The organism is Chryseobacterium tagetis, assembly GCF_016735585.2.
In the GTDB taxonomy this organism is placed as follows: domain Bacteria; phylum Bacteroidota; class Bacteroidia; order Flavobacteriales; family Weeksellaceae; genus Chryseobacterium; species Chryseobacterium tagetis.
Map to the genome: position 1 here is coordinate 1 of NZ_JAERSE020000004.1, position 115,343 is coordinate 115,343.

The window sequence follows — 115,343 nt, forward strand, 5'->3', positions numbered from 1 at the left end:
ATTTGCGAGTGCAAAAGTAAAAATTTATTTCTTACCGACCAAATGTTTTTGAAGAAAATTTTAAAGTTTTTTGATGACCTTAATCCCTTATATCAAACATTCAATCTCACTCCTGCGCTTCCCGTTTTACCGGACTGCAAAGATACAAAACTTTTTAACTCCCGCAACTTTTATTTTTAAAAAGTTTTGTTTGTTTTATTCGTATCCCTAAAGTAGTTTTATTAATCTTTATGCCCACCTAAAGGCTCTTCTGCGCTTACTGATTTTCTCTCGTTTTCAGTGGGGCAAAGATAGATCCTTTACACAATACAAAACAAACTTTGTTAACATAAAATTTAAACGGAATCCTAATTGTGGGAAACTTTTATATGTAAAAAACTGGTTTAATTATACTTAAATAGTTATTGATACTTATCCACAATGGCAAAATTATTTATTGTTCATTCCTGAAATGCTTCTTGAACCGATTTTGGTAAGGGACAATTGAAAACATTCTATTATATATATGTAACAAATATCTGCATTTGAAAATTATTTTATACCTTCGCAGTATGATTTCTAACAACAGAACATATTATTATAGAATTTTTAACTCAATAATGGGATAAGGAATTCTTATATATATAATTCAAACCTCGTCCTAAGACGGGGTTTTTTGATTTTTAAAATTAGAGAAAAATGAAAATAGGTATTATTGGTGTAGGGTTAATAGGCGGCTCAATAGCTTTAAAATTAAAACAGAAAGGCCTTGCAACTTATATTTATGGGATTGACAACAATGAACAGCACCTTAATGAAGGTATAGATCTTCACATTATCAACGAGAAAGCAAATCTAGAAGATGGGATCAAAAATTCTGACCTCATCATTATTGCAGTTCCTGTAGATGCAACAAGAGCACTTCTACCAAAGGTTCTGGACTTGATTTCAGATAATCAAACGGTAATGGACTGTGGTTCTACCAAATCAGGAATCGTGGAAATGGTTAAAAATCATCCTAAAAGATCGAGATATGTTGCTTTTCACCCGATGTGGGGAACGGAAAACAATGGTCCAAAGTCTGCGATAGCGGAAAGTTTTTCAGGAAAAGCCGGAGTTATTTGCAATAAAGAGGATTCTGCAGAAGACGCATTTGCTCTAGCTGAAAAGATTGTGTATGCTCTTGACATGCATCCTATATATATGAATGCTAAAGATCACGATATTCACACCGCGTATATTTCCCACATCTCTCATATCACTTCTTACGCCTTAGCTAATACAGTTTTGGAAAAAGAACGTGAGGAGGAAACGATTTTCCAACTGGCCAGCTCCGGGTTTTCAAGTACTGTACGTTTGGCAAAGTCGCATCCGGAAATGTGGGTTCCCATCTTCAAACAGAATAAGGAAAATGTTCTTGATGTTCTGAATGAGCATATCTCTCAATTAAGAAAATTCAAAGCTGCTTTAGAAAAAGAAAACTATGAATATTTGGGAGAATTGATCTCAAATGCTAATAAAATAAGAGAAATACTTGATAAGTAAGTACTTACATTATTCCAGTCATATAAAACTTCCTTAACCGGAAGTTTTTTTATTCTATATATTCAATCTAAATTTTAACTTTATTAAAATATTTTTTAATTTTATTAAAATTAATATTACATTTGTAAAAACATTTTAAATGAAACTACCTATTATTTGTCCCAGTTGTGACCATACTTTAAATGTGAGTCAGATGAAATGCCCCAACTGTACTACTGAAGTAAATGGAGATTACGAACTTCCTGTTATTCTAAAACTCAATCGTGATGAGCAGGAATTTATTCTCAATTTTTTCTTATCCAGCGGAAGCATTAAGGAAATGGCAAAGCAGGCAGATCTCTCCTATCCTACCATGAGAAATAAAATGGATGATCTTATTCAAAAAATCAATGTATTAAAAAACTAAATCAAAAAACTCATCAACATGAATTGGAAAACAATTTTCAACCCTTTTTCAAAATATAACGAGAATCAACTTCTTATTGCAGGAATAGTATCATTAGGAATTACATTACTCTTATGCAATTTATTCGGTTTACAGGTAGACAGCATTTTTCACTACAGATATACCGATGAAAAAAGTTCATTAATTGAAAGTATTGGTTATAGTTTACTGAGCTATCTTATTGCAGTCATTATTTTTTTCATCCTCGGAAAAATATATAATAAAAGAACGAGATTGATTGATATTGTTAATACCATTTTAATTTCCCAGATCCCCGGAATTTTTATTATTCTGATCAGCGAACTTCCTATTATTAAGAACAGTTTGGAATCTATAAGCGCAATGGCAGAAAAAAATCCGGCAACTATTTCTCCTGTAGATCTTATTGTTGTCTGTATTTTCAGTTTTTCGGCTCTTTTATTAATTGCTTACGGAATGACTCTTATTTATAATGGCTTCAAAACAGCAACCAATAGTAAGGACTGGAAACAGATTGTCATTTTTGCATTCTTAATTATTGTTACCACCATCACTTGTCAATTTATATTTTAAAAAACTATGAAAACCAAAACTTTATTCATTCTCTTTTTATTAAGTATTCAACAATTTTTCGCACAGCAAATAGTCGGTTCATGGAAGGGAGAATTAGATATTGAAGGAGATAAGTTTCCTATTATTATTCATATAGATAAGGAAAACAGTTCTTATAAGGCTTTACTTGATAGCCCCGCACAAGGAGTTGAAGGTATTCCTGCAGAAAAAACCTCCTTCATCAACAACGAATTATCTTTAGAAATAACAAGCGCAAATGCTTCTTATAAAGGAAAACTTGAAAACAATATTATTTCAGGTAATTTTATTCAGAATGGAAATACTTCTCCTTTAGTTTTAAAACCTTATGATAAAAAGGATAATAAAGACTACGAAAAACTTAAAGTTCTACAATTATCAGATAATCTTCCGCAAAGTTTAAGTAAAATTGATGATTTCATTTCTTATTTAGAGAAAAATAATGCTGAAGCGGGTGAGATATCAATTTTTAAAGGAGGAAAAGAGGTTTACAAAAGAAATTTTGGTGAAGCCGGCCTATCTCAAAAAGACAAAGTAACTTTTCAGATCGGTTCTATCACAAAATCGATGACCGCCATGATGCTATTTAAGCTTATTGAAAACAAGCAATTGAGCCTTAATGACAAACTTTCAAAGTTTTATCCTAAAATCCCGAACGCTGAAAAAATAACGATTTCACAATTGCTACATCATTCTTCTGGTCTTGGAGATTATGTTGTCGGAAAAAATACAATGAAATGGCTTACAGAAAAGGCTTCTGAAGAGCAGATCATGAATCACATCATAGAGCAAGGGTCTTTATTTGAACCGGGAACAAAGGTTCAGTATTCAAATTCGGGATATTATTTACTGACAAAGATTTTAGAAAAAATCAGTAAAAAGTCTTACGCAGATAATTTAAAGGAGACATTTGTACAGCCTTTACAATTGAAAAACTTTTATACCGCCAGTCAGAAACCTACTAATGTTTTCAGTCCTTATAGCTATGCCAATGCATGGGAACCTGTGAAAGATTTTGATTTCAACAATGTAATCGGTGTAGGTGATATCGCTACCACTCCGACTACTCTAAATATTATTCTGAATGCTCTTTTTGCAGGAAAAATAGTTTCGAAAGAAAGTCTTTCTTCTATGATGCCTAAAGAGGATCGATTTGGAATGGGGCTCGCTTTAGTTCCATTTTATTCAAAAACATTTGTAGGACACAGCGGCGGAACTTACGGAACCAATTCATTGATGATTTATAATGGTGAAGATGATATTTCAATTTCTTATTCTTTAAACGCCGACCGAATAGGAGCGAATAATTTTATCATTGATATTTTCAGCATACTATATAGTAAAGAATTTAGCTTGCCAACATTTTCAACTACAAAAATCACTGAAACTGAATTGAAACAATATATTGGAGATTACTCATCCAAAGAGATTCCTTTAGGAATTAAAGTTTTCATTAAAAACGGAGGATTATTCGGTCAAGGAACTGGACAACCTGAGTTCCCACTAGAACATGTAGAAAAAAATGAGTTTAAATTTGACAATGCGGGTCTAAAGATGACTTTCTTTCCTGAAAAAGAAGAAATGCAGCTGGAACAAGGCGGCGGAAAGTTTTTATTCAACAAGAAAAAATAAATGAAAAACCTCAGACATAAAATCTGAGGTTTTTTCTATTTAAATTAAAAGTCTTCTTAACATTCCGGAACATTCACCGCAATTGCCAATCCTCCTTCTGAAGTTTCTTTAAAACGGTCGCTCATAGCCAAAGCGGTTTCCCACATGGTCTGAATCACCTCATCTAAAGTTACTTTTGCTTTTGCAGGATCACTTTCTAATGCAATATTCGCTGCCGTGATTGCTTTTATCGCTCCCATCGTATTTCTTTCAATACATGGAATCTGAACCAATCCTTTGATCGGATCACATGTAAGTCCTAAATGATGTTCCATTGCAATTTCCGCCGCCATTAAAACCTGACCAACACTTCCCCCTAAAATTTCCGTCAAACCTGCTGCTGCCATTGCCGATGAAACCCCGATTTCCGCCTGGCAACCTCCCATTGCTGCAGAGATCGTCGCATTTTTCTTGAACAAAGTTCCTATTTCACCTGCTACCAATAAGAATCTTACAATATCTTCTTCGCTTATTGATTCTGTAAACGCCTGAGAATACATCAAAACTGCCGGAATCACTCCACTTGCTCCGTTTGTAGGTGCCGTGATAATTCTTCCGAAGCTTGCGTTTTCTTCATTGACAGCTAAAGCAAAGCACGCAATCCATTTATTGATATTGGTAAAATTCTCTTCAGCATCGACTACCTGCTGAAACCATTCGTCTTTATTTTTATAGATTTTATCGCCTAATAATTTTCTGTTCATTCCGGCTGCTCTCCTTGTAACATTCAAACCGCCCGGAAGAATTCCTTCTTTATTTACGCCTTTATAGATACATTCTTTAATCTGCTGCCAGATATAAAGCGCTTCTTCTCTTGTCTCCTCCTGAGTTCTCCAGCTTTCTTCATTCATCAGAATTAAATCTGAAATTTTACTCAGTCCCAGTTTATCGCAATATTTTACAATATCTGAAGATTTATGACAAGGATATAAGGTACGGATACATTGCTTTTCAATAGATTTTTTTTCCTGACTCATAATAAATCCTCCCCCTACAGAATAAAAATCCTGAACAAGCTCAGTTCCGTCTTCGAAAATTGCCTTAAAGATCATTCCGTTCGGATGATAATCTAAAGACTTTTGCATATTTAAAATCAAATGATGGCCGTAAATAAAAGGAATTTCTTTTTCACCACCCAGATTAAGAATCTGCGTTGTTTTTATTGTCTCAATTTTTTCATCAATTTTTGTAGTATCAATAGTTTTAAAGTCTTCCCCAGCTAAACCAAGCATTCCGGCAATATCTGTTCCGTGCCCGATCCCCGTTTTTGCCAGTGAACCGAAAAACTCAACAAATACTTCCTTCACTTCATCTATTGCTCTCTCTCTTTTTATAATTCTAATAAATGCAGACGCTGCATTCCAAGGTCCCATAGTATGCGAACTAGACGGGCCTATCCCTACTTTAATAATCTCAAAAACCGATATTGATTCCATATAGAAAATTCACCATTTTATCCTAAACGCAAAGATACACGATAAATTGAAAAGCAAAAGCCGAAGATGAAATTTCACCTCCGGCTTTCAAAATTAAAACTATATGAACTTAAAATATTATTGATGTGAATTGTCAATAGTGAATTTTGCTTCACAAATGAATTGGCAATTTACAATTGATTTTTAACACATACTTTCTTCATGTTGAGACATATCCAGTCCCATCTCTTCCGATTCTTCGGAAACTCGTAAAGTAATTATACTATCTGTAATCTTATATAAAAGTAATGATCCAAAAAATGCAAATAACGAGACTAAAGCCAACGCAATCATGTGATGAGCAAATACTTCAATTCCGCCATGAAGAAGACTTGCATTTTCACCATGAGCAAAAATTGCCGTTAAGATCATTCCCATAATCCCTCCCACTCCATGACAGGCAAATACATCTAATGTATCGTCTATTTTCTTTAAGGTTTTCCAGTTCACCATCAGATTAGAAACAATCGCCGAAATGAAACCAATGAAAAGACTTTCTGAAACAGAAACAAAACCACATGCCGGAGTAATGGCAACCAAACCTACAACCGCGCCAATACATGCTCCCAAAGCTGAAACTTTTCGTTTATTGATCCTGTCAAAAAATATCCAAGTCATCATTGCTGAAGCCGAAGCAATTGTTGTTGTTCCGAAAGCAGTTGCTGCCGTTGCATTGGCACTTAAAGCAGAACCCGCATTGAAACCAAACCATCCGAACCACAGCATTCCTGTTCCTAACATAACGTATGAGATATTGGAAGGTTCATGATGCGGATTTTTTCTATTCCCCACAACAAGTGCTCCTGCCAACGCTGCAAAGCCTGCACTCATGTGAACGACTGTTCCTCCCGCAAAATCCTTTACTCCAAAATATTTATTTAAAAGTCCATCCGGATGCCAAACCATATGACATAAAGGGGTATAAATAAACAGGCTAAACAAAACCATAAACAATAAATAAGAAATAAATCTTACTCTTTCCGCAAATGATCCTGTAATTAAAGCGGGGGTAATCACCGCAAATTTCATCTGAAATAAGGCAAAAAGGATAAATGGAATAGTAGAAGCCATCGCTTTATGAGGCAACACTCCTACTCTACTGAAAAAAGGATAGCTTAAAGGATTTCCAATGATTCCGTAATGTTCCCCATCAATCGTAAATCCAATAGAATCTCCAAAAGAAAGAGAAAAACCAATGACAACCCATAAAATGGAAATCACACCCAAAGCAATAAAACTCTGCAGCATGGTAGAAATCACATTTTTCTTTCCGACCATTCCGCCATAGAAAAATGATAATCCGGGAGTCATTAGCAAAACCAAACCTGCAGCCGCCAAAATCCAGGCAACATCTGCTCCAACGATATGGCTTTCATCAAGAAATTCCCCGGTGTTCGGAAAATCAACAATGGGACTCCAAAACAGTCCCCCAACTGCGACCAGAGAAATGATAGCAAAAGACACTACCCATTTAAGCCCTACTTTCATAAAATTTTTAATTACCCTATCAAAAGTAGTAATAAATTTTCAAAAACAAATAAAAAAATAAAAATACCCTATAAAAAATAGGGTTAATTTTAAATAAAATGCATTTTAAATGAATTCCTCCTGCAAAATACGGGATACTTCTTTAAATTTTGTCGCAGGAAAAAGATGAGTCCCTCCTTTGATAACATAATCGGGTTTTGAGTTTTTAATAGGAAAGACAATATCTCTGTCTCCCAATATCTGTACAACTTTTGATGTTTCTTCAAATTTCCATTCAGAGATCTTTTCCACCGACCATTTTAAATAATATGGATCTTTGACTCTAAAATATTGAAAAACCTTAGGATTTTTAGGATCAAAAAATTTTCGAAGTACAGAATAAGCCCTTGTTGTTTTTTCATTGAATAAACTTTCCGGCAAAATTTTAGGAATTCTAGTAATTTCTCCGGCTCTTATTAATCTTGATTTTTCTTTATCTGATCTTATGCTTCCCAAGATCACCACTTTTTCTGCAGGTTTCAATTTATTGATCTCCTGCACCATGATCCCTCCAAAGGAATAGCCTAAGAGATAGAACGGCTGTGAATCATCAACCTTTTCAGCCATTCTGTTTATATAGGCCGTAAAGCTTTCATTTTTCTCAGGAATAAGCCAATCTATAAAAATAATTTCATGTTGTTTAGGAAACTCAAGCTTTTCCAACACTTTAAAATCGGCTCCCAAACCGCTTATTATATAAATTTTCATCCTACTAAAATAAAAAATATGGGCAACTTCTGAAAGCTGCCCATATTTAAATATTGTTAAAAAAAATTATTTCTTTTTTACCGGAACTCTGTTTTCGTTATCCAGTTTCTCTGTAGAAATCTTGAACTGGATATCCATTTCATTTTTAATGAAGTAATCTTTCAATGAAGACTGGTAGAATACTTTGAAATCTCTTCTGTTCAATGAGAACTTAGCAGATTCAATAATAACAGTAAACTGAGTGATATAGACGTTCGCAGGGAAAGAAATTGTCTTTCTAACTCCTTTTAGTGTAAAATCACCATATACTGTTGAATTGTATGTTCCGTTTGCTAATGGTAAAATTTTAGTTAAATGAAACGTTGCCGTTGGAAATTTTTTAACCTCGAAGAAATTGGTGCTTTTCAAATCGTTTGTAAGCTTTATCTGGTCTTCTTCAGAAACATCTCCCGCCATTAAGCTTCTCATATCAATAACGAACTCACCATCAATCAAAACGGTTTTATCGAAATTGAATTTTCCGCTTTTCAGCTTTACAGTTCCTGAGTGAGACGTTTCCTGAGTTTTTACAACTTTATAACCCCACCATCTGATTTCTGATGAAGTCACCTTTATCACTTTATCTCCTTTCTTTTGAGCAAAAACAAATGACATGCAAACACACATCATAGCCAACAATAGTAATCTTTTCATTCTTTTTTATTTACAATTCAACAAAAATAAAAAAAAGTGTAGAACTTCTACACTTTTAACAATCTTTTTTTGTTTAAATTATTTAGCAGTCACTTTTACGGTCATGTCGATATCATCTTTCACAAAAACATCTTGCATCGTAGACTTGTAAGCAACATCAAATTTTTGTCTGTCAAAAGAGAACTTATTAGACTCAATTGTTACTGCTCCGTTAGCAATTGCAATCTTAGCAGGGAAAGAAACCGCATTTGTTTTACCTTTTACAGTAAGATTTCCTGTTACCAAGCTATTGTAAGTCTTGTCGTTGTTTTTCTTTACAGAAGTGATTACAAAAGTTCCTGTAGGGTATTTTTCTACTTCAAAGAAATCTCCGTTCTTCAAATGCCCGTTAAGTTTTTGCTGATATTCTCCAGAAAGGTCTGTTGAGCTAATAGAAGTCATATCCAGAACGAAAGTTCCTCCTACAACCTGATTTCCTTTCAACACTACATTACCAGATTTTACTTTGATCGTTCCGTCGTGAGAACTAGCTTCAGATTTTGCAATTTTGTATCCCCACCAGTGTACATCAGATGCTACTACTTTTTTTGTTTGTCCGAATGCCAATCCACCAGCTAAAACTGCTAATAAAAATATTTTTTTCATTGAATTAAGTTATTACTTGTTTGTTTTACTGATGCAAAAATAACCAACTTCTCTGATAGATTTCATTGATGTACATCAATAAAATCAACTATTTTTATGAATCATATCATCAAAAAAAATCTCCGAATTTCTTCGGAGATATTGTTTATTCTTGATAATAAGCTGTATAGAGTGCTGCTCCGTGTAATGCTGTATTATTATTCTTAATCAGATAGATTGGAATGCTCTTCAGCATTTCTTCCATCTTATCGCTGATTTTGTATTTCTCGTAGAAATTTTCTTTGTTGATATATTCTCTTATCGACTGAGGAATATCTCCTGAGATCAACAGTCCTCCTGTCGCTTTCAGTTTAAGCGCAAGATTGTTTGCTTCTCTGGCCAAAAATTCAAGGAATGTATCTAAAGCTATTTTACAGATAAGAACATCTTCTTCCATTGCAGCTTTGAATAACTCCTTAACAAAATCCCCTTTTGTAAGCTTTTCGCCCAACCATTCAGGTTCAGGATGTCTTTTTACATCTCTCAAAAATCTGTAGATATTAAACAGTCCTGTTTTTGAAAGTACATTTTCCCAGCTTACAATACCATAAATGTTATTTAAGAACTGATAAAATTCTACCTCTACGTTAGTACGTGGAGAGAATTCGGAATGTCCTCCTTCTGAAGCAAAAGGTCTTAAATATTTCCCATCAAAGAAATACCCTGCTTCACCTAGCCCGTTTCCAGGTGCGATGATCGCTACGTTTCCTTTTTCAAGATGACCGCCTGTATAAACAGGATCCAGATCATCATCTTCTAAAAGTGCCATTCCGTAAGCAGAAGCTTCAAGGTCATTCAGCATATCGGCTCTTTCAAAACCAAACTTGGTGATAAATTCTTCCTGATCAAAACTCCAGCCTAATCGTATTGGATGGCTTTTCCCATTCATTACAGGCCCCGGAATTGCAATTCCCAATCGTTTTACATTTTCAAGCTGATTATCCTGAATAAATTTTTCTAAAATCTCAGAAAAAGAAGAAAACGATTTCGTAGGATAATTAGTCTGAATTTTTATCTGTAGCCCTTCATTACCGGAAACAAAATAACCTAATGTCGTCACATCTTCACTAAGGCTTGCTCCAATAATCGAAACATTGTCATTATTACCATTCTTTACTCCTGGTAGATAAAGCGGAAATTTTGGATTTAAGTTCATAATCTCAAATTTTATCAAATATAATAATACTTTTCGTAAATTCTATAGGGAAATAAAAAACCTTCTCACAAAACTGAAAAGGTTTGGTTAATAATTGTTTATAATGAAATATTACTACTTTCCTAAAGGAATATTATAAGAGAATCCAACTCCAATGTTCCCCACATTATAGTCCTGTCCGGCTAAATCTCCTTTACTTCCTACAAATACTTTCTGATATTGTACAAAGAAATTCCAGCTTTGGTTGTGGTATCCGATTTCCGGTTTTATGTAAAAACCACCATCAGGTCTGTCCACTGTAGAATTAGAAGCTACTTTATCGTCCCCAACCAAGAATCCGTATCCTAAGTCGGTTCCGAAGTAAAATCCGGTTTGTTTCGGATAAATTCTGATCAATGCTCCTACAGGAATTACCCCTACATCATTATTGTTATATCCGTTGTTATTTTTTCCAAAATAATGTGTATATCCTGTTGCAATACCCAAACCAAATCCAGGTGTAATCAGATTTTGATAAGAAACATCCACACCTGCAGACGCAGAAACATTATCAGAAGGAACTGCCAAACCAGCATTTGCTCCTACTTTAATCATATTATTCATTTTTGAGTCCTGCGCACTTAATACCCCAGCTGTTAAAATTCCAGCAAATAAAATTGCTTGTTTAAACATTTTCATAACTCTTGATTTTTTAAATTTTACTAACCAGAAAGATGTAAAAATCGTGCCAAGCAAGGAAAAACCGATTCCTTTAACATTAATTAAAATCACAAAATAATGATTTTCAAATAATTATATTTTACTAAATTTAAATGATCGTTTAATCCGTTTTTCGCAGTAAGCAATATTAAGGATTATTAACCCGTTATTATTTTAACCTTTTTTCACCAAATCTATCCAAAAATAAAATATCAGTATGACTCTCCCATCACTCACCAATAACAAACATCTTCTCTGGCGCGCAGGTTTCGGCGCAGGAATCAACCAGTTTGAAGATCTTCATAAAAAAGATATTAAAGGCTTAATTAATGATCTCTTTAAAGAAGAAACCTTTCTTTTCATTAATTATGACACGCCTGATATTGCAGAAAATGTCGATTACATGAATGACAAAGCGCCTGCTGAAAAGAAAAAGGAAATGCAGAGGATCAACCGCGAACAAAACGAGGAACTGAATCTGAATTTTCTTGATAAAATGGTGAACAGCAAAGAGCAGATGAGAGAAAAGATGGCATTTTTCTGGCACGGCCATTTTGCTTCGAGAGTGGTAAATCCCAAATTCAACAGACAAATATTAAATGTCATCCGAAAAAATGCGCTGGGAAACTTCAAAGATCTTTTGTTTGAAGTAAGTCAGGCTCCGGCTATGCTGAATTTCTTAAATAATCAGCAAAATAAAAAAGATCATCCTAATGAAAATTTTGCCCGTGAAGTGATGGAACTTTTCACGATGGGACGGGGAAATTATACGGAAAAAGATATTCGTGAAGGCGCAAGAGCTTTTACAGGATGGGGATTTGATAAGGAAGGGAATTTTGTAGAGAGAAAGAAACAACATGATGAAGGAACAAAAACATTTTTGGGCAAAACCGGAAATTTTACGGGAACAGACGCTTTAAATATCATCCTTGAACAGAAAGCAACTTCAAAATTTATTACGACTAAGATTTACAAATTTTTTGTGAATGAGAATGTGGATGAAACTATCGTCAATAAGCTAAGTGAAAGTTTTTACCAGTCCGATTATGATATTAAAAAACTGATGAAGGATATCTTCTCCAGTTCATGGTTTTATGATCAAAAAAATATCGGTAACCGAATAAAATCTCCGATTGAACTGATGGCCGGAATGATGCGAACACTTCCGATGAATATTCAAAATCCGGAAAATCTCATTGTGTATCAGAAATTGCTGGGACAAATGTTGCTGTATCCGCCTAATGTTGCGGGTTGGCCTAACGGAAAATCCTGGATTGACAGTTCTACTTTGATGTTGAGGCTGCAAGTTCCTCAGATCTGGTCAGGTTTACGTCCGCTTGATTATCGTCCCAAAGAAGATGATGATCTGGATATGGGATTAAAAAACAATACGAATACTTTGGCAAAAAGTTTTAAAAATCCGAATATCACGATCGACTGGGCTCGTGTGGAAAAGATTTTCAACGGAAAAAATGTTGAGGATTATTTAATTCAAAACAGTAAATCACTGGACATGAGTTCTGTGAAAAGCTTCTCGGACAATAGTGTGAAAATGAATGTTATTAATCTAATGTCAACACCAGAATATCAGTTAATGTAGTTTTTAGGTCGCAGGTCACAGATTTTAGCTTAGCTAAAGTCGACTGAATCCCCTGCAACCTATCATCTTTAACCTAAAACCTAATTTTTATGTTAATCAAAAGAAGAGAATTCCTAAAAATAAGTTCATTGGCTACCGCATCTTTACTGATGCCGAATTTCCTGAAAGCAATGACATTCGATGACGCTTTGGAACCGAACGACAAGATACTGATCGTGCTTCAGTTCACAGGTGGAAACGACGGTTTAAATACAATCATTCCTACCCGAAACGATATTTATTTTAAAGAAAGAAATAAGATTGCCATTCAAGATTCTTTATCATTAACCGATGAAGCGGGAATTAATCCTGCACTCTCCTATTTTAAAGAGTTATATGATAGTGGCGAACTTTCTGTAATGAACAATGTAGGTTATCCCAATCCCGACAAATCCCATTTCCGAAGTATGGATATTTGGCATTCCGCAAGCAGAAGCGATCAATATCTTGAAACCGGCTGGCTGGGAAGATTTATGGATGAAGAATGTTATAATTGTGATCATCCGACTCAGGCACTGGAAGTTGATGATATGTTGAGTCTGGCTTTAAAGGGTGAACACAACAAGGCTTTTGCTTTTAAAGATCCGAAAAGACTGTACCAAACCAGCCAGGAGAAATATTTTAAATCATTGTATGATCATCATCACGAGGACGAAACGGTTTCTTATTTATATCAGACTTTAGGTTCAACCATCAACAATGCCGATTATATTTTTGAAAAGAGTAAGGCTAAAAAAACGGAACAAACGTACCCAAATTCTCAGCTGGGAAAGGACTTTAAAACCGTTTCTTCACTGATAAAGTCCGATATCAATACCAGAGTTTATTATTTATCAATCGGAAGTTTTGATACGCATGTGAATCAGAATGAAAGACAGCAAAAATTGTTCTCAGACATTAATGAAGCTGTAAAATCTTTCGTTGCTGATATGAAAAGCAACGGACTTTTTGACAATATTCTATTGATGACGTTCTCAGAATTCGGTCGTCGTGTTGCTCAAAATGCAAGCAATGGAACGGATCACGGAACGGCCAACCAGATGTTTTTCATTAGTGGAGGATTGAAGAAGAAAGGACTTTTGAATACGCTTCCTGATTTAACTCATTTGAATGAGGGAGATTTAATTTATTCTGAAGATTTCAGAAAAGTGTATGCTACGGTTCTTAAAAACTGGCTGAAAGCGGATTCTTCTAAAGTGTTGGGCTGGAAGAATGGGGTTTATGATTTTGTTTAGTTTTTTGAATTTTTTAAACGCAAAGGTTTCGACTTCGTCGCTGATGAAGTTGGATGTATAAGATCCTGAATTTTTTTGAGATTCTTCCTTCGTCAGAATGACAGTACGTTCATATAAAAGCAAAAAGAGACTGTTACAACATCAACAGTCTCTTTTCTATAATATTAAATCTAACTACTTCTAATTTTAGGCAGGAAGTTTCTTAGGCTCTGCTTCCTGTGGTTTTTTATCCAGTTTTTCGGAAATTTTCTTTACTATAAATTCAATTACCAAAGGTGCTACAACCGCGAGAACAGCTTTAAATATTCTTGATTTCATACTATTTATTTTTATGTTTTTTATGAGATACAATTTTTGAGCCATAAATTTAAAAATTCTCAATCTTCATCATCTACAACAAAATTTTCATAGTTTTTATGGGCCGCCAAGAATTTCTCCTGCAAACGAATTCTTAGTTTTCTCGGTTTATGAACCACCAAAGATTCTCCGAATCCTAATAAAAGTCTTTCCAATTCATAATTTAACTGAACGCAGATTTTAAAAATCGTTCCTTCATGAGTTTCGTTCAGAATCTGCTGGCTTGCATGAAAGGGTTTTGTTTTAACATAAGGTGCATTGGCAGCATCTACAAAAAACACAACATTTCTCGGAACCATTGTAGGAGAAACGGTTACGCCGACAATATCTTTAAAATACTCATCTCCATCCAGGTGCTTATCGATATATTCAATTTTTTCTTCAATCTGGATATTTTCCATTCTGTCTAAAGCCAGATTATAGGCATAGTCTTTATTAAAACAAATAAGAAACCAACGGTTATTAAACTCCTTCAGCAATTGCGGATGTACAATATAAGAATCGGATTCTCTGGCTTTAAAGCTTTTATAAGTAATATTTAAAACTCGTTTATTTAAAATCGCGTCATATAAAACATCAATATGCTCCAATCCTTTCAGCTGTTCATTTTTATCTAAATGGATAATAGATTTCTGGGTGGTAGAATGAATAGAATCTTCCAGTTTCTGAATCACCCCATTCATTTCCTTGAACATCGAAAAATCTTTGAACTGTTTCAGGATCTGAACCGCATTGTTCATTGCTTTCAGGTCACTTTCATTCACTGAAATATTATGAATACTGTATTCAGGATCGCTGTAACGGTAATATTTTCTTTCATACACTTCAATCGGCGCTTCATACCCGAACTTTTCACTTCGCATATTCTGCAAATCCAGCTGCACTGTACGTTTGCTTACGAAAGATTCTTTTCCTTCAAACTCAAATAATGCTTCAGAACATTCGTCGATCAAATCTTCAAGCGTATATTTTTTATACTTGTTTTTTAAGCATTTATCTAAAGTTTTATATCGTATTAATGCGTTTTTATTGGATGACATTTTGCTGAATTTTAAATTAACGGACAGTTAAAAAATAGGTAAGATGAAGTTTTTCTGATAACATTTACTCCAAATCTTCTCCTGTAATGGTTTTATGAAAATGATCTGTTGAATACATGCTGCCTTCATATATAAATCTTTTAGAAAATGGATGTACTTCTACCCTATAATATTGTGAGCCATCAGGATAAATTCTAAACTTTATTTTCAAAACTTCTTCATCTACTTCCTCAATGTGATCGAGATTGAAATATGAAATTAAGGGAATAATTTCTTCACCCGTTATTGCATTTTCTAACCCAAAACCGTTAATCCATAATGACATTCTGAATTCATTCTGCTCTGTAATAAGTTTGAAGTTTCCTTTACAAAATATTTTTTCCTGTCTGTATTGCATTGTATCAATTGAAGTTTCCTCTAAAAGAGTTTTATAAAATTTCTATTTCTTTTGCAAAGCTTCTCCTTCAAAAGCAATTCCGTCCCAGCCAAACTCCATAAAGTTTCTGATGTTCTGATGATCTGTTCCTTCAGGATTTTTCAACACATCTTCTCTGTAAAATTCTCCAAAAAGATTCAAAGTATCTTCTTTAGACAAATTATTCAGTTTTGCATAGCTGAACACTTTACATGAACCATTGTTTTGGTTTTCTTCATTCACGGTATTTCCATTCGTAAATCTAGTGGGTGTAAAATCGTAATGGTCATCAATATGAGCGATTACTTCTTTAAACTGAATGGTTTCAGGCGCATTTTTCAATTGTTCTGTCATGATATTTTTCTATGTATTTTTTGTATTTCGGCATCCAGGTTTTGCCAACAGTTCTGGCTCCATATTCTTACGTATTCAGAACCTGTATTTTTTACGATCTTTTCTTTATGTACATCTTCCAGATAGCCAAGATTTCCAGAATATTTTTCTTTACTCATTGTTTCGACTATAATAGATTTTCCGTCTTCTTTTTCAATGAGAATGTCAAATTCATAGCCACCGAAATGATGATTTTTCAACAGTTTAAAATGAGGAAAATCGTTCTGTAATCGATTATAAATTACGTCTATAAAAGCACTGGAGCTATTATTTTTTTCAGAATGACTACTATGTCCAAACTGATCCAGTATATTCAGAATTTCAATCCTTTGATTTTCATTTTTATCGCTCACTGCTTTACAATACGCCAGATACGCATACAAAACAGCTTTTCTGTTATTTGAACCTTCCTGTTCCAAAGCACTTTTATAATTTGAGAAAATTTCTTCAGGAATCGAGTTACAAACGTAAATCTTTTCTTTCGCTCTTGTGACAATTACGTTCAGCAATTTATATCCTTTTGTATGGTTGATCGGACCAAAACTTTGGATAAACTTTCCACCCGCTTTTCTTCCATAGGTTGTCGACAGTATAATAATATCTCGTTCATCTCCCTGAATGTTTTCAAGGTTTTTAATAAATAATCCGGCTGCTTCCAGTCCATGTATTTTTTCTTTAAACATTTCATTTCCGGGAAGACTGGTTTCCTGAACGATTTTTCTTTTAATATAATTTCGCTGCGAAATATTGAAAGTAGCAATCCCCACCGACGGATAATTCCCATCTTTCAGAGGCTGAATAGTCTGTAAGATTTCCAGTACTTTATCTGCTTCTTGTTTGTTTGTATGATCATCAAAAACTCCATCCACCTGAAAGAACTCGATGGGTAGATTTTCAGATTTTGTAGGAAGCGGTTTCAAACGCGAGTTGTAGAACGCGTGATTGGAAAAGTCGATCAAATAAGGATGTTTTGAACGGTAATGGAAATCCAGATGATTTTTTTCAAACTGACTTTCTGTGGCATAATCCAATAAAGACTCAATATTCAACAATGAATTTTTATAGGTGATCACCTCGTTTTCAGATTCAATATCGTCTTCATCTTCTATCGTTCCCTCAAAAACTTTGCTGAAATAATTTGAAGGCGGCATCTGATGTTCATCACCTGCAATAATGATATTTTTCCCTTTCAGCATTGCCGGAAGATTATCTTCCAGTTTCAGCTGACTGGCTTCATCAAAAACTACATGATCAAAATAAAAGTTCTTCCCCTGAAAAAGATTGCTGCAAGCATCCGGAGTTGTAAGAATAATTGGGAAAAAGCTGGTGAAAAGATCGATATCTTTCTGAACAATCTGCCTCAATGTTAATCTTTTATGATTTACACTGCTTCGTTTATTATAAAGATTGGCAACCGTAATATCTTTATTGGTTTGTTCAAAATTCTTTACCGCATTCTGTTGAGAATCATTCCAGAAATACTGAATAAAATTCTGCTGCGAAGATCTGTACTGGGTAATGCCTTTCGTAATTTCTTCGTAATTCTTTTCGTTAAAATTAAGCTTTGAATCAGAATATTTATGTAACAGCAACGGAAAATAAGCAGCATAGAAAGAAGCCTTCCAATTACTAACTGAATGAAGCTTTTCCAATATTTTTTTCTGAAAAATACTTAAAGGCTGGTAAAAATAAAACCAGTTAAATTCTGCCAGTAAAGGATTCTCAGGATCATTTCGGTATGTTCTGTACTGATCTAAAATAGAAATCAGATACTGATCGAAGTTTTGATAGGTATTTCCAAAGTTTACATCTTTCACCCACTGATCATTAGAAATATTTTTCTTCAATTGCTGAATTCGCTGGGCAATGATCTCTGTTTCTTTTCCTGAAATTACAGGATCAAAAATATTCAGAAAATCAATGCTATTAAACTGCTGTTCCAGCTTGGAAGAAAATCCGGACTGAAGATCCTGTATTTTCTGACGGTAATTGAGAATTTCGTTTCTATTGTTCCATAGGTGATCTGAGAGATCGATCAAAGGGAAAAACTCGTTCAGACTGATCTGTTTAATCGAGGAACTTATTTCCAGCAATCTTTTTTGATGGGTGATCTTCTTTTTCTTTGCGGAAGAAAATAAGGCCATGAACTTATAGAAAAATCCGTTTGTAATTTCCGGGTGAAATTCTTCAGAGTTCTGATTCAGGACAGAAGTGATCACTTCCGTTTCATTGATTAAAGAAGATAATTTTTGAAAGTTCTGGCTAAAGTCCTGCTTTTTCTTCTCTTCATATACAGGTTTAAAATCAATAATCAGTGACTGAATTTCGTCCCACATCTTTTCGTAGTTCTGAAAAGAGCCATCCAAATTCTGCAGACTGTTATGAAAATTCTCACGGATCAGCTTTTCAGGATTAATAAATGAAGATTTTTCAAAAGGCTGATATTCCTGATAGACTTCTTTTCCCTTTTCCAGCATATATTCAATCTCTTTCCCCTCCTCTTCTGTAAAAGAAAACTGAATATCCTGAACATTTATAGCTTCTTTGGTATCCTGAAATGTTAAAAGATCACCTACAATTTCCGTCCAGTTTTTACCTGAAATCAAATCTGAATTCAGAAGTTCATGAACGGTGTTAATGGTGGTTTTATGCTGTGAAATTTCCGTCAGCTGATCAGTCAGCGACTGAACAGAATAAGGCTGTCCCGTTTTTTTGAAATCGGCGGGATCAATTGTATTACGGACTGCATCTACCACAAACTTCCGGTCTGAAACACTGTCTTTGATCATAATACAGTACCGATCCAGCCCAAGTTTATGAAGCGCATTATATAAAACTTCAAGTGCAGTCTGTTTTTCGCAAACAACAATTGTTTTTTGTTTATTTTCCAACGCATTGACCAAAACGGCGGTCAACGTCTGGCTTTTCCCTGTTCCCGGAGGACCCTGAATAAGAATTTTCGTCTGTGATTTTAGTGATTCTAAAATTCCCTGCTGAGACGGATCGGTCTCGATGGAGGTAATGGATTGAAAATCCTGCTGTACTGCGTTTTCAAGAGGTTTAAATTCTCTTTTCAACACTTCATAATCATTAATGATATTCTGTTTCTGAACTTCAAAAATAGAAAAAACACCGGATTTAATAATAAGAGCATCTCCATTGTTCTGAAGCTGCTCTTCATAAAAAGCTTTTGGTTTGATTAATGGAATTTCCTCGTAATTATTAAGGATAAAATCGAGATTCTGAGTAATTTTAAGCTGATCCAACAGGGTTTGGCAAATCTGTAACAGTTCAGGTTTATCTATTTTTCCGTCAGCAAGCATTTCCTCAGAAATCTGCTCCAATACAATTCCTGAATCATTTTGCAGGTGATTGATCAAAACTTCATTCACATAGATAGGGTCATCTTCGGTTCTGCTGATTTCCCAGGTATTCAGCTCATTGACAGGTTTTATATTGACAGACCAAATCAGAATGGGAGAAGCAGAAATCTGACCGTCCATATCTTTTCTGATCAGAATCGGAAAACCGAACCCTAGAGAATTGATTCCCTTTTCAGATTGTATGACCTCATTTTGAAAAATCAGGTTTTCCAGCCCTGCTGAAAGTTTTTCTAATATCGTTGTCCGTGTTTTATCTTTAGCTACAGAAGTTTCTGTTGCCGTTTTTTCAGTTTCCTCATCATCAAACAGATAAATACTTTCTTTTTCTTGAGCTTTAGCAACCTCATCAGAAATTTTATCGTGAATAGAGAGTTTAAAATTAACGTTCTTTTGGGTTAAAAGATCAATGATAAAATGCTCCGGAAGGCTTTTATGAATTTCAGAAAGCTGGGCAAGATCAAATTTATATCTTGAATTTCCGGGAATTGCATTTAAATGAACACCTCTTCTATTGCCTGTTTTCAATTTGTTTTGAAATGCCTGAAATATTTCCGGAGTTAAGTTTTCCATCTTGCGTAAAATAATTTTGAATAAAAATATAAAATTTTTCTAATACGCAAAAACATTGCACACTTTAGTTTTTACTTTGCATCAACAAAATGAGAGAACACATGGAATTTAATGGAAATCACTTAATCGAATTAGGATATAAATCTGCAAAATGGTTCAAAGAAGCGATTGCGTATATTAACGAAAATAATCTGGATGAAAATCAAATTAAGGAATATTTAGAGCAATTTAAACAGCCTGAACTGATTCCTCTTCATGAAACCGCAAAAGATTTTGTGATCAACATCAGAGCGGAACATGAAAGTGAAAACGATAATGTGGAAAAAGTAATCAATACAATGAACGTCCTGATGAAAACCCCGACTTTAGTTTCTGGTGCCATCATGCCGGATGCGTGTCCGACAGGTCCGGTTGGTCAGATTCCTGTAGGTGGAGTTGTTGTGGCGAAAAATGCGATTCATCCGGGATTCCATAGTGCAGATATCTGCTGTTCGGTAATGTTGACGGATTTTGGAAAAGCGGATCCAAAAGAAGTATTGGATGCTGCTCATTCTATCACACATTTCGGATACGGAGGAAGACCAAGAGGGGAACAAATGCCGATGTCTCAGGAATTGATGGATGCTTTCAGAGCAAATAACTTCCTGAATGATGAGAAACTGATAAGCATTGCGCGTTCTCATATGGGAACTCAAGGTGACGGAAACCATTTCTTATTTGTCGGAATTTCAAAGAATACCGGAAATACGATGTTGGTGACTCACCACGTTTCAAGAGCTCCGGGAGCTGCTCTATACGATAAAGGAATGAAGGTCGCGAATAAATTCAGAATGGAAAATTCTCCTGAAACACTAAGAGAAAATGCCTGGATTCCGTATGATTCTCAAGAAGGAAAATCGTATTGGGATGCGCTTCAACTGATCAGAACATGGACGAAGGAAAACCATATTTCTATTCATGATGCAACTTTAAGTAAACTGGGAATCGAGAAAGAAGACCGATATTGGAATGAGCATAATTTCGTTTTCAAAGATGGAGATTTGTTTTATCACGCAAAAGGAGCCACTCCATTAGATGATAAATTTATGCCGGATATTACGGGACCAAGATTGATTCCGTTAAATATGTCAGAACCTGTTCTAATTGTTCAGGGAAAAACCAATGAAAGAAATCTCGGTTTTGCGCCCCACGGAGCGGGAAGAAATTTCAGCAGAAGCCAACATAAAAAATCTTTGGCTCATAAAACGACTGAAGAGATTTTTGCAAAGGAAACAAAAGGACTGGATATCCGTTTTTATTCAAACGAGATTGATATTTCCGAACTTCCGACGGCCTATAAAAGTGCCAAAAACGTAAGAGCACAGATTGAAGAATTTGGACTTTGTGAAGTTCTGGATGAAGTGATGCCTTACGGATGTATCATGGCGGGTGACGTTCAAAAGAATGCACCCTGGAAGAAAAAGAAGAAGTTTAGAAAAGCTTAATTTCTTTTGATTCAAGTCAAAAGAAACAAAAATTCAAGACTTGGAAACTTCTGCTAAAAATTAAAAACTAATAACCAATCTTTCATAATAAGGTAAGAGCAGTAGCTCAGATGGTAGAGCAACAGATTACTTTTCGCCATTGGCAAAAAAGGTTCCTGTAAAACATCAAAGTTGTGGGTCGCAGGTTCGAGTCCTGCCTGCTCTTCAGAATAAACATTAAGGCAAAGAAAGTTCCTATATTTCCCTATTTACTTTCCGCCTTTTTTACAAAATTTTAAGGCAAAGGGAGTTCCTATATTATTTGGAAAACTACTCCCCGCCTTTTATAAAACTATAGGTAAAAGGAGTTCCTATACATTTCATTAAAAGAACTACTCCTCACTTATTTTTTTAAAATTAAAACAATGAAAACATTACAACTATTCAATGCAGTATTAGCAAGAAAATCTGATGAAAAACCATTCATCTCAGACAACGGATTTATGATTGAGTCTGATGCTGTTTGGGCAAAAAAAGAAATTATTTCCTATTATGCCAAAGAAAAACTGAATGGAAATGATCTTAACAAAACCTTCCACAAATCGTGGCAGAAGATAAAAGAAAGCTCAAGAGCAGAATTGTTATTTGAACAGATCAGCCATTATATTTCTACGTATGGAAGTAATTTTCAAAACGAAATTTATATTCCGAATGAAGTATTGAATATTCCGGATCTAAAGCTGAATTTTAAAGTCATCAAAGCCTATACAGAAGAAGAAATGCGGGAAAAATGTCTTTCTATTCTGAGATCGGGTATAGCCTTAAAAGAAGAAACGATCGATGATTTACTGAATATTTTACATAATGATCTGAAATACGATTTTACCGGAAAAGAAAATATCAGAAACAAGGAAGCCGTGATTAAAATAGCCGACCGATATGATATTTATCCAGAAAATCCCGTTGAATTTTTCCGTTATGTCATTTATAAAACAACAAAAGAGACACTTTTAATTAAAAATAATGAACTGATCAATCTCATTAAGGAAAGTTCATTCAATCCTACTTATTTATTTGAAAACTTCGGATTGGAAAAACTGGCAGAAATTTTCAACCGTTTTAAGCCTTTATTTTTGGCGTATAAAAAGAGAGCACCGAAAACAATCAATAAAATTTCGAAGCTTTCCAAAACTTATCATCAGCCATTAATTACAAACCCTTTGAATGATGCTACCAATACATTATTAGAAGTCGGAGATTTTCATTGGCTGGAAAACGCCACTCCGTTTGCTTTGTTTAAAGCGTTATCGGCTTGTCATTCCAGAATGTATGGTCAGGATACTTTTGTATACAGAATCCGAAACGGAAAATCTTGGGTGAAAAGAGGTCAGGACACGTATGTTAATAAATTAAACTACGAATTCATTTTAGATTATTTAAAGCTGAAATATGATCTTTCAGGAAAAAAAATCTATTTCCCTGAAAGTGTAGAATTTGCCTTACCCACCTCAGAAAAAATGTTTGTAGGAAATATTCCTACGGGAACAAGATTTTATGGTGAACAACTGGCGGTCGGAATTTATTGGGAAGATGCGTGGGGAGGTTTTGACCTTGATCTTTCAGGATTGAACGTTGCCGGAAAGATCGGCTGGAATTCATCTTACAACCAAGACAACGGCCAATTGATGTATTCCGGAGATATGACTTCTGCTCCAAAAGGTGCTGTAGAATATTTATATGCTGACAAAGGTTTGATAACGCCAACTCTAGTAATGAATAACGTGTACTACGGTGATGCCAATTGCGGTTATAAAATTGTAATTGGAACAGGAGATCAGATTTCCCGTGATTATATGATGGATCCTAATAAAGTTTTTGCGGAAGCTAAATGTAGTTCGGTTCAGAAACAGACGGTCTTGGGAATGCTATTGCCAAAAGACGGAAAACAATGTTTCGTCCTGTTAAACTTCGGAGCAGGTCAATCCCATGTTTCCGGAAATAGTGAAGTTTCTGTCATGGCAACCCGAGCGTTGTATCAGCAATGGAATGAAGCATTTTCTTTCAATCATCTGGTTGAAGAACTGGGTGCGACAATCACTTCTCATAAAGATGAAGCAGACTTCGATTTTTCTTTGGAAAGCTTGGAAAAAGACAGCTTCATCAAAATTTTCAAATAACTTTTTACTGTCATTTTAAGTGAATTCTTGAAATGGCCGTTTTTGTTTAAAATCGTTATTTTTCTTTTGTCTTGAAACAAAAGAAACAAAAATTCAAGACTTGGAAACTTCCGCTAAAAATTAAAATTTAATCCTAAAATTTCCAAAACTTGCGTGAATTCCAAATGAGCTCTTCGGTTCAAAATTTCGGTCACGCTTCAAACAGTGGAAATTTTTTAACGGATGAAGTTTTAATTTTTTTAACGCTCCATTTTCCCAGGTCAAATAATAGGTTAAGAATTCACGATTCCCCTTTACAAAATCTGCTCAATTAGGTAAATCAGCGAGACAATTAAATATTTATATTTTTAATAGAAACCAATCCGTTTTTCACATCAATTACAACTCTTTTCCCATAATCAATCTGAATATTGAACATATTTTCCAGAGGAAGCTGAAGAATAGCCTGAATAATCAACCTCATAACTCCGGCGTGAGCGATAATTAAAATTGTATTGGTATTTTCTTTTGAAATCAACTCATTCCAAAATTCAGAAACACGGTGCTGCATTTCTAATAAATTCTCTCCGTTTTTGGCTTTTATAGTAATGAAATCTTCATACCACGGATTAATTTCCTCTTCCGGAATTTCCGCCCATTTTTTCAGTTCCCAATCCCCAAAATTCATTTCACGGATTCTTTCATCCGTTTCATAGTTCAGCTGAAAATATTTTGCCAATAACTGACAACGCAGAGACGGGCTTGAAATAATCAGATCAAAATCTCTATCAATTTGAATGGACCTTAAATCTTCTTCAAAGTCTTTTCTTAAAGGCATTTCGGCAAATCCGTAACACAAATGATCCGGATTTTCTACGGCAGTATGACGAATTAAATGAATTTCCATACGATAATGGTTCCCAGATACAATAACACTTCACAAACCTGCTGTACGGTTCCCAAGCAATCACCGGTATACCCTCCGATATGTTTTTTAAAATACCAACCCAGGTAGACTTTTCCAATATAAGCCAATATAAAAGCCGGAAGTAATCGCCAATCCGGAAGCAATGAAAAGGCAATAAGAACTGCTAAAAAACTTATAAATAAAGACTTTCCATCCAATGCTGTATTCGCCAACGGTTTTGATTTGCTCACGTCAATATCCGTAACGTATTGATGCGTATAAATCATTGTTCCCGAAATAAACCGGCTTGAAGTATGCGCAAAAATAATAACGGCTAAAGTTTTCATTATATCCAGACTTCCTAATTTCTGAATGCTGAAAAATTTTAACGCAAATAATAAAATGATTCCGATAGCTCCGTACGCTCCTACACGGCTGTCTTTCATAATGGTCATGATTTTCTCTTTTCCATAACCGCCTCCAAAACTGTCACAGACATCGGTAAAACCATCTTCATGAAAAGCTCCGGTCAGCAAAACACTTGAAATCATCATTAAAACAATCGCTATTTCAAGATTAAAAAGCTTAAATGAAAGATAGAAAATAGCCGCATTGATTAATCCAACCAATAACCCAACCCAAGAAAAATATTTCTGGGATCTGTTCATAATCTCGCTTGAATACGGAACTTTGAACGGAACAGGAATCCGGGTGAAAAACATCAGCGCCGTCGCGAAGTAAATCAGTTCATTCTTTACCGCTTTCATTTAGTCTTTATTTGAAACATTAGCATCTTCAAAACTCGACATTTCATTCAAGAAATTAACCGCACTTTGAATCAGTGGATAAGCCAATGCGCAACCGGTTCCCTCTCCTACTCTCAGATTAAGATTCAGCAAAGCTTTTTGGCCTAATAATTCTAACAATTTGATGTGTGCATATTCATCACTTACATGACAGAAAATACAGTTCTTTACTATTTCAGGATTTTTTTTAAATAAGGCAGAAATGGCAACCGTTGCGATAAATCCGTCAATCAGGATCAGCATATTCTTTCGGTATGCTTCTTCCATTGCACCTATCATCTGAACAATTTCCAATCCTCCGAAAGTTCGGGCAACTTCATCCACAGTTTCAAGATTTGAATACTTTTCTATAGATTTTGAAAGAAGATCAATTTTATTCTGCAACTGCACATCATTTAAACCCGTTCCTCTTCCCACACAATCCGCGATCGGAATATTAAATAATTGGCTCATCATTAATGAAGAAGCCGAAGTATTACCGATTCCCATTTCCCCAAAACCAATGATATTACAGCCTGTTTGAGCAATTTCTTCAACAACAGACTTCCCGTTTTCTAATGCTAACTGATATTCTTCAGCAGTCATTGCGGGCTCTTCCAAAATATTTCTACTGGATTTTCGGACTTTTTTATCGATCAAATCCAAGCCTTCCGGAAAATCAAAATTAACACCTGCATCCACAATTTTTATGTCAATCCCATTCTGTCTGCAGAAAACATTGATCGCCGCTCCTCCACCTAAAAAATTCATCACCATCTGATAAGTAACTTCCTGTGGATAAGCACTCACTCCGGCTGTTGCAATTCCGTGATCGGCTGCAAAAACAACCATGTGCGGTTTGATTAATTGGGGAGAAGTTGTCTGCTGAACCATTCCGATTTTATGAGCCAATTGTTCTAAAAATCCTAATGCACCTAAAGGTTTTGTCTTGAAATTGATTTTGTGTTGTAATTCGTCTGCTAACATTGATGTAATGTAGGTTTTTGTCTTTTTATTAGAGTAAATGATGGAATGCAAATTACTAAATTCTGGGTATTAAACAGGTATTTAATTTTTTAATCCGTTTTCTTTTGTCATAACATAAAAAGGCAAAGGCAAATAAAATTTGCTTCGCGAAGCTTGAAAATACACCTTAATCAAATCAACTCGGTTGATTCTTCTTTGCTCACTCAATAAAATCATCCTGCAAAATAAAAACTTTGCGTTAAAAAAGAGTAAAACCTTCCATACAAGAACTCTCAAACACAAAAAAACAACGTAAAAACATTGCGCACATCACCCATTACTTTGCATTATAAATTAAAAACAATGACACCAAAAATAATAGAAAAATTAAAAGAAGTCGAGAAAAACCGCGGTATAGAGATACTTCTTGCCGTGGAATCCGGAAGCCGGGCGTGGGGTTTTGCTTCACCGGACAGCGATTATGACATCCGCTTTATCTACCGACACGAAAAAGACTGGTATCTTTCGCCTTGGGATAAGGATGAAACAGTAGAATTCATGACCGAAGATGATCTGGATGGTTCCGGATGGGATTTGAGAAAGACTTTTCATTTGCTCTTGAAATCGAATGCGGCTTTATTAAGTTGGTTTTACTCTCCTATCGTGTATGTGAAAAATGAAAATTTTTACAATTTATTCAAACCTTTGGCAGATGAATGCTTTTCTCCAATAGCGGTTTCTTACCATTATCTGAGTATGAGTAAAAAATATCTGGAAGCCTGCAGAACCGATGAAGTAAAACTAAAATCTTATTTCTATTGTCTTCGAACTGCATTGACCGGAAAATGGATCTTAGAAAAAGGAACCGTTCCACCAGTTTTATTCAGCGAATTACTAGTTTTGGTAGATGATTTTAAGAGAACTAAAATAGAAAACTTGATCGCTTTAAAAGCCACAAAAGGAGAATCTTATTACCATCCGAATGACTGGGAATTGTTTGGATTTTTAGAGAAAATGGTTTTGAATAATGAGGAAAGAGCGAAAAGTCTGAGAGGTGGAAATGGAGATAAAGGTGAGATGGAGAGGGTTTTCAGAGAAATACTAGAACTTTAAAAAATACATAATGAAAATATTCAATTTTTTAAAAAAGAAAAAAACGATTCAAAATAATGAGATAGATATTTTGAAAAATGACTTCCAAGAAGAAAACAAAATAGAAATAATAGAAAAAGAGCCGACTGTTCATCCTTTTACTGAAAGATGTGAGTTTCTGAAAAAAGAGTATGGATTGATCGTTCCTGAAGTTTATCAAAAACTGTTCACCTATTTTAATGTTGAAAAAAATAATAGTTTATATCATCCATTTTGGATAGAAGGGGAGCCTTATGTTGAAATTTTCTATACAGAAAAATTCGTCCTATATATGATTGAAAGGTATTTGGAACTATATAATAAAGATTTTGACCAAGAAAAATTTCAGGAAATTATTGAATATGGTAAGTTTGAATTTATTCTTAAAGAAAATAGATTTGAAGCTCAGCATATGGACATTGCATTTGTAGATCAATGCTACGAAGAATTGGGAAGAAATCAGGATTATCTAATCATTGGACTAAACATCTATGCTACTTGTGGAGGAGCAGAATTTCTAATTTTATCAAGTGATAAAAAAGGATATTATGCAGGATGTTATCATGGAATGGAAAAAGAAATTGAACATCAAGGAATTAAAATAAACTACGACATACTAGATCATTACAGGTCAGTAAGCGAAGAAATCGGTAGTATTTTTAAATAAAATTAAAAAATCATGAAAAATATAATCGCCCTGTCTCCCATGTACACGGAAGATAGCAACAATCTGAAAAAAGCATCGCTCAATTCACCTTATCAATTGAGCCGTTTCAATGCAAAATGGAATGTTCCCGAAGAATTTCGAGCGGATGTAATTGCAGTATATGGCGAAGATATTTACGCAGAGATTGTTGCCGAACAATGTAATTTAACCTTAACAAAACCTGATGACAACTGGCTTTCGAAGATTTCAGAAGAATTTACAAAACGGAAAATTTCTTACGGACAATTGAAAGATTTTGTACATGAAGAAAATATTTTCATTAAATGTTCTGATTTCAAAAGTTTTAAAGCCGGAGTTTTCGATAAAGTTACCAATATCAAAGGTTTTGATACGGTGGATTTAGAAAGTCCTGTTTTCACTTCGGAAGTTGTGGAATGGGAACTTGAAGTACGATGTTTTGTTTTAAATAATGAAATAAAAACCTATTCTTCATATTGGCGAAACAATGTTTTCGACACCAATCCGCTTTCTGAAACAGAGCAAAAAGATCTGTTTGAGTTTTTTAACAATTTCATGAAACAATATTTTCAAACTCTTCCAAAAGCAATTGTTTTGGATTTTGGAATTATTAAAGGAAAAGGTTGGGCTCTGATTGAAGCAAATCCTGCTTGGTGCTCTGGTTTATATGCTTGTGATGCGGAGAAGGTTTTGGAGATGATTGTGGAGAGTTGTGTCAAAAATTAAAAAAGTTCCTTTTAAACAAGGGACTTTTTCACTATTATTACCAAAAATAAAACACAAACCATGGAAAAAGAAAATATCATCACCATCAACCAAACTCATGAAGAAACCGAATTTAATTGGATCATAAAACGATATCTCCCGAATTTTAAAGATGGTAAATCTACAATCATTGGAGTACAATTTCCTTGGAAACGAATTTTTGATAGTGATAAAAATTTAGAAGAAACATTACAAACTATAGCAAATTTATTTAATGATTTTGCCAAAGGTGATTTCTTTAAAAGCATTAATTATACGCCGCAATACAGAGATATTTTTCTTTTAAATGCTAGTTTATTTTCTTCATATTATTGGATAGAATTTATTTTTACAAAAGATAAATGGAACCTGAAAACAAAAAGATATTCTTGGGAAAAAGAATCATTTATTTTCTCTTTGGGAAATAATCGAAATCATGATTTTATTGTTTCAAAGATTGATTATAAAGTTTCATCTGAGTCTTATGATATGGAAAAATGGTTAGAGAATTTTAATAATACAAAATTTAAACTTCCAATTTACTTAAACGAAGAAAGTTTTGAAAAAAGCAACTATATTTTTCATTATGGAACATCAGAGGGCTTCAGAGCAGATTTCAGACATAGAAGTGTAGACTTATTAATCGATGAGGATTTTGATTATTTTCTTCGAATTAATTACAACGAATATCCTGAAACTTTAAGAAAAGAAATGCATTATATTCAACAAGGGCAAACACCTCAAAAAATTGCTTTTCAGCTTTTAAAGGTTATTTCTGAAAACAATGAATACCAAGCTTATGGAAGATCACTACGCGGTATTTCTGTGAAAAATTTCATGTTTAAAATTAATAATAAAGCTCATCTTTCTAGAATATTTGTTGTTATGGAGGATAAAAATTCAGATCAAAAAAGATTAGAAAAGCTTAAAGACATTATTGAAAATTGGATCGACAAAATCGTCGAATTTCAGAAACAAAATTAAAAACAAATGAAAATAATTAGACCTAAAATACTGGGAACATTACAGATAAAGATAGCAATAGCAGGAAATTATCTTATAGAAAATGGAATTAATAAACCTCCAAATAAAATCCGAATTCCATGTAATACTTATGAAGATGCACTTGAAATCTTAGAACAATTGAAAAATGCCAAAGTTGGCGATATAATTTATGTTTAGTTATGACTATACAAACCCTAAAAAATAAAAACCTCATCCTCTTCGAAGCCATCTCCGGAAGCCGCTCATTTGGACTTGCAACAGAAAACTCAGACACCGATATCCGCGGAGTCTATTACCTATCAAAAGAAGATTTTTTTGGTTTAAATTATATTCCACAGATTTCCAATGAAACGAATGATATTACCTATTATGAAATCGGAAGGCTGGTTGAGTTACTACAGAAAAACAATCCGAATATTTTAGAAATTCTGGCAAGTCCGGAAGATTGTATTCAACATAAAAATCCGTTGATGGATTTATTGAAACCGGAAGATTTCCTTTCCAAGCTTTGTAAAGATACCTTTGCGGGTTATGCGATTTCACAGATAAAAAAAGCAAAAGGACTCAACAAAAAGATTCTGAATCCGATTGCTCAAGAAAGAAAATCTATTCTTGATTTTTGTTATATTTTGCAGAATCAAGGTTCGGTTCCGTTGAAAAAATGGCTGCGAGAATTCCCCTCCTTTGGAGGGGTGTCTGAAGGACGGGGTGGTCTTTTACAGGAAAAATGCGGCTTAGTAAGCATTGACAATACCAAAGGAATATTCGCTCTTTTCTATAACGAATCGGGAGATTTGAATTATAAAGGAATCATCCAGAATGAAGAAGCCAATCAGGTTTCAGTTTCCTCTGTTCCTAACGATGAAAAACCGATTGCTTATCTATTCTGTAATCTTGATGCCTATTCTACCTACTGCAAAGATTACCGCGAATATTGGAAATGGGTTTCGGAGAGAAATGAAGACCGTTACAATGTCAATCAGCATCATGGGCAGAATTATGACAGCAAAAATATGATGCACACCATCCGACTTTTACAGTCTTGTGAACAGATTTTTAAAACCAATTCTTTAAATATTCGAGTGGATAATCGTGATGAGTTATTAGACATTAAAGCAGGAAACTGGTCGTATGAAAATGTCATGAAAAAGGCGGAAGATCTTATCCGTTCGATTGAGCATTATCATTCCGTTTCTACTCTTCCGGATTACCCGGATTTGGATAAAACAACAAAAATTCTAATTGAAATAAGAGAGTATTTATATCAATAAACCCACCGATTTTGGTGGGTTTTCTCTTACTTATTTTTCTTTAAGATATAATAAATTGCTTTATCCTTATCATCATTCATCGTATAGGCAAACTGGAAGGAATATCCGTTGGCAGACATGAAGATTAAGCGCATCCATCATCGAATTGAATTTCATATTCCTTCCTCTTTCATCTTTAATATTAGTCCCGTTTTTAAAGGAAATCGATTTGGTTTCCTGTCCGAAATCTATTTCAACATTCACTTTTGTACTTAATGATCTTCCTGTACCAATAATTTGTACGTAATCCACATCAATATCTCGGATTGGAACATCATTTACGGTTTGGGCAAAAGAAAAAATGGTAAAACCAATCAAGGAAAGAATAAATAGTTTTTTCATAAGTTTTTGTTTAAAGATAAATAAAATTTGCAGATTTAATTAAACGCCTTTACAAACGAAAAAATAAAAAGATATTAATATGGCGACTGTATAAAATTTTACACCTTTGTCATTCTGACGAAGGAAGAATCTTACTATAGGATAGATTCTTCATTTCACTGCGTTACATTCAGAATGACAGACTGATAATAATTAAGATAGCAGGATAAGCTAAAATTGTATATAATTACCATTAATATAAAATTACGAACATAGCGTTAAAAATACGGTTCATGTCTATTTATAGGATATAACAAACAAAATCCCTCAAAAAATGAGGGATTCTATTATATCTGAAAATTAATCTAATGTTCGATTAATTATTTTACCAATCTAATTTCAGCTGCAGAAAATCCTTTTGGAGATTTTTCTTTTTCGAAAGATACTTTATTTCCTTTCTTAATCTGATCGATGCAGTTATTATTGTGGAAGAAGATATTTTCTTTTGTTTTATCTTCCGTGATGAATCCGTATCCTTTTTCGCTTAAAAAAGTTACAATTCCTGTTTTTACAGTTTCTTCAGCTTCAATTGGAGCTGCACCTAATTGTATATTATCAAGAGAGATTTCTGCTCTTTCATCGTTATCAGGTGGTGTAGACGTAAGCTGTCCGTTCGCATCTACATACATGAACATTTCGTCAAGGCTTTTGCCTTTGTCATTGTTTTCTTTACGCTCTTCACGACGTAAAGCTTTTTCTTTTAGCTTTTGCTGTTTTTTCTTGAAATTTTCTTTTTTAGAGAAAGAATCCGCCATATATTTTTTAAAATTTAATTGTTACTGAGTACTATTTCAAGCTTAAATAAAGGATGATATTCAAACTTTGTAATGTTATTAATACATCTTTTCCAAAAGAGATGTAATATGTTTTCCGGTTGTCTTTTTATTTGAATGATTGTTCTGAGAACAATTGAAAAAGATGAAAAATAATAAAGAAATGATATTTCAAATAATTACAACACTGCGAAAAGCAGAGAACCTGTCTTTAAGATAGTGTACAAATATACGAAAAATAAAGACACAAAGCAACTTGATGCTGATTTAAATAATTGAAACTCAATTGCCTTTACTGTAGCTCTTTCACGCTTTAAAATGTAACACAATCTAAAAATAAAAAACCACCGAAAAATCGATGGTTTTTATTATTTATTAAGCCTGATCAGCTGGTTTATCACCTTCTGGTTTAGCTTGATTTTGCTCTTCAGGTCTGTTTGGTCTTTCAGGTCTTCCCTGCCCTTCCGGTCTTGGACCTCTTTGTTCACCTTCTTTCTTCTCTGGTCTTGGAGGTCTTGGTAAAAGAACTTTTCTTGAAAGTTTCATTTTCTTACGGTCGTCGTACCCCATGAACTTCACTTCCACTTCATCACCTTCTGCATAAGGAACTTTGTCTAAACGAGCCCATTCGATCTCAGAAATATGAAGAAGGCCTTCAGTACCTTTAGCAATTGCTACAAAAGCACCGAAATCCATTACTTTTACTACTTTACCATTGTACACTTCACCTATCACCGGTACAAAAGTAATTTCGTTGATCTTAGCAACAGCTGCATTAATTTTCTCTCTGTCTGTTCCTGCAATCTCGATACGTCCGATTTCACCAATTTCTTCAATGGCGATAACCGTTCCCGTATCTTTCTGCATCTGCTGAATGATTTTTCCACCAGGTCCGATTACTGCCCCAATAAAGTCTTTCGGAATTTCCATTACTACCATTTTCGGAGCGTGAGGTTTCACGTCTTCTCTTGGTGTAGCAATTGTTTCAGTGATTTTATTAAGGATATGTAATCTTCCGTCTCTTGCCTGCATCAAAGCTTTTTCCATGATGTCCATAGAAAGCCCCTGGATTTTAATATCCATCTGACAAGCAGTGATACCGTCCGCAGTACCTGTTACTTTAAAGTCCATATCTCCAAGGTGATCTTCATCTCCTAAGATATCAGAAAGTACTGTGAATTTACCTGATTTTGTATCAGTGATCAATCCCATTGCAATTCCGGAAACAGGTTTTGTAATCTGTACCCCTGCATCCATTAATGCCAATGTTCCTGCACAAACTGTTGCCATTGAAGACGACCCGTTTGATTCAAGGATATCAGAAACGATTCTGATTGTGTATGGGTTTTCTTCAGGAATTACTGCCTGCAAAGCTCTTTGAGCCAAGTTTCCGTGTCCTACTTCTCTTCTGGAGGTTCCTCTTAAAGGTCTTGCTTCACCAGTTGAGAACGGAGGGAAATTGTAATGTAAAAAGAATTTCTCATCATGTTGTGTAATTACACTGTCCACCATGTTTGCATCTTTCACAGAACCTAACGTTACAGCTGTTAAAGACTGAGTTTCTCCTCTTGTAAAGATCGCAGAACCGTGAGCTCCCGGAAGGTAATCAATTTCTGACCAGATCGGACGGATCGTTTGAGGATCACGACCATCCAGACGGATATTGTCTTCAAGGATCATCTGACGCATTGCTTCTTTCTCTACATCATGATAATATACTTTTACGAAAGGCGTTACTCTTTCTAATTCTTCTGCATTATCTACATATTGAGCAAGGAATTCTTCACGCACCGCTTTGAATTTCTCTCCTCTTTCTTCTTTGCTAGAAGGAGTTCTTGCTACTTCATATACTTTATCATACGTTTCTTTCCAAACTTTTTCACGGATTTCTTCATCGTGAGTCTCGTGAGAATATTCTCTCTTAGGGAAAGCTTTTCCTACTTTTTCTGCCAGTCTTTCCTGAGCTTCGATTTGCTTTTTAATTTCAACATGAGCAAAATTAATAGCTTCCAACATTTCCTGCTCAGAAATTTCCTTCATCTCTCCTTCTACCATTACGATTGAATCTTTAGTAGCTCCAACCATAATATCCAACTCAGCATCTTTTAATGATTCATAGCTTGGATTAATCGCCAATTCTCCGTTGAATCTTACGACTCTTACTTCAGACATCGGTCCGTCGAAAGGAATATCTGTAATTGCAATCGCAGCAGAAGCCGCTAAACCAGCCAAATCATCAGGAATTGTTTGCCCATCGTAAGAAATCAAAGAAATCATTACCTGAACTTCCGCGTGGAAATCTTCAGGGAAAAGCGGACGTAGAACTCTGTCTACCAAACGCATTGTTAAAATCTCCTGATCTGAAGGTCTTGCTTCTCTACGGAAAAAGTTTCCGGGAATTCTACCACCTGCATAGAATTTTTCTCTGTAATCTACCGTTAATGGTAAAAAATCTACACCAGGATTGGCTTCTTTATTGGCTACAACAGTTGCTAAAAGCATTGTTCCGCCTAATTTTACTACCACAGATCCATCAGCTTGCTTCGCCAACTTCCCTGTTTCTAAAGTGATTTCTCTTCCGTCTGCAAGAGTAATCGTTTCTGTAAACGCTTGAGGTATACTCATAAATTTTCGTCTCTTGTACTCCGTATTGAGTACGATTATTATTTAAACTCTTTAAATTTTCGTTTGCAAATTTAATGTATTATTTGGATAAAACCCGTTTTTAAATGAAATTGCTTTCTCTTGAAACTATTTAAATCACTTAAAAAAGCCATTATTACTCCTCATTTCATACACTGAAAATCTACTTCCGGATTTTTTTTGAAAAAGTATATCCTAATTTCCATTCAAGATAATTGGCAACGTGGAAATCATAAGCATTGATCCCGAATGACGCAAATAAACGGTCTGTGATCTGATATTGTAAACTTATCCTTTGAAAAAATCCTGTATTGTCATACTTTCTTGTCTTTTTGAACAGGTAATATCCTGCCCCCACATTCACATACAATTTCCCCATTATTAAACGATAACTGGGAATAACACTGGCTAAAACCTGATTTTTGGAGAATCTTTTTTTATCATAAACAAAACCGTTCTCTAAGTACATAGTATGGTTATATTCATCATCCTGAGTAATGCCCACTCCGATTCCGTAGGCCGATTTTTCAGAATACTGACGGAAATAAAAAGCTTCCGCACCAAAAATATTGTAGATATATCCCTGATAATAATTATTCGGATCGCGGTCTGTTCCTTTATAGAAAGCACTTTTCCGGGCTACAAATCCGGAAACCTCGACCGTATTATATTTATCGTGAACGATTCTTACTGTATCTGATTTCTGAGGAGTTATTCGCTCAGGATAATAAACTAAACTTAATTGCGGGGCAACGCTATTCAATCCTCGATTAGGCGTTTTTAAAGAACCATTGGAAAGGTGATTAAATTTAAGATTCAGTCCTAAATCAAAATGTTTTCCCAGTTCATAATACAACCCTGTTCCCAAACTGATAAACATATTTGTTTTTGAACCAATAGAGCTGTTAAGATATCCCAGATCAGAATTATAAGGAGTTGAATTAAAAGAAATCCCGAAATTGATACTATGGTACCATTTAAGTTTATCCCATTGCTTTATTTTCGCATTATAAATCCCATAAATAGCATACGGACTCCCCAATTGTTTATTGGTAAGGTAATCAACCGCTATAAAACCCACTCCAACTTGTGGATGATTATATAAAGACTCCCAATCTTTATTTCCATTGGTTTGTTTTAGAAATTCAAAAGAATAGGCCGCAAAGGCTTTATGAGGATAACTTTTCAAATGAATATTGGTCGGTAAAACCATTCCGTATTCGGTATTTGCACTGGCTGTCCAAAGTTTTGGTTTTAAAGAGTCTGCTTCTTGTGCTTTGCAGAAAACGGATAGTACAACCAAAAAATAAGTGTAAAAATTCTTCAAAATCAATCTTAATTAAAAAAAGGTAACAAATTTAAATATTCATTTAAGAAAATCGAGAAAAAATCTTTAAAATTCAATTATTTGTTATCTATTTCACAAAAAGCCACAAAAAAAAGCAACCTCTTTCGAAGTTGCTTTTATTTGAAAATCTTTACAGATTATTTTCTTAAACCTAGTTCAGCGATAATAGCTCTGTATCTTGTAATATCTTTTTTCTTAAGATAATCCAATAAACTTTTTCTTTTACCTACCAATTTCACCAAAGATCTTTCAGTATTGAAATCATGACGATTAGCTTTCAAATGCTGAGATAAGTGGTTAATTCTGAAAGTGAAAAGAGCTACTTGTCCTTCAGCGCTCCCTGTGTCCTGTGCAGATTTTCCATGTTTTGCGAAAATTTCTGCTTTTTTTTCTGTTGTTAAGTACATTCCAATATTGTTTAATGATTATTATGTAACGGGTGCAAAATTACGACTTTATTTTGATTCCACAAACATTATTGATTTCATATATGGAATTTGATAGAAAAAAATGTTAAAAATTTCTTAAAAAAATTATGTCATCCCACTAAAAGACAGTAATTTTGCAATCGAAATTACAAATGGGAAGAGTTTTATTTTTTTTAGCCTTTATTTCTTTTTTATTGATCGGAACCGCCTCAATGAAAGCACAAAAAAGTACCGACGATAAGATAAAGAGAGTTCTTTACTTCAATCCTGAGGTAGAGCCGGATATTGAGGAAATAAAAGAACCTACCAACACTGCATTTTTCAGCGCTGTTTCTGATAACACGAGTAATATGAAGAGAAACAAAATGCTGAGAGCTGAAGTGCAGATTCCTTATGACAGCATCGACAAACAGACAATCATTGATTATTGCAGCAATAACGCAACAGATTTTGCCATCGTTCCCAAAGTAAAATATTTTAAAGTGGGATTAGGAAAATATGTTTTTTCCAATCAGGTTGTCATCAGTATGAAACTTTTTGATGCTACCGGAAATCTTCTCACAGAGACCGATTACGACACCTACCGTAAAAATATGCGCCTTTTAGGGTCTACCGAAAATTCTATAAAAATAGGAACCAATGGTGCTATAAAAGGGATTTTAAAGAAATTAAAGAAGATCAGGCCTACGACAGATTCCGGATTCTAGGCTTTAAATATTCCTTAAATTTCATACATTATTCCTGTTTCTTGAAAATTTAAATTATTTTTGCATATCCAAAAATTTCACGTTTTGAATTCTAGAGACGAACTTATCTTTAATCCTGCCGATATTGCCGAAACTCTTAGTGGACTTCCCGCTGATGAGAGGCTGTTAGCGTTTTTAAAAGTTCCGAAAGAATACAAAGCTGATGTTTTTTCTCATCTTGATCCCGATTTTCAGGAAGAAACCATCAGAAGTATCGGAAGCGACGAAGTTTCCGAGATCCTGAATGCGATGACTCCTGATGACAGGACTGCCTTGTTTGAGGACTTTCCTGACGAACTGATCAAATATTCCATCAATCATCTTAATCCACAGGAAAGAAGAATTGCCCTGAAACTTTTGGGATATAATTCTGATTCTATTGCCCGTCTGATGACGCCTTATTACATCCAGATCCGTAAGGAATGGACGATAAAAAAGTGCCTTCAACAGATAAAAAAAGTGGGAAGCAGGGTAGAAACAATGAACTATCTGTATGTAGTTGATGAGAGAAACCGTTTGATTGATGATATTGCTTTAGGAAGTTTGTTATTGGCGGAGGAAGACACGCTGATATCCGATATAACCGACAATCACTTTGTTGCCATTGCAACTACTACATCAAAAGAAGATGCTGTACAATATTTTGAAAAATATGACAGAGCCGCACTTCCGATCATCACCGAAGCCGGAGTTCTGGTAGGAATTGTAACGATTGATGATATTTTGGATCAGATAGAATCACAGAATACTGAAGATATTCAAAAGTTTGGGGGACTTGAAGCCCTTGATGTTCCTTATACCCAAACCTCTTTGATCGAAATGGTAAAAAAGAGAGGAATGTGGCTGATCATTTTATTCTTTTCTGAAATGCTTACCGCTTCGGCAATGGGATATTTTGAGGATGAAATTCAGAAAGCGGTTGTTTTAGCTTTATTTGTACCCTTAATTATTTCCAGTGGAGGAAATTCAGGTTCTCAGGCTGCAACACTGATCATCAGAGCAATGGCTCTTCAGGAAATTGGCTTAAAAGATTGGTGGTACGTCATGAAAAAGGAGATTTTCACCGGTTTATTTCTTGGAAGTATTTTGGGAGCTATCGGTTTCTTACGAATCATGATATGGCATGAAGCAGGATTCTTTAATTATGGGATGTATTGGCCTTATGTAGGACTTAGTGTCGGAGTTTCTTTAATTATGATTGTACTTTGGGGTACTCTTTCCGGATCTATGGTTCCTTTTATTCTGAAAAAATTAAAACTTGACCCTGCAACCTCTTCTGCTCCGTTTGTAGCAACACTAGTAGACGTAACAGGACTTATCATTTATTTTTCTGTAGCCGGACTTTTCTTAACCGGTAAACTTTTGTAATTTTAGGCAAATCTAAAATAACATTATGAAAGTTGTTTCTCTTGTTCCCTCTATTACTGAGGCTTTGTTTGATTTGGGTTTAACGGAAAAGGAAGTTGTCGGAAGGACAAAATTCTGTATTCATCCTAAAGAAAAAGTAAAAAATGTAGCAATCATCGGGGGAACGAAAAACATTAATATTGATAAAATCAAGGCACTACAACCGGATTTAATTCTTGCTAACAAGGAAGAAAACATCAAAGAGCAGGTAGAAGCTTTGATGGATGATTTTAAAGTTATTGTTACCAATGTAGAAACTATTGAGGACAATTATTATTTGCTTAAACACCTTGGTAAAACCTTTCATAAAGAAGATAAAGCACAACTTTTCAATCTTAAAATTTATGACGTTTTAAATCAGGCTAAAATTAGCTCCACTATAAAAGCAGCTTATCTTATCTGGAAAAATCCTTATATGACGATAGGTTCAGATACTTTCATCCATAAGATCTTAGCTGAAATTGGTTTTGAAAATATTTTTAAGGATAAGACACGTTATCCGGAAATAGAAACTGCAGATCTGGCGGAAGCAGAGGTTATCATGCTTTCTTCCGAACCTTTTCCTTTTAAAGAAAAACATATTGAGGAATTAAAGGAATTTTATCCTGATAAAAAGATTATGATTGTAGATGGGGAGGCATTTTCCTGGTATGGAACGCATATTGCGAAATGTGAGGATTATTTTAAAGCATTGATTTCTGATTTTAAACACAAATTTCATTAATTTAAACTGATTTTCAATTTTTGGCTAAAGCCAATCTGCTTTGTGTATTTTTGAAAACGGGCTAAAGCCCGTTCCTATTGATGAGAATCTTTATGAAAATGATCAATATATCATTATAAAAAACTCCGGCTCTTCGAGCCGGAGTTTATATATATTATTAAAAATATTCAATTACAATATTTTCGATACTTCGTTGCAAAGCCATTCCAACAATTCTCTGTCTTCTGCTGTAAAAGGATCTACCGTATGAGAATCGATATCGATCTGACCGATGTTTTGACCGTCTTTGAAAATCGGAACTACAATTTCTGCTTTTGTATCGATCGAGCAGCTTAAATAGTTACTTTCTTCGTTCACATCCGGAACAACAAAAGTTTCATTGGAAACAGCAACCTGCCCGCAAATTCCTTTTCCGTAAGGAATAATGGTGTGATCTGTCGGTGCTCCAACGTAAGGTCCTAATTTCAACTCGTCCTTATCTCCGTTTTTAAAATAAAAACCCGTCCAATTGAAATAAGAAATTTCCTGATCCAAAAGGTGACACACTTTTTCAAGCTTCTCCTCGGTATTATGTTTAGGACTTTCTAAGATAGAAGAAAGTCTTTTCTTTAATTCTGACATTATCTATTATTTTTAAGAGAATTGTTTTAATGAAAAATCTTCTTTAAATCCAAACATTCCTCGTTCTTTAATCATTTCTGCAACACCTTCAGGAACTTGGTTTTCCCAGCCTTTGATGTTACAACCAATTTTTTTCAAAATATCTCTTGAATAAATTTCCAAAAACTCAGGATTATAGTTAGTTATATCTACGATACGTTCGTTCAGTTTGAAATATTTATATAATTCTTTCAGGTTCTCCCCCACTTTAAGGGTTTCAGAATCTAAAAGCTCATGCGTTTCAGGATCTTTGTAAGGATACAGATACACTCTCATTCCGTTTCTGAAGAATTTCCCGAAAGCTTCAAGAATTCCTCCTGACAAATCTTTATAGTACTTCTCGTCAAATACCATCAATAGATTATTCACTCCCATTGCAACCCCGATATTTCCATTGGTGTAAGAAGCAAAATAATCAATCAGACGATAATATTCAGAGAAATTGGAAACGATTACCGTATATCCTAGTTTTCCAAGAACGTCTACTCTGTCCAAGAAATCCCTTTCATCAATATCTCCATCTGCACGAAGGTTTGAAATGGTGATTTCTATTAAAACTTCCGTTTCATCATGGGTACAGATCGCATCTTTCATGAACATTTCCAGTCCATTCTGAAGCATATCAATGTTCACTTTCGTTACCGGTCTGAAACTTCCTCTTACCGCAAAAATATTTTTCTTGTACAAAATATCTGCAGGAAGCATATTATTCCCCTGTGAATTGAAAATTACGGCATCTGTCATCCCGTTTTTCACTAATTGTAATGACATCAACCTGTTGTCTACATAAGCAAAAGCTGGCCCGTTGAAGTCGATCATATCAATTTCAAGGTTGTCTTTAGCAACATCATCATACAGAGACTCTACTAAAGTTCTCGGATTGTCATAATAATTGAACGCTCCGAAAATAAGGTTTACCCCAAGATTCCCTAAAGTCTCCTGCTGTAAGGTCGCATCATTTTCTTTAAACTTTACGTGAATAACGATTTCGTTATAATCTTCATTTTCTTTTACCTGAAAACGGATTCCTACCCAGCCGTGACCTTTCACAGTCTTATCAAAATTGATTGTAGTCACCGTATTGGCGTAAGAAAAGAACTTTCGGTTGGGATTATTTTCTCTGGAAATTCGCTCTTCAATCAATGCCACTTCATAGCGGAGCATTTTTCGAAGTCTGTTTTGGGTAACGTATCTGTTTTTTACCTCTTTTCCATAGATCGCATCACTAAAATCTTTGTCATAAGCAGACATTGCCTTAGCGATTGTACCGGAAGCTCCTCCTGCTCTAAAAAAGTGTCGAACAGTCTCCTGCCCTGCTCCAATTTCTGCGAAAGTACCATAAATAGTAGGATCTAGATTAATTGTTAATGCTTTTTGTTTAGGAGTTAGTTTCTGATACATTAGGACATTAAATTTTTCGTAAATTTACCAAAATTAAACCAACCTCAAAAGAAAATGAAGTTGAAATTTTTAGGAACGGGAACTTCCCAAGGCGTACCCGTTATTGGCTGCACTTGCGAAGTGTGTACTTCAAAAAATCCCAAAGACAGTCGACTCCGTTCTTCTGTCATTGTAACTACAGACGAAAACAAAAAAATACTTATTGATTGCGGTCCCGATTTCAGGCAGCAAATGCTTTCAAACCACGAGACTCACGTAGATATTACCCTACTTACTCATGAGCATAACGACCATGTAATTGGCCTTGATGATATGCGTCCGCTTATTTTCAAAAGTGGGAAAAATATTCCCCTTTATTGCTCTCCAAGAGTTGGAAATGAAGTAAAAAACCGTTTCCCTTATGCTTTTGCAGATGAAAGATATCCCGGAGCTCCGGCATTTGATCTTCATGATATTGAAAATAAGCCTTTTCATGTTTTAGATATAGAGATCACTCCGATTGAGGTAATTCATTATAAAATTACTGTTTTTGGCTATAAATTTAAAAACCTTGCTTACATTACCGATGCAGGTTTTATTTCCGATACCGAAAAAGAAAAATTAAAAGGTCTTGATGTCTTAATTTTAAACTGCATCAGAAAATTCGACCCGCATCCTGCCCATTTTATCCTTCCGGATGTGATCAAACTGTTTGAAGAGCTACAACCTAAAAAATTATTTTTAACCCACATCAGTCATCATTTAGGTCTGCATGATATTGAAGACAAGCAACTTCCCTTCGGAATCCACCTTGCCTACGATGGTTTGGAGATAAATTTCTAAAAATTTTTCTTGGAAAAACTTTGGAGTATAAAGAAAAGTTTCTATATTTGCACACCGATTTAAAACAAGGTAACACACTTGCCCAGGTGGCGGAATTGGTAGACGCGCTGGTCTCAAACACCAGTTCTTAGGAGTACCGGTTCGATCCCGGTCCTGGGTACAAAAAGCCTCTGAAATCATTTGATTTTCAGAGGCTTTTGATTTTTAGGGTGGTCAAAAGGGTGGCTATTTTTTTTTTGTCATTAAAGTCCCATCAATAAATTTAAACTCATAATCTTTGTATTCTTCCCAAAAATCATTTGATAATTTATTAACTAAATCTGACCGAGTTGCTTTACCTGATATTATAACAACATTATCCTTATCCATAGAAGTTATTAATAAACTCCATCCTTCATTGATACCTTTTATATAATCACTATCATGATCATGCTTTAGCAATTCCTTTTTATCAAGTTCGCTAAGTTCAACAGGAGATACAAAAACCATTAAAACAAACGCTCTTTTTTCTTTTCGGAATGCATACCTATCATTCAATTCGAAAATCGCTATATTACTTCTTTTATCACTAAAATTATATATCTTAGAATTATCTCGACCGAAACTACTCTTACCTAAGTATAATCCAAGTTTTGAGTGAATTAATTGTGGGGATTGAGAGAAGACTCCCAATAAGCCATTACTAAAGTTATGTATGCCTCTTACTAAATTTCCTATTTTTTCTACATCAAAATAATTTAACTCATCAAACATTTTTTTAGGAATCAAAGGATACAAGCCTGTAATCAAATCAAAGTCTTCATCAAAAACATCCCACTTATCTGCTTTAAACAAAAGTTGTTCTCTATCAATATCACTATATCCATTTTTAGATATATAATTTTTATTAAATTTTTGCATATTGATTTCGATAACATTGTCCTTTATATTTATAGAATCTGCACTAATTAATTTAGATAAAATTAGTTTTTGTGTCAGTAGACTTAGTTCTTTAAAATTGAAATTATGGAAATCTATTCTTTTAGCATCAATAAATTCTTTTATAGATATATTTTCACCAATAAGATTACTAAGCTCTTTATTTTGAACATCACCATATTCCGTTTCACTCAATTCATTAATAAATAATACATCTGCAAAATTTATTCTATCAAGAACATAATCCCAGACAATATTAAATTCTAAAGTGTTATTCAAAATATTAAATTTTTCAATGTGTTGCTTAGCTATTTCAATCACTTCCTTAATGTACTGTAATGAAATTTCTTCAATTAAGCTTTCACATTCTTTAGGATATTTAATTATTGACTTTCTATCAATAGAAATGATAGGTCGTAATTCTCCCGTAAAGTCAAGATGGCCATCAAAATGTATTAATCGATGTGTAAAATAGTCTTCAAATTGACTCACTTTACTGTCATCGATAGAAATCCCATCTATTGAAATCCCGTAAACTCGTAAAAAGAATTGAAATGAGTTAAATTTTTTAAAAGAAAAGTCTATATTCCTGTTAGGTAAATTAATAAAAGTTGTGAAATTTATACCTTGTTTTTTAATTTTGATGGGATATGTACTTATATTTTCTTGAATTTGACTTATAGTGGGTGCTTTACTCCCATTGTTATTCCATTCAAGAAAATTATTAAGAGATTCTTTATCTTCAATAATATCAATTTGCAGTAATTCTTTATTTTCTAATACATTCAATGGTTTAGTAAGTATTGGTAAAAACTGTTCGTCTTTTAATCTCACTAAAATTTCAATATTGTCTGGCACAACAGAAATGAAACCACTTATATACTTGTATATATGTTTTTGCCACATTTTTGCCGTTTCATCATTCCCGTTTCTTCGTTGAGCACCTAACAATAACAATCCAAATTTTTTAAGTTTAGAATATTCTAAATTTTGTTCAGTTTTGTCATTTAAATACACTTTAACTAAAGTTCCAGTATCTATAATTTTTTCTCTATCTGAAATTACAGCTTGCTTATAATAAAAATTATCATGTATTCCACTAATTATGCAAGAAATATAATCACCACCTTCTGACTTTGTGACAATTTCTATTTTAGTTCCTATCATAAAGCAGGATAAAATACCTATTCCAAATTGTGAAGTGGGCGTAAAACCTCCATCCCATTTTGATTGCTCTTTATAAAAATCAGAAGAATTATAATAAGAATTACCTATATTTAAAAGATATTTTTCAATAATATCTTTACTCATTCCTATACCATTATCTAAACAATAAACATATTTTCCAACTTCATTTTCTTCTACTCCAAACTGTATTTGTCCTTTAGTTTGAATATTGATTTTGCTTTTTTTTGAAATCATACACCTGCAAGCATCAAGAGAGTTTTGATATAATTCTCTTAAACAAGCATACTCGTCCTTATACAAGCCCACTCCCTTTAACAGTTCAAGAATTTTCTTTTGATTTAAAGAAAATCCAAGTCCCCTTCTGGGTAAAAATTCAGATTCATCATTAGAAATATTAGTTCTTTCGACCTTATCATGTAACTTTTCTATATAAATATTCTTCCATTTCCTTTGAAACTTAAAATAATTTTGAATCTCTACTTCTATCCAATCAATATATTCATGAAGTTTAAAATAAGTTTCAGGATTTTCACAATAAGCGCGATATGATATCAAACCATTTTCAATAGAATAATTTGCACCACTATTTTTAACTGCCCATTCTTGAAAACTATATTCTGACTTAAAAATTTTTGACGAAAGAATATTTAGTGGTGCTCTATCAAAACTATAGTGAATTATATCTCCTAATCTCAACATCATTGATATCATTTGTAGGTTTGCGGAAGAACTTCCATAATATTGAGAATTGACACTTAATTGCTCTATAAATTCTATATTTTCACCATGAGATCTGCAAATTTTCGCTAAATCATTGGCTAGCTTTTTCCCCCATGATGGTTGCTCAAATGCATTTCCAAATTTAGTTTCTAAGTTTTTAATATAAGTTTCAATTCTTATATGATGCGTTGCTCTAATATAGTCTATTCTTATAAATTCATTAATTGATTTGAAATCTTCAATGTTATCAACACTTTTTAATTCTTTAGCAAATCCATTTCTGAAATTTTGGTAATCCAATAAAAGCTCTGCTAAATATGATATAAAATCTTTTTCTGCGGAATTGCAAAATATCCATTTACTGGGTAGGCTGAAATTTTTATATAATAGTTCTTTATTTGATGTTATAACATTTAATGCTTCTGTGTGCTTTAAAGGGGGGCGTAAATCATGTTTAATAGAATCCTTTTCAGAATAAAATTTCTCATTTCCTTCTGTTAACTTCATAACATTGATTTCATATTCTGAAGGAGCCATTCCGCAGTCATGTAAGAATGCTGAAGAATGCAATAGGAATAACTCATAGGAAGACAGTTCTCCGACTGTGTTTCCTAATAATTCTTCAATATTTTTAATAACCCTTTCGCTGTGCTTTTCATCATGGATATCAAATTCGGGTAGAACAGTTATAACCCTTTTAAGATGATTTCTTGCCTCTTTTTCAATATCATCAATTAAATTATAGAGTTTTAAATCTATTTTAATAGAATCATTTTCTAACTGGCTTCTTTTTTTTAGTTCTTCTAATATTATCATTAATTATTTTGGCTTTTAACAAATTTACAAAAAAGGCTTTCTCTCAGACAAATACTGTATATCACTCTAAATCATAAATTGTATATTTGAGATAAATCATAAATTTATGAAAAAATTACAGCCAAAATTCAATTCAAATACATTTCTTAAAAAGACCATTTGTGATTCAATGTATACAGATGCAAATCAGTTTCTATGGCGAGTACATCATCTAATTCGAATAGATGAATTCCATGATAGAAATTGGTATAGTAAAATATATGTCGATTTAATAATGGCAATTGAAACAGATTTAAAAGCCATTATAGTTGCATTATCTAAATCCTCTGAAACACCAGAAGACGCCTATAAATCTGCACGAGGAAAAGGTCATAATATCCAAAAACTTTATGGTGAAGTTGAATCAAGAGCAAAGAATCGTTTAAGATTGTTGAGTAAAAAAAACAAAGAACTTTTACTTACAAAATACACTTTACTAAATGTAAGTAATAGATATGATTTAGTTACTTTCTATGGCATTAGAGAAGATATTAAAAACAAGAACTTCACAGATAAAGCGGTTAAGTATCTCCTAACTTATGAATCATTATTGGAGCTTGAAAAAATAGCAAATCTATTACATCAAGTTTCTAAAAAAGCAATTAAAAAGAAACCTATTATTGCTATGAGTGGAGATAAAATGACAAAATTCTATCAAAGAATTGATAAATTTAAAACAAATATAGGAAATGTATAAAATTATAGTTTTTTAATCCTTATCTTAATAAGGTTTAAATCTCAAATAAATTTTTTATTAGTTTTAGCAATGAAAGCAACATAGATAAATACTGAAGAAACGCAAAAAAATAAAGAATATTTTACTAGAAAATGGAGACAATTTTTGAATAAAGGAGCAACAAATGACAAGCGCTTTGAAGAAACGAGAAGTCTGAGGAAGTGATGAATGAGAAATTTATCAACAAATACCTATCATTCGTTAAAAATTTGTTTTTTGAAAAAATAATAAATAAAATCTGAACGGCTTAACAGCAGGATTTATATAAATTAGTAATTGAGATACCATACTAGACAAAGTTTTTATGTTATTTTTCTAAATCCTTTTCAAGTTTGGATTCTAATAAAGTTGGTTGTTTTTTAATGTCCAATAAAATTTTTCTAGATCATTTATTAATTCTTCTGTATTTCCATAATTATCTAAAGCAATCGAATTTTCTGTCCATGAAATAATTTTTCCAGTTTTTTCGTTAAAATAAACGAACCATTATGAACACAATTATCGGCAGAGCAACAAGAATTGCAGAAGTGAAAAATTTGACAAATGACAAACAGGTTGTGAATTTTTCAGTTGCAACAACGGCAAAAACAATTACTCCCATCGGTCGGAAACGTTTTTTGCGGAAAGCGGAGCAACGCTTTGCTAAAATCGCCCATTCACGATTCCTTATCTTCTAATTTTATCAAAATGTTGCAGCACTATTTTTATATGATATTGTTTGCCCAATTATCATAGTTTTTTTTCATTTCACTTTTCATCGAACAACTAAATTCGTAATTTAGATTTAATTATAAATATCCCCACAAGAAACATTTTTTCACAAGCTCCAAGAGATTTTTTGATTCTGTTTTTTGTAGAATATTTTTGCGGTGTGTCCTCGCAGTGTAAAAAGAAATGTTCAAAACTTTTGAAATTTGTGAAGCGGAATACCCTTTTGCAATATATCCCAAAACCTCTACTTCACGTTTAGTAAGCTTATTCTGTGGAAGTATTTTTCCTTTCTGATAATGCATCTGGTGAAAATCTTTTCGGTTTCCTATTCCCGAAATAAGGACTGTGTATGAATTTTCTTGAGTAAAATGTGAAATATTGGTGTGGATATTTACAGCTTGTAAAAGTTTACCTTCTTTATCCTTCAATGTATGTATTGCCTGATGATGAAACATTTCATAGTTTCCTTTTTCTGTTTTCATTCGGAAACAATAGCTGGATTTCAATTCTTGCTGATATGCAAAACCATCAATTTCAAGCATCTTTTCCAGACACATCCTTTCTGCTTCCATTACAAAATCCATATCATCCGGATGAACCAAATCCAAAACTTCTTTCAAGTGGAGAGGATATTTTTTCAGACCGTGCATTGCCAGAATATTTTCGTGATGATTGGTAAGTGTGCTGTCAGTAATATTAAGTACATAGTAGTAAAATCTACCGACAGAAAACATATCAGCAATAAGCTTTTCTATTGGTGGCGATGCTAGAATTTGCTTTTTATTATTAAAAAAATCAGAATAACCGTTCCAAACTTTTTGTAACACGTGATCTTGAGAGGCATTCTTTTCCATTACTAGTTTTTAGTAAAAATAGTTAAAATTTGTTAAAAAATACAACAATTGTGGTATTGTTAAGCATTTACTATTAGTGGAAATTTGTGTAAAATAATATTTGACAAATGAGAAAATTGATAACAATCTTCGCAATATTTTTCGTGGTAATTACGAACGCTCAAACATTTGACGAAACGGTAAATTACATCAACAATTTCTTAAAGGAATACCCGGATGTTAGCTGGGTTCCTTCAAGTAGTTCTTCTGCATATTTTGCTGATAGAGTAATAGTAACAAAAAACGGAAAAGTAACTTTTATGCATACATTCTCTGGTGGTTCTGAAGATTCAACTGGTTTTTTTAATGTTTTTGATTTTCAAAAATTTAATGAAAGCGGAGAAGTCTTAGAATTGTGGGATAGTAACAACAAAAGAATTGGAGGATTTTACAGATTTCCCTCAAACTATATTTCAAAAATTGAGAAAGCCTTTAAACATCTTCAGACCCTGTGTACAAAGGAGAAAGATCTTTTTGAATAACTTTTAAGAACAAGTAAAATTATGACAAAATTAATGACAATTCTCGCAATATTCTTTGGATTAGGAATTGCGGAGGCACAGACAAAACAGGAAACGATGGCGTGGATAAAAGAGAAAATTGAGAAATATGGCAGTTATACAAACGATGTTAATATTTCTTTATATGCTAAGGTAATTTATATCAATGCCTGTGAAATTTCTTTCAAAGTTTCGTGGAAAAATTGGGAAGGAGACTGGGAGAAATCATATGCATTTCCAACTGACAACATAGATTTTGTCTATTCTTATGGAATTAAATTTAATGCAGATGTTGTACATTATTCCAACACATATCTAACTCAAGACAAGGCAATTGATAAGGTAGATGTCTTGCAGTTTAATCGGGAAGCGAATCTTGATGAAAGGTTTGAAAAAGCACTGAAACATCTCGCGACTTTTTGCGAAAAGAAAAAAGAAACATTCTAAACTAACTTTTTAAAACAGATATATTATGGCAAAATTAATGACAGTTCTCGCAATATTCTTCGGATTAGGAATTGCGGATGCACAGGAAAAGTTTAGCACTTTTTACATTTATAATTACTTCAATACCGCTGATGTAAAAACGGCGGTTTTCACACCAATTGTTGCAATACAGGTAGAAGATGCCGGAAACTGGAAGATACAGCAAGATATACGCAATCAGTTCAAAACATATCTGACTAATTATGTGAAAGATAAAATGAAAATTAATGTTGAGGAGGGAGGTTTTTTTGGATTGTCTGATGTTTGGCAGCGTTCTGTGGAAATGGACAGGGAACACGCATTAGAATATGCAGCACAATACCAAAAAGACAAAAAAATATTGTTTACAGGTCAGGATTTTAATTTTAAATATGTGAAAACAATAAAATGAATTGATAATTAAATATTTATTACAATGGCTACAAAAGTATTAAAGAGAGGTTTGGCAACGGCAATGGTGCTATTTTCATTATTAATGGGAAACACAACAAAAGCCCAAGAAACGAAAACGGTGTATTACTTCGGGATGTCTGTCCTCAAGAACAAAAACTTTGCGGTAACACCAGTGATTTCCAGTACCATTCTGGCAACAAATTATGTCGCAACCTGCCGCAATGAACTGGAAAAGTATATGATGGATTACATCCCTGCCGAAACCAGCCACGAAATTGACTGGAGCAATCGTAGTACGGCGACCTCTACATTGGGTGGCACAAGCTATTCTGATGCTTCAAAAACGCGCTTGGAATTTATCAATAAATACAAAAACTATGGTTACAATATAGTTTACCTCAGCAATATGGATTTCCGTTGCAGCCAGTAACGCTAAAAAACTATGAAAACTCAAATTTTATAATAGAAAAGTTAATTTTTAAAATAAATAAAACAATGAAAAGTAAAATTCTATTGCTGCTTCTGCTTTGGGTGGGAGCAGTTTGGGGGCAGGCAAAACCGACAAAAGAGGAAACGGAAAATTACATCGTTAATTTTTTTAAAAATAAAAATTTTGCAATCCTTAAACAAAAAGTTTCGAATACCGACGAAGTTATAAGCACTGAAAATTCTTGCGAAGATATTGTTTTTAATGGCTGCGAAATGGTTTTAAAATTTAAACAAACCTCAAAAGTTGATAACGATGACTTTCTCATAGGCGTTCTTTTTGTAAAACTCACTTTTCCTATGAATTTGGTTGAATCAATAAAAAAAGACGGAAATTACATTGATTTTGCGACAGGCAAAGATGCAATTTCGGTTTTTGCATCAAGTAATGACAGTTATTACAAAGGTTTTACTGGGGATTTAAAAAAACAGACCTATTCTCTTTTATGCAATTCAAATTCAACCGGAGATATAGACAAACTTGTAAAAGGGCTCAACTACCTCCGAAAACTCTGCGGCGCATCGGAACCTATTTCTTTTGATTAACAAGATAATTTTAAAATTTCTACATTATGAAGTATTTATTCACACTTTTCGCAATATTATTCGGAATATTTGTAAGTGCGCAGGCGAAACCGACAAAAGAGGAAACCGTAAAATACATCAAAAATATAGTTGATAGATTTGATTTAACTTATGGTGCAGGTGAAACGTCATTTCTGAAACATTATAATTTTAGCAACAAGATAGCTTTTCAAGATTGCTACGTCGTTATTGAACAGCAATTGGTTTACAATGACGATTGGAAATCAGGGTACAAATCAGATTTTGTCCGTGTTGTAACTAAGTCCTTTGATTTAAAAGACATTGAGCAAGTTGGAGAGATAACATTCAGCCCTGAAAAAGAAAGTACAACCGCACGCTATGGAATCACGTTTCACTCTAAAAGTGGTGAAAAACTGATAGAGGAAAACACATCTACGAAAGGCATTGAAAATAATAGAGATGCCAATCGCAACAATTCCGAGTCTGAATCAGAAACGTTTTTGTTTGTAGAATTAGCCGACCGTGAAAAACTAATAAAAGCCTTCAATCATTTGCGAAAACTTTGCAATGCACCAGAACCTATTTCTTTCGATTAACTAAAATTACCTTTAAAATTATAATATTATGAAAATTCCATGCTCTCTGCAGTCTCCCGACTCCAGAGCAGTATGAAAAAATATTTCCTTTCAAAACGTCCAAAATCTTTAAAATAAAAAAAATGAAACCGAATTTCAAAATCCTTCTGCTACTTACATTTGCCAATCTTGTCAATGCGCAAAAAACTTTTTTTCTCGGTACTTTCCGTGCACAAGGAACTGGCAAAAACTACTGGTGCCTGAACGCAGGCAATTATGTTCTTAAAGAAGTTGCCAACTTAAACGAATACGATAATTTAAAAAAAGAATTTTATAGCACGCATAAAAACGAATGGCCCTTTACAACATCTATAAAAGGAAACCGCCCGTTTATCATTTTCAAATCCAAGACCAGGAACAGCTCTGAAAACTGCGATGTTTCCACCACTGGATATATTCAGGCAGATTCTATGGGAAAAATACAGGAGATTCTCGCTCAGAGAAAAACGGAATACAAATTCATAGAAGAACCTCAGATTTTGTACACCTATAATGCAAATTGAAATGAAACCATCAAAATTGCTATTTGGGAAAAACTACTACGTTCTATATATAAAAAACATACCCTTACTTTTCTTTAGGATGTTTTTGAAAAGAGATTGCGAAAATGAACTACAAAAAATTTATTTTTCTTTAAATTAATATGAATTAGTCAATACTTAATCTAACAGTTGTCAACACATCGAATAAATTTAAAACACATTAAATATCGACTAATTATGTAATTCGAAAATCAAGCATCCTAGACAAAGTTTATATGTTATTTTTTTCCAAATCCTTTTCAAGTTTGGATTCCAATAAAGTTGGTTGTTTTTTAATATCCGATAAAATTTTTTCTAGATTATTTATTAATTCTTCTGTATTCCCGTAATTATCTAAAGCAACCGGATCTTCTGTCCACGAAATAATTTTTCCAGTTTTTTCGTTGAAATAAACTTAGTGCACTCCATAAAAAGGGGTTTCGATTGTTCCTGTATTGATAATCTGATAACGCCAAAAAGTTATATTTTCCATTGATATTTATTTAAAAAAAAATGCTTACTTTTAACAAAGAAAAAACAGGATTTATAAAATCTGAACAGCTTAACGGCAGGATTTACAAAATCTGAACAGTTTTTTCTTTTTAAGTTAAAAATAAACTTACAAAAATCCATCTCAATAATTTTAGAGATGGATTTTTAGTCTTAAAGACAACAATTCAAATAATTAATTAACTATAAATTTATGTGTCGTATTTTCTGATTTAAGAAAATACATACCCTTCAGTAGATTATCTATTAATATTGAATTGCTTTTTAAGTTTGATTTCTTTATCAGCCTTCCTTCACTATTATAAATAAAAACTTCATTTACCTTTTTATTAAGATACAGATATTCACTATTTTTAATTGGATTAGGATAAATTGAAAGTTGAGCCACCTTATCAATTTCACTAATTCCCAAATTTGAATAACATGTCCAAGAAAGATTATCAATAGCAACTCTTTGCCCGGTATTAGGATTTACAAGCTTAATAATGATATTTCCTGCGATATTTATATTATCAAGTGTTGTTGTCACAACTCCGGAATTAAAAGGTATTGTTCCAACTTGGATATCGTTAATTTCCAAAATAAGGTTTCCCGGATTTCCTGAAAATTTTAATTGTGTAGTGACAGTAAGACTTTTAATTCCTCCTGTAATAATAGAACTCGTAAGACTACCATTTCTGATAACAATTGCTTTACTATTAATTGTTTGATCGGTTCGGGAATCAGAAGCCGTCCATGTGATATTATTATTTACCCAGCTGTTTGTTTCAAAAGAACTGGAGCTTGTAGGAATATTTTCAAAATTTTCTGATCCGCAAGAAAAGAACATTTTAAAATTCTGATCAGCAATTTCCTGATTGATTGAATTGCAGTAAAGCGCATTAGAACAAAGTATTAATGCACTGGTAATTAGTAAATTGATTTTGTTTTTCATTTTAAAAAAATTTTTAATTAATACGTTAAAGAGTTTGTTTGGAGACATAAAAATCCAGACTCTGGATATTTCCAAAATTTTTATTATATCTGTTTATGTAATGTGAATGAATTAAGTAGCTTGACAGCTTCAAGTATTAAACCCCATATTTATACTATTGTATAACTATAAAGATTTAGGTTTTTCGATTGGATAGTATTTTTCTTCGTATTTTTTCACTAAAATTGAAAGCATTTCTAATTCGTTTGATTCTTTTGAGTCTGCTTTAATATTCTTCTGCAACAGCACATATATTCTTTCAATATATTCTTCGTACTGTTTTTCAGTTTTAATTGGCTTTACCATGTCCATTCAGATTTATCAAAATCATTTTCAAAATCATCAAAAAAGTCATCTTCTTCATCAGGCAATACTTTTAAGAATTCCTTTTCTTCCCTTTCTTTTTCATATCTTGAATTATAGACAGCTTGTAAACGAACCCAAAAAACAGGACTGCCTCCAAAGGCTTTTGAAATACTTATTGTTATAATATTCGTAATTGATCCTTTACCATTAATAATATCAGAAAGAGTTGCTTCTGTAATACCTAAAAGCTTTGATGCCTCTTCAATATTCAGATTATTTGGTTCAATAATTAAATCATTTAGTATTTCTCCAGGATGCGTATTGTGCTTAATTACACGAACTAGAGGTTTCATTAAGATAGATTTTATGTCGTTAACTTATTTTTTTGTTTGCTTCAAATCTCTTTTTAAACTTTATTCGTTTTGTCACAATTATCGAAACATAATTTACTTTATAAACATTTAAAAAGTTATTGTCGTTTGCACAAGCTTCTTGACCCTTAGTTATTTTAGTAATTGAATCATCTATCAATTTCTCAATATTCTCGTATTCGTAAAAAGGAATTCTCAAGATATTTATCCTATTTTTCAAAGCGTATCTATTTTTAATCCAGTCGCATTTTATAGTTTTTTTAAAGCTTTTAAATCCTTTAAAATAATCAACCGGATAATAGTGCTGATGTCCGTCAAACTCAATTATTAAATTCAGTTTTGGGATAAAAAAATCACATTTTAGTTCCTTTTCATTTTTCATTCCAGGGAATTTTTTTTGCTTTTTAAAAGTCAATTTTAGAAAGTTTAAATATTTAATGACTCTACTTTCACCAATCGTATCATTTGGATAACAAACTTTACACTTTACTGATGAAACGTACTTTTCCCTTTCCCATTCGGAACAACCACAATTTTTGCAAATTAATTCATAGAAAATAATACTTTTATCATTTCGATCTATAGAACCGAAGAATGAAAAAGAGCTGTTCTTTTCTATTAAAATATTATTTATTTTTTCAATAAGATTTTCTCCAGCTTTCTTTTTGTATTCTCTCGTTTTAGCGCACTCCGGACAAATATTATTTTTTCCTATTGAAACTGCTGTTTGCGGATAAGGTTTTCTATGATGACCAAACAAATTACATTTCACCAGAACCATACTGTTTTTGTCATTATGAAGATGATCTTCATATCTGATTACAATTTGCTTGTCCCGGATAACAGAATTCTTAGAACTTTTTATTCTAGTGTTTAGTTCTGAAACAGGAATACGGTTGTTACCACTTTGAATGATAGAAAGACACTCGGGACATTTTTTAGAACGTCTTAATATCCTTGCATCCTGAATATCCTGCTCAAAAGGTTCGCAGTTATGATCATTACAGTTTAGTAAAGCCCACTTTTTAAATTGATCACCTGAAGGCTTGTAATAAACATCAACGGGAGTATAAAAATGTTGATTTTCAAGATGTAAAACCTTTAACTCTTCAAGAGAATTTTTACAAATATTGATTTGTTTTTCGGTCATTGTGAATGTATTTTCCATATTAAAAATTTTTATAAAATTATTTCTTTAAATAAATTTTTTAATTTTTGTCAAAAAAGATTTCAATTATTTTCTGTAGTTCCAAATAAAGCCTTATCAAGTTCTTTATAATCAACTTTCGGCTTTTCAGCTGTTGTTTTAACTGAATCTTTTGTTACTGCAATTGAGATCAAAAAGATCATTACAATTAATAGGGTTACAATGCCCCAAACTGAAATTTTGCTCTGTAGTATTTTCATAACTTTTTTGTTTTTTATAATTATTTAATGATTGTTTGATTTATAGACTCCTGCTTGAAAACTTAAAATTTCTTTCATTCTCTTCAAGCTCAGCGGATGAATTAGTTTCTTCATCCTCAATTATATTGATTCCGCTAAACTCTTCAGAACTATTATCGGGAGCCGGATTCATTTGCCTGGGTCGGTCTTGCTTGCTTTCTTTTTTATTAATTTCTCCCTTGAATAGAGAAATAATTTCATTGACTTCATCCCGAACTTTTTCATAATAATCAGTGATAACGAAATCAGGCTGATTTTTAAATTGACTGTTTAACTGATATGCTAACTGCTTTCTTTTAACAGGTAAAAATTTCTCATGAATATAGGCTTCAGAACTTTCGGCAACTCTTCCGATGAATTCACCAACCGGAAGTTCCATAAAAACTGAATTTCTGAAAACATCTCTTTCCTGTACAGATCGGCTTTGACCAACATTTCTTTTAAATGGGTTGAGAAAATGACGTGAAGTATTGTTACTTTCAAAATATTGGTCTTTCTTGCCAAACTGTTTACTGAGAATATCTGCAGTATGACTACTGGAAACCTGACCGTAAAAATGATTCAGACAGCTTGCAAATAACACATCTGCTTTTTCTTTCGTATAGCCATCCGTAAGCTGTGAAAGATCCTGGCAGAAAAACATACTTGCAATTTTATTACTTCTTCCTGTATTTGGGAGAGTTTGGATATCATTAATAAATACGGTTGGAAACTCATCCAATAATACAAAAGAATGATGTTTACGAGGTTGATTCAATTGTTTTGCAGCAACTGAGATAACCAAACTACACAAAGGAGCTAACGTAGTTGCTATGGAAGGATTATTCCCTACAGTTAAAACAATTGGATTATCCGGATTATTAATATTCAGATCAAAATCCTCTCCTCCAAAAATATACATAAACTCCGGTGTATTAATCTGTGCTACTGCTCCCTGTAATGATCCAACTACTCCCGCTAATTGTGAATTTGCTTCGCTCTCCAGAGCTGTAGCAAGTGACAATATCATTGCCTTGGTTTCGGAATTTGAAGACAGTAAAGCAATTAAATCAGTGTGATTTGTCGCAATCAATGCTAACGTATGTGGAAGATCACAATATTTAGGATATTCTTTCTTCAGGAACCAAATACATGCTGTCAGAAGATCTGTTGCAGAACGTGACCAAAAATCCTCTTTCTTAATAGATTCCTTCATTAAATTTTTAGTGATGGCAGAAGCGTATTCTCTTGCATACGCTGAATGAGGTAAATATTTTGGATTTAAAGGATTACATCTATGGCTTTTAAGTGAATCATTAAAATTCAAAACATAATGCTTAATACCCGAATCTGAATAAAAAAGTTCAATATCATTTGCCAGTGCCGGATATTTAAAATCATAACAGATACCTGAAAACTGTTTTTGTGCTAACTCTCGTATAAAGGGGACTGCAAAACTTTCAGATTTTCCTGCTCCGGGACCACCTATTATTAAAATTCCACGGAAAGGATTAGGAATTTGAACGGTTCTTTTTTTGGTTTGAAGAGTTAATCCCTGAAATTTTTTCTTTGAATCTTTCAATAATGAAAAGCCTGTAAATTTTTTATTAATAAAACCAAAAGGATAAAAAATTAATTTTTTATAAAAATTGAAAGGCGTTTTAAGTGGCGGAATCAAAGATTTTCCAATCCAGAATTGAATCAGAATGTATAAAAGCTCTGCATATCCGAAACAGATTCCTACTACTAAAAATTTTAATCTTGCCAGGAAGCTTGCTTCAGGAGATATTACTACTGAAAATCCGTGCTGAGATATATTATATAAGAATGAATTAATACCTATAATCTTCACTCCTAGCATATACAATAAAAATAAAGACATTGCAACAATGATAAATTTTACCATTAAAATTGGATCTTTTTCCATGTTTATAATTTTTATAGGCTTAAGCCCTGGTTATTCTTTTTATTTTGTTCGACAGTTTTTTTAATTTCATATTGCTTTGCAGATTCCTGCTTTATTGCTGTTTCTATTACTCTTTTTCTTTCTTCGATTGTACCGTTTTTAATCGCATTACAATATTCAAAAGATTGTTTATAGTTTCTTTGAAAGGCAAATTTCTTATCAAAAGCTTCTTCGGATTTTTGAATGAAATTTTTACGATCAAAACCACCTTTAACCTGTCCTCTCGTTGTACTTTTATGGTTTGTCATTGGAGATAGTTTCATTCTTTTATCTAAAGATTTTCTGCTAACAACTACATGAACATGCATATCAATATTATTTTTCATATTTCTTTCATGATGAATCTTAGCGTAATACATAATATCTTTAGCCTGTAATCCTTTGCCAAAATTTTCCGCATACTTCTGCATTACTTCATTTCTCACATAATCTTTCAGGGCGTCACTTCTTTCTTGGGAAGTTGTGCCAATATGTTGTGACTCTTTTTCTGAAGGACTCACAGTAATGACAAAGAATTTTGCATCTTCTTTTGTCAGGGAAACACTTGGTAAAAATAAAATAAGCCTTGAGGGCGGTGGTGTATTTGATAATGGCGATGTATGTATCGCTCATTTTTTAGTGGAAGAAGCGGACAGAGCCAAAGAAGTATTGGCAAAAATAGGCCTCAATGTTACGAAAATTAATAATGTAATTATTCAAAAATTACGACAAGATGTACCTGGACAATTGGGAATGTTTTGTAGACGTTTGGCAGATGCTGATGTAAATATTCTTGTTCAATACAGCGATCATTCCAATCAGTTAATCATAGTTCCGGACAACTTTGAAAAAGCAAAAGAAATTTTAGATGCTTGGATGAAAGAATGGTGGTGATAATATAAGTAACTTAATGCTTAATGTGTAATAGCAACTACTTGATCTGACAGTTTTAATTAATAGTCTGAAAAACCGTCAGCTCTCCAGTAGAAAAAATATTAAACATTAAAAGCTACCAGAAAACAGTCAGCTTTATTATTAATCTTGATGCCTTATATTAGTGGAGTTACTAATTTTGTTAGGACACAATTCTTACCCTGCTTTTTTTACTGTACTAATTAACACCAACCTTATACTTCCTCTTATCCTTTTATCAGAGTATGTCGTGTTTTATTTTAAATCTATTAGGTAGTACACAAAGCAGTCAGTACCTGTCAGCAAATCGGCTGTAAAAGGTCTTGAAGTGGTTGCAACCTCTTATACAAATGCCTGAAGCTGGTTGGTAAAATCCCTGAAGGCGGTTATGAACTGCCTGGAAGGGGTTATGAAAAGGGGGTGCGCCAGTTCGGAACCTCTTTTAGGGGCTTAGGAACCGGATATATCCACTTAGAGAAGTCCCTGCCACCACTTCACCAACCTATTGCAGCCACTTCAGGACCGCCTTAGGGGTGGTTCCGGACCGGGTAAAAGGGGTTAGGAACCGGGTCTGTCCTCTTCTTCGGGTACGTTATATCGGTTCGCCGGAGGCTGGGCCGGAACAGGATCGGGAGGAAAAAATGAACCCAGAAAAGTAATGGTGGTACGCTCTCCTTTTTCATCCACCTTCATCATGATCGACCGACAGCAGGGAGATGCTCTGAAATGGCTTTCGTAGCGTTTTCCGCATTTGAAACATTCGGTAAGTATAATCCTAATTTTTTTCATAATTCTTCATATTATAGCAATGATAAACGGAAAAGAAACGGGTCGAATCTTTACCAGATAAGCGGATAATCAGAAAGTAATTTGTGTTTTTGTGTTATGTTAGTGTAAGGGTCTATTTCTCCCGGGAATGTTGTGCAAAGTATCAGGTTTCTCTCTGTAACTTGTTGAGTTTCGCTATCAGGTACAGCGCATCCATAATTTCTTTGTCAGGAATTTTTTCTTTTTTCACCCGGCGTATGTATTCAGCAGGTCTTCTCTTTTCTTGCAGAATGAGATTCACCGAACTGGTATATCGTGCCGGTAACCATCGGTCAATGAAATCGTATTTCTCATCCATCGTTTTCCGATGGTGAGTGGTCGCCAATTTGCCCATGAGTGAAATAATTTTATTTATGCTTTTTTCGTAATTTTGTGTCTTACGGCAAACCTGTTTGCCCAACAAATATACAATTATATATTAAATAAACAATAATTCATTGTTTTTACAAAATATAATTGTTTTTGATGAAAAAAAAATAAATATGATGAAAATACACCAAAAGATACGGGAATACAGCAAGGAAAAAGGAGAAACCATGAAAGAGATTGCCGCTGCCTATGGAGTTACCCCGCAATCTATTCAGCTTTATTTCTCAGGAAAGAATGCTATGCCTCTTGCTTTTTTGGCTTGGTACATCGAAAACCATCCTGATCTGGATCTCTATGCTCTCTTTGATAAAAAACAACAAAACATTGTTGCAGAAACCAGACCGGCATATGAAAAGAAAGTGAAGAAACAGGAAGTGATCGACAAGATTGTGGCTATTTTGAAGGAGGAACTTTGAGAGAGTGAGAAGGTGGAAAAAGTAAAAAGTGAAATGTAAGAAGTGAGAGGTGAAACGCTTATTTTTTAATAAACAAAAATGCTTCCCGTGGGGAAGCATTTTTGTTTATTATTGTTTACTGCCAAATTCCCCTCCTCTCATTTCTCACCTTTTACTTCTTACATTTCACTTTTCACTTTTTACTTCCCATCCTTATAATGCAAAAATATTCCGTAATCTGAAGGCGTCCAAAAGGCGGCTTTTTGTCCGGCGGCTTTCAGTGCATCGTTTGCCCACGTGTTGCAGGTATAGGCAAAGCTGTAGGTACCTTTGGCATCATAAAAGGCATCGTTCTCACCATAGACTGCATTGGTAGGGATTAATATGAATTTTCCATTTTGATCCTGATCAAATTTACTTTCTACAAATTGTGCTAACTGCTGATACTGGTTTCTACTGATCATGATTTTCTTACAGTCTTCGGCTTCTTTCATCTGCCTGTAATAGGTACAGTGCATGGCAGATTCGCTCAGCCAGAAAGCAGCTTTAAAAGCGGTAGAAAATTTCAGGTCTGCCCAAGTAGGGGTATCAAGGTAAAAGCCTTTGTCTCCCCATCCTACTCCTATGTACTGGTAATCGGTTTTTTTAGATCTTATATTGCTGAAGGGGATCTTTTCACTCCAGTCCTTCATATCGTTCTTCACAGGCATTACAATATCGGTATGTACGCCATTGGTGTAGATGTATACGGGGATTTCCTTCTTTTGCCCGTCATCTTTTGCAGACACCTCTATGAACGGCAGCAGATATCCTAATATAAGATAGAGAATAACAACGCCTAGAACGGTTCCGAGAATTTTTACTAACAGGATGATCATTTTTTTTACCTTCATGCTTTATATTAATGAAATTTAATAAATAAGTTTACTAAAAAAATTTGTATTTAAATAAGAATTTGATTAAATTTAAGTACAAAATATTACAAAAATGCACAAAAATTCCAAATCCCAAAAGAGATTTAAAATCAGAGTGAAAGTAGCCCCTAAAAGAGTTCAAAAAAAACGTTGATTTTTGGTGAGATCTGATCTTCCGGAAATCAATTTTTCTTTTTTAGAAAGGCTTTTACAACCCTAAATCTTCGCCTCCTTAAGATCTGAACTTTTAAGGAATGGCTGAACAACCCTCCTTGTTTTGGAACCCTCAAATTCCGAACGAGGATTTGTCACCAAAAAACACATTATTTTTTCTCTTGGGAAGCATTCAAAAATTCAATATTTCTCTTCAATCCTGCAAATTTTGTTCTCTTTACGGGGGATTTTCTGAAGATCTCGGAGAAGAGTTCCTGAGTAAGCTCTTTCCATTCCCCTTTTTTAAAGTTTTTTAAAGCTTCATTTGGCTGAAACTTACTTTGCTTGTTGGGAGCTGAAAAACGGTTCCATGGGCAAACATCCTGACACACATCACAACCGAACATCCAGTCATCCATTTTATCTTTAAAGTAATCCGGAATTTCGTTTTTCAGTTCTATGGTCGCATACGAAATGCATTTGCTTCCATCAATAATTTTTTCAGAAATAATAGCGTTTGTAGGACAGGCATCAATACATTTTCGGCAGCTTCCGCAATGATCGGTAACGGGATTATCCGGAATGAGCTCCAGATCACAGATAATTTCGGCTAAAAAATAAAATGAGCCGCTTTGCTTCGTAATCAGATTGGCATTTTTCCCCACCCATCCTATTCCGGATTTTTTTGCCCAGCTTCTTTCCAACACCGGAGCAGAATCTACAAAAACACGAAATCCGAACTCTCCGATCTCCTCATGCAATTCAGCTACCATCTCACGAAGAATTTCTTTAATCACCTCATGATAATCTTCTGCATAGGCATATTTTGAGATTTTAAAGTTCTCTAATGCCGAAATTTTTTCTTTAGGAAAATAATTATAGGAAAGTGAAATCACAGATTTTGAACCTTCTACCAGCAATCTTGGGTCCAGCCTTTTGTCAAAATGATTTTCCATGTATTTCATTTCGCCATGGAAGTTATTTTTCAGCCATTTTTCAAGATTCGGCGCGTCTTCTTCCAAAAAATCAGCCTTTGAAATACCACAATTCTGAAATCCAAAACTTTTGGCTTTGGCTTTGATGAGCTGTGAATATTTTTCGGCATTTGAATTCATAATTTCGCATTGCAAAACTAAGATTATTTTATAAATTTGTTTAGGCTTTGGATTCTTGTGCAAAGGTAGATATCTTTGGAAGAATGCCTGGTATATTTTTTAACTCTAAAATAGTAGTATTATGTCTTTAGCAGAAGTAATAAAATCAGGAAATTATGAATTGATCGACGTTCGTGAACCAATGGAACTGGAAATGGACGGAAATATAGACGGTGCAAAAAACATCCCTCTGGGAGAGGTGGAAGACAGACAGGATGAAATTCTTTCTGTAGAAAAGCCGGTAATCTTATTCTGCAGAAGCGGAAACAGAAGCGGAAAGGCATTGGAATATTTAAATTCTCAGGGTTTGAAAGACGGCTACAATGGTGGTGGTTGGGCAGACCTGAAAGCAACGATCGAAGCAAATCAAGGAACTTTTTAAAGTTCCTTTTTTTATTAAAAAAAATAGAGGTATGAATTTGAAGGAAAGATTTTCAGCAGTCTGTTTGCCTTTTACCCATGATCAGAAGCGTATTGAAAAGTTATGGTCTGAGATCGAAAAAAAATATTCTGAAAAAAGCAGACATTATCACAATCTCACCCATTTGGAAAGTCTGTTTTCTGAACTTGATGCGGTAAAGGACAGAATCTCAAATTATTCAAACATCTCATTCTCCGTTTTTTATCATGATGTGATCTATGATGCTTCTTCAAAGTCTAATGAAGAGAAAAGCGCCGATTTTGCCAGGGTAAGGCTTCAGGAGCTGGGTCTTGATGCAGCTGATGTCTCTCAAGTTTATCATCAGATCTTAGCAACCAAAGCCCATGAACGTTCTGATGATGAGGACATCAATTATCTGCTGGATGCGGATCTTTCTATTCTCGGAAAGGATCAGGAGATTTATATGGATTACACTCAAAAGATTCGAAAGGAATATTCCATATATCCGGACCTACTGTATAAACCGGGAAGGAAGAAGGTGCTAAAGCATTTTTTAGCCATGGAACCTGTTTTCAAAACAGAATATTTCAGGGAAAAATATGAGGAACAGGCGAAGAGAAATATAGCGTTTGAGATCACTAAATCTTGATAACATTTCTTTCCGGATGAAATGGATGAAGAATCTTTATTGGAGATTCTTCAATACGCTTTGCTTCTTTCAGAATGACAGTTGGAGAATTTTATATAAAAATTAAGCGGGCTAAAGCCCGCTTTTGCTGTATTTCAATAGTGTTTAAAGTAATTTAAAATTCTTTATTTTCTATTTGTTGTTGTATAAATTCGGTGGCTTTATTCAGGACAACTTCGGGAGTTTCTTTGTGCGGGGTGTGTCCTATATTGGGAATAATAAATTTTTCCGCACTTCCGCTTACCTGGGAAACGGTTTTTTCTACCTGATCGAGTGTTCCGTATTCATCGGCTTCTCCCTGGATAAAGAGTAACGAGCTTTTGATATTCTTCAGCAGGTATTCAATATTCCAGCTTCTGAATTTTTCGCTCAGCCAGATCTCCGTCCAGGCTTTTACGATCATTTCCACTTTATCGCCGTGGTATTTTTGCAGGCGCTCTGGAAGATTGGTCGTTTTATAGGCTTCTAAAGCTTCTTCCACGCCTTTTACTGTAATGTCTTCCACGAAAATATGTCCGGCTTCACAAATAGTGGCTCTTATTTTTTCGGGGTATTTTGATGCGGTAATCAGAGCAATGGTTCCTCCGTCACTGTGCCCGAAAAGAATAATATCATTGATATTTAATTCATTCAACAGATCGTTGAGAACATCAGCTTCTGTTTCCATGTAATTGTTCTCTCTTTCGTAAGTAGGCATCGGAAAAGATTTCCCATATCCTAAACGGTCATAGACAAGAACGTTGCACTGGGTAGCTTCGGATAGTTTTGCAGGAAAGTCTCTCCAAAGCTGTGCAGATCCTAAGGAATCGTGTAGAAAGACTATGGTAGGCCTGTTTTCAAATGAATTGTTATATTCTATATAAAGTTTTTTACCGTTTACCTCAATTATTTTCCCTTCCATCAATTTAGAAACTTTAAATTTTATTTTAACCATTAAGAAGAATTAAATTTTTAGGCAGAGTTAAGATTAAACCGTAAGCTAATCTTACTATTCTAAACTTCTTAAAGGTCTCAATGGTTAAAATTTTTATGCTTTTTTGTTATTTAATTATTTATTATTAGGTTACTTTTATAAGCTTGGATTATTTGCTTCTTCAAATTCTTTTAACAGGTTTCTGAAAACGGCATCTACAGGAAGGATATCATCAATCAAAGCGGAAACCTGCCCTATTTCCAATTCTCCGTCTTCCATATCGCCTTCAAACATCCCTTTTTTAGCTCTTGCGCGGCCTAAGGAAGCGATCAAAGATTCTTTATTTCTTCCTACATTATAAATATCTTCGAGTTCATTAAAGAACTTATTTTTCACCATTCTTACAGGTGCCAGTTCTTTCAGTGTTAAATGGGTATCTCCTTCCTGAAGCTGGGTGATCTTCTGCTTCCAGTTTTCATGAGCACTTGCTTCCACTGTTGCGGCAAAACGGGAGCCGATCTGAACTCCGTCTGCACCAAGAATCATGGCAGCTTTCATCTGAGAGCCTAAAGCAATTCCACCTGCAGCAATCAATGGTTTTGAAATATGTTTTCTTACATTGGGAATTAAGCAGAACGTGGTGGTCTCATCTCTTCCGTTGTGACCTCCTGCTTCGAAGCCTTCGGCAACGATAGCATCTACGCCTGCATCTTCACATTTCATCGCGAATTTGGTGGATGAAACTACGTGAGCCACTTTCAAACCTTCTTTCTGAAGGGTTTCAGTATAGGTTTTCGGATTTCCTGCAGAGGTAAAGACAATCTTTACTCCTTCTTCGAGAATGATCTGAATGACTTCGTCTAAATTCGGATACAACATAGGTACATTTACGCCAAATGGCTTATCTGTAGCCTGCTTACATTTCTGAATGTTTTCTCTTAAAATATCGGGATACATACTTCCTGCACCGATCAATCCCAAACCTCCACAATTAGAAACTGCTGAAGCTAATTTCCAACCGGAATGCCAAATCATTCCTGCCTGAATAATAGGATACTGAATAGTAAAGAGTTGTGTGATTTTATTTTGGCTCTGCTGCATTTCATGAAGTTTTTTAGCTGAATTGAAATCTATAAAGTTGCTCATCTTGTAAAAATACTAAAAACAGTTGTTTTGCATGAATAAAAAATATGGAAAAAATTATTTCAAATAAGGGACTTTCAGGTTTTAAACGTTTCCAACGTTTCATCAATCAGGGGACTTATTTTTAGAAATTTTCCGGATAGGTCAATGATGTCGTTGTGAATGGTTTCGGCATTCAGATCCAACCAACCTTCCATTAATGTTAACGGGCCGAAATCTATACTTACATTTTCCCAATCATTCTGCTTTTCAATAAATCTGTTTCTAAATTTTTCAGCAAACTCCCTGCTTGAAATTTTATAGCCTTTCAGCCAACGGAGTTTTAAAGCGTGGATATTGTAGTACAGTTTTTCTTCTTTATTTGTTTTATTATTTACCCAGACCGAAAAAAAAATTCTGCTTTTCGAAGTTAGCGGAGATTGAAAATCACCAGACCATTTGGGTTTATAAATTTTTAAAGCAATTGATTCCATCACCTCATGAACCGATATTTCCAGTCCTGTCTCATCAAATTGTTTTCGGGGAATATCTTTTACAATTGCTTCAAATGTTCTTTTATAAAAGTCGTAATTCATCTTTTATTATTTATATCAAAAGTAAGATATTCAGACATAAAAAAACCTTCAGAAAGTTCTGAAGGTTTTTTATTTATTTTTTAAGGGATTCTTTTTTCCAGTTTCCTTTAAAGCTACAAGAATCATATCGGCCGTCGATTGAAATAAAGGTGGTCGGCAGTTTTGAATTCACAAACTTTTCTACCATTTCATTCCTCTTTTTGTTGAGGGCCAACTGTTTTATTCTGTCGTAATCTGTTTCTAAAGTGATCTTATGAGAAGGGATCTCATCTTCAATCTTAATGATCTTTACCACTTTTCTTTTGTTTTCTGCATCTTCAAAAGCCGTTGTAATATCGCCTTTTTTAAGACCTGCTAACTCGTAAGTAATCGTTCCTGGGATACTTTCTCTTTCAATTTTACTTGAACCGTCTGCTCCTGGTACTAATCCTCCGTTGAATTTAGTTTTTTTATCATCAGAATATCTGTATGCTGCATCTTTAAAGCTGATCTTTCCGTCTATAATCAGGGTTCTGATACTATCCAACTTCTTTTTAGCCGACACGATCTCTGCATCTGTAGGAGTAGCCATCAATAAGATGTGTCTTGCATCATACATTTTCCCTGATTTTTTTATCAGCTGGATAATGTGGTAACCAAATTCAGATTCTATAGGGTCTGAAATCTCACCTTCCTGCAGGTTCAGTGCTGCTGCTTCGAAAGGTTTTACCATCTGACCTTTGTAAATATTCTTGATTAATCCTCCGTTCACTGCAGAACCTTCGTCTTCCGAGTAAATTCTGGCCTGGCTTTCGAAGCTTTCTCCTCCAAGAATATCCTGTTTTACTTTTTTAAGTCTGTTGATCAGTTCCTGCTTGTGAGCATCCGTCAATTTAGGATACATCATGATCTGCGTTAAAGATACTTCGTCTTTAATCTCAGGCAACTGTGTTTTGTACATATTGTAAAAATCAGTTACTTCATTGGGAGTAACGTCAGCTTTGTCTGTAATTCTTTGGTACTTAGCCTGTCCGTAATACTGATCAGCATCTATTTTCTCGATCGTATTCTTCATTTCATAAGCATTTCTGAACTTATAAGCTGCCAACATTGTTTTCTCGTCCGGAAACTGAGAAAGTAGCTGCTGGTATTTTGCATTTGCTCCTTCTTTTATAGCTGCAGAACGGTTTTCAATCAATGTATCTCTTTTAGCTTCATATACTAAAAGTTTATTATTAATCAAGCTTTCCAAAAACTCACATTTATCTACACTGGAAACTCCCTGCTGCTTTCCGTAATTCATTTGCTCTTCCACATCAGATTCTAGAACGATTTCATCTCCAATTACCGCTGCAATACCGTCTATCAACTGCCCCTTCTTAAGTTGAGCCTTTACATTTGTAGAGAACATCAGCACGAAAATCCCAAAAAGAAAAGTGATTTTTAGTTTATTTGTCATTTTACTATTTTAAACAAGTTGCAAATTTAGAATTCTTAATCAATTAGACTAAATTTTTTATTATAAATATTTCTTAAAAAGCTTTATTTATTGTAGTTCAACATCAAAAGTTGTCAATTCTTTGAATTGTCTCAATCTGCCAAACATATCCGCTTCGTTTACTTCCTGAATTCTTTCTGTTCCGAATTTCTCAACGGTGAATGATGCCATTGCAGATCCTACGATAAGTGCAGACTTCATGGTTTCAAAATCAATTTTGTCTTTTTTAGCAAGATAAGCTGCAAAACCTCCTGCGAAAGTATCTCCTGCTCCTGTCGGATCGAATACTTCTTCTAATGGTAACGCAGGAATCGCAAAAACATTATTGTCATGGAAAAGTAAAGCACCGTGCTCTCCTTTTTTAATGATTACATATTTAGGACCCATTGTATGGATTTTCTTAGCCGCTTTTACCAAAGAATATTCTCCTGAAAGCTGTCTTGCTTCTTCATCATTAATGGTGATCACGTCAGTTTTAGCAATCATATCCATCAAGATATCCCAAGCACTGTCCATCCAGAAATTCATTGTATCAAGAATAACCAATTTCGGACGTTTGTTCATTTTTTCAAGAACAGATAACTGAACTCCCGGGTGAAGATTTCCTAATAATAAAATCTCTGCATCCTGCATAGAATCAGGAATTTTCGGATCAAAGTTTTCCAATACGTTTACTTCAGTAGCTAAAGTATCTCTTGTATTAAGATCGTTGTGGTATTTCCCTGCCCAGAAGAATGTTTTTCCTTCTTTTACGATTTCAAGTCCTTCAATATTTACATCTCTGTCTGTAAACATATCAAGATATTCCTGTGGAAAATCTCCTCCTACTACAGAAACGATTCCGGATTTCACTCCTAAGATAGACGATGTGATTCCGATATAAGTGGCTGCACCTCCTAATATTTTATCTGTTTTACCAAATGGTGTTTCAATTGCATCAAATGCAACACTTCCTACAACTAAAAGTTTCATATATGTTTTAATGTAAATTTTAAGAATTTTAATTTTTCCATTCGAATGTATCCAGCAAATGTTTCATATCTTCTTTGATATAGTTGACCGCCGGAGCCAGTGAATCTGGTTTGGGTCTTGTATTAAAGTAAAGATATCCCGTTACAAAATGTTTTGTACTGTCTGTAATGTAAAACTGAAGATTGGAAGCACTCTGCCCTTTCAGTTCGTAAAAATTACCAAAGACTTTTTTCTCCGGATATTCAAATGATTTTGTGTCTATTGAGCTGGCTTTTACTGTATGCTCATACACCATTTTCTCCGCTTCTTTCAGGTGATCTACGAAATCATTCTTGATCGGGAAATAGGTAATGAATACTTTTGCCTTCATTTTAGGATAGTTCAGGTAGTACCAGCAAGGTCTTTTGGCATCTGTCATTTTAGCAAAGTCCGAATATTCGAAAGTGTATGCGCAGTTGCTCTCAAACTTCTGATATTTTGGAGCCGGATACTCCAAACGAAGTTCCCCATAAGGTTTGGGAACAGAGTCTTTTCCGCAAGACACTAGAACTAAGGCTATAAAAATAAAAATGATGTTTTTAATCATTTTGCAAAAGTACAAATTAGATTTCAGATTTTGAAAGACAAATTTCAGCATTTCAGTGACTTTTACACTTGAATATAATTTCAAATACAAAAGCTTTTTGAGCACCTTAAAACAACTAAGAGATTTGTCTGTTTTTATAATTTCACCATTAAGATATTAAGATTCATTAAGGGAAACATCAAGGATGTCTGGTAAAAAAGAATATTTACTCTACTCCTTAAATTTCTTAATCCCTTAATGGTTATCATAAGATTGAAAACGATCTATTTTTGAATAAAGCTATGAATATAGTTTTCCAAAGGTTTAGGAAATGACCTGTCATGGAAGTTTTCAAAATCAGAGATTATATACTGATCTGATTCTTTCAAAGCCTTCCAAAGGGATGGTGAAGTCACCTCGACATCAAAAATTTCGATCTCCAGATTCTTGTGGGTCAGTTTATGGCTGATGTTTTTTACTCCTTTAATAAATGGTTTCAGTTCTTCGGAAATCTCTGGCAAGAATTCAAACAATTTTTTCCAGATAAAATCATCTTTTCTTTGCTGAATTAAAAAATTTCCATTTCTGTGAACAAAGTAATAGGTAAGCTGAAGGTTTTCTGCTTTCACTTTTTTTGTTTTTACAGGAAACGAAGAAATCTTCTCTAAAGAAAAAGCCAGACAATTTTGGTTTATTGGGCATTCTCCGCAAAGAGGATTTTTAGGTTTACAGATTTCCGAGCCCAAATCCATCATCGCCTGATTGAAATCTCCTACTTTTTCAGGCATGATCAAAGTAGCCAGCTCAGAAAAGTAATTGAAAGCTTTTGAATTGGATATATCAAAATCATCGGCAAAGAAACGGCTTAGCACACGATAAAAATTACCGTCAACGGCAGGCATTTTTCCATCGAAGCAAATGCTTGAAACGGCAGCAGCAGTATATTTTCCTACTCCTTTCAGTTTCAAAATTTCTTCATAGTCGGAAGGAAAAGAGCCGTTATAGTCTGTCATGATCTGTTTGGCAGCCTTATGAATATTGATGGCTCTTGAATAATACCCCAATCCTTTCCAATGCAGTAATACCTCATCTTCATCAGCGTCCGCCAATGTTTTCACATCGGGAAATCTTTTGATAAAATTATTGTAATGGTTTAGCCCTTGATTTATTCTGGTTTGCTGAAAAACAATTTCACAAATCCAAATTTTATAGGGATCTTTTGTCTGCCTGAAAGGTAAGTCTCTTGCGTTCTCTTTATACCAGTGAAGAAGCGTATTACCAATATGCTGAAAGTCTGAACCGATGTTATTCTTTTCCAAAAATCCGTCTCATTTTTATGGGAGCAAAGATACTTTATTTTTTCACTTCAAAAACGGAAGCTCCTTTCACCCACTGATATTTAAGATGTTTTTCTTCTGCAATAAACCGAAAGCCTTCCAGTTTTTTCAGATAAACATAGATGGCAGTATCTTTTTTCGGTGTCAATTTTTGAGTAGACAGAAACTGGAAAGGAAACGCGATAACTGAATCTCTGGTTGTTTTTAATACATTTCCGGAATCCACTTTGTAAATAAAAATTGATTTTCCACGGCCGGAAGAACTGTCAGTAAGTTTAATTTTGGCCGTTGAAATCACAAGCTGACTGCCATCAAAACATTCTTGTTGGCTCATTACATAAGCTTTGCCTTCCTGTCTTTCATCTGCAAAAAGGTCGATCTTATGTTCAATTTGCGGGCGTTTTTCTTCACAGCTCAGTATACACAGCATGAAAAGCACTGATAAAAAGCTTATCATTTTCATATTGATTTAATTTTGGTGGTTTGATATAGAAAAACCGATGTTTACAGCATCGGTTTTTCATGGATTATTAAGTGTTGTTATATTATTCCTGAGCGTATTCAGCATCCCATTCGTTCCCGTCATCTCCTTTGTGTCCGTCTAGTTTAATCACAAAACTTTTTGTAGGGAAATAAGGGGTCAAACGAATATCTAGCCAAACTCTGTCTTTGTTTACTTTGTCCTGTTCGAAACGAACAATCTTAAATTTCTCGATCAGTTTATCGGCTCCTTTGATCCCATCAAGGAAGCTTACAATCTGTCTTCTAAGATCGTCTTCGTTTCTTGCATTCCAGTTTTCAAAGGCTCTTCTGTTTAAGAAATCCAAAAGAACTTTAGTTACATAATCAAATACACGAACCACCGAATAGGTCTGAAGCCCGATATTGTCTCCTGTAAATAATGTTTTTGCGGAGAAAGCCATGATTTTACCGTATTCATTGACCATAGGAACCAATCCCATTTTTTCCAACTGAGAAATTTCGCTTTTCTTCAATTCGAATTTTACGGCATCTACCTCGTTGATGTTACCATGCTTTTTACCCGCAGCAACCTGAGACATCAGTGTTTTATGAATTTTTCCAGCTAATGAAGTGGAAGGCGGAAGTTCTACGTTTTCTTCTTCTCCTACTTCTTCTGCTTTTCCACGGCCCACAAGCCAGTTACACGTCATAATCACGTTACTTCTGTGCAATTCACCACCTGTAAGGTTCGCAGAATGGAATAAGTCTACCACATCATCCGGTTTGTCAAGGTTTGCAAAGTCTGTAACCATCATTACTTTGTTTTCATTACAGATTTTCGCCCATTTTTCAATAACCTTGTTTGATCCTAAGTAACCCGGAATTGCCAGAATTGAGTAGTTATCTCTAAGGTCTAAACGGTCATAATAGTTCTTAAATTCTTCTGCAATAGCATCGATATACAGCGGATTATCCAAATCTGAAACCTGATCTAAGCTTGCATTCACAATGCTTACATTATCTACTTTGTCAAGCTCTGTATTTTTGTAAAACTGAGCGACTGTTCTGTAATTAGTTTCTAATAAACGAACAGCATCCAATGTATTTTTCAGATTGGTTTTCAGGTTCTGGTCTGCCTGCTGTGCTTTATTTTTGCAGGTATCTGCCATTTTATCTGCAGATTCGTTACCTTCTAAGAGGTTTACCCAAAGGTTGATCTTCTGAAGAAGTTCTTTTCTTTCGTCTCCTTTGTTGTTATCATTAAGGAAGATTTCTTTCCTAGCTTTTCTGGTAGGGTTCATGTTGGCAATGCCATCCACAACAGATTCAACAAAACCGAAACCACCTATTTTATTAAGTTCGGCAAGAGGATTTCCTTTCGGTTGTCCTGCGTGTTGCTGTTGCCCTTGTTGTTGGCTTTCAGCTGCCTGTAATTTACTATCCATGATGTAATGTAAAGTCTTTAAAATTATTTTTCAAGTTCTTGTGCCACTTCTTTCAACACTTCCACAAAAGCAGCTCTTGTCTGCTCGTTTTCCAACATATTACGCAGAATCTTGTTCGTCTTCAGCTGACGAACGATTTTATTATATTGCTCCTGCTCCATACTAAGCTGCTGCAAATAATCTGATTTCTGAGTAAGATTTTTGGGAGTGAAATCCGCAAGATTCTGAAAACGGAATTCCTCTTCCACCACATTGCCATCTTCCGTTGAATGCTGTACGCTTACAGAAGGCTGGAAATGTTTGAAGACATCATCCACAGTTTTTAATCCTGTTACAATTTCGGGAGTATAAGATTCATCGGTTGTAAGCTGGCTTACTATCAAAGACTTATTTTCTTGTATTTCCTGAATAGCTTCATTAGCGTCTACTTTTACCTCGTTGCCGCCAACACCATAATTAAACATTGCCATATTATTAATATTTTGAGATTTTTTGGTTTGGTGTGAATTGGTTTTGTCTGAATCAAACAAATGCCCAATCCAATGTTTAAATTTAAAAAAAAACTGTAACATACAAAATTTTGTTATGATTTTTATTGGAATAATTAACAATTCCTATTATTAAGCTTCTTATTATAAAACCTTTACAAAGTCACTAAGCTATGAAAAACAAACAAAAAACGCATCATTTCTGATGCGTTTTTCTTTCTAACAATTTTTGGTTCTATTACCAAATTTTTATTCTGTCTTCAGGAGCTTTATACATTTTGTCTCCCGGTTTTATATCAAAAGCTTTGATAAACGCATCCTGATTCACCAAAGGACCGAATGCTCTGAAAATTCCCGGAGAGTGCGGGTCTGTTTTCACCTGATTCACCATATACTGCTCTGTAGCTTTGGTTCTCCAAACGGTTGCCCAGCTCATAAAGAACCTCTGATCCTGAGTAAATCCACTGATCAAGCCTGGATTTCCATGGTCTTTCAGATACATTTGTAATGCATCGTAAGCTACAGCAACGCCTCCTAAGTCTCCGATATTTTCACCGCTTGTAAATTTCCCGTTTACAAAGCTTCCTTTTACGGGTTCGTAGCTGCTGTACTGTGCTGCCAACTGACCAACTTTTGCATCAAAATTCTTACGGTCTGCATCCGTCCACCAGTTATTTAAGTTCCCGTCTCCGTCGAATCTTGAACCACTGTCATCAAATCCGTGAGAGATTTCGTGACCGATAACGGCACCAATTCCACCGAAGTTAACAGCAGCATCTGCTTTTGGATTGTAGAAAGGCGGCTGAAGGATAGCAGCAGGGAACACGATTTCGTTGTTTGAACCACTGTAATAAGCATTTACCGTCTGCGGCGTCATTCCCCATTCTGTTTTATCAACAGGTTTTCCTACTTTGTCCAGACTTTTCTGGTATTGCCAAGCGGAAACATTCTGAAGGTTAGAGTATAAAGTTGCACCAACTTTTGGAGATTCTACTTTCAGTTGAGTGTAGTCTTTCCATTTATCCGGATAAGCAATTTTCACTGTGAATTTTGACAGTTTTTCCTGAGCTTTCACTTTGGTATCAGGAGACATCCAATCCATATCATTGATATGCTGTTTGAATGATTTCAAGATATAGTCAATATAAGTTTCCATCTGAGCCTTGGCTTCAGGCGTGAAATATTTTTCAACGTATAGTTTTCCGAAAGCTTCTCCAAGTACACCGTTTACAAGGGAAAGACCTCTCTTGTTCATCGGACGCTGCTCTTTTTGTCCCTGAAGGTATTTGGAATAGAAATCGAATCTGATCTGCTCCAGATTTTCATCCAGATTGCTTGCATTTCCATTGATCAGGTGATATTTCAGATAGTCTTTCAACAATGGAAGGTTCTTTTGTGTAAGGAACGAATCCATGTTCTGATAATATTTCAATTCGCCAACAATTACTTTATCAGTATTCACTCCGGCATCTTTTAAATATTTCGGAAGGTTTACATTTTTCACCAAAGCAGATAATTCTGATACATTTTTCGGATTGTATCTTAAATTCGCATCTCTGTTTTGCTCAAGGGTCAATAGGTAGTTTGCCAGTTGTTTTTCGAAATCAACAACATTTTTAGCAGCAGCCTCTGAATTTTTATATCCTAAAACACCGAACAGCTTTCCAACATAAGACTGGTATTCTGCCAAAGTTTTGGTATTGGCTTCGTTTACTTTCTGATAGTAATCTCTTCCCAAACCAAGATCCGGACCGCCAAGATATACCGCATTCATGGTAGAATTTTTCATATCTGCACTTACTCTCCATCCGTAGAAAGAGTTGTCACCCAGTTTTGTCGCTTCCAACAGATATTTCTGAAGATCATTGATGTTTTTAATGGCATCAATTTTTGCCAGATCTCCTTTGATAGGTGCCAAACCTTCAGCATTTCTTTTGCTTGTATCCATAAAAGATGCATACAGGTTCTGAATTTTCTGACCTTCTGATCCTGCAGGATATGTTTCGGATAAAATTTTGTTCAAAATATCCAAAGAAGCATCATCCACATTTTCTCTCAATGCATTGAAAGAACCCCAACTTGCTTTATCTGAAGGAATCTGAGTGGTTTTCACCCAATTTCCGTTCACATAGCTAAAAAAATCATCTTGCGGACGAACAGATTTGTCCATATAAGACAAATTGAGCCCTTCTTCTTTTACTTCCTCTTTTTTCACCGGCTCTACAGCAACTTCTTTCATCGTTTCTGGTTTTTGAGTTTCAGCAGTTTTTGTCGTACCACACGAGTTTAAAAATACTAACCCTGAAAAGGCAAGTATCCCAATATTTAGCTTTTTCATTAAAGATAATTTTTGATTTTACACAAACTTACCAAATATACGAATAGTTTGTTAATGAATAGCTTTATCATTACATGCTAAACAAAACCAGAACATTTCTCTTGTAAAAGCAAAAAATTATTCATTCTAAGACAGATTAAAAAGGTAGAAACTAAATTAAACGTACTTCACCTGTAACTTTTACAATATCTGAGTTTTCATATCCTGTTCTTTTAATATTAATTGTTCCATCTGTATTTACAATAGACTCTAAAATTGTTGAAGCAGATACACCTGAGGAAGAAAACTCATAAAAACTATTTCCTATAAAAAAGCCTTTGTAATAATTTATATCAATTTGTGTTTCTACTTGAATGTTTATGTAAACTATTTGTGTCCATGTATTCTTTATCATCGTTTTAAGAGAAACTAAATTGGCGACTGTGGAATCAGATTCAAAACCTGAAGGCCCATCATACCCACGTGTATACTGTCCTGAATAATTTCCAGCAATCAATCCTTTTGCATTTTGAATATTTGCCAGATAAGAAGGAAATCTTGCTTTAGCATTAATATTAAAGTTTGCTCCAAAATCACTCATCGAAAGATTATTAATAGATTGAGGATAAGATGTATTGAAACTTATCTCCATACCATATCCATAATCATCTTCGGTATTTTCGAACAGCTGATTACCCGGCATACTAACAAAAGAATTATTGGCTAATAGGTGAATATTATTTAAAGGGAGCCCATTGTACTTTATAAATCTAATATTATCTCTGTCTAAAAAATTTATATAGTTATTATCTAAAGTAAAATTATAAATGTAACTATTGAATTCTAATGCTCTATTGAAGTTTTCAATATAAGAATTGACAATTGAACAATTGTAGACATAAGAGTTAAACTGCATTCCTGTTTGTACTCCTTCTATGGAAATCGCATCAAAATGGCACGCTGTTAAAGGTCCGTCAAATTTATAGCCTATCATCGCATTTGTTGCTATTAAAGCTTTAAATACATTTAAATTTAAATCTCCTGAAAAAATAAATCTCTCACCTACTCCGGTTTCATCTGCATGGCTAGATCGCAGATCATTAAAAACTGTATAATAATTATTTACTGATTTTAATAATGTGGAAAAATTCACAGAAGAAATATTAAAGATTTCACAACCCTGATGCCAATCTTTAATAACCAATGCCGGAGAATTTACATTACTTAAACTTGTCTTCAGGGAAAAATTACAAAATTTAATACCTATCGAATATCTATAATCTGGGGCTGTTCCTAGTGCGCTAACCAAATTCCCATTAGCATCATAATATCCTGACTCAAAAACAGTGGTGTCTGTAGTTAATAAGAAGGTAGATTCGTTAAAATCATAAGTTTTCGAAGCCATTTCAAAGTTATGATTTTGAGGAATATATATTTTTTCAGATATAACATAGGTACCCTTTCCTGCTGTTACAGACAGTTTATATTTATCTGCTGAAATGATAGCTTGCTGAATTGCATCTGAGCATTCTGTAATTCCATCTGGCAAAGCACCAAACCATCTGATATCAACTCTGCTATCTTCCAATACTCTTCTATAGTATATTGTTCCTACTTTTTTAAAAAGGATATCATCACAATCAGCATCCGTGATGTTGCTTCCGTTATATGTTTTATTTGATTCTATAAATGTGGTCCATTCTCCAATGTAAGGATCATTAATTTCAATTGTATTCATTATTCTAAATTTGATGTTAATAAAAAGAAATAGTACACTTGCAAGATTTATTTCTAAATCAAAGATATCCTCAGAGAACGCCAAAACATGTCGTATTAAATAAAAAAACCGTTCATTTCTGAACGGTTTTGAATATTATTGATCTGATGATTACCAGATTTTAATTCTGTCTGAAGGAGCTTTATATAATTTATCTCCTTGTTTCACGTCGAATGCTTTGTAGAATGCATCAACGTTAAGTAACGGACCGAAACTTCTGAAATATCCAGGAGAGTGTGGATCTGTTTTTACCTGGTTGATCATGTATTTCTCACTTGATAAGGTTCTCCAAACGGTTGCCCAGCTTAGGAAGAATCTTTGATCCTGTGTATAACCACTTATAGATCCAGGGTTTCCTTTGTCTTTAAGATACATTTGTAATGCATCATAAGCAATGTTTACACCACCTAAGTCTGCAATGTTTTCACCGTTTGTGAAAGTTCCGTTTACGAAAGTTCCTTTTACCGGCTCATATTTGTCATATTGAGCAGCAAGTGCTTTTGTTGCTTTTTCGAAGTTTGCTTTGTCTTCCGGAGTCCACCAGTCAACCAAGTTTCCGTCTGCATCGAACTGTGCTCCTGAATCATCAAATCCGTGGCTCATTTCGTGACCGATAACAGCACCGATTCCACCGAAATTAACAGCAGCATCTGCTTTAGGATTGAAGAAAGGCGGCTGAAGGATTGCAGCAGGGAATACGATTTCGTTGTTTACCGGGTTGTAGTAAGCATTTACAGTCTGTGGAGTCATTCCCCATTCTGTTTTGTCTACTGGTTTTCCGATTTTTGCCAAATCTTTGTTATACTGCCATTCTCCTATATTCTGAAGGTTACCGTATAAGCTTCCTCCTTTAGCTTCAGAAACGATATTTAATTTTGAATAGTCTTTCCATTTGTCAGGATAAGCAACTTTTACGGTAAACTTGTTCAGTTTTTCCATTGCTTTTACTTTCGTTGTAGAAGACATCCAAGCTAAGTTGTTGATGTGAACGGCAAAACTTTTCTTTAAGTAATCGATCAACTCAACCATCTGAGCTTTGGCTTCTGCAGGGAAATATTTTTCAACGTATAATTTTCCAAAAGCTTCTCCTAAACTTCCGTTGATTAGCTCATACCCTCTCTTGTTTAAAGCTCTTTGTTCCTGCTGACCTCTTAGGTATTTACCATAGAAAGCAAATTTCATGTCACCCAATTTTTCGCTCAGGTAAGAAGCACTTCCGTGGATCATGTGGAACTTCAGGTAATCTTTAATTACAGGAAGATTTTTAGCATTGATCAAGTTATCAAAATCTTTATAGAAACCGATTTCCCCGATAATTACTTTATCTGTGTTTACTCCCACTTTTTTAAGGTAAGCCGGAAGATCAACTCCTTTTACCAATGTTGAAAGCTCAGCCATTGTTCTTGGGTTGTACTGAAGGGTATTGTCACGGCTTTGCTCGTTGGTAAGGTAAGTTTTTGCCAAACTTTTTTCGTAATCTACAATCCCTTTTGCAGCAGCATCAGCATTTTTGTATCCTAATTCTTTTAGCATAGAAGCTACATACTTTGTATATTCTGCAATAGCTTCTGTATTTTTTTCGTTTACTTTCTGGTAATAATCTCTTCCTAAACCAAGAGACGGATTACCCAAATAAACCGCATTCATTTTAGAGTCTTTCAAATCTGCATCAATTCCCCATCCGTATAAAGTATTTTCACCTTCTTTTGTTACGGAAATCAGATAGTTCTGAAGATCTGCAAGATTTTTGATCGCATCAATTTTCTTGATGTTTTCCTGAATAGGTTTGATTCCATCAGCATTTCTCTTCGCCATATTCATGTATGTCGCGTACAAATCCTGAATCTTTTTCCCCTCTGTACCATCTGCAAATTTATCCTTCAAAAGAGAGTTCAAAATCGTCATCGAATTATTGTCTGTATCATCAGCCAATTTGTTGAAACTTCCCCAAGTTGGTTTATCGGAAGGAATTTTGGCAGTTTTCATCCAAGTTCCGCTCACATAGTTATAAAAATCATCTTGTGGACGAACTGATTTATCCATCAAGCTAAGGTCTAAGCCTTTGTCTGTAGCCTGAGCGTTCACTGTCTGTGAACCAATCCCTGCTAATAAAGCCAAAGAAAGTGTTAATTTTTTCATTTCTAATTACAATTTAACAATAAGTGTAACTTTTTTTTAATTCGTTACTTTTTAATGGAAACAAATTTAATTAAATATTAAGAAGCTGCAATTTCTTTTACATTTCCGGTTCGTTTCAAAAATCCCCAGGTCTGCATTTCCCCTTTCAGAGCCTTTCTCAGACTTCTGAATAGTACAATATACATGAGCCATCGGTACCCAAAACGTTGTGGTATGATGTATAATAAGTTCACCAATTTCTCTCTCTGCATGATAAAAGCAATAAAAGCCAATGAAGCATCTACCAAAAGAAACAGTAAATAATAACTGAATATTTTACTTCCGTTTCCGGATAAAATCCCGAAAAACATAATAACATCGGCAAGCGGTGAGAAAAACGGAATAATATATTGAAACAACAGAATATTCGGCATTGCCCAAAGTCCTAGACCTTTATATTTTGGATTCAGGAAAGTCTGTCTTTGTTTCCAGAACATCTGCATGATTCCGTAGGTCCATCTGAAACGCTGTTTTAAAAACTGCTTTACGCTTTCAGGAGCTTCTGTAACGGCAACAGCACGGTTTTCATTGGCAACAGTATATCCTTTTCTCAAAATTTTCACAGTAATATCACAGTCTTCTGCCAAGGTATCAGAAGAATATCCTCCCACCTCATCGATCACAGATTTTCTAAAGGCTCCAATCGCACCCGGAATGACGGTGATCGCATTGATATTAGCATATGCCAATCGGTCAAAATTCTGACTGGTGGTATATTCTATTGATTGCCATTTGGTCAACCAGTTTACTGTATTTCCTACTTTTACATTTCCGGCAACAGCGGCGATTTTTTCTTCAGGATTTGAGTTTAAAAATCTAGAAATCAAATATTTTACAGCATTTTGTTCCAGTTTGGTATCTGCATCTATACACACCACATATTCCGCATCGGTCTTAGTAATTCCGAAATTTAAAGCTGTTGCTTTTCCGCCATTGGTTTTGGTGAAAATTTTCAGTTTCGGATGATCAGAAAATGCTCCTTTTGCTTTTTCGTAGGTAGAATCTTTACTTCCGTCATCCACCAAAATAATGTTGAAATTCGGGTAGGTCTGTTTTAATAAATTATGCAGGGAAGAAACAATATTCACTTCTTCATTATACGCAGGAACAATGATGGAAACTTTCGGATAAGATTCCAATACCGGAAATTCTCCTAGTTTTTTTTCTTTTCGTCTTTCTTTAAACGCCCAATACAGCATGATAATCAGTCTGATCAGTCCCAATCCTATAAAAATAGTAAAAAGCGCTACCAAAAAGTGACTGATTCCATAGATAATAGTCGCTAACACCAAATTAAGCTGCATTACGTAATACGCTCTTGTTTTGGGAACTGCGGGCATTAATTCTGCTTTATTTTTATGTAAAATCGTTGCAAGGTTGGTAAAGTGATAGCCTTGTTTCTGTAAGGTCGGGATAAGAATTTTCAATGCTTTTACCGTTTCTTCCCGGGTTTCACCCCCTGCATCATGAAGGAGAATGATATTTCCACGTTCTGCTTTTACTCCTGCCAATACACGTTTTACAATCTCGTCTGCTTTTATTCCGGGTTGCCAGTCTTCCGGATCAATATTTTCACCAATATCCAGGTAGTTTTGCTGTCTTGCCAAAGCCACCGGAACGATTTCCTCGGAAGTTGTAGGTTCTGAGTCGGCATTATAAGGTGCTCTGAAAAGAATAGTACTGTGTCCTGTAATACACTCTATCAGCAGTCTTGTAAGCTTTAATTCCAGCAAAGCTCTTTCAGGGCTTACTTTAGCAACATTTTCGTGGGTAAAGGTATGGTTTCCTATTTCATGACCTTCTCTGTAAATTCTTTTAACTAAAGGAAGGTTTTTTTCGGCATTTAATCCTACCAAAAAGAATGCAGCCGGAACATGGTATTTGGAAAGGATATCTAAAACCTGCGGCGTATAAGTCTCATCCGGACCGTCATCAAAAGTAAGAACCAGCTCTTTCTGAGGAGCTTCTCCATATTTTTTCACTTCATAGGAACTCGGATAAGTCAGGTAATTTTCATCGGTAATGATCTTTTCTTTCGGATCTATTTCCACCGCAATTTTACCGTCGTGAGGCGTATTTAAAACATCCAGCACTTCACCATCTCCGATGTAATCTACCATTGTTTGACCTTTAACGTTTTCCAGTATTTTTAAATTCAGTTTTGACAAGCCCGCAAACGTAAGATCTTTATCATAGAAATTCCAGATACGGCTGTCTTCACTTCCCAGTCTCCAAAGTGCGGTTCCTGCCAACGGATATTCGGATGAAAAACGCATCGTGTTGAAAATAGAAGCCGCATCATTGAAAAAAACAGTATGGGTATTGTTTTTTGAATCGGTATATGAGTAGTTTAAATTAAATGTATTATCATCAAAATTGATGACTGCTTTACTGGCACTCGCTTTTGTGATGGCCTGCATATAGGTCACGGAACTGTTGTCTTCCTTATTAGTACTCCAGTCGTATCCGTAAGCTCCCAATCCTAATATGATTTTGTTTGGAGAGGTTTTCTGTAAAAATTTTCCGGTTTGTGCTTCCACCCATTTTTGTGAAGAAACAGGTCCTGCATCGCTGTCCGCAGAATACTCGTCATACGCCATTAATACAAAATAATCTACATACGGATTCAGTTTCTGGATATTATAATCATCATTGTCCGTCATTACATCCATGGTAACGAGCAGTTTATTTTTCTTAAAAGTATCGGAAAGTTCCTTCATAAAGGCAATCAGGTTCTCATCAGAATCCAGGTTCATCTCTTCAAAGTCGATATTGATTCCCTTAAAATGATAAGTAAGACACTGCTGAGCCAGCTTTTGGATAAGCTTTGTTCTCTGCTGAGGATTATTCAGCACTTTTCCCAGTCCTTCAGAATGGAATTCCTGCTGAAAATTGTTACTTAAAATAGGCATTGCCGCAACGCCTGTTCTTTTAATGACTTTGTAACCTTCGGGATCCACATTCGTTTTAAGATCACCCGTTTTCGGATCAAGAAAAAACCATTCTGGAAAAACCAGATTGATGTGTTTGATATTTCTTTTTAAAGACATCAAAGACTGCGGATCCCAGGCAACATAGAATGCAGATCGTATTCCGCCGGGAAACTGTGCCCAGTTTCTGTTTTGGTTTTTAAATCTTTCCGCTCTTGCTTTCTCAATTTTAGCAAGATTGGTATGCATTGTTTTTTCAGAAATAAAATTTCTGAAGCCTTTATATTCTTTTGAGATTTTATTTTCCTGAAGAAAAGGTTTACTTGCCGTAATTACAGCCTTATAATCTTCTTTGAAAGGTATTTTAGGACTTCTGTCCAGTTTCATCATCAGACCTAAAGCCAGAAAAAGCAATATCGCAATGAAGATGAAAATACGGCTTCCCCACTGTACGTTTCTCCAGCGTTTTTTGTTATCTGTCTGAAAAATCTGTCTTGAGTTTTCCACTATCTTAATTTTTTTTCAATGAAAGTCAAAAAGCATGAAAATCTATTTCGAATTTAATTAAAAAAAAATTAAAATTAGCTGGCTTTTAATTATTTATCAGGATACCCACCAGATCCTGAATAATTTTCTGGGAAACAAAATCCATAAAATCAAGCCGTTCCAGATGAGGCATATATAATTTTGAAGTTATTTCTTTATCATTCACACGAATCGTGTAAAAAACAGTGCCGATATCTTTTCCGTCCTCTCCTTTCCCTGGTCCTGCAACACCTGTTGTAGAAAGTGAAATATCAGTTCTGAATAATTGCTGGCAACCTTCTGCCATTTCCGAGGCAACCTGCTCACTTACGACTGTAAATGTATCTACTGTTTCCTTTTTAACTTTTAAGATCTCAATTTTCTTTTCTGTTGCATAAGCGACCATTCCGCCCAAATAATATTTTGAACTTCCGGAAACCGAGGTGATCATTTTTGCCAGTTCACCGCCTGTACAGCTTTCAGCCGTAGAAATTGTTAATTTTCTCTCCGTCAGAATTTCTGCAAGAATTTTCTCGATTTTATCTTCTGAAGTCGCAATTACATTGTCTTTAATTAAAGGTAGCAATTTTTGAATTTCATTTTCCAGTTCCTGCTGTAAAACGGCTTCATTATCTCCGCTTCCGGTCAATCTCAGTTTTACACGGGTTCCGATCGGAAGATAGGATAACGAGAGATTTTCCGGTAAAGCCAATTCCCAAGGTTCTATGGTATCTGCCAAAATACTTTCAGGAATTCCCACCACAGAAACAATTCGTGTCGAAATATAATTCAGGTTAAATTTCTCCTGCAAAAAAGGAACAATCTGATCTTTAATCAGCGGTTTTACTTCATAAGGCACTCCCGGCAAACTGAATAACAATTTCCCGTCCTGCTCCATCATCATACAAGGTGCAGTTCCGAAATGATTTTGAAAAACGGTGGATTTTGTAGGAACAAAAGCCTGTTCGCGGTTTCTCTCCAGAATTTCCAGACGGCCGCGTCTTTCCATATAATTTTTAAGATGATTGAATGTGGCTTCGTCCAGAGCAATTTCATCATTAAAGAATTCAGCGATCGCTTTTTTGGTCTTGTCATCTCTTGTTGGTCCTAAACCACCGGTTGTAATAATTAAATTTCCTGTTTCAAAGGCCAATTCAATTGTTTTTTTGATGGTTTCTATTTCATCTGAAATCGTAAAAATCTGTGAAACTTTAATTCCTATATTTTTAAGCTCAGTAGCAATGAAGTTAGAATTGGTATCAACTGTATTTCCGGAAAGGATTTCGTCACCAATAGTAATCAGAACAGCATTTTCCATATGTATTTTCGAAAAAATATTTTATACAAATGACGGAAAATTCTCCGGTACCGACAATATAAACTGATTTTTTCTATTTTTGGCAAAAATTGTTTAAAACTATAATTAAGAATAATGTCTAAATATGATGATGCTTCATGGCATTCCGGAGGAGATTTTCCCGAAGGACTTCCTGAAAAAAACGGAGCAACCCATACAGGAATGTTCCTTAACTGGTGCATTCATCACGATCTCATTTCCGATGAGCTGAAAGAGGATGCCAGTGAAGAAATTGAAAAATTAAAAAGAAGAGAAGTCACAGGTGCGGAGTTCGTTATGGATGCTCTAGACGGAAAATTTTCCGATGATGACCTGAATGATATGGGAAACAGTTTTGCTAAAGATTATTATGCAGACGACACCGATTTTGGAAACAGGTTCAGTTCATTTGCCGATGACTACATCAATCTTTTTGATGCAAAAGCAGAAGAAAATGATTACGAGTACGAAACTTTTTACCATATTGAAGATACCTACGAAAACTATGATCTGATGAAACAGCTGATAGATCACCGTTTTGAGGAATGGAAAGAGTATAAAAACTTGAATTAATCATTGAGTTTGTCATTCTGAAAGAAGCAAAGCATATTGAAGAATCTCGCTGTAATATAAAGGAAACTTCAAAATTTCCCGATAACAGAGATTCTTCCTTCGTCAGAATGACAAAACAATGAATAATTAATTATGCTTTACCCAAATCAATTCATTTGTATTGTATCCGATATTTTTTGCTTTTTCTAAAAAACGTTGTCGGATACTTTCGGGAATTTCTTTTGTTCTGGAGAGAATCCAGAGGTATTTTAAACTGTTTCCTGCAACCAAAGCATACTGGTAATCTTCATCAATGTCAATGACATTATATCCTGCCCAAATTGGCTTAAAAAACGAAACTTTCAACCGTGCCTCATTTTTATCTTTCACGAATTTCGCTTCCCCAATGGACTCTTTCCATTGTTTTTTAACGTAATTGTAGCCTTTATTATCTACGCGAATCGTACCGTCCGAATTTTGGGAATAGGTTGCCGTTACATTATCCATATCTTTCTCGAATTTGTAATCGAAGCGGGCTATTTCATACCATTTTCCGAGGTATTTTTCTGCATTGAAGTTTTTCACGGCAGTGGCACCTTTAGGAATTTTTACAGAACATGAATTGAATATCATAAATCCTAAAACACCTATGGATACCGGAATGGCAATTTTTTGAAAAGTTTTCATAATAGAGATCTTTGTGTGGTTCTTATGAAAAGTTCAAAAATAATGCCTGAAATTTTTGCTAAATGTTTTTTGATTTTAACGCAAAGTACGCAAAGATTTTTTACTACTAAATGTTTTTAAGTTCGCAAAGGCGTTTCACTTAGCTAAGATTATAATTTACGAATATTCTACGAGAAAACTTTCAGAAAGCTTTCTTTGAAACTTCCGGAAACTTCAATCTCTGTTTCATCGGAAAGGGTTGCCGTTCCGCTTTTGTGGTAAGATTTCACAAAACTGGTATTGATGATATGCGACCGGTGAACTCTGACAAAAGGAGCTTCCAACAGATCATCAAAATGTTTTAAAAATCGGCATACCATCTTCCTCGAACCGTCTGTAAGGTAAACTTGTGTGAAGTTTCCGTCTGCCTGAAGCCGTACAATATCTTCAGTTTTTACCACATCAAAACCTTGAAGAGTCGGAAGAATTAACTGCTGTTTTTCGGGTTTTAATTTAAGATTTTCAAGAAGAATTTTATTACGGTTGAGTTCTTCTTTACTTTCCAGACTTTCTGCCACTTTGTTTACGGCTAAAATCAATTCCTGAATATCGATCGGTTTTAGAATGTAATAACTCGCCGATTTGTTCAGAGCCTGTAAAGAATATTGGGAAAATGCTGTAATGAAAATGGTTTCGTAAGAAAAATTCTTTGTGGCTTCCAATACATCGAAAGCATTTCCGAAAGGCATTTCCACATCCAGGAAAACCAGTTGAGGTTGTTTTTCGGCGATCAAAGGAACCGCTTCTTTAATGTTTTCCGCCTCCCCTAAAATCTCAACTTGTGGACAGTATTTGGTGAGATAATTTCTTAAAACATCTCTTGCAATAGCTTCATCGTCAACAATTATGGATTTTATCTTCATAGATTAGGTTTTAGGTTATAGGTTGCAGGTATTGTCTTAATCTTATACATTGATCAATTTATAAGTAATTTCTACAAAAACTCCCTGTTCATCTTTTTTATCGGTGATCCTGCATTGAATTTCCTGACGGTACAGATCATTCAGCAAAGTGATTCTTTCCAATGTATTTTTCATTCCGCGGCCTTCACGATTTTTTTGATGTTGTGTTTTTTGTTTTTTACTTTCTTCAATACCGATTCCATTGTCTTCAATGGTAATTTTTAAATGTTCATTGTCTTTTTTGAAACTTAGCTTTAAAAATCCCTTATTTTCTCTGTACCGTAATCCGTGCCAAACCGCATTTTCTAAAAAAGGCTGTATCAACATTCCCGGAACTTTAAGACTTTGGGTATTCAGACGTTCATCCACCTCAATTTCATAATCGAATTTATCTGAAAAACGTGTTTTTTCTAACGCAAGATAGTTTTGAAGCAGATCCAGCTCCTGCTGAAACGGAATAAAATCTTCAGTAGAGTTTTCCATCACGCCCCGCATAAGCTTTGAAAATTTCGTCAAATACTGATTGGCTTCCAGTTCATTGTTGGTAGCAATAAAATGATTCACAGAATTTAAACTATTAAAGATAAAATGCGGATTCATCTCACGTCTGAGTGACTGTAAAGCAATTTTCTTGTTTTTGATCTGAACTTTTTTCAGCGTTCTAAAAATAACGACAACCAAACCAACCATAACAAGTAAAGCACCAATGAGACTGTAATTGAAAACGTTTTTCTTACGGATCAGCTCGTCTTTCAGTTCTTTTTCTTTTTCCAGCTGTGAGATTCTTTCTTCTGTATCTTCCAGTACTTTCTGATCGATCAGACTTCTGTCTTTAGAAACCAATTCCGGTAGTTTTCCCAGAAAATCTCTGTACAACAGAACTGATGCATCGATATTTTGAGAAATAGCATATAAACTATCGAGTTTTTTTACACTTTTCTGAGCTTCTAACGTATGTCCTTTTTCAAGGGAAAGTTTGTAGGCATTTTTTAATAAAGTGATCGCCGCTTCGGTATCGTTCTTTTTGAGATAAATATCTGCAAGCTCCTGAATCTGGTTTACTTTTTCCTGAGAATTGTCTTTTACAAAAGATTCTTTTAAAACCTCTTTTTTAGCTTCAATGGCCTTATCAAAGTTTTTATTTTCGACGTAAAAGTCTGTAAGCTTTTGACTGATTTCCAACGCCTGTTGCGGTGCTACCTGTCTTGAAACTTTGTAGGCATTATTCAGGTTTTCTTCGGCTTTGGGAATATTTTTCTGCTCAATATTCACGTCTGCCATTTGGCTGTAGCTTGCCGCCAAATCTCCTTTGTCTTTTTCTTTTTCGCTAATCTGGATATTATTCTGAATCACCGATGCTTTCTCTTCCTGAGAGTTGGTTGAAAGCCTTGTTGCATCATTTGAGTTTACCTGTTTACTTTTTTCGGTAAAGCTCATTTCAGCGGCTCTGCTGTAATTGCTTATTGCGGGAGTTATTTTCTTCTGTTTTTCCTGTGACTGGGCTAATTTTCGGCTTACTTTTTCAATGTTAGGTTTGTCATTAAGCTTTTCATAAATATTTTTAGCTTTTATATAATATTCTTCACTTTTCGGAAAATTACCGTCATTGAAAAAACTTTCGGCGATACTGTAATAAGAATCTGCCTGTGCGCTTTCATCTTTTTCATCAACAGCTTTCTTCAGTTTTTTACTTTCTTTTTGAACTTCCTGAGCAGTATTTATTGTTTGGGAATACATTTTACTCCCAAAAATCATGAACAAAAAAGCAATAAAAAGCCGCAACATTTTCATAAAACAAAGATATACATATATATAGTTTGTCCAAAAACTATTCACCAAGTGAAAACAGGTATTCACCAAGTGTACAGCTTCTGATTTTGATTATGAAGCTAAGTTTGTGTCATCATTTAATCTTACTACTTATGAAAAATCTATCTTTTTTAATTCATTTGGCCGTGTTACTTTTGAGCGGTCAGTCATTCGCTCAGACCAAATTAATTTCATATAAAAGCCATAGCGGAAATATGGAATACTTCGAAAAAAGTATTGTAGAAGACAGCTACAATACCAATTATTCCAATCTTGGAATAAGACCGGAACCTTATATTATCAATCCAAAATTAGACAGTGTAATTATCATTGATGATAAGAAAAGCGTGATCGTAACTTCAGTACTCCATAAAGACAGAAGGAATTCCAATACCGAGAAATGGAACACCGGAAGAGATACGGTGTACAATCATCCTATTTTTTCAAGCCAGAATATAGATAGTGTAAAGAATGTGCTAAGAAGAAATTATAATTTTGAGAATGATCTCGACAGTACTGTCTTTCTTAAATATGATAAAGAAACAAAACAGTATAAACCTATTCCCAGTAAAAAGACAGTAAAAACCGCAGAAATAAATAATACTAAATCTAAAGTGGATATGCTGTATTATCTTGTGATAAGCATTGCAGCATTAGCTTTTGTCGTTGTTTATAGAAAATCCCGTTAAGAGTTTCATCGCATCCCTAAATTACAAATGGTAAGAAGAATCAATACTTTTATCGGTGCTTTTTTTCTGCAGTTTATTATTTTTTTTCCGTTGAATTTCTTAAATGATTTTCAACGGAAATTCACTCAATTTGTTTTCGGAAGGAGTACCCAATTTTTACTGGAAACTATTTTCAGTAAAAAGAATCTAAGACTCGATTTCAGTTCGGATAGTTATTCGATGTTGGTTTTGTTGATTATTCTTCTGTTTACTTCCATTATTTTCAGCTGTCTGATAAAGAAAAGCTGGGCCAGTCGTTTTTTATCTATTACAGAATATGTATGTGTGATGTATATCTCTGTGGTTTTAATAAAATATGGTATCGATAAGATTTTTAAAACCCAGTTTCCGGAACCTGAATCTAATATTCTGTTTACCCGACTGGGAAATCTGGATAAGGATATTCTGTTTTGGAGCACAATGGGAACATCCAAGATTTATAATACAATCATAGGTTCTATTGAACTTTTCTCGGGTATTTTATTATTGTTCAGACGATCCCGGTTTTCAGGATTGTTATTGGCTGTCATTTGTTTTACTCAGGTATTTATTATCAATATTAGTTTTGATATTTCTGTGAAATTCTTTTCAGTAATCTTACTTGGAATGAGCATTTTTCTTGTAAGAAAAAAAGGTTGGGAACTTATTCTTAAAATCATCAATTTTCGGGATAAAACTTTTTTTGATCAACCCATATTTCTACCCTACACAACTTTTTTTAAGGTTCTGATTTTAGGAATGATCTTTATTAAAATAGGATTGCCTTATTTCAATAATGGTTTTGATACGGACGATAAAAAAGATTCTTTGGGTTTAGCAGGAGCCTATGAAATCATTTCATCTGACAGTCCTTATCAATATCTATTTTTTCATAAAGACCATTATCTGATCTTCATGGAAAAATCTTCAGAAAAGATGATTTCTTTTCATTATGAGATTTCATTTGATCAGCATATCATTATTGAAGATGATCAGCATACTGTTTCAAAACATTTATTAGTAAAAAATCAGAAAGATGATTCTATTATTTTTTCTTATAATCATCAGATCATAAAGGCTAAATCAGTTGACAGCAAAGGAATGAATGCATTACAGGACAGGTTCCATATTTTGGTGGATTAGTTTTTACTTTCATTCTTATTTCTTTCACCAAGTGAAAACCTCAGTTCACCAAGTTTACCAAATTTCAGTTTCTGTTTAGGGTAATTTTACTTTAGAAATTTAAACAGGACATTATGAAACTTACACATTTTTTATTGATCGGATTTTTTACACTGGCAAGTTTTGCGAATGCACAGGAAGTAAAGAAAAATGCCATTGAAGTAACCGGAGTTGCAGAAATGGAAGTGGAACCGGATGAGATCATCTTCAGCATCGGAATAAAAGGCGATAACAAGAATGATCTTGCCACAAACGAAAAAAAGCTGTTTGAAATCCTAAAAAGCAGCGGAGTAAAAAACGAAGACATCAAGTTCAAATCGATGTATCAGAATATGTACTTTAAAAAGACTTTTACGAAAAGTTTTCAGTTTAAAGTGAACAAAGCGACCGACATGGGCAATTTGTTTGAAAATCTTAATCAAAAGTGGGTAAGCAACATCAGTATTGCTGAAATTAAAAACACAAAGATCGCCGATTTCAGAAAAACAGTAAAGATCAATGCGTTAAAAGCTGCTAAAGAAAAAGCAGATTATCTCTTGGAAAGCATCAACAAAAAAACAGGAGCTCCTCTTGAAATCGTAGAAATTGAAGATTACACAAGTGACACTGTAATTCCTGCTGCTTATAAAGCTGCAAGGGTAAGCAATATACAACTGGAAGCTGCAGATACAGGAATCGATTATTCTTTCGAAAATATCGATAATATCAAGCTGAAATACAGCATCAAAACAAAATACGAAATCCTTTAAAACACAAAATCATGATACCTATTAAAACGTTAGCATTAACCATTGGGACAGCTGCTTTTCTAAATGCACAGACCTCGCCTGTAAAAGGGTGTGAAAAGCCTTCACAACGTACCATTGTTCAGAACAATCAAGGTTCGGCAACAGTAAGTAAAGAGAATAAAATTCAGGTTGCTTTGCTTTTGGATACGTCAAACAGTATGGATGGATTAATCGACCAGGCAAAATCCAGATTATGGAATATTGTAAATACTCTGACTACCCTAAAGTACAACGGAAAAGCTCCACAAGTTGAAATTGCTTTGTACGAATACGGAAATGATGGGCTTCAGGATGAAAATTATATCCGACAAGTTGCGCCGCTTACTCAGGATCTTGATTTAATTTCCGAAAAGCTGTTTGCTTTAAGAACCAATGGCGGAAGTGAATATTGCGGAGCCGTCATTCGTGATGCTGCCACGAACCTGAACTGGGACGGAAACGAAAAAAGCATGAAACTGATCTATATTGCCGGAAATGAGCCTTTCGATCAGGGAAAGATTAATTATAAAGAGGTGATCTCAAGCGCAAAAAGAAAGAATATTTATACGAATACGATTTTCTGTGGTGACAGAAATGAAGGTATACAGACTTTCTGGCAAAACGGAGCTTCACTCGGAGACGGAAAATATTTCAATATCGACAGCGACAGAAAGGTCATTTATATTGAAACACCCTATGATATAAGGATTTCAGAATGCAATACAAAGCTGAACGATACGTACATCTATTACGGAAGTCATGGCTCTGAATATAAGGTAAAGCAAGCTGCACAGGACAGAAATGCAGAAGCCCAGTCTGTTTCCAATGCTGTGGAAAGAACGGTTGCCAAATCTAAGAAAAATGCCTATAAAAACGATCATTGGGATCTGGTAGACCGCGCCGAAAAGGATGCTAATTTCATGTCATCGGTAAAAGAAGAGGAACTTCCGAAAGAGCTGAAAGGCAAAAGCAAGGAAGAAATCACAAAAGCCGTTGCTGCAAAGTCTGCCGAACGTGAAAAAATTCAGAGAGAAATTGAAGAACTGTCTAAGAAACGTCAGACTTTCATTGATGAAGAGATGAAAAAAAGAGGAAGCTCAGATGCTGATGATCTTGGAAAAGCCATAGAAAAGTCGGTTCTTGAACTGGCCAAGAAAAACGGATATAGTTTATAATGTTAGAGATCCTGTGAAGATTTGCCGAATCTGCAGGTTTTAAAGTTTCGGCGGCGGCTTTGCCGCCGCCGAAACCTATCTTTTAAATTGAAAATATTTCGAAAGCGGATGTTTTTTACCTTTCAGAAACAAAGAAGCCATCTCCATTCCTATTACAGAAAAGGTAATTCCGTTGCCTCCAAAACCGAGAACGAAATAGGAATTTTTAAACTTTTCATGCGTTCCTATATACGGAAGTCCGTCTTTCGTTTCTCCAAAAGTTCCTGCCCAGACAAAATCGGTATAAAACTGGTAATCGAGTTTTATTTTTTTTAAGGTTCTGAGAATTTCTTTTTCTTTTTTATTCAAAAGGGCATCCCGTTTTTTTGCATCATAAAAATCTTCATCACCTCCACCAATCAGCAATCTGTCATCATCTGTGGTGCGCATGTACATATAAGGATCATCCGTATTCCAAACCAGCATATTTCCTATATTTTTAAACTTTTCAGCTGTAACTTCAGAAACAATCGCATAAGTACTTTTCAGATTAACAAAATTTTCTCTGATCATATTTTTGCTTTCATAGCCAATACAATAGATTATTTTTTTTGCTTTAATCTTAAACCCTGAATCTACCGTGGCCATATTGAAACCTTTATGGTATTCCAATCTTATCATTTCTGTTTTATCATAGATCTTCAGTCCTTTTCGTGTATTGACTTCGAATAATTCATGAGCAAATTTAAAGGCATCAATACTTGCGCCCTGTTTAGATAAAATCCCGCCATGTGTATTTTCAAAACCAAATCTTTTTACAATCTCATCAGTTTCCAGCCATTTTACTTTGAAACCTGCATTTTTCCTGGCTTCAAATTCTTTTTTTAACCAGTTTACATCTTTCTTTTTTGAAGCAAAGTACAGAGATTCCTTTCTTTTAAATCCGGCATCAGATTTAATTTCTTTGGTTAACTTTTCAATCCTGTCAATCGCATCAGAACAGGCTTTATAGCTTTCCACCGCTCCCTTTTCTCCTATTTGTTCAATCAATTCATAAAGAGGAATATCAATTTCATATTGCAGCATTGAAGTCGTTGCTGAGGTGCTTCCGTTGCACAGTTCCCGTTTATCAATAAGAATTGTTTTATAACCATCTTTTATCATTTGATGGGCAATTAAACTTCCCGTAATTCCTCCTCCGATAATTAAAACTTCACATTCTTCATCTGATTTCAATGAAGGATATGATTGTATAAGTCCGTTTTTTAAAAGCCAGAAAGGTTCGTTTGATTTCAGATCCACAAGATTATTTTTTCTTTATAGTATCAACAATCAAGCCTTTTTATTTTTATTAAAATTAAATAATGGTTTAATTTTTGTTGTTGAAATCCCACATCAAATCACTAAAAAATAACAATATGATAACGATTATCCCAGAAGCTCCGGAGAATGTTGCAGCATTCAATGCAACAGGAGAAGTAACGAAAGAAGATTTTGAAAACCTTGTGTTTCCTGTAGTAAAAGCTAAAGTAGAGCATTTTCATGAGTTGAATTATTTACTCTATTTAGATACAGATATTGATAATTTTACGGTAGGAGCCTGGTTTGAGGATATGCTTTTAGGATTAAAAAATTTAATTAATTGGAACAGAGTTGCGATTGTAACAGACGAAAAGGGAGTCCAAAATTTCACGGATATTTTCAGTGTTCTGATGCCGGGAGAATTTAAATCTTTTTCAAAAGAAAATCTTTACAATGCTTTATACTGGTGCAAAAATGGCAATGAAGTAGAAGCATAATCTGCTATAAAAAAGAGAAGCAAAATCTGCTTCTCTTTTTTTTATTTATCACATGATACACATTCCACTTCAAGATCATCTTCGTCCTGCTGTTGTGAACCATATAGGTATTTATATCTCAAGGCAATGACTAGCCCAATGAAGGTCATTCCCACTCCTACCAATGAAGGATAATTAAATGACAACCCTTTTTCTAAAGGAATCCCTCCCAAGAAAGCTCCCATTGCATTTGCTATATTAAAAGCTGCCTGCATAAACGCTGCCGCCATCATTTCACTTTTAGGGGCTGCTTTCATCATCATGATATTGATCGGTGCTGAAACCGACATGGATAAAGCTCCGCAAACAAATGTTAAGATTAATGCTGTGGTTTGGTTGTTTGAAAAGAAAAATACTCCCGCCAAAGCACACATCATTAAAAATATCAATAGTATACAGGTTTTTTCAGGACTCATTCTGTCAGAAATATATCCTCCAACAAGATTTCCAACCACCATTCCGCCTCCTGCAAGAACCATAACATAAGCCATCTGACTTTCTTTAATTCCTGCTACAATCGTCATTAAAGGTGTAATATAACTGAACCATGTGAATAATCCACCAAAACCTATTGCTGTGATCAGCAGAACCAGCCATGACTGTCTGCTTCTAAGAAATTTCAGTTCTTCCAAAAAGTGACTGTCTTCTTTTCTTTCCAGAACCGGAAGCCAGAGTTTTAGAGAGATTAGCGTTAATAATCCAATGACGGCAACGATCGCAAAGTACCATCTCCAATGGAAAGTATGGCCGATATAAGTAACCAGCGGAACCATTGCAAGATTGGCAACTGTAAGGCCAGTAAACATTAAAGAAATATAGAAGGCTTCTTTTCCTTTTCCTGCCATTCTCGCTGCTACAACTGTTCCTACACCAAAAAATGCTCCATGCGGCAATCCGGACAGGAATCTGATAATCAGCATCGTTGTATAATCGGGTGCAATTGCGGATAAAGCATTGAATAAAGTAAAGATCACCATCAATGCAATCAACACTTTTTTAGGAGGAAATTTTACAGAATACCCAATTAAAATAGGTGCTCCGATAACAACTCCCATTGCATAAGCAGAAATTAAGTGTCCTGCTTCAGGAATGGTAATCTGAAGTGATTTCGCAATATCAGGAAGCAGACCCATTACCGTAAACTCCGTAGTCCCGATTCCTAAACCTCCTATTGCAAGCGGCAAAATTCTTTTATCCAATCCCATATATCTAAACCTTTTTTGAATTTTTTTTGAATGAACCGATGACAACAACCGATTCTAATTTGAAAATGCAAAAATCGACAGAAAATATGGTTTTCACCTCCACTCTGATGATATTAATTTGCTCCACATTAACCTTTTTATTTAATTTTATAGTCTTAAATAATCAAATCAGGACAAAATGAAAATTCAGAAAGAAATCATAGAATTTGAAAAAGAGAAGTCTTTTAAGCTTTTTTCTCCGTCTCTTAAAAACTGTTTCTTCTGGCATTATCATCCTGAAATAGAGCTTGTTTACGTAGAAGCCTCAAAGGGAATCCGTCACGTTGGAAAAGATATTTCCAGCTTTGTAGACAGTGATCTGCTGTTAATAGGCTCCAATGTTCCCCATCTTAACTTTGATTATGGAATTCAGACCGAATGCAAACAGCTTGTTTTACAGATGAGAGAAAACTTTCTCCATGATCTCATTCTTAGCGTTCCTGAATTTGACACGATCAAAAAACTATTGGAACGATCTCATCTTGGTCTTTCTTTTTCAGGAAAAACCAAACAAACTGTTGTTGAGAAGCTTCACAACATTAAGGATAAAAATACTTTCGAATCTTTAATAGGTCTGATGGAAATTTTACAGATTCTTGCCCATTCTACCGAAGTAAAGGAACTGAATAACGAAGACACCCGAATCAAGTGGTTTCTGAATGATAAAATCAGAATGGGGACAATTTACAGTTACATTCATGAAAATTATGATAAAAAGCCCAATGTAAATGAGATCGCACAAACTGTAAGTTTAAGTACGCCCGCTTTTTGCCGCTATTTTAAAAAACAAACGAATATGACCTTTACAGATTTTGTTAATAATTACAGAATCAATCAGGCACAAATATTTTTATTAAAAGATGAGTCTGTGACCGAAGTGTGTTTTCATGTAGGATTTGAAAGTCTTTCCTATTTCAATAAATTATTCAAACATCATACGGGAAAAACGCCTTCAGAATTTAAGAAAAATCATCTGAGTAATATTGTTGAGTCGATATAAGCGTCATTCCGACAAAGGATGAATATTAATATCTTTTTATAGATTCTTCATTACGCTTTGCTACATTCAGAATGACAAGCGTCCTCATTGTTAAGTCGTCACTATGCCAATAAAAAATCGCTTCATTTCTGAAGCGATTGTATTTTTAATGAATATGTTTTTCTGCGTGGTAAGAACTTCTTACTAAAGGTGAACTTTCAACGTGTCTGAAACCTAAGCTTCTTGCGAAATCTCCAAACTCATCAAATTCTTCCGGAGTAATGAATTTTTTTACAGGAAGATGTTTCTTTGTCGGCTGTAAATATTGTCCTAAAGTAATGACATCTACATTCGCATTTCTGATGTCTTCAATCGTCTGAAAAACCTCATCTCTGGTTTCACCTAAACCAAGCATTACACCGGTTTTTGTTCTTCTCTGACCTGCTTCTTTCAGATATCTCAGTACTTCAAGGCTTCTTTCATATTTTGCCTGAATTCTCACTTCTCTTGTCAGACGTTTTACCGTTTCCATATTGTGAGAAATCACTTCAGGAGCAACTTCTACCATTCTGTCAAGGTGTTTTGTAATCCCCTGGAAATCCGGAATCAATGTTTCCATTGTGGTTCCCGGAGAAATTCTTCTTACTGCATTTACAGTTTCTCCCCAAAGAATAGAACCCATGTCTTTCAAATCATCACGGTCAACAGAAGTTAAAACCGCATGTTTGATTTTCATTAATTTGATTGAACGTGCTACTTTTTCAGGCTCATCCCAATTTACATCCATAGGTTTTCCGGTTTTTACCCCGCAAAATCCGCAGCTTCTTGTACAGATATTTCCTAAGATCATGAAAGTTGCTGTTCCTTCTCCCCAACATTCACCCATATTCGGGCAGCTTCCACTCTGGCAAATCGTATTTAATTTATATTTATCAACCAAGGTTCTCAATTCTCTGTAATTCTTTCCGGTAGGAAGTTTTACGCGAATCCATTTTGGTTTTTGAACGGTAGTATCTTGAACTAAATTTTCCATTTATTTCTCAAATTGAGGTTCAAAGTTAGTGATTTTTTTATCGAAACAATCAAAGACAGACATTGATGAAACAGATAATTTTGTAATTTTAAAACTCAAAATATTTTATGAAGACGACATTCTGCATTCTATCCTTGGTTTTCGGTACATTTTGTTTTGCACAAAAAGAATTTCAACCCAAAGGTTCTACAATCATGGAAACCGTTGACGGTGATCTGGACGGTGACAACATTCCTGAGAAAGTTATTATTTACAATACTAAAGACAGCACCGATTACGGAACCATCCGTGAAATTCAGATTCTGAAAAAAGTAAACGGAAAATGGACGGTTTTAGAAAAATCAAGAAATGCTGTTCTGAAAAGCGGCGAAGGCGGAATGATGGGCGATCCTTATCAGGATACTCAGATTCAAAAAGGGATTTTACTGATTACACAAGCCGGAGGAAGCAGCTGGAAATGGGGATACACTGATAAATACAGGTTTCAGAACGGACATTTTGAACTGATCGGTCATTCATCAAGCAGCGGAAAACCGGAAGAATACTGGACCGATGTTGATTTTAATCTTTCAACAGGGCAAATCAATTTTGATAAGGAAGTTGAAAATACGAAGGAATATGGAAGTTCTAAAAAAGAAGTCTTTATTAAAAAAGGAATAAAATTAAATCTTCAAAACAGAAATGAGAAGGAAAGGATAGAAATTGAGCTTCCCAAAACCAAAGAGAAAGTTTATTTATAATTAAAAGTAAGATTTCCATTTCCCCTTGTCATTCCGTAGGAATCTAAGCCTTTTATAATATTAAAACACAACACAAATGATAGAATTTTCAGAGGGAATTTATAGATTCTATGTTTATATTCTCACAAACAAAAGAAAAACTGTTTTTTATACAGGTGTGACCGGAAATCTGCATCAACGTTTAGATCAACATACAACCAAACAAAATTCAAGTAGCTTTACAGCAAGATATAATGTAGAGTTTTATGAAAGATTCGGATGGATTCAACAAGCAATTGAAAGAGAAAAAGAAATTAAAAACCTTTCAAGAAATAAAAAATTAGAGTTGATAAGACTTGTAAATCCTAATTTAGATTTTTGGAATTATTTATTTAAAGATATAGTGTGAAAGTAACAGCTTAGATTCCTACGGAATGACAATCAGAATGGATAAATAACATATTGATTGTATTCTTACAATTAATTATCCTCAAACTCATTGTTTTTCAGCAATTCTGCCAAGACTTTTTTCGCCCGCATGACACGAACTTTGGTATTGGCAACAGAAATCCCCAATTCTTCGGCAATTTCTTTAATGCTTTTTTCTTCAAAAAATCTCAATCGGATAATATCCTGATAATTGGCATCTAAAGATTCGATTGCTTTAATGATTTTCTTTTGTTCTTCATCAGAGATCATCAATTCTTCTGGAGATTTTGCATACTGGTTTTTTACTTCATCAAGATTCTCTGTAGGATCCTGATTTTCTCTTGATTTTTTTCTCCAAAAATCGATGATTGTATTTTGAGCAATCGTCAACACCCAAGTTTTAAACTGAAAATGAGGATCGTACATATCCAGTTTAGACAGAACCTTTGAGAAAACATTCACCGTAATTTCATCTGCATCATTTTCATCCATTACCTTTTTCATCACAAAAGAAAAAGTATCAACCCAGAAGATATTGATAAGCTTGGTCTGAGCTTTCTGGTCTTTTTCTTTAGCTTTAGCAATAAGCAGGAATAATTGTTCGTCGTTCATTACTAACAAATATAACTGATTTGTTTCATATCCGCAAAAATGTAGGTTTATCTGTTTCAGATTGATTATTACCCTAAAATTCTCAAGGATTGTACATTTTATGTTCAGCACGTATTCCTTTCCTATTGAATTTCTTATCTTTGCACATTAAATTTTAAAGCAGAAAATAATGAACTCTTTTATTGAAGAACTGAAATGGCGCGGGCTTTTTGCCGACATGATGCCCGGAACGGATGAGCAACTGGATAAGGAAATGACAACAGCCTATATCGGTTTTGATCCTACCGCAGATTCTTTACATATCGGAAGTCTTATTCAGATCAAAATTTTGGCTCATTTTCAACAGCACGGTCATAAGCCGATTGCGTTGGTTGGTGGTGCTACAGGAATGATTGGTGACCCTTCAGGAAAGTCTGCCGAAAGAAATCTTTTAGATGAAGCTACCCTTCTTCATTATGTTGATTGCCTGAAAAACCAACTTTCAAGATTTTTAAATTTTGACGGAAATGAAACCAATAAAGCAGAATTGGTCAACAACTACGACTGGATGAAAAATATTTCTTTCCTTGATTTTGCAAAAAATGTAGGAAAAAATATTACCGTAAATTATATGATGGCGAAAGATTCTGTGAAGAAAAGATTTTCGGGAGAATCCGGTGCAGATGGGATGAGCTTTACAGAATTTACCTACCAATTGATTCAAGGGTATGACTTTTTACATTTATACCAGAATAATAATGTAAAGCTTCAGATGGGAGGTTCTGACCAGTGGGGAAATATCACAACCGGTACAGAACTTATCCGCAGAAAAGCTCAGGGAGAAGCATTTGCTTTGACTGTTCCTCTGATTACGAAAGCGGATGGTACTAAATTCGGAAAATCTGAAAGCGGAGAAAATTATTGGCTAGATCAAAAGAAAACTTCCCCTTACAAATTCTACCAGTTTTGGGTCAATTCAAGAGATGATGATGCGGAAAGATTCATTAAATTCTATACTTTTTTAGCGAAAGAGGAAATTGAAGCTTTAATTGAGGAACATAAAATATCTCCAAATGAAAGAAAACTGCAGAAAAAATTAGCTGAGGAAGTAACAGTTTGGGTTCACGGAAGAGAAGAATATGAAAAAGCATTGAAGGCTTCTGAAATTCTTTTTGGACGTTCAACTGCTGAAGATTTGGCAAATCTTGATGAAGAGCTTTTTCTTGAAGTTTTTGATGGAGTTTCTCAAAAAGAAGTGGCAAAAAATGATGTTTTAGGAGTAAATATTGTTGACTTACTTTCTGAAAAATCAGGTTTTTTAAAATCTAAAAGTGAAGCGACAAGAGAATTGAAAGGAAATTCAATTTCTGTAAATAAACAAAAGGTAAATGAAGTGTATACTGCTAATGAAAGTGATTTAATTGACGGAAAATTTCTTCTTTTACAAAAAGGAAAGAAAAGCTACTTCATTGTAAAAGTGATTTAATCTTTACTAAAGATATATACAAAAAGCGGCGAGATAAATCTCGCCGCTTTTTTTCATCACAAAATTAATCCTGCATTTTTTAGAATGTATAGGAAGCTGAAGCCGATAAAACCTGGCCGCTAGACGTTCCTTCTTTTTTAAGTTCTCCGTCTACCCAGATTTGAACTTTTAAGGTAGATGAGGCATTTGCTCCTGTTGCTCCCACGGCGATATTAGCACCATAAGCACCTGCATCAGAAGTAACTTCCGGGCTTGTCCAAGTGGTTCCGCTAAGGCTTGATGCCGTTGTAGGATTTCCATCAATTCCGTAAACAGCAACATCGATATCACTTCCTGAGGAAGCTATGGCTTTGAAAACAACTTTATGAGATTTTCCGGCTCCGGGAATATTGTCGTCATCATCATTTTTACAAGATGCGACGAATCCGATCAACATGGTTGCCATTAATGCTACAAAAGTTCCTCTCAAGACATGTACGATTTTCATTTTTTTCATAAGTTTTTTTGTTAAATTTTTCTACTTTAATTAAATATTCTATGATTAGTGATTTGGTACCTGCAAAGCTATCAGTAGATGCCTAACCTATCAATCCTAAAAAACAAGTATTTTTTTATACCTAAAACAAGGTATTTTTTATGCTGTTTTTTTTAGGTAAATTGGGCGTTTTATAAAATCACCGTTCTAAACAACCGAATCAACAACTCATGAACAGACTACTTATTTTATTAAGTATATTAATATCTTTTACGTTACAAGCTCAACAAATTATCCCACTCAATGAAAAGCCTTATTTAGATAGTTTAAAAAATGTAGTTCATACAAAAACAAATGCCCAGTCTATCGCAGAATCCGCTTTTCTTTTATCCAATTATTACCGGAATACAGATTCTTCTCTCAGCAGAAAATATCTGGAACAGGGAAAAAAACTGGCTCAAAAGAATCCTTATCTTCTTGCTAAATATTTTTATTTTGAAGGCCAGTACAATCTGGATCATAATAAAGAAAAAGCAGCCCTTTTTTATCAGCTTTCTATTAAAGAATTATCTAAATTTAAAACTGAAGAATCGGCTTTTTTACAGGCTCTTGCATGGTACAGCTACGGAGTGACTCAAAAAAACAAAGAAGGATATCCGTTTTTACTGAAGATCATCCTTGAAAAAAGTATTCCTTTGGTTGAAAAGTATGAAAATAACAAAAGTCTCGGTTTTTTATACACGCAACTCGCCATTATCCTTACTTATAATGCAGAGTTTGAAAAAGCAGGAAACTATAATAAAAAAGCTTTAGCCATCTTAGAAAAGTCATATCCGAATTCTTCTGAGCTGTTTTATACGTATTTGAATTCCGCCAGCAATTTCTGTTATCAGGCCAAAGGTGATGAAGCCAAAAAATTCCTCGATAAAGCCGAAAAACTGATACAACCCTACCCTGAATCTTCTGCCAATGCTTTTTATTATTATGGAAAAACGCTTTACCTGATTACCAAGCAAAGAAATGAAGAAGCACTTCCTGTTATTCAGAAAGGTATTTTTTATTCAGTGAAATTCGGGCAGAATTTACTGGCACAAATGTTTTACTTCAACAAGTATGATATTTTAAAAAAACTGAAAAGGTATGATGAAGCCAAAAAAACTCTTGAAGATATCCTTGCAGAGCAATCTTTAGCCTCAGATCTTAACAACAGAAAAATGATCTACAAACAGCTTTCACTGCTTAGTCAGGAAATGGGAGATGCTAAGAAAGCTTTGCTGTGGGAACAAAAATATTCTAAACTGAATGACAGCCTGAATTCTGAAAGTGTAAAATTAGAGATCAATAAGATTGAAGCAAAATTCAATACTGCCGAAAAAGAGAGAAAAATCGCGACTCTGAATGCCGAAAAAAAACAAAGGGAACTGGAAGTAAATAAGAAAAACTCCTATTTAATAGGACTCAGTCTCGTCCTGTCATTATTGATTATCTTTTTTATTTTCTTCTTTATCATCTACAGAAAAAACAAAAAAATATCTGAGCAAAAGGAAATCAATCTTCAGCAAAAAATCACTGATATAAAACAAAAAGAAGAACTCAGTCTCACCAAAGCCATTCTTGAAGGTGAAGAAAGGGAAAGAGAGCGTGTTGCCAGAGATCTTCATGATGGTTTAGGCGGAATGCTTGCCGGAGTAAAAATTAATTTTTCAACATGGTCTTCCAACCACCTTGACCCTGAAAAAGATAAAGAGTTTTACAGAATCCTGTCACAGTTGGATAATTCTGTTGGCGAGCTTCGCCACGTTGCCAGAAACCTGATGCCTGAATCCTTACTTAATTTCGGACTGGAAACTGCTTTAAATGATCTTTGTGATTTTTACATCAGAAAAGATCTTGATATAGATTTTCAACCGATCAATATTGAAAAAAAGCTGCCACTTAATATCCAGCTTAATATTTACAGAATTGTACAGGAACTCTTAGCCAATGCGGTAAAGCATTCCGGTGCCAATAATATTTTGCTCCAATGTTCTCAGTCCGAAGAAAATTTCTTCATTACCATTGAAGACAACGGAAACGGATTTGCAAAAAACAGTACAGAAAAAACAAAAAGTCTCGGACTTCTAAATCTGAAAAACAGAGTAGATTACCTGAAAGGAAAAATGGAAATAAGCTCTGACAGTGAAGGAACTACCATAAACATTGAACTTAATACGCATGCAGACTGAAAAAATAAACATCGTCATTGTAGACGACCACCCTATTGTGATTGAAGGCCTAAAAATGATGCTGAGCAATCAGTCGTATTTTCATATTCTTCAAAGTTTCACAACAGGCTCGGAAATCATTGACTTTATAAAGACCCATCCTATAGATATTATTCTTCTGGACATCACTTTGCCCGACTGTAACGGAATTGAACTTTGTAATGAGATCAAGAAAACAGTTCCGGACACTTCAGTAATTATGTTCAGTAACAGATCTGAAAGGAGTATTATCATGCAGTGTATTCAAAACGGAGCCAGTGGATATTTATTAAAAAACACGTCTATTGATGAACTCATAGAATGTCTAAGAGGTGTACTCTCCGGAAATATCGTTTTCTGTAATGAGACGAAACAAATTATAAGTAAACTTTCACATACGGAAATAACCGTTCCAAGATTAACGAAAAGGGAAAAGGAAATTTTAAAATTGGTTGCGGAAGGAAAAACCAGTGCTTTGATTGCTGATGAATTGTTTTTAAGCCCATTAACCGTAGATACGCACAGGAAAAACTTACTTCAAAAGTTTCAGGCAAAGAATTCTACAGAGCTTATCAGTCTGGCCATTCAGCACAATATGATCGGTAACTAAAAACCCACCTTAATAAGGTGGGTTTTTAAAGATATATAAAAGTATTTTTTATAATTCAAGGAAACTGTGAGCTACAGCAGCACTTTTAGTTCCATTACCTGTTACAGTAGCCGTTTCAGCAACTTCTCCATCTATCCAGATGGTAACAGTAAGCTTAGAATCAGGGTTAGGAAGTTCTGCATTAGCTGCTAAATTCAATTGTGACTGGCTAGAATTCACGAAAAATTCTCCACTTGCCCAAGTCAGTCCTTCAGTATCAAACTGAGTCTGTTGGTTAGTACCTACCTGAGTAACAATTGTTTTAAAAATATGAATAGGAGCGGTTGGAGGAGTCGTTCCGCCAGGAACTATTTTTGCTTCAAATTGAACAACATGATCTACATATCCATCATCGTCGTCTTTTTTACAAGAATTAACCACTACAATTACTGAAAATAACACAGCAAATAAATAAGAAAGTCTAAGTAAATTTTTTGATTTGTAAAATTGCTTCATTTCTCCAAATAAATTTTTATGTTTCAAATATAGGCTTTTTATCAATATAAAAATAACTTTTATGAAAATTTTCCAATAAAGATTTACAAAAAATATCAAATCATTAAAACCCTCCCAACAAGATTATAGGGCTTTTATAAAATTATAAAAAATCACCTGGAAACCGATTCACTTATATAATCATGATTTCCAATTCAATCCATTTGATTAATTATTTATCTTTGTCTTTATGAATTTAGATTACATTGTAAGAGAACCCGAAAATATAACTTCCAGTACTCCAATCCTTTTTATGCTGCACGGATACGGAAGTAATGAACAAGACCTTTTCAGCTTTAGAGAAACGCTTCCGAAAGACTGGATTATTGTAAGTTTCAGAGCTCCTAAAGCCACCCAGTTTGAAGGCTTTTCCTGGTATGATATCGACTTTAATAACCCGGAAAACTTCATTGATGTTTCACAAGCTGAAGAATCTTTACAATCGGTTTTAGAAAATATTTTAAAGATTGTCAATCATTATGGGCTTGTTGATGGCAAAACCCATCTTTGCGGTTTCAGCCAGGGAGGTATTTTATGTTATTCTTTAGCGTTAAGATATCCTGAAATGTTCAATTATGTCGCTTGCTTAAGTAGCTATCCAGAGGAAAAAATACTGGGAAATATTGTAAAAGATAAAAAGAAGCTGGAAAAATTACGCTTTTTTGTTTCCCACGGAACAGACGATGCTGTGATTCCTTTAGAATGGGGACGAAAAGCTGCAGACCTTCTGTATGATCTGAGTTGTTACTTTACATTCAGAGAATATATGAGCGGACATGGCGTCAATCAGAAAAACTATATGGATCTGATGGACTTCTTCTCAAAGTAAATTAAGAAAACCTCAACAATATCCTACCTTAAATAAACTATTGATAAGCATTCTCAGATTTGAGAATGTTTTTTATTGATGATAAGGATAAATTCACTAAATTCATTATATGAAATTCTATTATTCTACATTAATTATTTTATTCAGCATCATACTAAATGCTCAAAATTCATTTGAAATACAGAATGCTAAAAAAACTGTAATTCCTTTTAAATTGATCAACAATCTGATTTTTATTCCGGTAAATGTAAATGGAGCAAATCTAACATTTCTTTTAGATACTGGAGTTGCAGAAACCTCTATTTTTAGCCTTGAAAATAAAGACTTAAAACTTCCTAATCTTGAAAAAATTAAATTTTCAGGTTTAGGAGGTAATGCAAGCATAGACGGTTTTCGCTCCGATAATAATATTATCAGAATAGGAAAGAATTATACAAGCACTACATCAACACTTTTTATTATTACCAATCAAGATTTTAATATTTCATCTCATATAGGAATTCCTGTTAACGGAATTATTGGTTATCACTTTTTTAAAAATCATCTCGTTCTCATAGACTATTTAGCAAAAAAAATTATTATTTATAATGATGAAAATCTATTTAAGAAAAAAATAAAAAATTTCGAAGGAGTTGATATTACCGTTGAAAAAAACAAACCTTACATCTTAGCTAATGTAGAAATGACCAACGAAAAGAAAGATTCTAAATTACTAATAGATCTTGGAAACAGTGATGCGATTTGGCTATTCCCTACGCTTATCAAAAATTTTGTGTATAACAGACCTAATATCGATGATTTCTTAGGGAGAGGGTTTAATGGAGATATTTATGGAAAACGAAGCAGAATCCATAATTTATACTTAGGGAATTTCAGGTTTGAAAAACCACTAACAGCGATGCCTGACGAGTATTCTATTCAACATATAAGTTTGATAGAGAATAGAAAAGGATCAATAGGAGGAGACATTATGAGACGTTTTACTATCGCTTTTGATTATTCAAATCAGAAGCTCTACTTAAGAAAAAACAGAAATTTTAATGATCCATTTCATTTCAATATGAGCGGTCTTGATTTCAGGCAAGATGGTTTGGAATGGTCTAAAGATGAAGTAAGCCTCATGACACAGAATAAAAACAATCAAAATAGCGGAGCTACCGAATTGATTATGAGCAATCTCCAATATAATTTTGTGTTAAAACCTATTTTCGCTATTGCAGGGGTAAGAAAAGATTCTCCTGCTGATAAAGCCGGCCTTAAAAAAGACGACAAGTTGATCAGTATAAACGGCAAAAAAACAGTGGATATGACGATGGAAAAAATAATGGAAATGATGAAGTCTGAAGAAGGAAAAACAATCAATATGCAGATCCAAAGAAATAATAAAGAAATGATTTTAAGCTTTGACTTAGAAGATCCAATCCCATATCAAGAATAATATGAATACAGAAGAAACCACTTTAGACAAAATACGGAGCAGACCCAGATTTAAAATGTTTGCTCATCTCAGCAAAGAAGAGTATGCTCAGAATCTGAAAAAATACCTCGCAGAACACAAAGATGAATTTGCGGGAAATATTAATAATGAAGTGGCGACGATCTACGTAGAAACCAAATATGACAATTACTGGAAACCAAGATTATCTTTAAGAATAGAAATTGAAGACGAAAAAACTGCAATACGGGGTATTTTCGGACCCAGTTCTGCAGTTTGGACTTTCTTTATGTTTTTATATTTTTCTTTCTCCATTCTCTGGATGACTTTCTTCACCATGCATTATGTAGAAAACCAAATCAAAAGCCATGAATTCCCTTGGGCTCTGAATGCTTCTTTCGCCATGTTATTCTGCATCGGCCTCACTTATGCTGCTGCAAGATTTGGGCAACATAAAGGCAAAAAAGAAATGCAAAAGCTAAGAAGATTTGCAGAAGAATCTACTTTACAATTTGAAAGAAAAGAATAATTAAGGCACTTCTGTCTTAGGATTTGCCGGCATTTGTTCCAGAACAGCTTTTGCAGCTTTAATAGAATCTACGACAACTTGTCTGTTATCCTGTTCTTTTACTATTTTTTCAATATTAGGTTCTATCATTTTAGTCATTTCTTCTACAGAAACGCTATTCGCATTTGGATCATCTAATAATTTTCTCCAAGGCTTTCTTCCTCCCCATTTGTAATCTCCATATACCAATACTGCCGTACCTTTTGCTTTGGTCGTTGCACCACCCGGATTTAAAACCCACGTATCTGCATAAGAATACAGCCATTGTGCATCTTTCATTAATAATCTTAAACATGAATGTGATGCAGGATAACCGGGAAGATCATACTGATGCCATCCAATTCCGTCCAGATTGAATATATTAAAATTATAAGGTAACTTCCATTCACTGCTTACGGTGGAAATTGCCAATTTCTTTTTCCAGTTGGCAAATGTAAGACCTCTCTTCGTCTGTGCAGCTTTTTTTCCCATACTTGTTGGTCCCCATTTTACCAGACTTCCGTTTGAGTATACTCCATACGCCTGAATCGGATAAGAAAAAACAACGAATTTTTTCACCGGACTCAAGACATCCAGTTGCATAGGGAATGGTGCATATTCCATCAACGTTGTATCTATTTTAGCAGGAACAACCAAGGTATCTGCATTCCATTTATTTTTTGAATCCAATCTGTTTAAAGCGAAAATGGCGTATCGTTCTTTCTCCGTATATTTTTTATTAAAAACAGAAAACAAAGAGTCTTTCAGCTTTTTATCTTTAGGGAAAATAAAAGCGTTATAAAAGCCATCTTCCTGCATTGCGGGCGGCAAAGATTCTTTTTGAACCACGGGCTCTTTCTTTACAGAATCCTGTTCTGCTTCCGGAGCTTCCACAATAGAATCTGCAGTTCCTTGAATCGTATCGCTTACTTTTTCGACTTCTTTTTTACATGAAACCAAAAGCACTGCAAATACAATTGTGTATAAAAATGATTTTTTCAAAGTTGTGTTTTTTTTCATAAATAAAAGTTCTCCATTTAGTTGGTCTATCCACTACAAATATCAGACCTAAAATTTACTGTTCCTATTCAAATACAATTAAATAATTGATATTGTCATTCAACGCATCGCAATTTGAATATTGTTCGTTATTCTGTTAAAAATACAAAACATTCATTCATAATTAATCAGTTTTAAATAATTTTTTTCACAGCAGATAAATTCTAAAAAAGCAGCAAAACAATTTTACTGCTTTTTTATAAAATCCGGACAAGACTTATACTTGTTCCTTATTTTTGCATAGAATTAAATGAATACACATTTTTAAACAATATGAGCAATACATTTTCTGGCAACGATCAAATTGGAACGGTTTCTTCTTTTTCTGAACTTGTAAAAACCAGTTTTCAAGGTGTAATGAATGCTCTTTGCTGGGAAAGAGAGTTGGTTGGGGATTTTAAAGAGATTGTCTCTAAACTTTCATTAAAGGAAAATATTACAGAAGTTTCTGTTGAGGATCTTTTAGCATTACATCTCTCAAAAAACGGGGATAATGCAAGAAAGGTCATTTTGAACGATATGCAGCTCTTAACAGATTTTAGTGCATCTCCTTCTCTTAATTTACTTAAAAAATATGAAAGGGATGAGGAATTCAGCTTTATTTCAACAGATGTTTATTCTTATCATGTAGACCGATCTCCTATTGGAACAGATACTTTTTTGTGCACTTATCACGGCGCTGCAAGTGACATCTTACCCAATGATCAGGCTGTTCAAAAAATATTGGTTCCTAAAATTAGAGAAAAACTTAAGGAACTGCACAACGGTCAGGACGATGAGTTTGAGGCTTTTTTAAAGGAGTATTTTTTTGACCTTCATTATCAGCCTAAACCAGATGCTCAGCCAACAAATTTAGGAACAGGTCATCTCTGGAGATTAGCAGTAGATCATCCTGAACAGCAGGTTTTACCATGTGTACATCGCGCTCCTGTAGAAAATGACGGGGAATATCGACTGCTTTTGATTTGTTGATTATATTTATTGCTCAGAATTGATAGTATATTTTCAGCTTGTCTTCCGGTAATTATAAATCGCCAAAGAATTGAGTACCAAAGCAAAAGCCAGTAAATAGAACAATTCATTCTTTACTTCCGACAATCCACTCCCTTTTAATACAATAAGTCTTACTACGCTGATAAAATGCGTTACAGGAGTAAAAGCAGACATTGTTCTTGCCCAATCCGGCATACTGTCTGTACTGGTGAAAAAACCGCTCATCAGCATAAAGATCATCATAAAGAAAAATGCGATGAACATAGCTTGTAATTGTGTATCTGCAAACGTAGAAATTAAAAGTCCTAAACCCAGTAAAGCAATAAGATAAACCGCCGCAAAAAGATAAAGGACGAGCAGACTTCCCTGAGGAAAAATTCCATAGACTATATACATTACAGTTAATCCAAGGGTAAAAACTATCATTCCGACAATCCAGAAAGGAATTAATTTACCTAAGATAAATTGCCATTTTTTGATGGGCGTCACATTGATCTGTTCAATGGTACCGATTTCCTTTTCCCTTACAATATTCAATGCGGTGATAAAACCTCCGATCAGTGTAAGCAGCAACACCAAAATCCCCGGAACCATATAATATTTATATTCTGCTCTTGGATTGTACCAATTGGAACTCACCACCTGTACATTAGCCCTGGAGCTTGTTGAAGCTGTAAATGTTTTCATGGTAACATCCAGATCATTATTAAAATCTGCAATCACAGACATTAGATAAGCTCCTCCCAAAGACGATTTTGTTCCATTAATTGCATCTACCGAAAGATTGACTTTCTGACTTCCTTCCCGAACAAGATTACGTTCAAAGCCGGCAGGAATTTCCAACACAAGATCTGCTTCACTTTCCTCAATCATTTTTAGCCCGTTCTGATAAGAATCCGGAGTTCCGGCAATTTTAAAATAACCCGATGAAGCGATTTTATGAATGAGTTTTTGGGAATAGCTGCTGTGATCGTGATCAACATACGCTATATTAACATTTTTCACTTCAAAATTAGCAGCGAGAGGCATAATGATCAGCTGAATGATCGGCATCGCAAACATCATCGCCAGTATAGTTTTGTCTCTGAAAATCTGACGAAATTCTTTCTGTAAAATGAATCTTAATACTTTCACGACAGTCTGATTTTAAAATTCTTCAAAGCTAATGTCAGTAAAACAACACACATCCCTACCAAAATCAACGTTTCTTTCCAGATATAACCGAATCCTAATCCTTTCAGCATTACCGCTTTTACAATGGTATAATAATATCTTGATGGCAATACGTGTGAGATAATCTGAAACAACATCGGCATATTTTCTATCGGGAACATAAATCCCGTTAAAAGCAATGTCGGCAGCATCATTCCCATCATCGAGATCAGCATTGCGGTTTGCTGCGAGTTGGTAAGGTTTGAAATCAACAGTCCTAATGCAAGGCAGGTAATGATAAACAGGATACTTTCTGCAAAAAGTAAAATTAAACTTCCTTTTATTTCAACATTTAATAAATACACAGAAAGTAAAAGAATAATGATAAAATTAACCAAAGAAAGCACCAGATAAGGGATTGCTTTGGCAATTAATACCATAATCGGTTTAAAAGGTGATACCAGTAAGATTTCCATTGTTCCCAATTCTTTTTCTTTGACAACTGCAACGGATGTAAGCGCCGTACTTACGATCATAAAGATCAGTGCGATCACACCGGGAATAAAATTCAGGGATCCGTTTTGGTCTTCATTATAGAGTTGCCTTAATTCAGGAATAATCTGATAGGAAGGTTTTGCTGTCGGATTTAACTGCTGTTGATAATTATTGATAATCGTGGTAAGATAATTGGTAAGAATAGTAGCCGTATTCGGGTCTGAAGCATCAGCAATAACCTGTATCTGCACTCCGTCTTTTCGGTAAAGATCCTGCCCGAAATTAGCAGGAAATATAACTGCACATTTTATGCTACCGCCTTTAAATCTTTTTTCAATTTCGGGATAATTTAAAACAGGTTCTTTCACTTTAAAATAAGAACTGGACTGTATTTTAGCAATGATCTGTTCCGATTGTACATCATGAGCATTATCCAAAACAGCAACACCAATATTTTTCACCTCACTGCTCAGTGCGAAACCAAACAGTACGATCTGCACCACCGGCAAACCGAAAAGGATCAGAAGCGTTCTGCGGTCTCTGAATACGTGGTAAAATTCTTTCCGGATAAATACTAATAACTGTTTCATATTAATCTCCTGATCGTTTGGCATTCCTTGCAAGTTGGTAGAAAACATCATCCATGGAATGTGTATTGAACTGTTTTTTCAGATTAGCCGGAGTATCCAGCGCTTCTACCCTGCCATCGACCATTACGGTGATCCGGTTGCAATATTCTGCTTCATCCATATAATGCGTGGTAACGAAAACGGTAATTCCGTCTGCTGCTGCCTGATAAATCATATCCCAGAACTGACGTCTTGTTATAGGATCTACTCCACCCGTAGGTTCGTCCAGGAAAACAATCTTAGGACGATGAAAAATAGCGACTGAAAAAGCCAGCTTCTGTTTCCAGCCAAGCGGTAAAGCACCCACCAGTTTTTTAGCTTCTTTTTCTAAACTGAGAGTGGTAATCAATTCGGCGCTTCGTTTTTTTATTTCGGAGCGGGAAACACCGTATACTCCGCCATAAAATTCAATATTCTCAAGAATGGTAAGATTATCATACAGAGAAAATTTCTGGCTCATGTAGCCGATATTCCTTTTGATCTGCTCCTGCTGTTTATACACATCAAAACCGGCAACTGTAGCTGAACCCGACGTAGGAAAAGACAACCCGCAAAGAATTCGCATTGCAGTGGTTTTTCCGGCTCCGTTAGCTCCGAGAAATCCAAATATCTCTCCCTGCTCGACATCAAAGGTGATGCGGTCAACTGCTTTAAAGTCTCCAAACTGCTTTGTTAAATCTTTACAAATAATTGCTTTATCCATTTACTCGGTTTTTATTTGCTGTTCCTGCATCAGTCTTATAAAACTATCCTCTATGGTCGGAGTAATTTTTTTCACCTCAAAATCTTCCGGATTGTATTTCTCCGCTAAATCTTTTACCGTTTGTTCATCTTCATTTTCCGCAACTAATGTCACATGAATATATTCTCCGAATGCATAGCAGCTTTCTACCCCTTTATCAGATCTTAAATCTTCCAATAGCTTATATATATTCTTAGCTTTCACTGCAAAAAGTGCTTTAGGAAAATTCCTGACAATATTTTCAGGCTCATCTACCGACATTATTTTTCCGTTTTGAATAAGAGCAATACGGTCGCATAATTTCGCTTCGTCCATATAAGGAGTCGAGACCACAATGCTGATATTTTGCTCTTTAAGTTTTGCCAGCATATCCCAGAACTCCTTTCTGGAAACTACATCTACTCCGGTTGTAGGCTCATCAAGAAATAAAACTTCAGGTTTATGGATGAGTGCACAACAAAGTGCTAATTTTTGCTTCATTCCTCCTGACAGCTTTCCTGCTCTACGATTACTGAAGGGTTTTATCTGCTCATAAATATCTTTGATCAAATCATAATTCTCCTCGATTGTTGTTCCGAAAAGTGTTGCAAAGAAATTCAGGTTTTCAGACACGGTCAGATCCTGATAAAGAGAAAATTTTCCGGGCATATATCCTACCTTGTTCCGGATCGCTCGATACTCTTTTATTACATCATGCCCTTCAACAGTTGCAGTTCCGCTGTCTGCGAGTAGTAAAGTGGTAAGAATACGGAAAATCGATGTTTTACCTGCTCCATCCGGTCCTATCAATCCAAACAATTCTCCTTTTGAGACTTCAAAAGAAACATCATCAACGGCTTTTACTTCTCCGTAGGTTTTAGTAATATTTTTTACAACGACAGAATTCATCCCTTTTTATTTTGACCAGATTGCTTCACCGTACATTCCTATTTTAAGATATCCGTCGTTTTTCACCTTAATTTTAATCGCATAGACCAGATTTGCTCTTTCATCTTTGGTCTGAATGGTTTTTGGGGAAAATTCAGATTTACTCGAAACCCATACAATCGTTCCTGTATATTCTTTATACTTTTTTTCTCCCTGATCGATTCTTACTTTCACCTGCTGATTCAATTTAATCTGTGGCAGCTGAGTTCCTGTAATATAAGCTCTCAGATCAAGTATATCTGTATTGGCAATTTTATATAATGGTTTTCCGATGACCTGCATTTCGCCCTGTAGCGCATAATTAACTAATACAGTTCCATTAATTGGATTAATAATTTGCCCTTTATTGATCTGCTCCTGAAACTGGGCAATCGTTTTTTCTAAAGGAGCCGTTTCACTTAAAATACTGCGGTTTTGTGTATCTGTATTTGAATTGTTTACTGAAAGCTGCTGTTTTGTTGCCACCATCTGTTTTCTGAGCTGGTCGATTCCTGCATCTATATCATCAAGCTGTTTACGCGTTGCAGCGTCTGCTTTTACCAAATTTGCAGTACGGGTTCGCTCGTGAAGCTGATGTTCCAATTGAGATTCCAGTACAGCCAACTGTTTTTTCACCAATTCATCCTGAGCATCAGGAGTGCTTGTTTTCTGATGCAATGCCTGAATATTAGCTTCCGCCTGTTCTTTTTGCAGCACTGCGGTTTTCACATCGATCTGTCCTACCTGATCTCCTTTTTTAAGATACGCACCTTCCTGAACGGAATATGCAATCAGTTCCCCATTTTGCTGGGCAGAAACAATCACCTCATCGGCTTCAAAATTACCCGAAGCATCAAAATCATCTTTTTTCTCACAGGAATTCAAGAATAAAACAGCAGTAAAAAATAGGATAAGCTTTTTCATTGTCAATAGATTAGTTTCCGGTTATAAATTTCTGATTATATTTTGCCTGTAACAGCTGGATCTGATGAAGAATCAACGTTTGCCTTGCAAGATTTTCCGCATTCGTCTTCTGAATATATTCATGGGTTGTAATCACTCCGTTGCTTAATTGTGCTTCGGCAGATTTTCTCACAGATTCACGCAGAGCGATTGCATTTTCATCCTGCTGAATCAGCTCATTATATTTTTTGATCTGATCATCCTGTTGCGTGAGATCCAGTTTCGTATTCAGTAAAAATGTTTCTTTATCTGCATCTACAGCCTCTCTGTTAAGTTTTAAAATTTCTTTCTGATTCGAAGAAGTATAAAGACTTTCCAACGACCAGTTAAATCTTATTCCCGCAATAAACCAGGGTCCGAATTTATTTTCGATAATATTAAGAGTCGGTCTTCCGTACGCTCCCTGAACAAAAGCACTTACCTGTGGCAAAAGATCGGATTTCAGCTGACTTTCCTGAAGATCATAAATCGATTTCTGAAGCTCAAAACCTTTTATTTCAGGTCTTTTCATTTCAGTTTGAAAAACTTCACCATCGGGTAACTGAAGTTCTTCTGAAGACGAAACATTTTTCCCGATAAAAACTGAGAGCATCTTGAGATAGGTATCACGATTGGTTTTGTATTCGGTACTCATCATATCAATATTGATGATTTCCGCTTTCAGTTCATCCAGATTACTTCGATAAGCCACGCCATATTTTAAAGCAGCTTCAGTTTTTTGTACCTGAGTCTGAAGATTGGCTTTGTTGAGTTCATTTTGTTTAAGTTGCGAATCCATCAAAAGAATGGAAAAGAAAATCGTATTGATTCTCTGTCTTATCGCATAGAGATTGGTTTCAACATTCTGGGTCTGCAACACCGCATTGGCTTTTGTCAGATCTTTTTGATTGCGGATTTTCCCTCCGTCATAAAGCAGCTGATCTACTTCACCCTGAATTTTATACTGGTCTTTACTTAATGAAGGAAGCGCCATATTGATTGGAAGCGAACCTAAAGCGTCAGAAAAATTAATCGTCTGTGACTGATAGGTAGCCTGCCCCGAAAATGAAACCTGAGGAAAGTATCTTTTATTAGCATTTTCTACTGTAAAATCAGCTGTTTTGGCAATGATATCCATCTTCTTTATCAGAGGATAGTTTTCTTTTGCCAAATGATAGCATTCTTCTAAAGACAAACTTCCTGATTGTGCCGTTATCCAATTAAAACACAGCATCAAAAGTAAAATCCAGATTCTTTTTTCTTCAGTTTTAAAATAAATCATCCTGTTTATTTTTTTGTTTTAATCATTGGATCAATTCACGGGCAAAAAAAATTATTCTCCTTTCATCATTGATTTGACCCATATCGGGATCAGTTTTTTGCGCTCGGTCATCAGCACAGTAAATTCAGAGTCATTAATTCCGCTTCCTCCCATCAGCAAAGGTTTAGCAATGAACGGAAAGATCACCAATCCCATTACATTCATCAAAAAATGCAAAGGATTAGGTTCCGAAATTTCCCCCTTCTCCACCATCTCTTTATGTTGTTTAAAGAAAACTGAATGAGCCAATACTTGTCTGATTGGTAATTTCTCCAACAACAGATTAGGATT

At 34.6% G+C, this 115,343-nt stretch carries 114 protein-coding genes and 2 tRNA genes (1 of these 116 running past the window's edge); 49 read left to right on the forward strand and 67 right to left on the reverse strand.

Features of this window, described 5'->3' with window-relative positions; translation table 11 throughout:
• Window positions 1–678 precede the first annotated feature (678 nt).
• The 4 genes from JI747_RS13855 to JI747_RS13870 all read left to right on the forward strand — a co-directional run bounded on the left by JI747_RS13855 (window position 679) and on the right by JI747_RS13870 (window position 4,171).
• Window positions 679–1,524 carry a prephenate dehydrogenase gene (locus JI747_RS13855; protein WP_225689498.1) on the forward strand — a complete coding sequence of 282 codons (846 nt, stop codon included), beginning with the start codon at window positions 679–681 and terminating at the stop codon, window positions 1,522–1,524.
• A 139-nt stretch (window positions 1,525–1,663) separates the two neighbouring features.
• Window positions 1,664–1,930, forward strand: coding sequence for a DUF2089 family protein (locus tag JI747_RS13860; protein ID WP_225689499.1), 267 nt, complete (start codon window positions 1,664–1,666; stop codon window positions 1,928–1,930).
• Between the two features lie 18 nt (window positions 1,931–1,948).
• The gene (locus JI747_RS13865) at window positions 1,949–2,521 is read left to right on the forward strand and encodes a YIP1 family protein (protein ID WP_225689500.1); all 573 of its coding nucleotides are present in this window, start codon (window positions 1,949–1,951) and stop codon (window positions 2,519–2,521) included.
• A 6-nt stretch (window positions 2,522–2,527) separates the two neighbouring features.
• The gene (locus JI747_RS13870) at window positions 2,528–4,171 is read left to right on the forward strand and encodes a serine hydrolase domain-containing protein (protein ID WP_225689501.1); all 1,644 of its coding nucleotides are present in this window, start codon (window positions 2,528–2,530) and stop codon (window positions 4,169–4,171) included.
• 56 nt (window positions 4,172–4,227) lie between these two features.
• Here the strand turns inward: JI747_RS13870 and JI747_RS13875 are convergent, their stop codons facing one another.
• The 7 genes from JI747_RS13875 to JI747_RS13905 all read right to left on the reverse strand — a co-directional run bounded on the left by JI747_RS13875 (window position 4,228) and on the right by JI747_RS13905 (window position 11,131).
• Complete coding sequence (locus JI747_RS13875) at window positions 4,228–5,646, reverse strand: L-serine ammonia-lyase (protein WP_225689502.1); 1,419 nt, start codon at window positions 5,644–5,646, stop codon at window positions 4,228–4,230.
• 183 nt (window positions 5,647–5,829) lie between these two features.
• Window positions 5,830–7,173 carry an ammonium transporter gene (locus tag JI747_RS13880; RefSeq protein WP_225689503.1) on the reverse strand — a complete coding sequence of 448 codons (1,344 nt, stop codon included), beginning with the start codon at window positions 7,171–7,173 and terminating at the stop codon, window positions 5,830–5,832.
• Between the two features lie 105 nt (window positions 7,174–7,278).
• Window positions 7,279–7,920 (reverse strand): alpha/beta hydrolase family protein, encoded by a 642-nt coding sequence (locus tag JI747_RS13885; protein WP_225689504.1) that lies wholly within the window; start codon window positions 7,918–7,920, stop codon window positions 7,279–7,281.
• 66 nt (window positions 7,921–7,986) lie between these two features.
• The gene (locus JI747_RS13890) at window positions 7,987–8,613 is read right to left on the reverse strand and encodes a YceI family protein (protein WP_225689505.1); all 627 of its coding nucleotides are present in this window, start codon (window positions 8,611–8,613) and stop codon (window positions 7,987–7,989) included.
• A gap of 78 nt (window positions 8,614–8,691) precedes the next feature.
• Window positions 8,692–9,258 carry a YceI family protein gene (locus JI747_RS13895; RefSeq protein ID WP_225689506.1) on the reverse strand — a complete coding sequence of 189 codons (567 nt, stop codon included), beginning with the start codon at window positions 9,256–9,258 and terminating at the stop codon, window positions 8,692–8,694.
• A gap of 145 nt (window positions 9,259–9,403) precedes the next feature.
• Window positions 9,404–10,453, reverse strand: a complete 1,050-nt coding sequence (locus tag JI747_RS13900) for a glucokinase (RefSeq protein WP_225689507.1) — start codon at window positions 10,451–10,453, stop codon at window positions 9,404–9,406.
• 114 nt (window positions 10,454–10,567) lie between these two features.
• Window positions 10,568–11,131 carry a hypothetical protein gene (locus tag JI747_RS13905; RefSeq protein WP_225689508.1) on the reverse strand — a complete coding sequence of 188 codons (564 nt, stop codon included), beginning with the start codon at window positions 11,129–11,131 and terminating at the stop codon, window positions 10,568–10,570.
• A gap of 238 nt (window positions 11,132–11,369) precedes the next feature.
• Here JI747_RS13905 and JI747_RS13910 point away from each other — a divergent pair, with 238 nt between their 5' ends.
• Both JI747_RS13910 and JI747_RS13915 read left to right on the forward strand, forming a co-directional pair.
• A complete protein-coding gene (locus JI747_RS13910; protein WP_225689509.1) occupies window positions 11,370–12,752 on the forward strand; it encodes a DUF1800 domain-containing protein in 1,383 nt (460 codons plus the stop codon).
• Window positions 12,753–12,841: 89 nt separating this feature from the next.
• On the forward strand, window positions 12,842–14,026 hold the full coding sequence (locus JI747_RS13915; protein WP_225689510.1) for a DUF1501 domain-containing protein: 1,185 nt from the start codon (window positions 12,842–12,844) through the stop codon (window positions 14,024–14,026).
• Between the two features lie 186 nt (window positions 14,027–14,212).
• Here JI747_RS13915 and JI747_RS20380 read toward each other — a convergent pair whose 3' ends face one another.
• From JI747_RS20380 to JI747_RS13935, 5 genes are all read right to left on the reverse strand, one after another.
• On the reverse strand, window positions 14,213–14,344 hold the full coding sequence (locus JI747_RS20380) for a hypothetical protein (protein WP_262904166.1): 132 nt from the start codon (window positions 14,342–14,344) through the stop codon (window positions 14,213–14,215).
• A gap of 59 nt (window positions 14,345–14,403) precedes the next feature.
• On the reverse strand, window positions 14,404–15,423 hold the full coding sequence (locus JI747_RS13920) for a helix-turn-helix transcriptional regulator (protein ID WP_225689511.1): 1,020 nt from the start codon (window positions 15,421–15,423) through the stop codon (window positions 14,404–14,406).
• Between the two features lie 64 nt (window positions 15,424–15,487).
• Window positions 15,488–15,820 carry a hypothetical protein gene (locus JI747_RS13925; RefSeq protein WP_225689512.1) on the reverse strand — a complete coding sequence of 111 codons (333 nt, stop codon included), beginning with the start codon at window positions 15,818–15,820 and terminating at the stop codon, window positions 15,488–15,490.
• A gap of 42 nt (window positions 15,821–15,862) precedes the next feature.
• Window positions 15,863–16,195, reverse strand: a complete 333-nt coding sequence (locus JI747_RS13930; protein WP_225690030.1) for a HopJ type III effector protein — start codon at window positions 16,193–16,195, stop codon at window positions 15,863–15,865.
• Window positions 16,189–20,184, reverse strand: a complete 3,996-nt coding sequence (locus JI747_RS13935; RefSeq protein WP_225689513.1) for a DEAD/DEAH box helicase — start codon at window positions 20,182–20,184, stop codon at window positions 16,189–16,191. Before JI747_RS13935 ends, JI747_RS13930 begins: the two co-directional genes overlap by 7 nt.
• Before the next feature lie 101 nt (window positions 20,185–20,285).
• Here JI747_RS13935 and JI747_RS13940 point away from each other — a divergent pair, with 101 nt between their 5' ends.
• The 3 genes from JI747_RS13940 (at window position 20,286) to JI747_RS13950 (ending at window position 23,824) form a co-directional block, all read left to right on the forward strand.
• Entirely contained in the window at window positions 20,286–21,668 is a 1,383-nt protein-coding gene (locus tag JI747_RS13940) for an RtcB family protein (RefSeq protein ID WP_225689514.1), read from the forward strand.
• A gap of 95 nt (window positions 21,669–21,763) precedes the next feature.
• Window positions 21,764–21,873: transfer RNA gene (locus tag JI747_RS13945), tRNA-OTHER, on the forward strand.
• Window positions 21,874–22,072: 199 nt separating this feature from the next.
• Complete coding sequence (locus tag JI747_RS13950) at window positions 22,073–23,824, forward strand: hypothetical protein (protein WP_225689515.1); 1,752 nt, start codon at window positions 22,073–22,075, stop codon at window positions 23,822–23,824.
• 331 nt (window positions 23,825–24,155) lie between these two features.
• Here the strand turns inward: JI747_RS13950 and JI747_RS13955 are convergent, their stop codons facing one another.
• From JI747_RS13955 to cobT, 3 genes are read right to left on the reverse strand one after another with little or no spacing between them, the layout of a single operon-like run.
• On the reverse strand, window positions 24,156–24,710 hold the full coding sequence (locus JI747_RS13955) for a histidine phosphatase family protein (RefSeq protein WP_225689516.1): 555 nt from the start codon (window positions 24,708–24,710) through the stop codon (window positions 24,156–24,158).
• Window positions 24,695–25,477 (reverse strand): adenosylcobinamide-GDP ribazoletransferase, encoded by a 783-nt coding sequence (locus JI747_RS13960; RefSeq protein ID WP_225689517.1) that lies wholly within the window; start codon window positions 25,475–25,477, stop codon window positions 24,695–24,697. The genes JI747_RS13955 and JI747_RS13960 overlap by 16 nt, the downstream gene beginning before the upstream one ends.
• On the reverse strand, window positions 25,478–26,482 hold the full coding sequence (gene cobT / locus JI747_RS13965; RefSeq protein WP_225689518.1) for a nicotinate-nucleotide--dimethylbenzimidazole phosphoribosyltransferase: 1,005 nt from the start codon (window positions 26,480–26,482) through the stop codon (window positions 25,478–25,480).
• 342 nt (window positions 26,483–26,824) lie between these two features.
• Here cobT and JI747_RS13970 point away from each other — a divergent pair, with 342 nt between their 5' ends.
• From JI747_RS13970 to JI747_RS13995, 6 genes are read left to right on the forward strand one after another with little or no spacing between them, the layout of a single operon-like run.
• Window positions 26,825–27,574, forward strand: coding sequence for a nucleotidyltransferase domain-containing protein (locus tag JI747_RS13970; protein WP_225689519.1), 750 nt, complete (start codon window positions 26,825–26,827; stop codon window positions 27,572–27,574).
• A 10-nt stretch (window positions 27,575–27,584) separates the two neighbouring features.
• The gene (locus JI747_RS13975) at window positions 27,585–28,259 is read left to right on the forward strand and encodes a hypothetical protein (RefSeq protein WP_225689520.1); all 675 of its coding nucleotides are present in this window, start codon (window positions 27,585–27,587) and stop codon (window positions 28,257–28,259) included.
• 12 nt (window positions 28,260–28,271) lie between these two features.
• The gene (locus JI747_RS13980; protein ID WP_225689521.1) at window positions 28,272–29,003 is read left to right on the forward strand and encodes an ATP-grasp domain-containing protein; all 732 of its coding nucleotides are present in this window, start codon (window positions 28,272–28,274) and stop codon (window positions 29,001–29,003) included.
• A gap of 60 nt (window positions 29,004–29,063) precedes the next feature.
• Entirely contained in the window at window positions 29,064–30,005 is a 942-nt protein-coding gene (locus JI747_RS13985; RefSeq protein ID WP_225689522.1) for a hypothetical protein, read from the forward strand.
• A gap of 6 nt (window positions 30,006–30,011) precedes the next feature.
• A complete protein-coding gene (locus tag JI747_RS13990; RefSeq protein WP_225689523.1) occupies window positions 30,012–30,203 on the forward strand; it encodes a hypothetical protein in 192 nt (63 codons plus the stop codon).
• A gap of 2 nt (window positions 30,204–30,205) precedes the next feature.
• Complete coding sequence (locus JI747_RS13995) at window positions 30,206–31,297, forward strand: nucleotidyltransferase domain-containing protein (RefSeq protein WP_225689524.1); 1,092 nt, start codon at window positions 30,206–30,208, stop codon at window positions 31,295–31,297.
• Window positions 31,298–31,369: 72 nt separating this feature from the next.
• Here JI747_RS13995 and JI747_RS14000 read toward each other — a convergent pair whose 3' ends face one another.
• The 5 genes from JI747_RS14000 to rpsO all read right to left on the reverse strand — a co-directional run bounded on the left by JI747_RS14000 (window position 31,370) and on the right by rpsO (window position 36,888).
• Window positions 31,370–31,678 carry a hypothetical protein gene (locus JI747_RS14000; protein ID WP_225689525.1) on the reverse strand — a complete coding sequence of 103 codons (309 nt, stop codon included), beginning with the start codon at window positions 31,676–31,678 and terminating at the stop codon, window positions 31,370–31,372.
• A gap of 359 nt (window positions 31,679–32,037) precedes the next feature.
• Window positions 32,038–32,472, reverse strand: a complete 435-nt coding sequence (locus JI747_RS14005) for a cold shock domain-containing protein (protein ID WP_039372893.1) — start codon at window positions 32,470–32,472, stop codon at window positions 32,038–32,040.
• A gap of 393 nt (window positions 32,473–32,865) precedes the next feature.
• The gene (locus tag JI747_RS14010; RefSeq protein ID WP_225689526.1) at window positions 32,866–35,115 is read right to left on the reverse strand and encodes a polyribonucleotide nucleotidyltransferase; all 2,250 of its coding nucleotides are present in this window, start codon (window positions 35,113–35,115) and stop codon (window positions 32,866–32,868) included.
• Between the two features lie 181 nt (window positions 35,116–35,296).
• Complete coding sequence (locus tag JI747_RS14015; RefSeq protein WP_225689527.1) at window positions 35,297–36,460, reverse strand: acyloxyacyl hydrolase; 1,164 nt, start codon at window positions 36,458–36,460, stop codon at window positions 35,297–35,299.
• Between the two features lie 158 nt (window positions 36,461–36,618).
• Window positions 36,619–36,888 carry a 30S ribosomal protein S15 gene (gene rpsO / locus JI747_RS14020; protein ID WP_034704056.1) on the reverse strand — a complete coding sequence of 90 codons (270 nt, stop codon included), beginning with the start codon at window positions 36,886–36,888 and terminating at the stop codon, window positions 36,619–36,621.
• 233 nt (window positions 36,889–37,121) lie between these two features.
• Between rpsO and JI747_RS14025 the strand changes: the two genes are divergently transcribed.
• The 3 genes from JI747_RS14025 to JI747_RS14035 all read left to right on the forward strand — a co-directional run bounded on the left by JI747_RS14025 (window position 37,122) and on the right by JI747_RS14035 (window position 39,786).
• A complete protein-coding gene (locus JI747_RS14025) occupies window positions 37,122–37,616 on the forward strand; it encodes a pyruvate decarboxylase (RefSeq protein ID WP_225689528.1) in 495 nt (164 codons plus the stop codon).
• 84 nt (window positions 37,617–37,700) lie between these two features.
• Entirely contained in the window at window positions 37,701–39,023 is a 1,323-nt protein-coding gene (gene mgtE / locus JI747_RS14030) for a magnesium transporter (RefSeq protein WP_225689529.1), read from the forward strand.
• Between the two features lie 25 nt (window positions 39,024–39,048).
• Window positions 39,049–39,786 (forward strand): ABC transporter substrate-binding protein, encoded by a 738-nt coding sequence (locus JI747_RS14035; RefSeq protein WP_225689530.1) that lies wholly within the window; start codon window positions 39,049–39,051, stop codon window positions 39,784–39,786.
• Between the two features lie 171 nt (window positions 39,787–39,957).
• On the opposite strand, the gene JI747_RS14040 is transcribed toward JI747_RS14035, so the two are convergent.
• Window positions 39,958–40,407 carry a GAF domain-containing protein gene (locus JI747_RS14040; RefSeq protein ID WP_225689531.1) on the reverse strand — a complete coding sequence of 150 codons (450 nt, stop codon included), beginning with the start codon at window positions 40,405–40,407 and terminating at the stop codon, window positions 39,958–39,960.
• Between the two features lie 12 nt (window positions 40,408–40,419).
• The gene (locus JI747_RS14045; RefSeq protein ID WP_225689532.1) at window positions 40,420–41,847 is read right to left on the reverse strand and encodes a TonB-dependent receptor; all 1,428 of its coding nucleotides are present in this window, start codon (window positions 41,845–41,847) and stop codon (window positions 40,420–40,422) included.
• 54 nt (window positions 41,848–41,901) lie between these two features.
• On the opposite strand from JI747_RS14045, the gene JI747_RS14050 reads away from it, so the two are divergent.
• Together JI747_RS14050 and JI747_RS14055 are read left to right on the forward strand one after the other, a co-directional pair.
• On the forward strand, window positions 41,902–42,669 hold the full coding sequence (locus JI747_RS14050; protein WP_225689533.1) for an MBL fold metallo-hydrolase: 768 nt from the start codon (window positions 41,902–41,904) through the stop codon (window positions 42,667–42,669).
• An 80-nt stretch (window positions 42,670–42,749) separates the two neighbouring features.
• Window positions 42,750–42,829, forward strand: a tRNA-Leu gene (locus JI747_RS14055).
• 65 nt (window positions 42,830–42,894) lie between these two features.
• Here the strand turns inward: JI747_RS14055 and JI747_RS14060 are convergent.
• A complete protein-coding gene (locus JI747_RS14060) occupies window positions 42,895–46,311 on the reverse strand; it encodes an HD domain-containing protein (protein ID WP_225689534.1) in 3,417 nt (1,138 codons plus the stop codon).
• 106 nt (window positions 46,312–46,417) lie between these two features.
• On the opposite strand from JI747_RS14060, the gene JI747_RS14065 reads away from it, so the two are divergent.
• Both JI747_RS14065 and JI747_RS20505 read left to right on the forward strand, forming a co-directional pair.
• Window positions 46,418–47,047: a hypothetical protein gene (locus JI747_RS14065; RefSeq protein WP_225689535.1), complete on the forward strand. Its 630-nt coding sequence runs from the start codon at window positions 46,418–46,420 to the stop codon at window positions 47,045–47,047.
• A 527-nt stretch (window positions 47,048–47,574) separates the two neighbouring features.
• Entirely contained in the window at window positions 47,575–47,763 is a 189-nt protein-coding gene (locus tag JI747_RS20505; protein WP_394371151.1) for a hypothetical protein, read from the forward strand.
• Between the two features lie 111 nt (window positions 47,764–47,874).
• Here JI747_RS20505 and JI747_RS14075 read toward each other — a convergent pair whose 3' ends face one another.
• Window positions 47,875–48,651, reverse strand: a complete 777-nt coding sequence (locus JI747_RS14075) for a helix-turn-helix transcriptional regulator (RefSeq protein ID WP_225689536.1) — start codon at window positions 48,649–48,651, stop codon at window positions 47,875–47,877.
• 107 nt (window positions 48,652–48,758) lie between these two features.
• Between JI747_RS14075 and JI747_RS14080 the strand changes: the two genes are divergently transcribed.
• From JI747_RS14080 to JI747_RS14110, 7 genes are all read left to right on the forward strand, one after another.
• Window positions 48,759–49,172: a hypothetical protein gene (locus JI747_RS14080; protein WP_225689537.1), complete on the forward strand. Its 414-nt coding sequence runs from the start codon at window positions 48,759–48,761 to the stop codon at window positions 49,170–49,172.
• A 33-nt stretch (window positions 49,173–49,205) separates the two neighbouring features.
• The gene (locus JI747_RS14085; RefSeq protein WP_225689538.1) at window positions 49,206–49,637 is read left to right on the forward strand and encodes a hypothetical protein; all 432 of its coding nucleotides are present in this window, start codon (window positions 49,206–49,208) and stop codon (window positions 49,635–49,637) included.
• Window positions 49,638–49,662: 25 nt separating this feature from the next.
• Complete coding sequence (locus JI747_RS14090; RefSeq protein ID WP_225689539.1) at window positions 49,663–50,067, forward strand: hypothetical protein; 405 nt, start codon at window positions 49,663–49,665, stop codon at window positions 50,065–50,067.
• Between the two features lie 24 nt (window positions 50,068–50,091).
• Window positions 50,092–50,499 carry a hypothetical protein gene (locus tag JI747_RS14095; RefSeq protein WP_225689540.1) on the forward strand — a complete coding sequence of 136 codons (408 nt, stop codon included), beginning with the start codon at window positions 50,092–50,094 and terminating at the stop codon, window positions 50,497–50,499.
• A gap of 65 nt (window positions 50,500–50,564) precedes the next feature.
• Window positions 50,565–51,101, forward strand: a complete 537-nt coding sequence (locus JI747_RS14100; protein ID WP_225689541.1) for a hypothetical protein — start codon at window positions 50,565–50,567, stop codon at window positions 51,099–51,101.
• Between the two features lie 26 nt (window positions 51,102–51,127).
• A complete protein-coding gene (locus JI747_RS14105) occupies window positions 51,128–51,697 on the forward strand; it encodes a hypothetical protein (RefSeq protein ID WP_225689542.1) in 570 nt (189 codons plus the stop codon).
• A 122-nt stretch (window positions 51,698–51,819) separates the two neighbouring features.
• Window positions 51,820–52,239, forward strand: a complete 420-nt coding sequence (locus tag JI747_RS14110) for a hypothetical protein (RefSeq protein ID WP_225689543.1) — start codon at window positions 51,820–51,822, stop codon at window positions 52,237–52,239.
• Window positions 52,240–52,942: 703 nt separating this feature from the next.
• On the opposite strand, the gene JI747_RS14115 is transcribed toward JI747_RS14110, so the two are convergent.
• The 7 genes from JI747_RS14115 to JI747_RS14145 all read right to left on the reverse strand — a co-directional run bounded on the left by JI747_RS14115 (window position 52,943) and on the right by JI747_RS14145 (window position 58,308).
• Window positions 52,943–53,701, reverse strand: a complete 759-nt coding sequence (locus JI747_RS14115; RefSeq protein WP_225689544.1) for a T9SS type A sorting domain-containing protein — start codon at window positions 53,699–53,701, stop codon at window positions 52,943–52,945.
• Between the two features lie 165 nt (window positions 53,702–53,866).
• Window positions 53,867–54,046 (reverse strand): hypothetical protein, encoded by a 180-nt coding sequence (locus JI747_RS14120; protein ID WP_053077116.1) that lies wholly within the window; start codon window positions 54,044–54,046, stop codon window positions 53,867–53,869.
• Complete coding sequence (locus JI747_RS14125; protein ID WP_225689545.1) at window positions 54,040–54,399, reverse strand: HigA family addiction module antitoxin; 360 nt, start codon at window positions 54,397–54,399, stop codon at window positions 54,040–54,042. The genes JI747_RS14120 and JI747_RS14125 overlap by 7 nt, the downstream gene beginning before the upstream one ends.
• Before the next feature lie 19 nt (window positions 54,400–54,418).
• Window positions 54,419–55,585, reverse strand: coding sequence for an endonuclease domain-containing protein (locus tag JI747_RS14130; protein ID WP_225689546.1), 1,167 nt, complete (start codon window positions 55,583–55,585; stop codon window positions 54,419–54,421).
• Between the two features lie 62 nt (window positions 55,586–55,647).
• The gene (locus tag JI747_RS14135) at window positions 55,648–55,824 is read right to left on the reverse strand and encodes a hypothetical protein (RefSeq protein WP_225689547.1); all 177 of its coding nucleotides are present in this window, start codon (window positions 55,822–55,824) and stop codon (window positions 55,648–55,650) included.
• A 40-nt stretch (window positions 55,825–55,864) separates the two neighbouring features.
• Window positions 55,865–57,769 (reverse strand): type IV secretory system conjugative DNA transfer family protein, encoded by a 1,905-nt coding sequence (locus tag JI747_RS14140; protein ID WP_225689548.1) that lies wholly within the window; start codon window positions 57,767–57,769, stop codon window positions 55,865–55,867.
• Between the two features lie 11 nt (window positions 57,770–57,780).
• Entirely contained in the window at window positions 57,781–58,308 is a 528-nt protein-coding gene (locus JI747_RS14145) for a DUF5712 family protein (protein ID WP_317197627.1), read from the reverse strand.
• Window positions 58,309–58,312: 4 nt separating this feature from the next.
• Between JI747_RS14145 and JI747_RS14150 the strand changes: the two genes are divergently transcribed.
• Window positions 58,313–58,681 (forward strand): amino acid-binding ACT domain-containing protein, encoded by a 369-nt coding sequence (locus JI747_RS14150; RefSeq protein ID WP_225689549.1) that lies wholly within the window; start codon window positions 58,313–58,315, stop codon window positions 58,679–58,681.
• Between the two features lie 576 nt (window positions 58,682–59,257).
• Here the strand turns inward: JI747_RS14150 and JI747_RS14155 are convergent.
• Window positions 59,258–59,488 (reverse strand): hypothetical protein, encoded by a 231-nt coding sequence (locus JI747_RS14155; RefSeq protein ID WP_225689550.1) that lies wholly within the window; start codon window positions 59,486–59,488, stop codon window positions 59,258–59,260.
• 142 nt (window positions 59,489–59,630) lie between these two features.
• Window positions 59,631–59,861, reverse strand: coding sequence for a hypothetical protein (locus JI747_RS14160; RefSeq protein ID WP_225689551.1), 231 nt, complete (start codon window positions 59,859–59,861; stop codon window positions 59,631–59,633).
• 148 nt (window positions 59,862–60,009) lie between these two features.
• Between JI747_RS14160 and JI747_RS14165 the strand changes: the two genes are divergently transcribed.
• The gene (locus JI747_RS14165; protein WP_225689552.1) at window positions 60,010–60,312 is read left to right on the forward strand and encodes a helix-turn-helix domain-containing protein; all 303 of its coding nucleotides are present in this window, start codon (window positions 60,010–60,012) and stop codon (window positions 60,310–60,312) included.
• A 179-nt stretch (window positions 60,313–60,491) separates the two neighbouring features.
• Here JI747_RS14165 and JI747_RS14170 read toward each other — a convergent pair whose 3' ends face one another.
• Both JI747_RS14170 and queG read right to left on the reverse strand, forming a co-directional pair.
• Window positions 60,492–61,184 carry a TIGR02117 family protein gene (locus tag JI747_RS14170; protein WP_225689553.1) on the reverse strand — a complete coding sequence of 231 codons (693 nt, stop codon included), beginning with the start codon at window positions 61,182–61,184 and terminating at the stop codon, window positions 60,492–60,494.
• Between the two features lie 344 nt (window positions 61,185–61,528).
• On the reverse strand, window positions 61,529–62,473 hold the full coding sequence (gene queG / locus JI747_RS14175; RefSeq protein WP_225689554.1) for a tRNA epoxyqueuosine(34) reductase QueG: 945 nt from the start codon (window positions 62,471–62,473) through the stop codon (window positions 61,529–61,531).
• Between the two features lie 121 nt (window positions 62,474–62,594).
• Between queG and JI747_RS14180 the strand changes: the two genes are divergently transcribed.
• Entirely contained in the window at window positions 62,595–62,894 is a 300-nt protein-coding gene (locus tag JI747_RS14180) for a rhodanese-like domain-containing protein (protein WP_225689555.1), read from the forward strand.
• Window positions 62,895–62,925: 31 nt separating this feature from the next.
• Window positions 62,926–63,543 carry an HD domain-containing protein gene (locus tag JI747_RS14185; RefSeq protein ID WP_225689556.1) on the forward strand — a complete coding sequence of 206 codons (618 nt, stop codon included), beginning with the start codon at window positions 62,926–62,928 and terminating at the stop codon, window positions 63,541–63,543.
• 154 nt (window positions 63,544–63,697) lie between these two features.
• Here the strand turns inward: JI747_RS14185 and JI747_RS14190 are convergent, their stop codons facing one another.
• The 15 genes from JI747_RS14190 to JI747_RS14260 form a co-directional block, all read right to left on the reverse strand.
• The gene (locus JI747_RS14190; protein ID WP_225689557.1) at window positions 63,698–64,516 is read right to left on the reverse strand and encodes an alpha/beta fold hydrolase; all 819 of its coding nucleotides are present in this window, start codon (window positions 64,514–64,516) and stop codon (window positions 63,698–63,700) included.
• A 135-nt stretch (window positions 64,517–64,651) separates the two neighbouring features.
• A complete protein-coding gene (locus tag JI747_RS14195) occupies window positions 64,652–65,641 on the reverse strand; it encodes an NAD(P)H-dependent flavin oxidoreductase (protein ID WP_225689558.1) in 990 nt (329 codons plus the stop codon).
• A gap of 74 nt (window positions 65,642–65,715) precedes the next feature.
• Window positions 65,716–66,213, reverse strand: coding sequence for a hypothetical protein (locus JI747_RS14200; protein ID WP_225689559.1), 498 nt, complete (start codon window positions 66,211–66,213; stop codon window positions 65,716–65,718).
• A gap of 73 nt (window positions 66,214–66,286) precedes the next feature.
• Window positions 66,287–67,651, reverse strand: a complete 1,365-nt coding sequence (locus JI747_RS14205; protein WP_225689560.1) for a peptidylprolyl isomerase — start codon at window positions 67,649–67,651, stop codon at window positions 66,287–66,289.
• An 87-nt stretch (window positions 67,652–67,738) separates the two neighbouring features.
• A complete protein-coding gene (locus JI747_RS14210; RefSeq protein WP_225689561.1) occupies window positions 67,739–68,662 on the reverse strand; it encodes a PfkB family carbohydrate kinase in 924 nt (307 codons plus the stop codon).
• A gap of 28 nt (window positions 68,663–68,690) precedes the next feature.
• Window positions 68,691–69,248: a gliding motility lipoprotein GldD gene (gldD, locus tag JI747_RS14215; protein ID WP_225689562.1), complete on the reverse strand. Its 558-nt coding sequence runs from the start codon at window positions 69,246–69,248 to the stop codon at window positions 68,691–68,693.
• 263 nt (window positions 69,249–69,511) lie between these two features.
• Entirely contained in the window at window positions 69,512–70,546 is a 1,035-nt protein-coding gene (mutY, locus tag JI747_RS14220) for an A/G-specific adenine glycosylase (RefSeq protein WP_225689563.1), read from the reverse strand.
• Window positions 70,547–70,580: 34 nt separating this feature from the next.
• Window positions 70,581–71,027 carry a hypothetical protein gene (locus tag JI747_RS14225; protein ID WP_225689564.1) on the reverse strand — a complete coding sequence of 149 codons (447 nt, stop codon included), beginning with the start codon at window positions 71,025–71,027 and terminating at the stop codon, window positions 70,581–70,583.
• 82 nt (window positions 71,028–71,109) lie between these two features.
• Window positions 71,110–72,471 (reverse strand): DUF5458 family protein, encoded by a 1,362-nt coding sequence (locus tag JI747_RS14230; RefSeq protein ID WP_225689565.1) that lies wholly within the window; start codon window positions 72,469–72,471, stop codon window positions 71,110–71,112.
• Between the two features lie 23 nt (window positions 72,472–72,494).
• Complete coding sequence (locus JI747_RS14235) at window positions 72,495–72,941, reverse strand: type VI secretion system contractile sheath small subunit (protein WP_225689566.1); 447 nt, start codon at window positions 72,939–72,941, stop codon at window positions 72,495–72,497.
• Between the two features lie 256 nt (window positions 72,942–73,197).
• Window positions 73,198–75,297 carry a M13 family metallopeptidase gene (locus JI747_RS14240; RefSeq protein ID WP_225689567.1) on the reverse strand — a complete coding sequence of 700 codons (2,100 nt, stop codon included), beginning with the start codon at window positions 75,295–75,297 and terminating at the stop codon, window positions 73,198–73,200.
• A gap of 151 nt (window positions 75,298–75,448) precedes the next feature.
• On the reverse strand, window positions 75,449–77,014 hold the full coding sequence (locus JI747_RS14245) for a glycosyl hydrolase family 28-related protein (RefSeq protein WP_225689568.1): 1,566 nt from the start codon (window positions 77,012–77,014) through the stop codon (window positions 75,449–75,451).
• A 150-nt stretch (window positions 77,015–77,164) separates the two neighbouring features.
• Window positions 77,165–79,192, reverse strand: a complete 2,028-nt coding sequence (locus JI747_RS14250) for a M13 family metallopeptidase (RefSeq protein ID WP_225689569.1) — start codon at window positions 79,190–79,192, stop codon at window positions 77,165–77,167.
• A gap of 77 nt (window positions 79,193–79,269) precedes the next feature.
• On the reverse strand, window positions 79,270–82,668 hold the full coding sequence (locus JI747_RS14255) for a polysaccharide deacetylase family protein (protein WP_225689570.1): 3,399 nt from the start codon (window positions 82,666–82,668) through the stop codon (window positions 79,270–79,272).
• Between the two features lie 85 nt (window positions 82,669–82,753).
• A complete protein-coding gene (locus JI747_RS14260; RefSeq protein WP_225689571.1) occupies window positions 82,754–84,004 on the reverse strand; it encodes a CinA family nicotinamide mononucleotide deamidase-related protein in 1,251 nt (416 codons plus the stop codon).
• A 114-nt stretch (window positions 84,005–84,118) separates the two neighbouring features.
• On the opposite strand from JI747_RS14260, the gene JI747_RS14265 reads away from it, so the two are divergent.
• A complete protein-coding gene (locus tag JI747_RS14265; protein ID WP_225689572.1) occupies window positions 84,119–84,595 on the forward strand; it encodes a DUF7832 domain-containing protein in 477 nt (158 codons plus the stop codon).
• A 126-nt stretch (window positions 84,596–84,721) separates the two neighbouring features.
• Here the strand turns inward: JI747_RS14265 and JI747_RS14270 are convergent, their stop codons facing one another.
• The 3 genes from JI747_RS14270 to JI747_RS14280 form a co-directional block, all read right to left on the reverse strand.
• A complete protein-coding gene (locus JI747_RS14270) occupies window positions 84,722–85,261 on the reverse strand; it encodes a lipocalin family protein (protein ID WP_225689573.1) in 540 nt (179 codons plus the stop codon).
• A 167-nt stretch (window positions 85,262–85,428) separates the two neighbouring features.
• Window positions 85,429–86,163, reverse strand: a complete 735-nt coding sequence (locus JI747_RS14275; RefSeq protein ID WP_225689574.1) for a LytR/AlgR family response regulator transcription factor — start codon at window positions 86,161–86,163, stop codon at window positions 85,429–85,431.
• Between the two features lie 42 nt (window positions 86,164–86,205).
• Entirely contained in the window at window positions 86,206–87,939 is a 1,734-nt protein-coding gene (locus JI747_RS14280; RefSeq protein ID WP_225689575.1) for a tetratricopeptide repeat-containing sensor histidine kinase, read from the reverse strand.
• A gap of 185 nt (window positions 87,940–88,124) precedes the next feature.
• Between JI747_RS14280 and JI747_RS14285 the strand changes: the two genes are divergently transcribed.
• The 4 genes from JI747_RS14285 (at window position 88,125) to JI747_RS14300 (ending at window position 91,842) form a co-directional block, all read left to right on the forward strand.
• Entirely contained in the window at window positions 88,125–88,700 is a 576-nt protein-coding gene (locus JI747_RS14285; RefSeq protein WP_225689576.1) for a hypothetical protein, read from the forward strand.
• 27 nt (window positions 88,701–88,727) lie between these two features.
• Window positions 88,728–89,861 carry a hypothetical protein gene (locus tag JI747_RS14290; RefSeq protein ID WP_225689577.1) on the forward strand — a complete coding sequence of 378 codons (1,134 nt, stop codon included), beginning with the start codon at window positions 88,728–88,730 and terminating at the stop codon, window positions 89,859–89,861.
• Window positions 89,862–89,974: 113 nt separating this feature from the next.
• Window positions 89,975–90,649: an SIMPL domain-containing protein gene (locus JI747_RS14295; protein WP_225689578.1), complete on the forward strand. Its 675-nt coding sequence runs from the start codon at window positions 89,975–89,977 to the stop codon at window positions 90,647–90,649.
• Between the two features lie 11 nt (window positions 90,650–90,660).
• Window positions 90,661–91,842, forward strand: a complete 1,182-nt coding sequence (locus tag JI747_RS14300) for a vWA domain-containing protein (protein ID WP_225689579.1) — start codon at window positions 90,661–90,663, stop codon at window positions 91,840–91,842.
• A gap of 75 nt (window positions 91,843–91,917) precedes the next feature.
• Here JI747_RS14300 and JI747_RS14305 read toward each other — a convergent pair whose 3' ends face one another.
• A complete protein-coding gene (locus JI747_RS14305) occupies window positions 91,918–93,123 on the reverse strand; it encodes an NAD(P)/FAD-dependent oxidoreductase (RefSeq protein WP_225689580.1) in 1,206 nt (401 codons plus the stop codon).
• A gap of 116 nt (window positions 93,124–93,239) precedes the next feature.
• On the opposite strand from JI747_RS14305, the gene JI747_RS14310 reads away from it, so the two are divergent.
• On the forward strand, window positions 93,240–93,620 hold the full coding sequence (locus JI747_RS14310; RefSeq protein WP_225689581.1) for a SpoIIAA family protein: 381 nt from the start codon (window positions 93,240–93,242) through the stop codon (window positions 93,618–93,620).
• Window positions 93,621–93,661: 41 nt separating this feature from the next.
• Here JI747_RS14310 and JI747_RS14315 read toward each other — a convergent pair whose 3' ends face one another.
• Entirely contained in the window at window positions 93,662–94,864 is a 1,203-nt protein-coding gene (locus tag JI747_RS14315) for an MFS transporter (RefSeq protein WP_225689582.1), read from the reverse strand.
• Between the two features lie 178 nt (window positions 94,865–95,042).
• Here JI747_RS14315 and JI747_RS14320 point away from each other — a divergent pair, with 178 nt between their 5' ends.
• Entirely contained in the window at window positions 95,043–95,903 is an 861-nt protein-coding gene (locus JI747_RS14320; protein ID WP_225689583.1) for an AraC family transcriptional regulator, read from the forward strand.
• A gap of 145 nt (window positions 95,904–96,048) precedes the next feature.
• Here the strand turns inward: JI747_RS14320 and lipA are convergent, their stop codons facing one another.
• Window positions 96,049–96,915: a lipoyl synthase gene (gene lipA / locus JI747_RS14325; RefSeq protein WP_039373030.1), complete on the reverse strand. Its 867-nt coding sequence runs from the start codon at window positions 96,913–96,915 to the stop codon at window positions 96,049–96,051.
• Window positions 96,916–97,022: 107 nt separating this feature from the next.
• Between lipA and JI747_RS14330 the strand changes: the two genes are divergently transcribed.
• Window positions 97,023–97,655: a hypothetical protein gene (locus JI747_RS14330; RefSeq protein ID WP_225689584.1), complete on the forward strand. Its 633-nt coding sequence runs from the start codon at window positions 97,023–97,025 to the stop codon at window positions 97,653–97,655.
• 76 nt (window positions 97,656–97,731) lie between these two features.
• Window positions 97,732–98,043, forward strand: coding sequence for a GIY-YIG nuclease family protein (locus JI747_RS14335; RefSeq protein WP_225689585.1), 312 nt, complete (start codon window positions 97,732–97,734; stop codon window positions 98,041–98,043).
• 71 nt (window positions 98,044–98,114) lie between these two features.
• Here the strand turns inward: JI747_RS14335 and JI747_RS14340 are convergent, their stop codons facing one another.
• A complete protein-coding gene (locus JI747_RS14340; RefSeq protein WP_225689586.1) occupies window positions 98,115–98,675 on the reverse strand; it encodes an RNA polymerase sigma factor in 561 nt (186 codons plus the stop codon).
• Between the two features lie 169 nt (window positions 98,676–98,844).
• On the opposite strand from JI747_RS14340, the gene tyrS reads away from it, so the two are divergent.
• On the forward strand, window positions 98,845–100,140 hold the full coding sequence (tyrS, locus tag JI747_RS14345) for a tyrosine--tRNA ligase (RefSeq protein ID WP_225689587.1): 1,296 nt from the start codon (window positions 98,845–98,847) through the stop codon (window positions 100,138–100,140).
• Between the two features lie 79 nt (window positions 100,141–100,219).
• Here tyrS and JI747_RS14350 read toward each other — a convergent pair whose 3' ends face one another.
• Entirely contained in the window at window positions 100,220–100,636 is a 417-nt protein-coding gene (locus JI747_RS14350; RefSeq protein WP_225689588.1) for a hypothetical protein, read from the reverse strand.
• Between the two features lie 209 nt (window positions 100,637–100,845).
• Here JI747_RS14350 and JI747_RS14355 point away from each other — a divergent pair, with 209 nt between their 5' ends.
• Together JI747_RS14355 and JI747_RS14360 are read left to right on the forward strand one after the other, a co-directional pair.
• On the forward strand, window positions 100,846–102,840 hold the full coding sequence (locus JI747_RS14355; protein ID WP_225689589.1) for a tetratricopeptide repeat-containing sensor histidine kinase: 1,995 nt from the start codon (window positions 100,846–100,848) through the stop codon (window positions 102,838–102,840).
• Window positions 102,830–103,468, forward strand: coding sequence for a response regulator transcription factor (locus tag JI747_RS14360; protein ID WP_225689590.1), 639 nt, complete (start codon window positions 102,830–102,832; stop codon window positions 103,466–103,468). Before JI747_RS14355 ends, JI747_RS14360 begins: the two co-directional genes overlap by 11 nt.
• Before the next feature lie 48 nt (window positions 103,469–103,516).
• On the opposite strand, the gene JI747_RS14365 is transcribed toward JI747_RS14360, so the two are convergent.
• Complete coding sequence (locus JI747_RS14365) at window positions 103,517–103,990, reverse strand: hypothetical protein (protein ID WP_225689591.1); 474 nt, start codon at window positions 103,988–103,990, stop codon at window positions 103,517–103,519.
• A 202-nt stretch (window positions 103,991–104,192) separates the two neighbouring features.
• On the opposite strand from JI747_RS14365, the gene JI747_RS14370 reads away from it, so the two are divergent.
• The 3 genes from JI747_RS14370 to JI747_RS14380 all read left to right on the forward strand — a co-directional run bounded on the left by JI747_RS14370 (window position 104,193) and on the right by JI747_RS14380 (window position 106,795).
• Complete coding sequence (locus tag JI747_RS14370) at window positions 104,193–104,831, forward strand: alpha/beta hydrolase (RefSeq protein ID WP_225689592.1); 639 nt, start codon at window positions 104,193–104,195, stop codon at window positions 104,829–104,831.
• A gap of 109 nt (window positions 104,832–104,940) precedes the next feature.
• A complete protein-coding gene (locus JI747_RS14375; RefSeq protein WP_225689593.1) occupies window positions 104,941–106,269 on the forward strand; it encodes a PDZ domain-containing protein in 1,329 nt (442 codons plus the stop codon).
• A gap of 1 nt (window position 106,270) precedes the next feature.
• The gene (locus JI747_RS14380; RefSeq protein WP_225689594.1) at window positions 106,271–106,795 is read left to right on the forward strand and encodes a hypothetical protein; all 525 of its coding nucleotides are present in this window, start codon (window positions 106,271–106,273) and stop codon (window positions 106,793–106,795) included.
• Here JI747_RS14380 and JI747_RS14385 read toward each other — a convergent pair whose 3' ends face one another.
• Entirely contained in the window at window positions 106,796–107,833 is a 1,038-nt protein-coding gene (locus tag JI747_RS14385; protein WP_225689595.1) for a L,D-transpeptidase, read from the reverse strand.
• 312 nt (window positions 107,834–108,145) lie between these two features.
• Here JI747_RS14385 and JI747_RS14390 point away from each other — a divergent pair, with 312 nt between their 5' ends.
• Window positions 108,146–108,844: a DUF1826 domain-containing protein gene (locus JI747_RS14390; RefSeq protein ID WP_225689596.1), complete on the forward strand. Its 699-nt coding sequence runs from the start codon at window positions 108,146–108,148 to the stop codon at window positions 108,842–108,844.
• Window positions 108,845–108,877: 33 nt separating this feature from the next.
• Here JI747_RS14390 and JI747_RS14395 read toward each other — a convergent pair whose 3' ends face one another.
• The 7 genes in view from JI747_RS14395 to JI747_RS14425 are tightly spaced (at most 51 nt apart) and all read right to left on the reverse strand, a layout consistent with a single transcriptional unit that may run on beyond the window.
• On the reverse strand, window positions 108,878–109,999 hold the full coding sequence (locus JI747_RS14395; RefSeq protein ID WP_225689597.1) for an ABC transporter permease: 1,122 nt from the start codon (window positions 109,997–109,999) through the stop codon (window positions 108,878–108,880).
• A complete protein-coding gene (locus JI747_RS14400; RefSeq protein WP_225690032.1) occupies window positions 109,996–111,102 on the reverse strand; it encodes an ABC transporter permease in 1,107 nt (368 codons plus the stop codon). Before JI747_RS14400 ends, JI747_RS14395 begins: the two co-directional genes overlap by 4 nt.
• A 1-nt stretch (window position 111,103) precedes the next feature.
• Window positions 111,104–111,844, reverse strand: a complete 741-nt coding sequence (locus tag JI747_RS14405; RefSeq protein WP_225689598.1) for an ABC transporter ATP-binding protein — start codon at window positions 111,842–111,844, stop codon at window positions 111,104–111,106.
• Window positions 111,845–112,771: an ABC transporter ATP-binding protein gene (locus tag JI747_RS14410; protein WP_225689599.1), complete on the reverse strand. Its 927-nt coding sequence runs from the start codon at window positions 112,769–112,771 to the stop codon at window positions 111,845–111,847. It lies immediately after the preceding gene.
• A 6-nt stretch (window positions 112,772–112,777) separates the two neighbouring features.
• Window positions 112,778–113,713: an HlyD family secretion protein gene (locus JI747_RS14415; RefSeq protein ID WP_225689600.1), complete on the reverse strand. Its 936-nt coding sequence runs from the start codon at window positions 113,711–113,713 to the stop codon at window positions 112,778–112,780.
• 10 nt (window positions 113,714–113,723) lie between these two features.
• Window positions 113,724–115,013 (reverse strand): TolC family protein, encoded by a 1,290-nt coding sequence (locus JI747_RS14420; RefSeq protein ID WP_394371152.1) that lies wholly within the window; start codon window positions 115,011–115,013, stop codon window positions 113,724–113,726.
• Window positions 115,014–115,064: 51 nt separating this feature from the next.
• Window positions 115,065–115,343: the 3' end of a TetR/AcrR family transcriptional regulator gene (locus tag JI747_RS14425; RefSeq protein WP_225689601.1), read on the reverse strand. The gene runs 345 nt beyond the window's last position; 279 of the gene's 624 nt are visible here — the last part of the coding sequence; its start codon lies off the right edge, out of view — the gene reads right to left on this strand; its stop codon occupies window positions 115,065–115,067.

What these genes read in the sequence shown, in the direction of transcription:
- JI747_RS13855 (WP_225689498.1), top strand. Translation starts at nt 679, where the DNA reads ATGAAAATAGGTATTATTGGTGTAGGGTTAATAGGCGGCTCAATAGCT.
- JI747_RS13860 (WP_225689499.1), top strand. Translation starts at nt 1,664, where the DNA reads ATGAAACTACCTATTATTTGTCCCAGTTGTGACCATACTTTAAATGTG.
- JI747_RS13865 (WP_225689500.1), top strand. Translation starts at nt 1,949, where the DNA reads ATGAATTGGAAAACAATTTTCAACCCTTTTTCAAAATATAACGAGAAT.
- JI747_RS13870 (WP_225689501.1), top strand. Translation starts at nt 2,528, where the DNA reads ATGAAAACCAAAACTTTATTCATTCTCTTTTTATTAAGTATTCAACAA.
- JI747_RS13875 (WP_225689502.1), bottom strand. Translation starts at nt 5,646, where the DNA reads ATGGAATCAATATCGGTTTTTGAGATTATTAAAGTAGGGATAGGCCCG.
- JI747_RS13880 (WP_225689503.1), bottom strand. Translation starts at nt 7,173, where the DNA reads ATGAAAGTAGGGCTTAAATGGGTAGTGTCTTTTGCTATCATTTCTCTG.
- JI747_RS13885 (WP_225689504.1), bottom strand. Translation starts at nt 7,920, where the DNA reads ATGAAAATTTATATAATAAGCGGTTTGGGAGCCGATTTTAAAGTGTTG.
- JI747_RS13890 (WP_225689505.1), bottom strand. Translation starts at nt 8,613, where the DNA reads ATGAAAAGATTACTATTGTTGGCTATGATGTGTGTTTGCATGTCATTT.
- JI747_RS13895 (WP_225689506.1), bottom strand. Translation starts at nt 9,258, where the DNA reads ATGAAAAAAATATTTTTATTAGCAGTTTTAGCTGGTGGATTGGCATTC.
- JI747_RS13900 (WP_225689507.1), bottom strand. Translation starts at nt 10,453, where the DNA reads ATGAACTTAAATCCAAAATTTCCGCTTTATCTACCAGGAGTAAAGAAT.
- JI747_RS13905 (WP_225689508.1), bottom strand. Translation starts at nt 11,131, where the DNA reads ATGAAAATGTTTAAACAAGCAATTTTATTTGCTGGAATTTTAACAGCT.
- JI747_RS13910 (WP_225689509.1), top strand. Translation starts at nt 11,370, where the DNA reads ATGACTCTCCCATCACTCACCAATAACAAACATCTTCTCTGGCGCGCA.
- JI747_RS13915 (WP_225689510.1), top strand. Translation starts at nt 12,842, where the DNA reads ATGTTAATCAAAAGAAGAGAATTCCTAAAAATAAGTTCATTGGCTACC.
- JI747_RS20380 (WP_262904166.1), bottom strand. Translation starts at nt 14,344, where the DNA reads ATGAAATCAAGAATATTTAAAGCTGTTCTCGCGGTTGTAGCACCTTTG.
- JI747_RS13920 (WP_225689511.1), bottom strand. Translation starts at nt 15,423, where the DNA reads ATGTCATCCAATAAAAACGCATTAATACGATATAAAACTTTAGATAAA.
- JI747_RS13925 (WP_225689512.1), bottom strand. Translation starts at nt 15,820, where the DNA reads ATGCAATACAGACAGGAAAAAATATTTTGTAAAGGAAACTTCAAACTT.
- JI747_RS13935 (WP_225689513.1), bottom strand. Translation starts at nt 20,184, where the DNA reads ATGGAAAACTTAACTCCGGAAATATTTCAGGCATTTCAAAACAAATTG.
- JI747_RS13940 (WP_225689514.1), top strand. Translation starts at nt 20,286, where the DNA reads ATGGAATTTAATGGAAATCACTTAATCGAATTAGGATATAAATCTGCA.
- JI747_RS13950 (WP_225689515.1), top strand. Translation starts at nt 22,073, where the DNA reads ATGAAAACATTACAACTATTCAATGCAGTATTAGCAAGAAAATCTGAT.
- JI747_RS13955 (WP_225689516.1), bottom strand. Translation starts at nt 24,710, where the DNA reads ATGGAAATTCATTTAATTCGTCATACTGCCGTAGAAAATCCGGATCAT.
- JI747_RS13960 (WP_225689517.1), bottom strand. Translation starts at nt 25,477, where the DNA reads ATGAAAGCGGTAAAGAATGAACTGATTTACTTCGCGACGGCGCTGATG.
- cobT (WP_225689518.1), bottom strand. Translation starts at nt 26,482, where the DNA reads ATGTTAGCAGACGAATTACAACACAAAATCAATTTCAAGACAAAACCT.
- JI747_RS13970 (WP_225689519.1), top strand. Translation starts at nt 26,825, where the DNA reads ATGACACCAAAAATAATAGAAAAATTAAAAGAAGTCGAGAAAAACCGC.
- JI747_RS13975 (WP_225689520.1), top strand. Translation starts at nt 27,585, where the DNA reads ATGAAAATATTCAATTTTTTAAAAAAGAAAAAAACGATTCAAAATAAT.
- JI747_RS13980 (WP_225689521.1), top strand. Translation starts at nt 28,272, where the DNA reads ATGAAAAATATAATCGCCCTGTCTCCCATGTACACGGAAGATAGCAAC.
- JI747_RS13985 (WP_225689522.1), top strand. Translation starts at nt 29,064, where the DNA reads ATGGAAAAAGAAAATATCATCACCATCAACCAAACTCATGAAGAAACC.
- JI747_RS13990 (WP_225689523.1), top strand. Translation starts at nt 30,012, where the DNA reads ATGAAAATAATTAGACCTAAAATACTGGGAACATTACAGATAAAGATA.
- JI747_RS13995 (WP_225689524.1), top strand. Translation starts at nt 30,206, where the DNA reads ATGACTATACAAACCCTAAAAAATAAAAACCTCATCCTCTTCGAAGCC.
- JI747_RS14000 (WP_225689525.1), bottom strand. Translation starts at nt 31,678, where the DNA reads ATGAAAAAACTATTTATTCTTTCCTTGATTGGTTTTACCATTTTTTCT.
- JI747_RS14005 (WP_039372893.1), bottom strand. Translation starts at nt 32,472, where the DNA reads ATGGCGGATTCTTTCTCTAAAAAAGAAAATTTCAAGAAAAAACAGCAA.
- JI747_RS14010 (WP_225689526.1), bottom strand. Translation starts at nt 35,115, where the DNA reads ATGAGTATACCTCAAGCGTTTACAGAAACGATTACTCTTGCAGACGGA.
- rpsO (WP_034704056.1), bottom strand. Translation starts at nt 36,888, where the DNA reads ATGTACTTAACAACAGAAAAAAAAGCAGAAATTTTCGCAAAACATGGA.
- JI747_RS14025 (WP_225689528.1), top strand. Translation starts at nt 37,122, where the DNA reads ATGAAAGCACAAAAAAGTACCGACGATAAGATAAAGAGAGTTCTTTAC.
- JI747_RS14035 (WP_225689530.1), top strand. Translation starts at nt 39,049, where the DNA reads ATGAAAGTTGTTTCTCTTGTTCCCTCTATTACTGAGGCTTTGTTTGAT.
- JI747_RS14040 (WP_225689531.1), bottom strand. Translation starts at nt 40,407, where the DNA reads ATGTCAGAATTAAAGAAAAGACTTTCTTCTATCTTAGAAAGTCCTAAA.
- JI747_RS14045 (WP_225689532.1), bottom strand. Translation starts at nt 41,847, where the DNA reads ATGTATCAGAAACTAACTCCTAAACAAAAAGCATTAACAATTAATCTA.
- JI747_RS14050 (WP_225689533.1), top strand. Translation starts at nt 41,902, where the DNA reads ATGAAGTTGAAATTTTTAGGAACGGGAACTTCCCAAGGCGTACCCGTT.
- JI747_RS14060 (WP_225689534.1), bottom strand. Translation starts at nt 46,311, where the DNA reads ATGATAATATTAGAAGAACTAAAAAAAAGAAGCCAGTTAGAAAATGAT.
- JI747_RS14065 (WP_225689535.1), top strand. Translation starts at nt 46,418, where the DNA reads ATGAAAAAATTACAGCCAAAATTCAATTCAAATACATTTCTTAAAAAG.
- JI747_RS20505 (WP_394371151.1), top strand. Translation starts at nt 47,575, where the DNA reads ATGAACACAATTATCGGCAGAGCAACAAGAATTGCAGAAGTGAAAAAT.
- JI747_RS14075 (WP_225689536.1), bottom strand. Translation starts at nt 48,651, where the DNA reads ATGGAAAAGAATGCCTCTCAAGATCACGTGTTACAAAAAGTTTGGAAC.
- JI747_RS14080 (WP_225689537.1), top strand. Translation starts at nt 48,759, where the DNA reads ATGAGAAAATTGATAACAATCTTCGCAATATTTTTCGTGGTAATTACG.
- JI747_RS14085 (WP_225689538.1), top strand. Translation starts at nt 49,206, where the DNA reads ATGACAATTCTCGCAATATTCTTTGGATTAGGAATTGCGGAGGCACAG.
- JI747_RS14090 (WP_225689539.1), top strand. Translation starts at nt 49,663, where the DNA reads ATGGCAAAATTAATGACAGTTCTCGCAATATTCTTCGGATTAGGAATT.
- JI747_RS14095 (WP_225689540.1), top strand. Translation starts at nt 50,092, where the DNA reads ATGGCTACAAAAGTATTAAAGAGAGGTTTGGCAACGGCAATGGTGCTA.
- JI747_RS14100 (WP_225689541.1), top strand. Translation starts at nt 50,565, where the DNA reads ATGAAAAGTAAAATTCTATTGCTGCTTCTGCTTTGGGTGGGAGCAGTT.
- JI747_RS14105 (WP_225689542.1), top strand. Translation starts at nt 51,128, where the DNA reads ATGAAGTATTTATTCACACTTTTCGCAATATTATTCGGAATATTTGTA.
- JI747_RS14110 (WP_225689543.1), top strand. Translation starts at nt 51,820, where the DNA reads ATGAAACCGAATTTCAAAATCCTTCTGCTACTTACATTTGCCAATCTT.
- JI747_RS14115 (WP_225689544.1), bottom strand. Translation starts at nt 53,701, where the DNA reads ATGAAAAACAAAATCAATTTACTAATTACCAGTGCATTAATACTTTGT.
- JI747_RS14120 (WP_053077116.1), bottom strand. Translation starts at nt 54,046, where the DNA reads ATGGTAAAGCCAATTAAAACTGAAAAACAGTACGAAGAATATATTGAA.
- JI747_RS14125 (WP_225689545.1), bottom strand. Translation starts at nt 54,399, where the DNA reads ATGAAACCTCTAGTTCGTGTAATTAAGCACAATACGCATCCTGGAGAA.
- JI747_RS14130 (WP_225689546.1), bottom strand. Translation starts at nt 55,585, where the DNA reads ATGGAAAATACATTCACAATGACCGAAAAACAAATCAATATTTGTAAA.
- JI747_RS14135 (WP_225689547.1), bottom strand. Translation starts at nt 55,824, where the DNA reads ATGAAAATACTACAGAGCAAAATTTCAGTTTGGGGCATTGTAACCCTA.
- JI747_RS14140 (WP_225689548.1), bottom strand. Translation starts at nt 57,769, where the DNA reads ATGGAAAAAGATCCAATTTTAATGGTAAAATTTATCATTGTTGCAATG.
- JI747_RS14150 (WP_225689549.1), top strand. Translation starts at nt 58,313, where the DNA reads ATGACAAAGAATTTTGCATCTTCTTTTGTCAGGGAAACACTTGGTAAA.
- JI747_RS14155 (WP_225689550.1), bottom strand. Translation starts at nt 59,488, where the DNA reads ATGAAAAAAATTAGGATTATACTTACCGAATGTTTCAAATGCGGAAAA.
- JI747_RS14160 (WP_225689551.1), bottom strand. Translation starts at nt 59,861, where the DNA reads ATGGGCAAATTGGCGACCACTCACCATCGGAAAACGATGGATGAGAAA.
- JI747_RS14165 (WP_225689552.1), top strand. Translation starts at nt 60,010, where the DNA reads ATGATGAAAATACACCAAAAGATACGGGAATACAGCAAGGAAAAAGGA.
- JI747_RS14170 (WP_225689553.1), bottom strand. Translation starts at nt 61,184, where the DNA reads ATGAAGGTAAAAAAAATGATCATCCTGTTAGTAAAAATTCTCGGAACC.
- queG (WP_225689554.1), bottom strand. Translation starts at nt 62,473, where the DNA reads ATGAATTCAAATGCCGAAAAATATTCACAGCTCATCAAAGCCAAAGCC.
- JI747_RS14180 (WP_225689555.1), top strand. Translation starts at nt 62,595, where the DNA reads ATGTCTTTAGCAGAAGTAATAAAATCAGGAAATTATGAATTGATCGAC.
- JI747_RS14185 (WP_225689556.1), top strand. Translation starts at nt 62,926, where the DNA reads ATGAATTTGAAGGAAAGATTTTCAGCAGTCTGTTTGCCTTTTACCCAT.
- JI747_RS14190 (WP_225689557.1), bottom strand. Translation starts at nt 64,516, where the DNA reads ATGGTTAAAATAAAATTTAAAGTTTCTAAATTGATGGAAGGGAAAATA.
- JI747_RS14195 (WP_225689558.1), bottom strand. Translation starts at nt 65,641, where the DNA reads ATGAGCAACTTTATAGATTTCAATTCAGCTAAAAAACTTCATGAAATG.
- JI747_RS14200 (WP_225689559.1), bottom strand. Translation starts at nt 66,213, where the DNA reads ATGAATTACGACTTTTATAAAAGAACATTTGAAGCAATTGTAAAAGAT.
- JI747_RS14205 (WP_225689560.1), bottom strand. Translation starts at nt 67,651, where the DNA reads ATGACAAATAAACTAAAAATCACTTTTCTTTTTGGGATTTTCGTGCTG.
- JI747_RS14210 (WP_225689561.1), bottom strand. Translation starts at nt 68,662, where the DNA reads ATGAAACTTTTAGTTGTAGGAAGTGTTGCATTTGATGCAATTGAAACA.
- gldD (WP_225689562.1), bottom strand. Translation starts at nt 69,248, where the DNA reads ATGATTAAAAACATCATTTTTATTTTTATAGCCTTAGTTCTAGTGTCT.
- JI747_RS14225 (WP_225689564.1), bottom strand. Translation starts at nt 71,027, where the DNA reads ATGAAAATGATAAGCTTTTTATCAGTGCTTTTCATGCTGTGTATACTG.
- JI747_RS14230 (WP_225689565.1), bottom strand. Translation starts at nt 72,471, where the DNA reads ATGGATAGTAAATTACAGGCAGCTGAAAGCCAACAACAAGGGCAACAG.
- JI747_RS14235 (WP_225689566.1), bottom strand. Translation starts at nt 72,941, where the DNA reads ATGGCAATGTTTAATTATGGTGTTGGCGGCAACGAGGTAAAAGTAGAC.
- JI747_RS14240 (WP_225689567.1), bottom strand. Translation starts at nt 75,297, where the DNA reads ATGAAAAAGCTAAATATTGGGATACTTGCCTTTTCAGGGTTAGTATTT.
- JI747_RS14245 (WP_225689568.1), bottom strand. Translation starts at nt 77,014, where the DNA reads ATGAATACAATTGAAATTAATGATCCTTACATTGGAGAATGGACCACA.
- JI747_RS14250 (WP_225689569.1), bottom strand. Translation starts at nt 79,192, where the DNA reads ATGAAAAAATTAACACTTTCTTTGGCTTTATTAGCAGGGATTGGTTCA.
- JI747_RS14260 (WP_225689571.1), bottom strand. Translation starts at nt 84,004, where the DNA reads ATGGAAAATGCTGTTCTGATTACTATTGGTGACGAAATCCTTTCCGGA.
- JI747_RS14265 (WP_225689572.1), top strand. Translation starts at nt 84,119, where the DNA reads ATGTCTAAATATGATGATGCTTCATGGCATTCCGGAGGAGATTTTCCC.
- JI747_RS14270 (WP_225689573.1), bottom strand. Translation starts at nt 85,261, where the DNA reads ATGAAAACTTTTCAAAAAATTGCCATTCCGGTATCCATAGGTGTTTTA.
- JI747_RS14275 (WP_225689574.1), bottom strand. Translation starts at nt 86,163, where the DNA reads ATGAAGATAAAATCCATAATTGTTGACGATGAAGCTATTGCAAGAGAT.
- JI747_RS14280 (WP_225689575.1), bottom strand. Translation starts at nt 87,939, where the DNA reads ATGTATTCCCAAACAATAAATACTGCTCAGGAAGTTCAAAAAGAAAGT.
- JI747_RS14285 (WP_225689576.1), top strand. Translation starts at nt 88,125, where the DNA reads ATGAAAAATCTATCTTTTTTAATTCATTTGGCCGTGTTACTTTTGAGC.
- JI747_RS14290 (WP_225689577.1), top strand. Translation starts at nt 88,728, where the DNA reads ATGGTAAGAAGAATCAATACTTTTATCGGTGCTTTTTTTCTGCAGTTT.
- JI747_RS14295 (WP_225689578.1), top strand. Translation starts at nt 89,975, where the DNA reads ATGAAACTTACACATTTTTTATTGATCGGATTTTTTACACTGGCAAGT.
- JI747_RS14300 (WP_225689579.1), top strand. Translation starts at nt 90,661, where the DNA reads ATGATACCTATTAAAACGTTAGCATTAACCATTGGGACAGCTGCTTTT.
- JI747_RS14310 (WP_225689581.1), top strand. Translation starts at nt 93,240, where the DNA reads ATGATAACGATTATCCCAGAAGCTCCGGAGAATGTTGCAGCATTCAAT.
- JI747_RS14315 (WP_225689582.1), bottom strand. Translation starts at nt 94,864, where the DNA reads ATGGGATTGGATAAAAGAATTTTGCCGCTTGCAATAGGAGGTTTAGGA.
- JI747_RS14320 (WP_225689583.1), top strand. Translation starts at nt 95,043, where the DNA reads ATGAAAATTCAGAAAGAAATCATAGAATTTGAAAAAGAGAAGTCTTTT.
- lipA (WP_039373030.1), bottom strand. Translation starts at nt 96,915, where the DNA reads ATGGAAAATTTAGTTCAAGATACTACCGTTCAAAAACCAAAATGGATT.
- JI747_RS14330 (WP_225689584.1), top strand. Translation starts at nt 97,023, where the DNA reads ATGAAGACGACATTCTGCATTCTATCCTTGGTTTTCGGTACATTTTGT.
- JI747_RS14335 (WP_225689585.1), top strand. Translation starts at nt 97,732, where the DNA reads ATGATAGAATTTTCAGAGGGAATTTATAGATTCTATGTTTATATTCTC.
- JI747_RS14340 (WP_225689586.1), bottom strand. Translation starts at nt 98,675, where the DNA reads ATGAACGACGAACAATTATTCCTGCTTATTGCTAAAGCTAAAGAAAAA.
- tyrS (WP_225689587.1), top strand. Translation starts at nt 98,845, where the DNA reads ATGAACTCTTTTATTGAAGAACTGAAATGGCGCGGGCTTTTTGCCGAC.
- JI747_RS14350 (WP_225689588.1), bottom strand. Translation starts at nt 100,636, where the DNA reads ATGAAAAAAATGAAAATCGTACATGTCTTGAGAGGAACTTTTGTAGCA.
- JI747_RS14355 (WP_225689589.1), top strand. Translation starts at nt 100,846, where the DNA reads ATGAACAGACTACTTATTTTATTAAGTATATTAATATCTTTTACGTTA.
- JI747_RS14360 (WP_225689590.1), top strand. Translation starts at nt 102,830, where the DNA reads ATGCAGACTGAAAAAATAAACATCGTCATTGTAGACGACCACCCTATT.
- JI747_RS14370 (WP_225689592.1), top strand. Translation starts at nt 104,193, where the DNA reads ATGAATTTAGATTACATTGTAAGAGAACCCGAAAATATAACTTCCAGT.
- JI747_RS14375 (WP_225689593.1), top strand. Translation starts at nt 104,941, where the DNA reads ATGAAATTCTATTATTCTACATTAATTATTTTATTCAGCATCATACTA.
- JI747_RS14380 (WP_225689594.1), top strand. Translation starts at nt 106,271, where the DNA reads ATGAATACAGAAGAAACCACTTTAGACAAAATACGGAGCAGACCCAGA.
- JI747_RS14385 (WP_225689595.1), bottom strand. Translation starts at nt 107,833, where the DNA reads ATGAAAAAAAACACAACTTTGAAAAAATCATTTTTATACACAATTGTA.
- JI747_RS14390 (WP_225689596.1), top strand. Translation starts at nt 108,146, where the DNA reads ATGAGCAATACATTTTCTGGCAACGATCAAATTGGAACGGTTTCTTCT.
- JI747_RS14400 (WP_225690032.1), bottom strand. Translation starts at nt 111,102, where the DNA reads ATGAAACAGTTATTAGTATTTATCCGGAAAGAATTTTACCACGTATTC.
- JI747_RS14405 (WP_225689598.1), bottom strand. Translation starts at nt 111,844, where the DNA reads ATGGATAAAGCAATTATTTGTAAAGATTTAACAAAGCAGTTTGGAGAC.
- JI747_RS14410 (WP_225689599.1), bottom strand. Translation starts at nt 112,771, where the DNA reads ATGAATTCTGTCGTTGTAAAAAATATTACTAAAACCTACGGAGAAGTA.
- JI747_RS14415 (WP_225689600.1), bottom strand. Translation starts at nt 113,713, where the DNA reads ATGAAAAAGCTTATCCTATTTTTTACTGCTGTTTTATTCTTGAATTCC.
- JI747_RS14420 (WP_394371152.1), bottom strand. Translation starts at nt 115,013, where the DNA reads ATGATTTATTTTAAAACTGAAGAAAAAAGAATCTGGATTTTACTTTTG.